General features: G+C 58.4%; 105 protein-coding genes and 2 pseudogenes (2 of these 107 running past the window's edge). 46 read left to right on the top strand and 61 right to left on the bottom strand.

Annotated features, from left to right (window positions below):
- The 5 genes from ACR0LI_RS10155 to ACR0LI_RS10135 all read right to left on the bottom strand — a co-directional run.
- Positions 1-548, bottom strand: the 5' portion of a protein-coding gene (locus tag ACR0LI_RS10155; protein ID WP_480718460.1) for a DUF3237 domain-containing protein. The gene continues 277 nt to the left of window position 1, outside the view; the window shows 548 of its 825 coding nt (coding positions 1-548); the start codon lies at positions 546-548; its stop codon lies off the left edge, out of view.
- Positions 549-562: 14 nt separating this feature from the next.
- A complete protein-coding gene (locus ACR0LI_RS10150; protein ID WP_480718459.1) occupies positions 563-1,444 on the bottom strand; it encodes an encapsulin in 882 nt (293 codons plus the stop codon).
- 52 nt (positions 1,445-1,496) lie between these two features.
- Entirely contained in the window at positions 1,497-4,697 is a 3,201-nt protein-coding gene (locus ACR0LI_RS10145; protein WP_209834062.1) for an adenylate/guanylate cyclase domain-containing protein, read from the bottom strand.
- Between the two features lie 521 nt (positions 4,698-5,218).
- Positions 5,219-6,151 carry a choline/ethanolamine kinase family protein gene (locus tag ACR0LI_RS10140; RefSeq protein WP_480718458.1) on the bottom strand — a complete coding sequence of 311 codons (933 nt, stop codon included), beginning with the start codon at positions 6,149-6,151 and terminating at the stop codon, positions 5,219-5,221.
- An 11-nt stretch (positions 6,152-6,162) separates the two neighbouring features.
- Complete coding sequence (locus ACR0LI_RS10135) at positions 6,163-8,586, bottom strand: GcvT family protein (RefSeq protein ID WP_480718457.1); 2,424 nt, start codon at positions 8,584-8,586, stop codon at positions 6,163-6,165.
- Positions 8,587-8,736: 150 nt separating this feature from the next.
- Between ACR0LI_RS10135 and ACR0LI_RS10130 the strand changes: the two genes are divergently transcribed.
- On the top strand, positions 8,737-9,519 hold the full coding sequence (locus tag ACR0LI_RS10130; protein ID WP_171635857.1) for a DeoR/GlpR family DNA-binding transcription regulator: 783 nt from the start codon (positions 8,737-8,739) through the stop codon (positions 9,517-9,519).
- A 69-nt stretch (positions 9,520-9,588) separates the two neighbouring features.
- Here the strand turns inward: ACR0LI_RS10130 and ACR0LI_RS10125 are convergent, their stop codons facing one another.
- The 28 genes from ACR0LI_RS10125 to ACR0LI_RS09990 all read right to left on the bottom strand — a co-directional run bounded on the left by ACR0LI_RS10125 (position 9,589) and on the right by ACR0LI_RS09990 (position 36,628).
- Positions 9,589-9,846 carry a hypothetical protein gene (locus tag ACR0LI_RS10125; RefSeq protein WP_152460390.1) on the bottom strand — a complete coding sequence of 86 codons (258 nt, stop codon included), beginning with the start codon at positions 9,844-9,846 and terminating at the stop codon, positions 9,589-9,591.
- A gap of 13 nt (positions 9,847-9,859) precedes the next feature.
- Complete coding sequence (locus ACR0LI_RS10120) at positions 9,860-10,549, bottom strand: NapC/NirT family cytochrome c (RefSeq protein ID WP_210092839.1); 690 nt, start codon at positions 10,547-10,549, stop codon at positions 9,860-9,862.
- Positions 10,550-10,578: 29 nt separating this feature from the next.
- Entirely contained in the window at positions 10,579-11,016 is a 438-nt protein-coding gene (locus ACR0LI_RS10115; RefSeq protein WP_480718456.1) for a nitrate reductase cytochrome c-type subunit, read from the bottom strand.
- Between the two features lie 12 nt (positions 11,017-11,028).
- On the bottom strand, positions 11,029-11,946 hold the full coding sequence (gene napH, locus ACR0LI_RS10110; protein ID WP_480718455.1) for a quinol dehydrogenase ferredoxin subunit NapH: 918 nt from the start codon (positions 11,944-11,946) through the stop codon (positions 11,029-11,031).
- Positions 11,943-12,761, bottom strand: a complete 819-nt coding sequence (gene napG / locus ACR0LI_RS10105) for a ferredoxin-type protein NapG (RefSeq protein WP_171723679.1) — start codon at positions 12,759-12,761, stop codon at positions 11,943-11,945. Before napG ends, napH begins: the two co-directional genes overlap by 4 nt.
- Before the next feature lie 27 nt (positions 12,762-12,788).
- The gene (gene napA, locus ACR0LI_RS10100) at positions 12,789-15,281 is read right to left on the bottom strand and encodes a nitrate reductase catalytic subunit NapA (RefSeq protein ID WP_480488950.1); all 2,493 of its coding nucleotides are present in this window, start codon (positions 15,279-15,281) and stop codon (positions 12,789-12,791) included.
- Positions 15,278-15,571, bottom strand: coding sequence for a chaperone NapD (locus ACR0LI_RS10095; RefSeq protein WP_152460384.1), 294 nt, complete (start codon positions 15,569-15,571; stop codon positions 15,278-15,280). The genes napA and ACR0LI_RS10095 overlap by 4 nt, the downstream gene beginning before the upstream one ends.
- Positions 15,568-16,074, bottom strand: coding sequence for a ferredoxin-type protein NapF (napF, locus tag ACR0LI_RS10090; protein ID WP_480718454.1), 507 nt, complete (start codon positions 16,072-16,074; stop codon positions 15,568-15,570). Before napF ends, ACR0LI_RS10095 begins: the two co-directional genes overlap by 4 nt.
- Before the next feature lie 139 nt (positions 16,075-16,213).
- A complete protein-coding gene (locus ACR0LI_RS10085; RefSeq protein WP_480491327.1) occupies positions 16,214-17,110 on the bottom strand; it encodes an FAD:protein FMN transferase in 897 nt (298 codons plus the stop codon).
- A complete protein-coding gene (locus ACR0LI_RS10080; protein WP_171119369.1) occupies positions 17,107-17,622 on the bottom strand; it encodes a nitrous oxide reductase accessory protein NosL in 516 nt (171 codons plus the stop codon). The genes ACR0LI_RS10085 and ACR0LI_RS10080 overlap by 4 nt, the downstream gene beginning before the upstream one ends.
- Entirely contained in the window at positions 17,619-18,440 is an 822-nt protein-coding gene (locus ACR0LI_RS10075; RefSeq protein WP_480718453.1) for an ABC transporter permease, read from the bottom strand. Before ACR0LI_RS10075 ends, ACR0LI_RS10080 begins: the two co-directional genes overlap by 4 nt.
- Positions 18,437-19,330, bottom strand: coding sequence for an ABC transporter ATP-binding protein (locus ACR0LI_RS10070; protein WP_171723684.1), 894 nt, complete (start codon positions 19,328-19,330; stop codon positions 18,437-18,439). Before ACR0LI_RS10070 ends, ACR0LI_RS10075 begins: the two co-directional genes overlap by 4 nt.
- The gene (locus ACR0LI_RS10065; protein WP_480718452.1) at positions 19,320-20,576 is read right to left on the bottom strand and encodes a nitrous oxide reductase family maturation protein NosD; all 1,257 of its coding nucleotides are present in this window, start codon (positions 20,574-20,576) and stop codon (positions 19,320-19,322) included. Before ACR0LI_RS10065 ends, ACR0LI_RS10070 begins: the two co-directional genes overlap by 11 nt.
- A gap of 3 nt (positions 20,577-20,579) precedes the next feature.
- Entirely contained in the window at positions 20,580-22,487 is a 1,908-nt protein-coding gene (gene nosZ, locus ACR0LI_RS10060; RefSeq protein WP_171723686.1) for a TAT-dependent nitrous-oxide reductase, read from the bottom strand.
- A gap of 14 nt (positions 22,488-22,501) precedes the next feature.
- Positions 22,502-24,625: a NosR/NirI family protein gene (locus ACR0LI_RS10055; protein ID WP_245218076.1), complete on the bottom strand. Its 2,124-nt coding sequence runs from the start codon at positions 24,623-24,625 to the stop codon at positions 22,502-22,504.
- A gap of 44 nt (positions 24,626-24,669) precedes the next feature.
- Positions 24,670-25,134: a DUF2946 family protein gene (locus tag ACR0LI_RS10050; protein WP_216600140.1), complete on the bottom strand. Its 465-nt coding sequence runs from the start codon at positions 25,132-25,134 to the stop codon at positions 24,670-24,672.
- A gap of 89 nt (positions 25,135-25,223) precedes the next feature.
- Positions 25,224-25,487, bottom strand: a complete 264-nt coding sequence (locus ACR0LI_RS10045) for a hypothetical protein (protein WP_171169778.1) — start codon at positions 25,485-25,487, stop codon at positions 25,224-25,226.
- Entirely contained in the window at positions 25,444-26,997 is a 1,554-nt protein-coding gene (locus ACR0LI_RS10040) for a nitrite reductase (protein ID WP_171635881.1), read from the bottom strand. The genes ACR0LI_RS10045 and ACR0LI_RS10040 overlap by 44 nt, the downstream gene beginning before the upstream one ends.
- Entirely contained in the window at positions 26,972-28,186 is a 1,215-nt protein-coding gene (gene nirJ, locus ACR0LI_RS10035; RefSeq protein ID WP_480488962.1) for a heme d1 biosynthesis radical SAM protein NirJ, read from the bottom strand. The genes ACR0LI_RS10040 and nirJ overlap by 26 nt, the downstream gene beginning before the upstream one ends.
- A 3-nt stretch (positions 28,187-28,189) precedes the next feature.
- Entirely contained in the window at positions 28,190-28,672 is a 483-nt protein-coding gene (ahbB, locus tag ACR0LI_RS10030; protein ID WP_171635885.1) for a siroheme decarboxylase subunit beta, read from the bottom strand.
- Positions 28,669-29,118, bottom strand: coding sequence for an Lrp/AsnC family transcriptional regulator (locus ACR0LI_RS10025; protein WP_209834043.1), 450 nt, complete (start codon positions 29,116-29,118; stop codon positions 28,669-28,671). The genes ahbB (ACR0LI_RS10030) and ACR0LI_RS10025 overlap by 4 nt, the downstream gene beginning before the upstream one ends.
- The gene (gene ahbB / locus ACR0LI_RS10020; RefSeq protein ID WP_171635890.1) at positions 29,115-30,104 is read right to left on the bottom strand and encodes a siroheme decarboxylase subunit beta; all 990 of its coding nucleotides are present in this window, start codon (positions 30,102-30,104) and stop codon (positions 29,115-29,117) included. The genes ACR0LI_RS10025 and ahbB (ACR0LI_RS10020) overlap by 4 nt, the downstream gene beginning before the upstream one ends.
- A 3-nt stretch (positions 30,105-30,107) precedes the next feature.
- Positions 30,108-31,253 carry a cytochrome D1 domain-containing protein gene (locus ACR0LI_RS10015; protein WP_209834039.1) on the bottom strand — a complete coding sequence of 382 codons (1,146 nt, stop codon included), beginning with the start codon at positions 31,251-31,253 and terminating at the stop codon, positions 30,108-30,110.
- Positions 31,250-31,633, bottom strand: a complete 384-nt coding sequence (locus tag ACR0LI_RS10010; RefSeq protein ID WP_171723690.1) for a c-type cytochrome — start codon at positions 31,631-31,633, stop codon at positions 31,250-31,252. The genes ACR0LI_RS10015 and ACR0LI_RS10010 overlap by 4 nt, the downstream gene beginning before the upstream one ends.
- Positions 31,626-32,387 carry a uroporphyrinogen-III C-methyltransferase gene (cobA, locus tag ACR0LI_RS10005; RefSeq protein WP_171228836.1) on the bottom strand — a complete coding sequence of 254 codons (762 nt, stop codon included), beginning with the start codon at positions 32,385-32,387 and terminating at the stop codon, positions 31,626-31,628. The genes ACR0LI_RS10010 and cobA overlap by 8 nt, the downstream gene beginning before the upstream one ends.
- Before the next feature lie 198 nt (positions 32,388-32,585).
- On the bottom strand, positions 32,586-32,987 hold the full coding sequence (locus tag ACR0LI_RS10000; RefSeq protein ID WP_171635896.1) for a cupredoxin domain-containing protein: 402 nt from the start codon (positions 32,985-32,987) through the stop codon (positions 32,586-32,588).
- A 55-nt stretch (positions 32,988-33,042) separates the two neighbouring features.
- Positions 33,043-34,827: a NapC/NirT family cytochrome c gene (locus tag ACR0LI_RS09995; RefSeq protein WP_480718451.1), complete on the bottom strand. Its 1,785-nt coding sequence runs from the start codon at positions 34,825-34,827 to the stop codon at positions 33,043-33,045.
- A gap of 124 nt (positions 34,828-34,951) precedes the next feature.
- Complete coding sequence (locus ACR0LI_RS09990) at positions 34,952-36,628, bottom strand: cytochrome D1 domain-containing protein (RefSeq protein ID WP_171635900.1); 1,677 nt, start codon at positions 36,626-36,628, stop codon at positions 34,952-34,954.
- Between the two features lie 245 nt (positions 36,629-36,873).
- On the opposite strand from ACR0LI_RS09990, the gene ACR0LI_RS09985 reads away from it, so the two are divergent.
- Entirely contained in the window at positions 36,874-38,070 is a 1,197-nt protein-coding gene (locus tag ACR0LI_RS09985; protein ID WP_171723694.1) for an NnrS family protein, read from the top strand.
- An 18-nt stretch (positions 38,071-38,088) separates the two neighbouring features.
- Here ACR0LI_RS09985 and ACR0LI_RS09980 read toward each other — a convergent pair whose 3' ends face one another.
- The gene (locus ACR0LI_RS09980; protein ID WP_480718450.1) at positions 38,089-39,201 is read right to left on the bottom strand and encodes a Hint domain-containing protein; all 1,113 of its coding nucleotides are present in this window, start codon (positions 39,199-39,201) and stop codon (positions 38,089-38,091) included.
- A gap of 267 nt (positions 39,202-39,468) precedes the next feature.
- Between ACR0LI_RS09980 and ACR0LI_RS09975 the strand changes: the two genes are divergently transcribed.
- Genes ACR0LI_RS09975 through ACR0LI_RS09950 form a run of 6 tightly spaced genes read left to right on the top strand, consistent with a single transcriptional unit; the run spans position 39,469 to position 44,885 of the window.
- Positions 39,469-39,918, top strand: coding sequence for a c-type cytochrome (locus ACR0LI_RS09975; protein ID WP_152460362.1), 450 nt, complete (start codon positions 39,469-39,471; stop codon positions 39,916-39,918).
- Between the two features lie 16 nt (positions 39,919-39,934).
- Positions 39,935-41,302 carry a cbb3-type cytochrome c oxidase subunit I gene (locus ACR0LI_RS09970; RefSeq protein WP_152460361.1) on the top strand — a complete coding sequence of 456 codons (1,368 nt, stop codon included), beginning with the start codon at positions 39,935-39,937 and terminating at the stop codon, positions 41,300-41,302.
- 5 nt (positions 41,303-41,307) lie between these two features.
- Positions 41,308-42,117: a CbbQ/NirQ/NorQ/GpvN family protein gene (locus ACR0LI_RS09965; protein WP_371732252.1), complete on the top strand. Its 810-nt coding sequence runs from the start codon at positions 41,308-41,310 to the stop codon at positions 42,115-42,117.
- 8 nt (positions 42,118-42,125) lie between these two features.
- The gene (locus ACR0LI_RS09960; RefSeq protein WP_480718449.1) at positions 42,126-44,048 is read left to right on the top strand and encodes a nitric oxide reductase activation protein NorD; all 1,923 of its coding nucleotides are present in this window, start codon (positions 42,126-42,128) and stop codon (positions 44,046-44,048) included.
- On the top strand, positions 44,045-44,593 hold the full coding sequence (locus tag ACR0LI_RS09955) for a cytochrome c oxidase subunit 3 (RefSeq protein WP_480718448.1): 549 nt from the start codon (positions 44,045-44,047) through the stop codon (positions 44,591-44,593). The genes ACR0LI_RS09960 and ACR0LI_RS09955 overlap by 4 nt, the downstream gene beginning before the upstream one ends.
- Before the next feature lie 4 nt (positions 44,594-44,597).
- Complete coding sequence (locus ACR0LI_RS09950) at positions 44,598-44,885, top strand: cytochrome C oxidase subunit IV family protein (RefSeq protein ID WP_171723697.1); 288 nt, start codon at positions 44,598-44,600, stop codon at positions 44,883-44,885.
- A 55-nt stretch (positions 44,886-44,940) separates the two neighbouring features.
- Here ACR0LI_RS09950 and hemA read toward each other — a convergent pair whose 3' ends face one another.
- Entirely contained in the window at positions 44,941-46,164 is a 1,224-nt protein-coding gene (hemA, locus tag ACR0LI_RS09945) for a 5-aminolevulinate synthase (RefSeq protein ID WP_480491314.1), read from the bottom strand.
- Positions 46,165-46,351: 187 nt separating this feature from the next.
- On the opposite strand from hemA, the gene ACR0LI_RS09940 reads away from it, so the two are divergent.
- Together ACR0LI_RS09940 and ACR0LI_RS09935 are read left to right on the top strand one after the other, a co-directional pair.
- Entirely contained in the window at positions 46,352-47,044 is a 693-nt protein-coding gene (locus tag ACR0LI_RS09940) for a Crp/Fnr family transcriptional regulator (RefSeq protein WP_171228829.1), read from the top strand.
- 181 nt (positions 47,045-47,225) lie between these two features.
- A complete protein-coding gene (locus ACR0LI_RS09935; protein WP_480718447.1) occupies positions 47,226-48,257 on the top strand; it encodes a D-cysteine desulfhydrase family protein in 1,032 nt (343 codons plus the stop codon).
- Positions 48,258-48,342: 85 nt separating this feature from the next.
- Here the strand turns inward: ACR0LI_RS09935 and ACR0LI_RS09930 are convergent, their stop codons facing one another.
- From ACR0LI_RS09930 to ACR0LI_RS09895, 8 genes are all read right to left on the bottom strand, one after another.
- On the bottom strand, positions 48,343-51,663 hold the full coding sequence (locus ACR0LI_RS09930; protein WP_480718446.1) for an ATP-binding protein: 3,321 nt from the start codon (positions 51,661-51,663) through the stop codon (positions 48,343-48,345).
- 191 nt (positions 51,664-51,854) lie between these two features.
- Positions 51,855-52,232 carry a VOC family protein gene (locus tag ACR0LI_RS09925; RefSeq protein WP_171635920.1) on the bottom strand — a complete coding sequence of 126 codons (378 nt, stop codon included), beginning with the start codon at positions 52,230-52,232 and terminating at the stop codon, positions 51,855-51,857.
- 3 nt (positions 52,233-52,235) lie between these two features.
- Positions 52,236-52,784 carry a thioredoxin family protein gene (locus ACR0LI_RS09920; RefSeq protein ID WP_480718445.1) on the bottom strand — a complete coding sequence of 183 codons (549 nt, stop codon included), beginning with the start codon at positions 52,782-52,784 and terminating at the stop codon, positions 52,236-52,238.
- Positions 52,785-52,904: 120 nt separating this feature from the next.
- A complete protein-coding gene (locus ACR0LI_RS09915; RefSeq protein WP_171364398.1) occupies positions 52,905-54,164 on the bottom strand; it encodes a TRAP transporter large permease in 1,260 nt (419 codons plus the stop codon).
- On the bottom strand, positions 54,161-54,694 hold the full coding sequence (locus ACR0LI_RS09910; RefSeq protein WP_480718444.1) for a TRAP transporter small permease: 534 nt from the start codon (positions 54,692-54,694) through the stop codon (positions 54,161-54,163). Before ACR0LI_RS09910 ends, ACR0LI_RS09915 begins: the two co-directional genes overlap by 4 nt.
- A 63-nt stretch (positions 54,695-54,757) precedes the next feature.
- Positions 54,758-55,732 (bottom strand): TRAP transporter substrate-binding protein, encoded by a 975-nt coding sequence (locus ACR0LI_RS09905; RefSeq protein WP_171169737.1) that lies wholly within the window; start codon positions 55,730-55,732, stop codon positions 54,758-54,760.
- A 23-nt stretch (positions 55,733-55,755) separates the two neighbouring features.
- Positions 55,756-56,298, bottom strand: coding sequence for a 3-hydroxyanthranilate 3,4-dioxygenase (locus ACR0LI_RS09900; RefSeq protein WP_152460347.1), 543 nt, complete (start codon positions 56,296-56,298; stop codon positions 55,756-55,758).
- A gap of 105 nt (positions 56,299-56,403) precedes the next feature.
- Positions 56,404-57,357: a dihydrodipicolinate synthase family protein gene (locus tag ACR0LI_RS09895; RefSeq protein WP_480718443.1), complete on the bottom strand. Its 954-nt coding sequence runs from the start codon at positions 57,355-57,357 to the stop codon at positions 56,404-56,406.
- 146 nt (positions 57,358-57,503) lie between these two features.
- Between ACR0LI_RS09895 and ACR0LI_RS09890 the strand changes: the two genes are divergently transcribed.
- The 9 genes from ACR0LI_RS09890 (at position 57,504) to ACR0LI_RS09850 (ending at position 67,939) form a co-directional block, all read left to right on the top strand.
- Positions 57,504-58,277, top strand: coding sequence for an aspartate dehydrogenase (locus ACR0LI_RS09890; protein WP_480718442.1), 774 nt, complete (start codon positions 57,504-57,506; stop codon positions 58,275-58,277).
- Positions 58,278-58,279: 2 nt separating this feature from the next.
- Positions 58,280-59,245, top strand: coding sequence for a LysR substrate-binding domain-containing protein (locus ACR0LI_RS09885; protein ID WP_171635933.1), 966 nt, complete (start codon positions 58,280-58,282; stop codon positions 59,243-59,245).
- 81 nt (positions 59,246-59,326) lie between these two features.
- On the top strand, positions 59,327-60,757 hold the full coding sequence (locus tag ACR0LI_RS09880; protein ID WP_480718441.1) for an NAD-dependent succinate-semialdehyde dehydrogenase: 1,431 nt from the start codon (positions 59,327-59,329) through the stop codon (positions 60,755-60,757).
- A 326-nt stretch (positions 60,758-61,083) separates the two neighbouring features.
- A complete protein-coding gene (locus ACR0LI_RS09875; RefSeq protein ID WP_171723706.1) occupies positions 61,084-61,431 on the top strand; it encodes a hypothetical protein in 348 nt (115 codons plus the stop codon).
- Entirely contained in the window at positions 61,424-62,668 is a 1,245-nt protein-coding gene (locus tag ACR0LI_RS09870; RefSeq protein ID WP_480718440.1) for a molybdopterin molybdotransferase MoeA, read from the top strand. The genes ACR0LI_RS09875 and ACR0LI_RS09870 overlap by 8 nt, the downstream gene beginning before the upstream one ends.
- 213 nt (positions 62,669-62,881) lie before the next feature.
- On the top strand, positions 62,882-64,132 hold the full coding sequence (locus ACR0LI_RS09865; RefSeq protein WP_171723708.1) for a sarcosine oxidase subunit beta family protein: 1,251 nt from the start codon (positions 62,882-62,884) through the stop codon (positions 64,130-64,132).
- A 12-nt stretch (positions 64,133-64,144) separates the two neighbouring features.
- The gene (locus tag ACR0LI_RS09860; protein ID WP_152460339.1) at positions 64,145-64,432 is read left to right on the top strand and encodes a sarcosine oxidase subunit delta; all 288 of its coding nucleotides are present in this window, start codon (positions 64,145-64,147) and stop codon (positions 64,430-64,432) included.
- Positions 64,429-67,383, top strand: a complete 2,955-nt coding sequence (locus ACR0LI_RS09855; RefSeq protein WP_480718439.1) for a sarcosine oxidase subunit alpha family protein — start codon at positions 64,429-64,431, stop codon at positions 67,381-67,383. Before ACR0LI_RS09860 ends, ACR0LI_RS09855 begins: the two co-directional genes overlap by 4 nt.
- Complete coding sequence (locus ACR0LI_RS09850) at positions 67,376-67,939, top strand: sarcosine oxidase subunit gamma (protein ID WP_480718438.1); 564 nt, start codon at positions 67,376-67,378, stop codon at positions 67,937-67,939. Before ACR0LI_RS09855 ends, ACR0LI_RS09850 begins: the two co-directional genes overlap by 8 nt.
- Here ACR0LI_RS09850 and ACR0LI_RS09845 read toward each other — a convergent pair.
- The 4 genes from ACR0LI_RS09845 to ACR0LI_RS09830 all read right to left on the bottom strand — a co-directional run bounded on the left by ACR0LI_RS09845 (position 67,898) and on the right by ACR0LI_RS09830 (position 71,640).
- Positions 67,898-68,929 (bottom strand): GlxA family transcriptional regulator, encoded by a 1,032-nt coding sequence (locus ACR0LI_RS09845; protein ID WP_171635947.1) that lies wholly within the window; start codon positions 68,927-68,929, stop codon positions 67,898-67,900. The genes ACR0LI_RS09850 and ACR0LI_RS09845 overlap by 42 nt on opposite strands.
- 45 nt (positions 68,930-68,974) lie before the next feature.
- Complete coding sequence (locus tag ACR0LI_RS09840) at positions 68,975-69,214, bottom strand: hypothetical protein (protein ID WP_171119331.1); 240 nt, start codon at positions 69,212-69,214, stop codon at positions 68,975-68,977.
- 259 nt (positions 69,215-69,473) lie between these two features.
- A complete protein-coding gene (locus ACR0LI_RS09835; protein ID WP_480718437.1) occupies positions 69,474-70,631 on the bottom strand; it encodes an aromatic ring-hydroxylating oxygenase subunit alpha in 1,158 nt (385 codons plus the stop codon).
- A 103-nt stretch (positions 70,632-70,734) separates the two neighbouring features.
- Positions 70,735-71,640 carry a LysR substrate-binding domain-containing protein gene (locus ACR0LI_RS09830; RefSeq protein ID WP_171723713.1) on the bottom strand — a complete coding sequence of 302 codons (906 nt, stop codon included), beginning with the start codon at positions 71,638-71,640 and terminating at the stop codon, positions 70,735-70,737.
- A 140-nt stretch (positions 71,641-71,780) separates the two neighbouring features.
- Between ACR0LI_RS09830 and ACR0LI_RS09825 the strand changes: the two genes are divergently transcribed.
- From ACR0LI_RS09825 to ACR0LI_RS09790, 8 genes are all read left to right on the top strand, one after another.
- Positions 71,781-72,725 carry a PDR/VanB family oxidoreductase gene (locus tag ACR0LI_RS09825; protein ID WP_480718436.1) on the top strand — a complete coding sequence of 315 codons (945 nt, stop codon included), beginning with the start codon at positions 71,781-71,783 and terminating at the stop codon, positions 72,723-72,725.
- A 425-nt stretch (positions 72,726-73,150) separates the two neighbouring features.
- Positions 73,151-74,977: a BCCT family transporter gene (locus tag ACR0LI_RS09820; RefSeq protein ID WP_480491296.1), complete on the top strand. Its 1,827-nt coding sequence runs from the start codon at positions 73,151-73,153 to the stop codon at positions 74,975-74,977.
- A 353-nt stretch (positions 74,978-75,330) separates the two neighbouring features.
- Positions 75,331-75,642, top strand: a complete 312-nt coding sequence (locus ACR0LI_RS09815) for a hypothetical protein (RefSeq protein ID WP_480491294.1) — start codon at positions 75,331-75,333, stop codon at positions 75,640-75,642.
- A gap of 174 nt (positions 75,643-75,816) precedes the next feature.
- Positions 75,817-76,098, top strand: a complete 282-nt coding sequence (locus ACR0LI_RS09810; protein WP_480718435.1) for a hypothetical protein — start codon at positions 75,817-75,819, stop codon at positions 76,096-76,098.
- Positions 76,095-76,580, top strand: coding sequence for a hypothetical protein (locus ACR0LI_RS09805; RefSeq protein ID WP_480718434.1), 486 nt, complete (start codon positions 76,095-76,097; stop codon positions 76,578-76,580). Before ACR0LI_RS09810 ends, ACR0LI_RS09805 begins: the two co-directional genes overlap by 4 nt.
- A 9-nt stretch (positions 76,581-76,589) precedes the next feature.
- Positions 76,590-76,934, top strand: a complete 345-nt coding sequence (locus ACR0LI_RS09800) for a 4Fe-4S binding protein (RefSeq protein ID WP_371732254.1) — start codon at positions 76,590-76,592, stop codon at positions 76,932-76,934.
- 1 nt (position 76,935) lies between these two features.
- Positions 76,936-77,391, top strand: coding sequence for a hypothetical protein (locus ACR0LI_RS09795; RefSeq protein WP_480718433.1), 456 nt, complete (start codon positions 76,936-76,938; stop codon positions 77,389-77,391).
- Positions 77,388-78,275 (top strand): FAD:protein FMN transferase, encoded by an 888-nt coding sequence (locus tag ACR0LI_RS09790; RefSeq protein ID WP_480718432.1) that lies wholly within the window; start codon positions 77,388-77,390, stop codon positions 78,273-78,275. The genes ACR0LI_RS09795 and ACR0LI_RS09790 overlap by 4 nt, the downstream gene beginning before the upstream one ends.
- A gap of 47 nt (positions 78,276-78,322) precedes the next feature.
- Here ACR0LI_RS09790 and ACR0LI_RS09785 read toward each other — a convergent pair whose 3' ends face one another.
- The 6 genes from ACR0LI_RS09785 to ACR0LI_RS09760 form a co-directional block, all read right to left on the bottom strand.
- On the bottom strand, positions 78,323-79,114 hold the full coding sequence (locus tag ACR0LI_RS09785) for an FAD binding domain-containing protein (protein ID WP_480718431.1): 792 nt from the start codon (positions 79,112-79,114) through the stop codon (positions 78,323-78,325).
- A gap of 96 nt (positions 79,115-79,210) precedes the next feature.
- Positions 79,211-81,571, bottom strand: coding sequence for a xanthine dehydrogenase family protein molybdopterin-binding subunit (locus tag ACR0LI_RS09780; protein ID WP_171723718.1), 2,361 nt, complete (start codon positions 81,569-81,571; stop codon positions 79,211-79,213).
- An 80-nt stretch (positions 81,572-81,651) separates the two neighbouring features.
- Positions 81,652-82,134 (bottom strand): (2Fe-2S)-binding protein, encoded by a 483-nt coding sequence (locus tag ACR0LI_RS09775; RefSeq protein ID WP_152460328.1) that lies wholly within the window; start codon positions 82,132-82,134, stop codon positions 81,652-81,654.
- Between the two features lie 28 nt (positions 82,135-82,162).
- Positions 82,163-82,687 carry an SRPBCC family protein gene (locus ACR0LI_RS09770; RefSeq protein WP_171723719.1) on the bottom strand — a complete coding sequence of 175 codons (525 nt, stop codon included), beginning with the start codon at positions 82,685-82,687 and terminating at the stop codon, positions 82,163-82,165.
- Between the two features lie 72 nt (positions 82,688-82,759).
- Positions 82,760-83,281, bottom strand: coding sequence for a transporter substrate-binding domain-containing protein (locus ACR0LI_RS09765; RefSeq protein WP_480491285.1), 522 nt, complete (start codon positions 83,279-83,281; stop codon positions 82,760-82,762).
- Positions 83,282-83,370: 89 nt separating this feature from the next.
- Positions 83,371-83,547, bottom strand: coding sequence for a hypothetical protein (locus ACR0LI_RS09760; protein ID WP_480491284.1), 177 nt, complete (start codon positions 83,545-83,547; stop codon positions 83,371-83,373).
- 430 nt (positions 83,548-83,977) lie between these two features.
- Between ACR0LI_RS09760 and ACR0LI_RS09755 the strand changes: the two genes are divergently transcribed.
- The 9 genes and pseudogenes from ACR0LI_RS09755 (at position 83,978) to ACR0LI_RS09715 (ending at position 91,946) form a co-directional block, all read left to right on the top strand.
- The gene (locus tag ACR0LI_RS09755; protein WP_480718430.1) at positions 83,978-84,160 is read left to right on the top strand and encodes a hypothetical protein; all 183 of its coding nucleotides are present in this window, start codon (positions 83,978-83,980) and stop codon (positions 84,158-84,160) included.
- 22 nt (positions 84,161-84,182) lie between these two features.
- The gene (locus ACR0LI_RS09750; protein ID WP_480489025.1) at positions 84,183-84,410 is read left to right on the top strand and encodes a hypothetical protein; all 228 of its coding nucleotides are present in this window, start codon (positions 84,183-84,185) and stop codon (positions 84,408-84,410) included.
- A 6-nt stretch (positions 84,411-84,416) separates the two neighbouring features.
- On the top strand, positions 84,417-84,593 hold the full coding sequence (locus ACR0LI_RS09745; protein WP_348539519.1) for a hypothetical protein: 177 nt from the start codon (positions 84,417-84,419) through the stop codon (positions 84,591-84,593).
- Between the two features lie 12 nt (positions 84,594-84,605).
- A complete protein-coding gene (locus tag ACR0LI_RS09740) occupies positions 84,606-84,920 on the top strand; it encodes a hypothetical protein (protein WP_480489027.1) in 315 nt (104 codons plus the stop codon).
- Between the two features lie 2 nt (positions 84,921-84,922).
- Positions 84,923-85,507: pseudogene (locus ACR0LI_RS09735) on the top strand (YVTN family beta-propeller repeat protein); the annotation flags it as partial.
- A 423-nt stretch (positions 85,508-85,930) separates the two neighbouring features.
- A pseudogene (locus ACR0LI_RS09730) lies at positions 85,931-87,687 on the top strand (PQQ-dependent methanol/ethanol family dehydrogenase).
- 142 nt (positions 87,688-87,829) lie between these two features.
- Positions 87,830-88,513: a response regulator gene (locus ACR0LI_RS09725; protein ID WP_171635969.1), complete on the top strand. Its 684-nt coding sequence runs from the start codon at positions 87,830-87,832 to the stop codon at positions 88,511-88,513.
- Positions 88,514-88,559: 46 nt separating this feature from the next.
- Complete coding sequence (locus ACR0LI_RS09720; protein WP_171635971.1) at positions 88,560-89,729, top strand: FIST N-terminal domain-containing protein; 1,170 nt, start codon at positions 88,560-88,562, stop codon at positions 89,727-89,729.
- 3 nt (positions 89,730-89,732) lie between these two features.
- On the top strand, positions 89,733-91,946 hold the full coding sequence (locus ACR0LI_RS09715) for a hybrid sensor histidine kinase/response regulator (RefSeq protein ID WP_480718429.1): 2,214 nt from the start codon (positions 89,733-89,735) through the stop codon (positions 91,944-91,946).
- Positions 91,947-91,990: 44 nt separating this feature from the next.
- Here ACR0LI_RS09715 and ACR0LI_RS09710 read toward each other — a convergent pair whose 3' ends face one another.
- Positions 91,991-92,920: a LysR family transcriptional regulator gene (locus ACR0LI_RS09710; RefSeq protein WP_253283270.1), complete on the bottom strand. Its 930-nt coding sequence runs from the start codon at positions 92,918-92,920 to the stop codon at positions 91,991-91,993.
- A gap of 144 nt (positions 92,921-93,064) precedes the next feature.
- On the opposite strand from ACR0LI_RS09710, the gene ACR0LI_RS09705 reads away from it, so the two are divergent.
- The 7 genes from ACR0LI_RS09705 to ACR0LI_RS09675 all read left to right on the top strand — a co-directional run bounded on the left by ACR0LI_RS09705 (position 93,065) and on the right by ACR0LI_RS09675 (position 103,490).
- Entirely contained in the window at positions 93,065-94,072 is a 1,008-nt protein-coding gene (locus ACR0LI_RS09705; RefSeq protein WP_171635979.1) for a TAXI family TRAP transporter solute-binding subunit, read from the top strand.
- Between the two features lie 80 nt (positions 94,073-94,152).
- Positions 94,153-96,366 (top strand): TRAP transporter permease, encoded by a 2,214-nt coding sequence (locus ACR0LI_RS09700; protein WP_480718428.1) that lies wholly within the window; start codon positions 94,153-94,155, stop codon positions 96,364-96,366.
- A gap of 1 nt (position 96,367) precedes the next feature.
- Positions 96,368-97,606 carry an NAD(P)/FAD-dependent oxidoreductase gene (locus ACR0LI_RS09695; protein WP_171635983.1) on the top strand — a complete coding sequence of 413 codons (1,239 nt, stop codon included), beginning with the start codon at positions 96,368-96,370 and terminating at the stop codon, positions 97,604-97,606.
- A 39-nt stretch (positions 97,607-97,645) separates the two neighbouring features.
- Positions 97,646-98,386 (top strand): aspartate/glutamate racemase family protein, encoded by a 741-nt coding sequence (locus ACR0LI_RS09690; RefSeq protein ID WP_209833988.1) that lies wholly within the window; start codon positions 97,646-97,648, stop codon positions 98,384-98,386.
- Between the two features lie 163 nt (positions 98,387-98,549).
- Entirely contained in the window at positions 98,550-100,727 is a 2,178-nt protein-coding gene (locus ACR0LI_RS09685; RefSeq protein ID WP_480718427.1) for a Tex family protein, read from the top strand.
- Positions 100,728-100,899: 172 nt separating this feature from the next.
- Entirely contained in the window at positions 100,900-102,297 is a 1,398-nt protein-coding gene (locus ACR0LI_RS09680; RefSeq protein ID WP_480718426.1) for a bifunctional enoyl-CoA hydratase/phosphate acetyltransferase, read from the top strand.
- Positions 102,294-103,490 (top strand): acetate/propionate family kinase, encoded by a 1,197-nt coding sequence (locus ACR0LI_RS09675; RefSeq protein ID WP_171635991.1) that lies wholly within the window; start codon positions 102,294-102,296, stop codon positions 103,488-103,490. Before ACR0LI_RS09680 ends, ACR0LI_RS09675 begins: the two co-directional genes overlap by 4 nt.
- A gap of 4 nt (positions 103,491-103,494) precedes the next feature.
- On the opposite strand, the gene ACR0LI_RS09670 is transcribed toward ACR0LI_RS09675, so the two are convergent.
- The 5 genes from ACR0LI_RS09670 to ACR0LI_RS09650 form a co-directional block, all read right to left on the bottom strand.
- Positions 103,495-104,262 (bottom strand): citryl-CoA lyase, encoded by a 768-nt coding sequence (locus ACR0LI_RS09670; protein WP_171635993.1) that lies wholly within the window; start codon positions 104,260-104,262, stop codon positions 103,495-103,497.
- Entirely contained in the window at positions 104,259-105,443 is a 1,185-nt protein-coding gene (locus ACR0LI_RS09665; protein ID WP_480718425.1) for a CaiB/BaiF CoA transferase family protein, read from the bottom strand. Before ACR0LI_RS09665 ends, ACR0LI_RS09670 begins: the two co-directional genes overlap by 4 nt.
- Positions 105,436-106,947, bottom strand: coding sequence for a tripartite tricarboxylate transporter permease (locus tag ACR0LI_RS09660; RefSeq protein ID WP_171635998.1), 1,512 nt, complete (start codon positions 106,945-106,947; stop codon positions 105,436-105,438). Before ACR0LI_RS09660 ends, ACR0LI_RS09665 begins: the two co-directional genes overlap by 8 nt.
- 1 nt (position 106,948) lies before the next feature.
- Positions 106,949-107,431 (bottom strand): tripartite tricarboxylate transporter TctB family protein, encoded by a 483-nt coding sequence (locus ACR0LI_RS09655; protein ID WP_152460311.1) that lies wholly within the window; start codon positions 107,429-107,431, stop codon positions 106,949-106,951.
- A 66-nt stretch (positions 107,432-107,497) separates the two neighbouring features.
- Positions 107,498-108,478, bottom strand: a complete 981-nt coding sequence (locus ACR0LI_RS09650) for a Bug family tripartite tricarboxylate transporter substrate binding protein (protein ID WP_171636000.1) — start codon at positions 108,476-108,478, stop codon at positions 107,498-107,500.
- Positions 108,479-108,585: 107 nt separating this feature from the next.
- Between ACR0LI_RS09650 and ACR0LI_RS09645 the strand changes: the two genes are divergently transcribed.
- Genes ACR0LI_RS09645 through ACR0LI_RS09635 form a run of 3 tightly spaced genes read left to right on the top strand, consistent with a single transcriptional unit; the run spans position 108,586 to position 111,597 of the window.
- On the top strand, positions 108,586-109,254 hold the full coding sequence (locus ACR0LI_RS09645) for a response regulator transcription factor (RefSeq protein ID WP_480718424.1): 669 nt from the start codon (positions 108,586-108,588) through the stop codon (positions 109,252-109,254).
- Positions 109,244-110,611 carry a sensor histidine kinase gene (locus ACR0LI_RS09640; RefSeq protein ID WP_480718423.1) on the top strand — a complete coding sequence of 456 codons (1,368 nt, stop codon included), beginning with the start codon at positions 109,244-109,246 and terminating at the stop codon, positions 110,609-110,611. The genes ACR0LI_RS09645 and ACR0LI_RS09640 overlap by 11 nt, the downstream gene beginning before the upstream one ends.
- Entirely contained in the window at positions 110,590-111,597 is a 1,008-nt protein-coding gene (locus tag ACR0LI_RS09635) for an ABC transporter substrate-binding protein (RefSeq protein ID WP_480718422.1), read from the top strand. The genes ACR0LI_RS09640 and ACR0LI_RS09635 overlap by 22 nt, the downstream gene beginning before the upstream one ends.
- Before the next feature lie 11 nt (positions 111,598-111,608).
- Here ACR0LI_RS09635 and ACR0LI_RS09630 read toward each other — a convergent pair whose 3' ends face one another.
- Positions 111,609-112,925, bottom strand: a complete 1,317-nt coding sequence (locus tag ACR0LI_RS09630; protein WP_480620116.1) for an HlyD family type I secretion periplasmic adaptor subunit — start codon at positions 112,923-112,925, stop codon at positions 111,609-111,611.
- Positions 112,925-114,571: the 3' portion of a type I secretion system permease/ATPase gene (locus ACR0LI_RS09625; RefSeq protein WP_480718421.1), read on the bottom strand. It continues 93 nt past the right edge of the window; 1,647 of the gene's 1,740 nt are visible here — the last part of the coding sequence; the start codon falls outside the window, past its right edge; its stop codon occupies positions 112,925-112,927. The genes ACR0LI_RS09630 and ACR0LI_RS09625 overlap by 1 nt, the downstream gene beginning before the upstream one ends.

The raw sequence follows: 114,571 nt of genomic DNA, 5'->3' as shown, positions 1-114,571 counted from the left end.
AGCAGTCCCACACCATCGGGCCGCACGCGCATCCAGTCTCCTCCGATCGGCTCGATCGTTCCCTTTAGATGTGGGCCTTCGACGGTGCCCCCTTCTTTGATGGCGAAATGCAGCCAAACCCCATCCGGCGTCTCGCCCGAGGGATGAAAGCTGCTATCGAACGGCACCAGAAATTTGGCAACATGTTCCAATACCGGCGACGTCACTGTGGTTTTTGCCGGTTCCGGCGCGGCAGGTTCAATTTCTTTTTCGGGCCCGGGGTCAAACTCGCGCCCTCCCGACGTCAGCACCGGACGCCAGGAAAAAGTTTTTTCCTGTTTGACCGACGGCAGAATGGCTGCGAATTGTTGAAACCCGGTTTGCGGGTCCCGCAACAAGGGCCACCCGCGAATGGCACGCTCGGGGCCGCCATCTTCCGAACAGATCAGACGTAGCGTGTCATGCGACGACACGGATGGACCGGCTTCCACCAACACCCGACTGAGACCGTCTGCGTTGATCGCCTCGGACCAACGCAGCGTCACGCCCCGATCTGAAAACTCGCGCACGACCCGATCTCCGGTCAACAGGTTATGGTGCGGACGGCCTTAGCTTCCTTGATCCTGAGATGGAACTTCTGCTGCACGCGGAAGACGTGCTCGCCCTCGGCAGAGGTTTGCAGATACTTCACGGCGATATCCGAGGGCACGACGATTTCAACCGGTGCACCCAGCAGGGACACAAGCACTGCCTTGTCCGGGGGCAGGGTGCTGGAACGCAGCAACGGCCCGTCCAGGAACGGGAGAATGCTGTCACGTGGCAGTACCATCGAATTCGGCAGCGGGGTCGTGACCGCACGGAACAGACCGTTGCCCATCACACAGGCATAGGGGCCCAGATAGCCATGCGTTTCTAGCGTGCTGATGCCCTCGACGACGGCCTCGAAAACATCGGTTCCGCTGTAGTTCTTTTTGGTCGTGGATTTGGTTTTGCCTTCGCCCGCTTCAAGCAATCCCGGATATTTGCCACCGCCGCTGATCGTATAGATCTGCGGCAATGAGGCGTGCGCGCCGCCGGCGTGTTTGGGGGCCTGTCCGGTGCCGGGTTGACCGTTGAAAATGATGTCATCCTCTACCCGTGCCACAACGGCGGCCGCTCGGCGGAACATGATCTGAGCCGCCGTCAGTTCCGGATCAGCCACCTGTGCGCCTTTCAGGTACACGTTCACCGATACGGTGGTAAGGCGCAGCGTATCATAATCGTTCACGTCAAGACGTTCTTTGGATGCACCAGATGAGTTCTCGACCAGATCCAGCTTGTTCAGCGGGACGGACTGCGTGTCAGCGGGCAGCGGTCCGTACAGGGGCAGGAAACTGGCAGCCACCCGGGCGCGAAGCGCCTCATCATGGACGGCCTTTTTCACGGCGCTCCACTGATCTTCATTCCAATCCAATGCATCGGTCATTGCAAATCCCTCTCGGTGCTGCTGCCCAATTTGGCGGGGCAGTCAATCTTGTTCATTTTTCTTCTTTCAATCTGCCCAGCAGATCGCGGGCCCGCTGCTCCTGAACAACTCCACGGCAATCCCGCGCAAGCGAAAGCGCTTTTTCCGCCTCGCTGATTGCAGCGTCCAAGTCCCCCTTTGCGGCCAAAGCCTTTGCTCGCACACGGTGATATTCAGGTTTGTTCAACGTCTCGCCGCGCTCCCAGCCGGGAATGCAAACGGTTTCCAGCCGGTCCAAAGCCTGATCAACGTCTCCGTGATCAATCATCAACTCAGACAGAACAATCTGATTCTGAGGAAAAGTAAAGTTTCCACCAGATTTGGAAATCAGGTTCATGCATGTCTCGATGCGTTCCGGGACACCTGCGATATCGCCCTTTCCGGCCTGCGCGAGGCCCATATAGATGTCCTGCATCGCGTGAAGGTAAAGAAACCCTTCCTCATCCGCGACTTTTCTGGCTTCTTTCATCGTTACGTCAAGCCGGTCCCATTCCCCCGCATAGGGCAGGAACATGCTGCAAGCGCCCATCACGTAGACAAGGTTGGGTGCGTGGTTCAGCGCTCTGCTGACCTCGATGGATTCCAGACGCGCGGCCTCGGCTTTTTCGAACTTTCCTTGCTGCCACAGCAGGCATCCCTGAATGGCCAGCAATGACGCGGCCGTGGAAGACTGGGTCATGGGCATCATGGCCATATCCAGCTCGGGTGTGATCAGAGCGAATGCGCGTTCCAGCTGTTGTTCGCATTCCGAAAATTCCCCGCGGAAGTAATGAGTAAAGCTCAGCGCCCGTGCCGCCAGCACATTGGCGACGGGGTCGTCGGACATGCCGGCCATCATATCCAGCGCTTGTCCCATTTCCATCGCTCGGTTCATCTGACCGGCAACAAAGAAATGGGTCCAACGGCAGAAGGTTGCGGCAAAAAGCGTCTCGCCGTCGCCCAAAGACTGGGCCAGTTCCATCGCCCGGGCGGCAGTCTCGCCGACCTGATCGGACGACCATCCGTAAATCGCCATATAGGCGGGCAGAATGTTCATTTGAACCCGAAGTTCGAAGCCATCGCGATCCGCGTTGACCTTCATAGTTCCGATGTTGCGCAGGGCGGCCCGGAAAGCGGAAATCGCGGGCAGGTTTGCCAGTCGGGACAACGCCAGTTCACCTGCCGTGACCCAATTCGTGACAGCCTCATCTTTCAATCCGCCAAGATCGCAATGATGCGCGACGGTATCAGGAGCCGGGCTGCCGAATGCTTTGTGACCGTCCAGCAATGCTTGGGCGATTTTCAGATGCACCTTCTGCCGGTCTTCCCGCAGCAACGAATTATAGGCCGTATCCTGAACCAGCGCGTGGTTGAACGTGTATGTGGCCGACCCTGAATCGCTGGTGATCAGCACGACGCCAGCCGCCATAAGCTGCATGAGGGCGCTTTCCACATCCATGTCTTCATGCGCCACCGCGTGGATCATCTGAGCGGTGAAACTGCGCCCGATGACCGATCCGAGCTGGGCGACTGGTTTAGCATGTTCCATACGGTCAAGACGCGACATCAGCGAGTCCTGAAGGGTGGCCGGGACGCTCAGCGCATCCAGAACCTCGGCGTTGATCGGGGCATCCTGGGGCAGCTGGTCCAGAACCGCCTTTGTCATTTCTTCGATATACAGCGGCACGCCATCCGCCTTTTCGATGATCTGCCTGATCAGGATGACAGGCAGGCTGTACGGCTCGGCCACGCGCCGGACCAGTTCGGATGCCTCGGTATTGCCAAGCGGAGACAGATCAATGCGCGCGGCTCTGCTTTCGAAATGTTCCGGAGGTTCGTATTCAGGTCGGTGCGACAGAACCACCAGTACTGGAAAGTTGCTCAAGGCGGATGCAAGCGCATCCAGTACATCCAACGTGGTCGCATCGGCCCAATGAACGTCTTCGACCACCAACAACAACGTGCCGCGCCTGTCACACAGGCTTCCCAGACTGCGCAGCATCACGTCAAGGGATTTGCGCGCCTTCTTCAACGGGTCGGATTCTGACGGGGCGCCGGTCTCGATACCTGCCAGATCCAGAAGAACGGGCAAGTCTGCGTCACTCAGCCGTGAGGCCGATTGCACGAAGTCCGAAATCGCCGCCCGGATACTGTCATTTGATTTGTCGCCGGAAACGCGCCTCAATTCTCCGACAATGGGGTGCAGCGGAAGACTGGTCAGGTGCGGGATGCACTGCAATGTAAAGGGTTTGACCCCGATTGTTTCAGACAATGACTTGATCAGCCTCGACTTGCCGATTCCCGCAGCCCCCCCGACAAGCGCCAGCCGGCCCGAGCCTTCCTGCGCTTCGCTCCAAAGCCGGGTCAGGGTTGAAAGATCATCATGCCGGGCGACAAGATCGACCGCGGATTGACCCACCCGCGCGTCGAACCGGCTGGTGGACATGATTTCCGACACCACGCGATACACTTTGCGCTGATTGTCAAAGCCTTTCAGCTCGTGGCTGCCGCGTGGCTCGAATTCAAAGGCACCCTGGGTCAGCCTCCGGGTCTCTGATGAAATGATCACTTCACCCGGTTCGGCCAGCCCTTGCAAGCGGGATGCAAGATTCGCCGTTTCACCCACCAGAAAGTCCTGAGATCCCAAGCTTTTCGAAGAAACAACGCCCACGACAACCATTCCGGTCGCAATGCCTGCCCGCAGGTCAAGCTTTTCTCCGAACTCGTTTTCAAGGTTCTGAACGGCCTCGATAGTCTCCAAAACGGCTCGTACGGCCCGTTCGGCATCATCTTCCATGGCCTTCGGGTATCCGAAATACACCATTATGCCATCGCCCTGCCGATAGGCCAGATGGCAGCCGTGCTGTTTCAAGGTGCCGATCGCCGTATCCAGATACAGGTTCATGATCTGCATCAGGTCTTCCGGATCATATCGCTGAGCCAGCCGTGTCGACCCCACAAGATCGCAGAAAACCAAAGTCAGTTGCCGACGCTCGGCCTTGGACTGGACTTCGGGCCGCTTCGACGCTTCCTGCGATTTCAGCCTGGCCTGCGCCTTTCGAAAGCGCTTCCTTTCACCAACCGTCAACCCGAGATCACGCAGTTCCGGATCAGTCAATTCGTCCAGAATGTCGTCGTCCACGCCCTCTCTCTGAAACAGAGTGGCATAGTCATTCAGATCTGCCAGATGAAGGACTTTTGAAATGCGTGGTGATGCCTCAAGGACTCGCGTCATTGGCTTGCGACTCCTTCCATAACTGTCCCCCTGTTTTCCCCTTAGTACATAAACATAATGTATATGTATAATCCAAAAATAGAGAGGAATTCATGCTGAATCCATAGCAGGAACAGATGGCACTGTTAACTTGTTACATTGATTGACCGATTTACTTCATAAATACCACACCGTCACGCGCTTTTCCTTGAATATCATAAGGTTCAAGTCTCAAGTTGACTTCACTGGCAAGGTTTTAGGGGACCGGATATGCCGGTCTGGCCCTGACGCCACGTCACGGCTGAATGAGGTTCAAAAGTGCCGTGGCCGACATGAGATACCGGGCAGAATAGCAGACTCGACCCCGGCACCAGCAAGAAGCCGAAGCGCGCTACGAGCAGATACACTTACGCTCCGGCGCATCCCGTATTTTACCCGCCCGTTCTTCATTGGGATACAGGTATTAGGGAAAGCGGCTCAAAGATCTGAGATAAGCTAGGAAACATCCGGTATCCAGGGCGGATCTGGCTGTGGATGAAACCCTATTCCTCGGCCACGGCTTTTACATGGGCCGCAAAGGACGGGGCCAGCATCAGGGACTTGCACCGCTCGAACCGGTTCGTGGCATAGGCCCAGAAATCTTCGGCGGGGTTTTCATCCGCATGCTGAATCAATCCCCATAGCGTCCACAGCAGGTCGCACATGGCTTTGTATATCACCATGCGCCCGATCTGAGCCTCGTTCGGCGGGCCGTCGAAATAGGCGGTTAGCATTTCCAGTTCCTGTTCGTGGTTCAGCCCGGCTTCGACCGACAGATCACCCAGATCCCAAAGGGCATCGTTCATGCCTGAATACTCGTAATCCACGATCCACATGCGCTGGCCGTCATCCAGAAAATTCTCGCACAGCGGGTCGCAATGGCTCGGGACCAATGTCCCGGGTTTGTCCCGCAGCACCTCGCGGATCGGGGCCGCCTCGGCCACGACGTCCGCGTACCCGTCCGGCAGGGTCGCGTTTTTGTCCGCAACCACCTTCATGTAGTCGTTGATCATCGAAAACAGCTCGAACCGAAACTTGAACGGCTCGGGGGCATCGTGCAACTGCCTCAGCGCCTTTCCCGCGCGGGCGGCAGACCCGGGGCGCGTCGCAAACATCTCGGGTGTCATCGTCACGATGTCGGGTACGCAATCACTGATCATCACGCCGGATGATGCGTCTGCCCACAGAACTTCGGGGCCGACCCCGGCTTTTGCGGCCACCTGCGCGTTGTGGATTTCAACCGCGCGGTCGATATAGGCTTCGGTGCCCTCGCCGGGGATGCGCACGATCACCGTCCTTGGCCCGCCTTCGACGCGGTAGACCAGATTGGTCAACCCGCCCAGCCGGTTGGTGCGAAGGTCCGACTCGGCAAGGGTGTCAAACCCCGCCACATTGCGAAGGGCCTGCATGATCTCAAGTTTCGGCTCGGTTTGCATCGCTCTCTCCCTCAGGCTTTCAAACGGCTGTTTGCCGGGTCGTAAAGCGGTCCGTCCACATGCTGGATAGGGTGACGCTCTCCGAACACTTCCACTTCGAATTCTGACCCACCAGCCAATCCCGCAGACAGATAACCGTAGAGGACGGTCTTGCCGACGGTAAACCCATAGCCACCACTGCACGCCAGCGAGACTGTTTTGCCGGAATGCAGTATGGTCTCTCCTCCGGTGATCGGCAGCCGCTCGTCGGTGATGAACGTGCAGAGCTGCCGCTCGGGGCCGGTCGCTTTCTGCGCCTCCAGCACCGGTCGCCCGATGAAGCCCTGTTTGGATTTCAGATGGACCCGCGCGCCAAGGCCCGCTTCGATTGGCGAATAGTCGGGGGTGATGTCGGCGCTCCAGTAGAGATAGCCTTTTTCCAGCCGCAAGGACTCGATGGTGCGGTAGCCGATGTCGCGGATGCCATGGCTTTGGCCGGCTTGCCAAAGCAGGTCATAAACATGCAGGGCGAACTCGGTCGGGATATGCAGCTCCCATCCCAGCTCTCCGACGTAACCTATGCGGATCGCGCGGACCTTTGCCGTTCCCAGGGTGATCTCTCTGGCCGTTGCAAAGGGAAACGCATGGTTCGAGACGTCTTCTTCCGCGACAGCCTGCATCACATCCCGCGCCTTGGGGCCGCAGATATTGATGACGGCGCGTGCCGACGTCATTTCGATCAGCTGCGCGCGCCCGTCGCGGGGCAGGTGACGTCGGATCCAATCCGCGTCATGCACGCCGAATCCGGACCCGGTGACGATGTAAAAATGGTCCCGCCCCAATCGGGTGACGGTGATATCGGCTTCAACCCCGCCGCGATTATTGCACAATTGGGTGTAGATCACCGTGCCATCCGGCTTGTCCATATTTGAAACGGCAAGGTTTTGAAGGGCCTCCAGTGCGCCGGGGCCGATCAGTTCGAACTTTGAGAAGCTGGTTTGATCGATCAGAACGACCCCGTCGCGCGCGGCCTTATGTTCCTGTTCGGCATAGGTTTTCCAACCCGGCGACAGGAAATCCAACTGATCCACCGGCTCTACACCGGCCGGAGCGAACCAGAGCGGCCGCTCCCAGCCATTCTTGGACCCGAACACCGCGCCATGTTGTTTCAGCCGCTCATGCAGGGGCGACAGGCGCAGGTCTCTGGCCGTTTCCGCCTCCTGCCCCGGATATCGCATCTTGTAGTGATGCGCGTAATGCTCGACCGCGCTAGGATACATGAAGGCGCGCGTGGCGTGATGCGGACTGAACCGGCGCACGTCCAGAGGCCACAGATCAAGGCTCGGGCGGCCTTCGACAATCCACTCCGCGATCATCTCTCCTGCGCCACCACCTGCCGCGATGCCGTACAGAAATCCGGTCGCCAGCATCAGGTTTCGCAGTTCAGGCGCCCATCCCATGACAAAATCGCCATCCGCGGAATAAGGGATGGGGCCGTTGATCACCTGCCGGATTCCAACCGTGTTGACGACCGGCGAAACCTGACCTGCCAGTTCGGCAAGGGGGGCAAACCGCTCCAGGTTGTCCGGCAAAAGCTGCCGGACAAACGCGCCCGGAATACCCCTGTCGCCGAATGGCAGCGTGTTGTCCTCATACCCGCCGATCACAAGCCTCCCGCCTGCATCCGGTTTGTAATACACCAGCCGCTCGGGATCCCGTAGGGTTGGCAGGCGTTTTACAAGATCGGCGTCGGGCAGGGGTTCAGTTACGATGTATTGATGCTCGACGGCACAGGCCGGAACAACGACACCGAGTTTCGCGGCCAGCTCGCGGCTCCACATTCCGGCGGCCAGAACGACAGTGTCCGCTTCATAGTCCCCTTCCGATGTCATCACTTTGGTGATGCGATCGTTATGGATCTCAAAATCGGTGACCTCTACGGATTGGCGGATCCGGGCACCGTGCATCCGGGCACCGGACGCAATTGCCTGACACAAGCCTGCGGGATCGACATGACCGTCCGACGGGATGAAGGCCGCGCCTTCCAGACCTTGCGCGTCGACATAGGGGAAAAGCGCCTTGGCCTCGGCGGCCGAGATTATTTCCATCTCCAGATCAAAGCTGCGGGCCATTGTCGCCAGGCGCTTTGCTTCCAGAAGCCGTTCCTTGGTTGCCGCCAGGCGCAGGCTTCCGACTTTCTTCCAGTCGAATTCCATCCCGGTTTCTTCGGCCAGACGATCATACAGCGCCACGGACCGTTTCAGCATCCGCGTCGTGTTGCGAGATGACCGCAACTGCCCGACAAGCCCCGCCGCATGCCAGGTGGCCCCCTCGGTCAGGGATGCCCTTTCCAGAAGAACAACATCCGTTTCACCGGACCGTGCGAGGTGATACGCGATAGAGCATCCGATGATGCCCCCGCCAATAATGAGATGTCTGACCGAATGCGTTGTCATGCGCCCACCCACTTCAAATGATATGTTGTCATCAAAAGTCGCAAAACAACAAAAAGCAACAAAAATGTTTAAAATGTGTTGAAGTTAGTCGCTTGAACAGCGTCAAACTTGCAAGTAACCTGATGAAATCAACAAATATCGCGGCGCTTCATGTCGAAATACGAGCAAGACATCCTCAGCACGGTAAACCTGCATGGGCGAATTTCGGTCATGGAGCTGGCGCGCATTCTCAACGTGTCGGACCAGACCGTAAGGCGAATCGTGAAGCCGATGGTCGCCAAAGGCAGCCTGTCCAAGGTGCATGGTGCATTGGTCAGCACTCAAAATGTGCTGGATCCTCCGTTTCTGGCCCGCATGGCGCAGAACCGTGCCGCCAAAGTCGCGATTGCCGACGCCGTTGCGGCGCGGATACCGGACGGTTCGGCCATTGCCATCGACACGGGGTCGACCTCGGGCTTCGTTGCTCAGGCACTTCGCGCGCGCAAAAACCTCACTGTGGTGACAAACTCGGCCTTCATCGCCGCCACGTTGTCGATGGAAGAGGGCAACAGGGTCTTCATGGCGGGAACGCAGTTGCGCAACCACGACGGCGCCGCTTTCGACCGGGTCGCCTATGACGTAATTGCAGGGTTCTCGGCCCGGACTGCCATATTGTCGGCGTCACTGGTGCATCCCAGCAAGGGCTTCATGGTCTATGATCAATGCGAAGCTGATATGGCCCGCGCGATGTCTGATATTGCGGACCAAACCTTTATGGCGGTTGATTCCACAAAATTCAACGAGGCCCAGACCAGCCCGGCTTTGCGCCTGCCCGGGTTGACAGAAAAAGACGTGCTCATCACCGATCGCACATTGCCCGCATCCTTCCAGTCCTTGCCCGGAGATGCGGAATTGGTGATAGCGGGCGTGAAATCACAAGAAGACAGTCATTGACTTGGTGACGACACTGCCCGGCCCGACGTAACTAGCCGGTTCCACCGAAACGGTGAAACCGGCTGTGTTTCAGGCTGTTGCGCCCTTGATGCGAATGGCAGTGCCGAGGCTGCCTGCACAGACGCCGACCACAATAGCGATGATCAGTTCCAGTGGCTCTACATGCGCAAACCGGAAGCCTGCGAAAACCAGCGTTTCGAATACGCCGACTGCGCCGCCCAATGCCGCACCCAGCCACAGCTTGCGGGTCATCATGCCTAGCGCCAGACCGAGTATGCCGGGCAAGCTCAGGACGTTGCCACCGATGGTTCCAAGTAACTCTAACATCTCTGCCCCCACATCAATTCGAGCTGTTGTTCAGGAAATCGCGGATGTCGTCACCCGCGGCAGCGTGCTCCTGCACAACTTCATCTTCCAATCCAGCAGTCACCTTTTCGTATGTTTCCAGATAGTTGGGTGGCAGGCTGTGGGCGATACCCTGGTGGCAATCAATACAGGTCATACCGTTGTCGATGGCGCGTTGGTGTTCTGAGGCAGCGCGGGTTTCCTGAATGGTGAAGTCCATGTAGTCAAAGTTGTGACAGTTGCGGCACTCGCGGCTGTCAGACGCTTTCATTTTCTTCCAGACGGCCGAGGCCATCGCCAGGCGGTGATCCTCGTATTTCTCGGGTGTGCTGATGGTGCCCACCAGTTCATGATAGACGTCCTTCACGGCCATGATCTTGGCTTTGATCTTGTGGTTCCACTCATCCGGAACGTGGCAGTCTGAGCAGATCGCACGCACGCCGGAGTGGTTGTTGTAGTGGATCGTCTCGCGATACTCACCCAGGTTCGTTTCCATCGTGTGACACGAGACGCAGAACTCTTCGGTGTTGGTCAGTTCCAGGGTCCAGTGAAATCCGCCCCAGAACAGGATACCGGCCAGAAATCCGGCAAGGATCAGAAAGCCCGAGCTGAACATTACCGCCGGCGTCCAGATCGCGTTCCAAAGGCGACCCAGAAAGCTGCGTTTTTCAGGGGAGTCTGCCATGTCGGTGCTCCTTTCAATCTTGTGTTGAATCAGTTGCCGGTCGAGGGCTGGAACACGTTTTCAACAAGCGGCGGCGCGTCCGCCTGCGGAACGTGACATTGGTTGCAGAAATAACGGGTCCCGGCGACGCGATCCAATTCGCGGCCTTCGCGATCCAGATAGTGTGTCATTGAAAGGGTCGGCGCGTTACGCTCACCTGCCTTGGACCAGTCATGGCAGGACAGGCACTGATTGGTGCGCACATCAATCTGATATTGCTCGATCGAATGCGGAATCAGCGGTGGCTGCTGGCGATAATTACGTTGCATCCGTCCTTCGACATTTTTGTGAATCTGATCCAAAGGGATCGGCTCGTCTACGTCCGCGCCCCGCAGCGTTTCGACTTGAGCGGACTGGGCAAAGGCCCATCCGCTCAGAAAAACTACGGGTAGAAGGGCAATTCCGCCTGTAACGATTGATCTTTTCATCTTGGCACTCCCCTAGATAGGTCTGGCAGCGCGCGGCTCAGGCGCGGCAACTGGATCGGAAGGTTGAACGACAAGGTCGTCGAACCGGTGAGTAAAGTTGAAGACGTCGACTGCGCAGACATCGATGCAGCGTCCGCAGTTTGTGCAGTCGGGTGACAGGATCAGGGGCGAGCTTCCCGGCTTGCCTTTCAGCGCGGGTGAGATCACCTGATTTTCAGGACAGACCGCATAGCAATCCATACAGTCATCACAGGCCGTGCGATTGGCGGCACTGACCCGCAGCAGGCTTTTCGACCCGATCAACCCGTAGAACGCGCCCACCGGGCACAGATGGCCGCACCAGCCATGGCGTGAGACGAAGACGTCAAACACGAAGATGGCCGCGATCATGGCCCAGACAAAGCCCATGCCGAATACCAGCCCGCGATGCAGCATGGTGATCGGGTTGACCAGCTCCCACGCGATCACACCACTCAGGCCCGAGACCAGCAGCACGGTTGCCAGAATCCACAGCCGGGTGCCGCGCTTGGGTTGCCAGCCTTTCGGCAGGTCCAGTTTGCGGTGCACCCAGTTGGCCGCGTCTGTCACCGGGTTTATGGGGCAAACCCAGGAACAATAAACACGGCCACCAATCAGGGCATAGACCACCAGAACGATCAGCCCGCCGATCAGCGCAGTCACTTCGGGCCAATGACCTGCAACCAAGCTTTGCAACAGGATGAACGGATCGGTCAAAGGCAGCACGCCCAGCGTCAGTGATCCTGCCAAATTGCCCTCGACAATCCAGATGCCAAACCACGGGCCCAGCAGAAACAGAACCAGAAAGAACAGCTGGCTTGCGCGGCGCATCAGCAAAAAGCGATGCGCCCCGATCCACCCTTTGCTTTCAACGGCCTCCTGACCGACGGGCATGTGCGTGCGAGTACTCATTGCCCCACCCCCGGCAGATCATATTGAGGCGCAAAACCGCCGGGCGCGGCAAGATTGTCGGTTCCCGGTCCGGGCAAACGGTCCGGCAGATCGATGATCCCCTCGACCACCGGCGCGCCTTTGGCGGCTTTTTCCTCCCAACCCTTGCGGTAATGCTCGGCCGAACTGCCGCGCGCCAGTCGGGCAGGCAGCACCTTGATGGCGGCCTCGGGCAGAACACAGCTTTTCTCGCACATGCCGCAGCCGGTGCAGCGGTCGGCATGAACGGTTGGAATGAACAAAGCATGATGACCCGACCGGGTATTATGCGCCGTCTCCAACGTGATCGCCTCGTCAATGACGGGGCAGACGCGATAGCAGACGTCGCAGCGCAGACCGAGGAAATTCAGGCAGTTTTCCTGATCGACCAGAACGGCAACACCCATCTCGGCATCGTCGATATTCTCCAGCCCGGGGTCCAGCGCCCCTGTTGGACATGCGGCGACACACGGAATGTCGTCGCACATTTCGCAGGGAACATCCCGGGCGATGAAGAATGGTGTTCCCGTCGCCACCGCATCCGAGCCAAGCTCGGCCAGTTTCAGGGTATCGTACGGGCAGTCCCGCACGCATAAACCGCAACGGATGCAGGCCGACAGGAACTCCTTCTCGGGCAATGCGCCGGGCGGGCGCAATGCATCGGCGGGCAGGGCGCGGGCGTCGCGGGCCAGATAGGCCAGCAACGATCCGGCGACCACGCAGCCGCCCGCCGCCCGCGCCGAGTCCTGCAGGAACCGGCGCCGCTGCGGCGAAAGGGGTTTATCGACAAGAGACATGGGAACGACCCGTATGATCCTTGCTGGTTACGCGCGCTCAACCTTGCAGGCGCACTTCTTGAAGTCGGTCTCTTTCGACAGCGGGCAGGTTGCGTCCAGCGTCAGCTTGTTGGTCAGCTGGTGCTCATCGAACCACGGCATAAAGACCAGACCGCGCGGCACCTTGTTCCGACCCCGTGTTTCAACACGGCTGGTGACCTCGCCCCGGCGGGTCGACAGAACAATCTCCTGACCCCGGCGCAGACCCCGATCCTTGGCGTCCTGCGGGTGCATGTAGACGACAGCGTTTGGATAGGCGCGGTGCAGTTCCGGTACCCGGCGTGTCATCGACCCTGAATGCCAGTGTTCCAGCACGCGACCGGTGCACAGCCAAAGATCGAATTCCGCATCCGGCTCTTCTGCGGCAGGTTCATAGGGCGCAAAGATGATTTTGGCCTTGCCATCCTTGTGGCCATAGAATTCCACGCCAGCACCTTCGGACACGTAGGGGTCATAGCCTTCGCGGAAACGATAAAGCGTTTCCTTGCCATCCACGACCGGCCAGCGCAGACCGCGGGCCTGGTGGTAGGTTTCGAATGGTGCCAGATCATGCGCATGGCCGCGCCCGAAGTTGGCGTACTCTTCGAACAGACCTTTCTGCACGTAAAAGCCGAAATGCTCGGATTCGTCATTGTCAAAGCCCTCGGCAGTTTCCGACAGCGGAAACTTGTCGACGCTGCCATTGGCAAACAGGACGTCATACATGGTCTTGCCACGATGCTCGGGCATGGCGGCCAGCAATTCTTCGCCCCAGACCTCTTCGACGGTGAAGCGTTTCGAGAACTCCATCACCTGCCACAGGTCCGATTTGGCCTCGCCCGGTGCCTTGACCTGCTGCCGCCAGAACTGGGTGCGGCGTTCGGCGTTGCCATAGGCGCCTTCCTTCTCGACCCACATGGCGGTGGGCAGGATCAGGTCGGCGGAAACCGCAGTGACCGTCGGGTAGGGGTCTGAAACAGTGATGAAGTTTTCCGGGTTGCGATAGCCGGGATAGCCTTCCTCATTGATGTTTGGCGCAGCCTGCATGTTGTTGGTGCACTGAACCCAATAGGCGTTCAGATCACCATCCTTCAGCTTGCGGTGTTGCAGCACGGCGTGGAAACCGGGCTTGTCAGGAATGGTGCCAGCGGGCACGTTCCATGCGGTTTCGCAGATCTCGCGGTGCTTGTCGTTCATCACCACCATGTCGGCGGGCAGGCGGTGGGCAAAGGTACCAACCTCGCGCGCCGTACCGCAGGCCGACGGTTGACCGGTCAGCGAGAAGGGCGAGTTGCCGGGTTCCGAAATCTTGCCCACCAGCAGGTGCACGTTATACATCAGCGAGTTCACCCACGACCCACGGGTATGCTGGTTGAAGCCCATGGTCCACAGGCTCATCACCTTGCGGTTCGGATCGGCATATTGCTGGGCCAGACGCTCCAGCTTGTCCGCCGGAACACCGGACAGTTCCGAGGTGTATTCCAGCGTGTATTTCGAAACGGCTTCGGCATATTCCTCGAAGCTGATCGGCTCCAACTTGCCCGAGTTCGGGTTTTCAGCCTCTTGTTGCAGGGGGTTGTTGTCCCGCAGGCCGTAACCGATATCGGTGGCGGTTTTGGTGATGTTGACGTGGTTCTTGACGAACTCTTCGTTCACCGCGCCATTCTGGATGATGTAGTTCGCAATATAGTTCAGGATCGCCAGATCGGTTTGCGGTGCAAAGACCATGCCATTATCGGCCAGCTCGAACGAGCGGTGCTCGAAAGTCGACAGCACATGCACTTCGCAACCCGGCTTCGTCAGGCGGGTGTCGGTCAGGCGCGACCACAGGATCGGGTGCATCTCGGCCATGTTCGATCCCCACAGCACGAAGGTATCGGCGTGCTCAAGGTCGTCATAGCACCCCATCGGTTCATCAATGCCGAAAGTGCGCATGAAACCAACCACGGCCGAGGCCATGCAGTGACGCGCATTGGGATCAATGTTGTTCGACCGGAACCCGGCCTTCATCATCTTCGCGGCGGCATAGCCTTCCCAGACCGTCCACTGCCCCGAACCAAACATCCCCACGCTGGTCGGGCCCTTCTTGGCAAGGGCCTCTTTCCATTTGGCGGCCATCACATCAAAGGCTTCATCCCAGCTGACCGGTTCAAACTCGCCATTCTTGTCATACTGACCGTTGGTCTTGCGCAAAAGCGGTGTGGTCAGGCGGTCTTTGCCGTACATGATCTTGGACAGGAAATAGCCCTTGATACAGTTCAGGCCCCTGTTCACCGGTGCGTCGGGGTCACCTTGCGTGGCCACCACTCGACCCTCTTTGGTGCCCACCAGAACCGAACAGCCTGTACCGCAGAACCGGCAGGCAGCCTTGTCCCAGCGAATATCGGGCGCGCCGACCTGAGCGTTGGCCTGACCTGCGGCCATGGGAATGCCCGCAGCCGAGGCAGTGGCTGCCGCTGCGGACGCTTTCAGAAATGTACGACGGGATTCAGAGATGGTCATTGCATGGGCCTCCTGCTGGACGGTTGGCTTGGAGCATCAGGACGCGGAGCCGTCTCCGCGAGATCTTCGAAATGGTGATAAGTCAGTGACAGTGAGATCACTCCGGGGATCTGGTGCAGATCCATGATGGTGTCCGAGGCCAGCCTGTCGGCCGTATCCTCGACAACAACTACAAAACGGCCGTCCTCGGCTTCGGCATGAAGCTCGACGCCCTGAGTTTCGGCCATCGCCGCGCGTGCGGCATCGGTGTAATCGGGGGCGATGTGGACCAGACAGCCACAGATGTTCATTGGGTCACCTCCGGGTGGTGTGGGACGGGGCGGTGCATCATGATCGCCCCGGCGGGGCAGGCGGCGGAACAACTACCGCAACCGATGCAGGTTTCTGTTTCAAGCGCCGGTTCCGCGCGTCCGCCCAGTTGCAGGCGAAAGCGGATGGCATCCTGTTCACAATTGTCCTGACACAGGCGGCAGCTTACGCCGTTGGTCGACAGGCAGCTTGTGTCATCGATTCGTGCGCGCCATGGCCATTCGGCAACACGTTCGGTCAGCAACGCCGGGGTCGGACAAACGTCGGCGCAGTCACCACACAAGGTGCAACCGCCTGCGGACAGGTCCAGAACGGGGAAACCGGCATCGTCGAATGTGATGATGTCTTCAGGACAAGCCGCGGCGCAGTCTTCGCAACGTGTGCATAGATCGCTGAAGCCAGTTGCTACTGCCCCCGGCGGACGGATCGTATCTGGGTCCTCCCGCAGGACACGCGCGCTTAGAAAAGCGCGTCTGCTGGTCATCTGGCTCATAGCTGGCGACTCGAAATTGGATTGATAGGTTCGCGTCCTTACTTCCTAGCTGCCTTCAGCAGCGCACGAATTGACCTATATCATACTTTTTCGGATTTTTTTTGTTCAGTCTGAGATTTGTAATTCTTCATTAAACGTTTAATTCGATACGGGCGTCGGGGAAGAACGCTAGGATCTCTTTGGCTCTGTCGGCGGATGCCGCGCAAAGCGCAGTGGACAACCCATCCGCAATTGCCGCTTTCGGGGAAGAAACCGAAACGGTCCTGTCGTGGTTTGAAGGCCCATCCAAGGTAATGATGTGCCCGACGCCTTGGCCGAGCTGAGTCGCCAGCGTTGAAGATGTCGCCACTGCCCGATCGCTCAATTCAATCCGCTTCAGAACCGTTTGGTCCGGCGCCGCCAATCCAACTTTCCATGGCGCACCGTCACCAGGCGCACCCAGGGCGGCAACCTCTCCCATATTGACCAGAACATCACGCAGACCATAAGCACGCAGCAGGTCGGCGATCCGGTCGGTGATCGCGCCCTGCGCTATACCGTTCAACGTCAGCGCCGATTTTCCGGGCACCGGAAGGCGAATGGCCGAGGCGTCGAAAATTACCTTTTCCCAGCCTATTGCCTGTTGAACTTCAATCAGACCGTCCGGGCGCGCGCCCGCAGCCAATGCCGCCCACACGGGTTGAATGCTTGGATCAAATGCGCCACCCGATGCCTGATGCAGCGCTGTGCTGAGGCTTAGCACCTTCAACAATTCAGGAGCGGGCGCCGTCAGCACACCATCGCGGTTCAACCGGCTGAGCTGCGATTGCGGACGATACAGGCTGAAGATGTCTTCCAGCCGGGCAATCTCGGTCTCCATGGCGGCCATGATGGGTGCAGCTTCGGCGTCCGTCAGACCCACAAGGCGCAGGCTGGCGGTGGCACCCAGCGCGGTCCCGTGCCAGCGCGCGTCCGAGGCCGCAAGTGGTGTGGCCGCAGCACAAGCGGCTGAGATGATCAGAAATCGGCGGCGCGACAAGGCGGTCATACGGGGGTCTCCAACGACAGTTCAAGATCGACAGGGCCAAGCACTTCGGTGTCCGGAATGTCCGGCAGGCCCAGTGCCGTTCCGCCGTAAATCTCAATGAATGCCTGTGCATCGGCAGGATCGGCAAAAGGCACCACTTCGCGCGCACCCATGCCACCTGCCACATTGGCGCCGACAACAAAGGTTGCGCCATCCGCGGCGATCCAGTTCGAGATACCCGGCTGCCGCCAGCTTGGCGCAATACCCATGTCGCTGACATAGACGGCTGTGATGTCGGCATCACGTTCAGGGCTTTTGAGGTATGCCACCATGTCGCGCACCTGCGCAAAAAACAACGGTGCGGGATATCCTTCCAGATGGATCTGCCCCTTGGGGCCGCCATGTTCGGCGATGTTCATCTGGCAGAAATAGCTCAGCGCGTCCGGGGTCAGATCCACCGGATCGGGGGCCTCGGCCAGGTCTTCCTTGCAGGCCGCCAACGCGATCAAGGCAATCAGGACGAGGGGTTTCATGGCTCGACCCTCCGGAATGCCAGCCGCGCCAGGGCAAAGCCGATCACCGGCCAGATCAGCAGCGATGCAGGCGCGGCCCAGACGGGCAAGGCCTGTGCCGCCCCGCTCATGCCGGATGCCATGGCCACGCCTTCCGTCGCGGCGATGTTCCACAGACGGAATGCGTCGGCCGGGTTGGCGACCATCACCCAGGGAAAGACGGATTGGGTGAAGCTGCCGCCCTTGTCCATGACGACGGCCCCCAACAGGCCCAGATCATAGAGGACGACAAAAACCAGCCAGAGCCCGGCCGACATCCCCGCCGCCGCCGTGGCCCCCTTTGCCAAAGCGGACAGCAGGTATCCCAGCGCCAGAAACACGGCGCCCAACAGGATCGAGGTGAGGATCAGGCGCACCAGTGCCATCAGGCTTTCCGGTCCGGCACCGCCAAAGAAGGCCGCCACCGCGCCAGCGGTACCGAAACCGACCGTCATGGCAAAGGCCAGCGCGGCCAGATGGGCGCAGAACTTGCCCAACAGGATTTCTCCGCGCCCCGCAGGGTAGGACAACAGCAGCGACAGGCTGCCCCGGTCCACGTCTCCGGCGATGGCATCGAACGAGATCATCAGCGCCAGAAGGGGCGCGAGGTAAACCGAAAGCGTGGTCATCGACGCAACCGAAACGGTCAGCATGTCAACGCCCAGCGTTCCGGTTGGCGCACTGCCCGCAAAGGTCAGCGCCAAGGCGAACAGCACCATGATCAGCGTTGCGACCAGCAGCCAGCGGTTGCGGCGCAAGATCAGCATTTCTGTGCGGGTGATGGCGAGGAAGCGGGTCATTGCAAATCCTCCTGTGCGTAGTGGCGATAGAGGTCTTCCAGCTTGGGCGGGGTCATTTCCACATCCGCTACCGCATCGCCCAACCCGGCGATCCGGCGCAGGGCCTCCATTTTGTCTTCGGGTGAGCAGAGCAATTCAACAGATGCCCCATTGATCCGGCTGCCGCCCAGTTCAGCGGCCAGCACATCTGGATTGGCGCTGGCGCGTACCTTCAGGCGGATCGGTAGACCGGCCAGAGCCGACAGATTGTTCAGGGTGTCGTCGGCGACCATCCGACCCTTGCGCATGATGGCGATCCGGTCGGTGCGGGCCTCGACCTCGGTCAGCGCGTGTGAGGCAATCAGAACGGCGGTGCCTTGGGCAGCCAGTTCGTCGATGATGGCGTACAGGTCCTGCCGAGAAATCGGGTCCAATCCGCTCGTCGGCTCATCCAGCAAGGCTACTTTCGGTTGGCCCAGCAACACCTGCGCCAGTCCCAGACGTTGCCGCATGCCTTTGGAATAGGTTCCGATCCGACGGTCCAAAGCGTCACTCAGGCCGACACGATCCAGCAAACCGGGCACATCGGCTTTTGCGCCTGAAAGCTGCGCAAACAGGGTCAACTGCTCACGCCCGGTTAGCGCGGGATGAAACGACACCGCTTCGGGCAGATACGCTGTTTCGCGCCGGGCCTGAGCACTACCGGGGGTGGCGTCTCCGATCCGAATGGCTCCGCCATGGATCGGCGTCAGGCCGAGGATGGATTTGATCAGGGTCGACTTGCCCGCGCCGTTATGGCCCAGCAGCGCAACGCGCTGGCCGGGGGCAAGGGACAGGGTGATATCGTCAAGAACGCGGGTTTTTCCTCGGTCCTTGAGAACATGGTCGATTGACAGGGCCTTATCCGTCATGAGGCACCTTTTTCATAGCTGGGGGTTCAGGGGCTTGCATCAATGGGTTGCTGTCCATCACGCCGCCCGGCAACAGGGCCGGGAAGGCGGATTGCGACCAGCGCACCAGTTGCACGGCGGGGGAGCCGAGCAGTAATTTGGCTGCGGGTTGGGTCCACAGCACATGGTCCATCGAGTCGTTTGGCCGATACGGGGCATCGGCGATGCCGTTGCCATCCACGTCATAGGCGGCAAAATCGGACCAGTAGTTGCCGCGCCCGTCTTCGGACCACTCGACCCATTTGGTCGAGACGTATTTCACCTGTGTCCGGTTCCCGATGAAGGAATTGCCAACGATGCGGTTGCGTTCGCTGCCGGCGGTAAAGTGGATGCCGATGCCGCATCCCTGGAACCAGTTGTCGGTGAATTCGTTCTTGTTGGAGTTATAAAGGAAGGTGCACTTTTCCTTGGCACCGATCACCACGTTTCCGGTGATCTGACTCTTGTTGGCATAATTCAGCATCACGCCATGTTCACGGTCACCGATCGAGACGTTGTCTGCGACCTTCACATTGGTCGTGAACATCACCGCATAGCCCAGATCGTTGCCGATCGAGACATTGTCGCTGACCACCGAATTGTCGGCATACATGTAATGCACGGCAAAGCGCAGATCGCGGAACAGGTTACCGGTAAAGGTGTTCTTCTTGGACGAGTTCACGAAGATCCCGTCGCGCCCATAGCGGATGTGATTGTCCTCAACCCGCGCACCGGGCGCATTCCAGACATAGACGCCATTGCCACGGTCATTCATCCGCTGGTCCTGACGCCCTTCGATCCGGTTGCCACGCACGATGCTGTCCTTGGCACCATGAATGTCGATACCGTAAAGATTGCCCAGCAGTTCATTGTCTTCGATCACCGGCGCGCTGGCCGTCTTGGTCAGCTGGATGCCACTGTCGATCCCGTCATGGCTTGAACCCGAGCCGATCACTGTCAGGCCGCGCACGGTCACGCCCGGGCCGGTCACGGTGATGACGCTGCCGGTGCCTTGCCCGTCAATGGTGGCCTGTCCCAGCCCGTCGATGGTGACGGGCCGGTCCAGAATCAGATGTTCGGCATAAACACCGGGGCTCAGGCGGAGGGTATCTCCGTCCGCCGCCTGAGCCAGTATTTCATTGATGGCCCCCGCCCGGTTGGGCACATCCCAGTCCGCCGCCCAAAGGGGCGAGCCGAGCAGGAGCGGTATGAGCAGGGGCCAGCGCATGGGTCAGGCTCCTTGCGGTTCGACCAGCATCCGGCCGCGCATTTCCATGTGCAGCGCATGGCAGAACCACTGGCAATAGAACCAGTGCACGCCCGGACGGTCGGCGGTGAAGGTGACCGAGGCGGTTGCCATCGGTGCGACTTCCATCGCGATTCCGTAGTTGCCCAGGCAGAAGCCGTGGGTCACGTCGTCCACATCATCCAGGTTGGTGATGTAAACCGTGACCTCGTCGCCCTGTTTGACGGTGAACTTCTCGAGGCTGAAGGTCGGCGCCTGCGAGGTCATGTAGACCCGCACCTTGTTGCCGTCCCGGATCGGTTCTTCCGCACCTTCTTCCAGATCGATACCATCGGCTTCGGCCTGTTTGCGGGCGTCTTCCCAGGTAACGTCGTTGCGATCCCAGACGTTGACCGGGTTCACGATGTCGCTGCGAACGATGATCGAGTCGTGCGGCTCGGCAAAGGTCGGGCCGTCGTGCACCACTTTCATCTCATCCGACGAAATGTCGATCAGCTGTTCGTTCTCGGGTTTAAGAGGACCCACGTTCAGGAAGCGGTCTTTCGAGAACTTGTTCATCGAAATCAGCCACTTGCCGTCGGCATCCTTGGTCTCACCCATGGAAGTCGAGTTGTGACCCGGCTGATAATGCACGTCAACCTTCGAGATGATCGGGTCCACGTCCTCGCCATTGTAGGCGCGGATGGCCTTGTCGATGTTCCACTTCACGATCTGGCTGTCCAGGAACAGCGTGGTGAACGCGTTGCCCTGGCCATCATAGGCAGTGTGAAGCGGGCCAAGACCCAACTGCGGTTCACCTACGATGCAGGACCGCGGGTCGGCGTCGCTTTCGAACAGGGCGTCCAGCTTGGTGACGTCCATGATCGAGACGGTTGGCGACAGCTTGCCGTTGATGCAGACGTGCTTGCCGTCTGGCGCGGTGTTGATGCCGTGCGGAGAGTTCGGGATCGGGATGTAACGGGTGTATTTCTTGTTCTGCCCTTTGCGCCCGTCCAGAACCTTGACGCCTTTTAACTCCTGATAATCGCCGGCTTCGATGCCTTTTTCGATCTCGGCGATGTTGAAAACGACGACGTGGTCCAGCTCGTTCTCGGTCATCTCGGCCAGGTTCATGCCCATTTCCGAGTTGTACGAGGTCGAGAAGGCGTATTTGCCCTGATAGTCGCAGTCGGTGTTGTCGAGGTTGCCCGACACGATCACCTGCCACGCCACTTCCATGGTATCGCCGTCCAGCGCGGTGAAGATGTTCACGTATTGCGACGGATCGTCCAGCACGCTGCCATCGTTGACCAGCGGAGTTTCATCTTCACCATTGGCAAAGACATAGCCGGTGCGCGGGAATTTCTGCGGACGCAGACCGTGGATCGCCTTGGCGTTCGGGATCTCGGTGATCTTGTCGCATTTCATCACGTCACAGCGGACACGCGCGACGCGGGTGTTGGCCTTGTCGTTCATGAACAGATAGCGGCCGTCATAGGTGCCGTCGGTGAACGACATGTGCGGGTGGTGAAGGTCGCCGTTGTCATAGGTTTTCATGCCGCGCTTGGCGAGAAACTCCTTGGTTTCAGGCAGCAACCCTTCGGTCATGATCTTCAGTGACTCGTTGGTCTGACCCCAGCCCGTGGCCGAGCAGCGGTTGAACACCGGCACCCGCATCAGCTCGCGCATGGATGGGAAGCCCAGAATGCGCAGCTCGCCGGTCTGACCCGAGGACCAGAAACCGTAATACTCGTCCAGTTCGCCCGGTTCGAGATTGGCATTGGCCGCGGCGCTCGCCTGCTTCGCGGTCATCAGGGTCGAGCCCAGACCGGTCCCGGCCAGCACGGCACCGGTTGCTGTTGCACCCAGCATCCCACGGCGTGTGACGGTTAGTTTGTTGTCATGTTCCGACATGTTCGTTCCTCCTTTTAGGAAACGGATTGCGGTTTGGCGTTCGGATGGTTCGCCGGTGGTTGTCCGAGTGGGGTCTTCATCTGGACCGACCCTGTCTTGGCCCGCCGTTTCAGCTGGCGGATAACGACAGGACATTTGTCCTCGGACTGGTAGAGCACCTGACAATGCAGGCAGGTGACGCACTCGTTCGGATTTATCTCACCGGTGGGGTGGATCGCCTGAACGGGGCATTCATTGGCGCAGGTCTGACAGGGCGTGCCGCAATCCTTGTAGCGGCGCAGCCAGTCGAACATGCGAATTCGGGCAGGGATCGCCAGTGCGCCGCCCAGCGGGCAGAGATAGCGGCAATAGAACCGTTCAATGAACAGCCCGATCCCCAGCAGGGCCAGCGCAAAGACCACGAAAGGCCAATCGCGCATGAATTTCAGAATGATCGCCGTTTTGAACGGCTCGACCTCGGCATATTTCTCGGCCAGCGGGATCGATACGAAACTCAGGCCAAAAAGACCCAGAAAGATCATGTATTTCGCGGGCCACAGGCGTTCGTTCAGACCCCAGGGCAAAGTCCATTGCGGCACTTTGAACGCCCGCGCGATCTTGTTGGTCAATTCCTGCAACGCGCCGAACGGACACAGCCATCCGCAATAGGCCCCGCGACCCCAGAACAACAGCGCGGCGGCGACGGCGAACCATTGAATGAACACCAGCGGGTCCAGCAGGAACGCATCCCACGAGAATCCTGTGCGCAGGCTGCCTGCCAGTGCCATCAGGTTCACCACGCTCAGCTGCGCGTTGGCGTACCAGCCGATGAAGAACAGGGTCATTGTCAGGTAACCGATGCGGAACCAGTAGAAGACCCGCGCATTCATTGTCGCGTGGAACTGGAAGAAGAACGTCGCGGTCAGGACCAGCAGCATGACGCCAAGAACGGCGATTTCAACAGTGCGATCCTTCCAGATGCGCTGCCACAGGGCAGCCTTGGCGGCGGCTTCGCCGGTCGCATCCTCGACAACCTTAGAGGCTGCGACGGGCAGCAGGTAACGGTCGGGCAGTTTGTAACCCAGATCGAATGTCAGAAAGGTTTTCTCAACGGCACCCACGGCACGCTGTACCAGCAGTTGCAGGCGGAACGGCTCGGTCGGGTCGAACTCGGCATCGGCGGGGATCTTGAAGATGTCCAGCTCTGTGAAACTGGGCGCATCCGGGGCTGCAACCTTGCCAAGGCGTACTTGCTGTTTGTCGAAGAACCGGACCGAGTTGTCGCCCTGGATCAACTGGATCCGATCGAAAATTCCGCCGCGTACATAGCCTGACCCCTTGAAACTGTAGGCACCGCGCCCCAGCACCAGAATGGCCTGTTCGCCCTCGTCCAACCAGTTCACAAGGTTCTGGTACTCGGCGTCGCCCAGCAGTGACTTGCCGATCGACGGAACCGAGACAAGCGCCATATGCATGTCGATGAACGTGTCATCCGGTTCACCCGGTTCGGGCCGCTTGATCGCGCGCTGGTCTCCGGTGGCCTCGAAGGCGGCATTGACCTGCCCGACATCCAGCGTCAGCCGACGGATCGAGCCGTCGCCCGAAAGGGTTGACCAGTCATGGACCGCATTCTGCGCCATATCGACTTCGCGCTTTGGCCCGTCGGCCTGCAACGGTGACAGGCCGCCCAGACCCAATGCACGCGCCACCTTGATACCGCCACGCACAAGGCTGTCGTCGATCACCATGATCGTGACCGTCGCGCCCGAGATGATGTCGAGGTCGTGCCCCTCACCCCCGGTTTCGGCTTCAACCTTAAGGTCAAGGCCCGCATAGCCTTCGGTCAATTCAACCATGCGGGAATTGGGGATGCCGATCAGCACGATGGGTTCCGAGTGCTTGACCAGTTGCACTCCGGTCAACACCGCGTCGTTGTCGATGGCGGCAACGACGTGGATCGGTTTGCCGGAATAACCCGTCGTGCCAACAAAGTCCGAGGTCAGGAATGCCCAGGCAATGATCTCGCCGCCCTTCAGGACGGGGGCGACCTTGACGTCATCGCGCACCGGGCCAAAGGCATCGGCGCCGGGGGCCAGATCGGCAGGTTCGATGTCGGGCAGGAAACTGGCCAGGCTGTCGGCATGGGCGCTGATCGCCATCAGGCAGGACAGAGTGAAAGCCAGCAGGAAATGGATTGCGCGACTTACGACCACGGCGCACCTCCGGTTGCTAGGGTGGACGCCACGGACGCGCGCAGGGCGCGTTCAGATTCTTCTTGGGTCGCGAACGGGGGGCCTCGGGTTTCGGGCCACAGTCGCCTTGAGTTGTACAAAATGCACAGATCCCCGATTGCAGCGGGTACTGTCCGTACATTTTCGGATTGCATCAGCAGCGGCAGATCCGGCAGCGGGGCTGCCGTTGTCACCGCGCACAGCGCGCAATCGGCGCATTTCGGGCAAGGCGCGGTCGGGTCATCAGTGCCTTCCTCAAGGTCCACTTCAACCCAGACCGCCCCTGCCTCCGAGCAGATCTCGATCCACATGCTGTCCCCGGGACTCGCCAGCACCGGGCCAAGCATCTGCAAAAGCAACAGGAAAATACCCACCAAACCGCACACCGCGCGGGACACGCGATCAAACAGGCTATGCGGGGGGCGGACGGTAGGCATTGAGAATCCAGCTCGGCGTTCTTTTCTGAAACTTAGGGGATTCTTTCAGGCGGAAACTTGACTTAGGTCAGGTGCCTGAAAATTTGCACCTACCCGTCGGCCTCATCCATCAATCCACGCAGCCACCGACCGGCCAGCCATGCCGCAGGAATACCCAGTGGAATCGACCAGAGGATTGCAGGCACCGGTTCGATTGCGCCGAACCCGACGCTGTGCAGGATAAGCCCGAGCAAAAACAGGTTGATGGCCACGGTCAACGCCGTGGCCGGATACAGCAGAATGGCCAGTTTCCAAACTGGCCATTTCCCCTCAGTGGCTGGTTCCTTCCGAGAAGGTGATCTTGTTCCAGACATTGTATTTCCCCGAAGGTTTGCGCATCGGCAGGCGGCGAATTTCCTCCAGCGTCTGCGCGTCATAGACGATCACCGCGCCGTCATCTTCCCAGATTGAAACCAGCGCGTGGCTGCCATCTCTGGTGAACTCGACATGGGCCACGGTCTTGCCCGGTGCAGGGCGCAGGGTCTTTACGATTTCAAGGCTTTGCTTGTCGATGACGTGCATCGCGTCCTTGTTGGGGCCAAAGAAAACATCGGCCCAGACATAAGGCGAATTCTCATGGCTGCGCATGAAGAACCCGGGCCCTTCGGTCTTGATCCGTTTGACGGTTTCCCAGCTTTCCATGTCGATCACCGACACGGCGCCGTCTGTCAGGTGCGGCGTAGCCATCACGGTCGTATCGCCGTGTTTCCATGTGATCCCCGAGCCCAGATGCGGCATTCCGGGCAAATCCAAATCGGCCACCTTGTGCCCGATCACCAGATCAATCACTTGCCCGCCCTTGCCATCGCGGGACGCCCCCATGACATATTCATAACTCTGGTCGAAAAAGAAATCGTCCAGATAGTCAGCTGTGGTGATCTTGCGCACAGGGAATGGATCAGGGTTCTTGAACTGGCCTTCGATGCGGAAATCATGACCAAGCCCGGATTGCGGGGGATTGGCGCCGTAGAACACTTCCCAAATCTCGGGCACATCCTTCAGCGCCAGAACAAAGCTTTCCCGCGGAGGGGCCTGGTAGACTGCAGAGACGCGGCTGGGCAGGCCCTTCTTGCTTTTGACCTCGATGACCTTTGCGACGGAAAGGTCTTCGGTGGACAACACCGTCAGGCTGTTGGGCAGGTAGTTCGCCACGGCCACCCATTTGCCATCGCCCGACATGGCGATGTTGCGGCTGTTCAGGCCGGCACGCACGCGGCCCACCTGTTTCAGCGCCCAAATGTCGTACTTCTGGACCCAGCCATCGCGCGACATGATGAAGACATACCGCCCATCCGGGCTGAACTTGGGGCCGCCATGCACGGCGAAGGGGGTTTCGAACCGGTCCAAAACCTCGAACGTGTCGCCGTCCAGAACGCTGACATGGTGATCGCCGGTTTCCACAACCAAGGTGATGTTCATCGGGTCGCTGTCCCAGACGGGCGCATCCACCGGCACATATTCCTCGTCCAGCGTCCGGCTGGCCAATATCTGGGCCTCGCCCCATTCGGGGTCGGATTCCAACGGCGATTTCAACCAACCGGCCAGCTCTTCGATTTGCAGAGCATCCAGCTCGTGCGAGAAGGCCGGCATTTGCGTCGCCGCGCGCCCTTCCGCGATTACCGCAGCGACCCGGGGACCCCGCATGCGTTTGAGCGTTTCAGGGATCAGCGCGGGGCCAACCCCGCCCAGACGGTTCTCGCCGTGGCATGAGGCGCAATGTTCAGCGTAATCCGATTGGGCATCCGCCCAGGCGGTGCCCGCCAGCAACACCGAGCACAACGTACCGAATGTGAGTGTCTTAAAAGAACTGATGCGCCGGATCATGGCTTTTCCCCCGAAACGGTGTGACCTGAAGGCGTTCCCCTGCGTCATCCACACCGATTTCCTGGTTGGACAGGTAACAGGCCGGATCCTCGGCCCACGGATCACCGGTCAATTGCAGGGCGCGGATGCGGGTATTGCCGCCGCACACGTCCTTGAGTTCGCAGGCTCCGCAGCGCCCCTTCAGCGGGCGTGGGCGGGTGCGGAGCATGGCAAGCATCGGATCATCGCCGGTCCAGAGTTCGGAAAACGATTTGGTCTTTACGTTGCCCACCGTGTAATCAGACCAGTAAGTGTCCGGGTGGACCCGGCCGAGATTGTCGATATTGGCAACGCCCAAGCCACTTGAGTTTCCACCCCACGCAGCCAGGTGCGCGCGCACATGTGCAGCCTTTTCGGCGTCGAAATGCGTGCGAATCCAGTTCAGGAAATATCCGGCATCAGCGTCGTTGTTCCCGGTCACGATATCCAGCGGACGGCCGCCCGATGCGGCTTCCCAGGCGCGTTCCAGCAACAGATCCAGGCCTTTGCGCGTGCGCTGATGCGCGGCATCTTCGCCCCGGTTCTTGTCGCCGCGCCCCGCATAGACAAGATGCGACAGGTAGAATTTGTCGACACCTTCATCATCACAAAGGCTCAGCAAGTCAGGCAAGTGATGTTGCGTGCCTTCGGTCAGGCAGAACCGCAGGCCAACCTTGATGCCGCGCTTTTTACACTCTCGCACGCCGCGCAGGGCGTCCGCAAAAGCGCCCTCGACGCCGCGAAACCAGTCATTCGTCGCTCCGATCCCGTCCAGCGAAATGCCGACATAGTTGAAGCCCACATCCGCGATCATATCGGCGGTTTCGTCGTAAATCCGGGTCCCGTTGGTCGACAAGGCCAGCATTGGCACCAGATCACGGGCGCGTTTTGCGATGTCGAAGAAATCGAACCGGTCCAGCGGTTCCCCACCCGAGAGGATCAGGGCCGGGACGCGAAACTGGCCCAGATCCTCAAGGGTTACCATGGCTTGCTCATGGCTGAGCTCACCTGGGAACGCGACATCCGCCGAGACGGTGTAGCAATGGCGGCACCTCAGGTTGCAGCGCCGCGTCAGGTTCCAGATCACAACCGGCTTTACCGGACCGGGGCGCCGTTTGCGCACCGGAGTCGGCTTGACCAGCTGATGCATGTATTCGGTCAGGCGGAACATGTTTCAGCCTTTCTGTTTCAGGCGCAGCCCGGTCTTTTTCAGGATGCGCGTGGAATAGAGGATGTCGCTGCCGCAGCAGGCCGATCCCAGTATCGCGGCAATCTGGCCGCGTTTGTCTTCGACCTCATCGCGCGAGCTGCCGTGGACCATGGCGAACAGGTTGTAGGGCCAGTCGGGCAGGGCGCGGGGCCGTTCATAGCAATGGGTGACGAAAGGCAGTGCCCCGATATGAGCGCCCAGTTCGGTGATCAGGTCATCTTGCACGTCCCAGACGGTCATGCCGTTCGACGTCATGCCCAGCTTGTAATGGTTGGGGGCTGCCGCGATCCGTCGGATTACCCCGCGCGCCTTCAGCGCGGCCAGCCGGTCCAGCAGGGTGGCCTCGCTCAGGCCCAGATCGGCAGCGACCTGCGCATAGGGCGCGGCCACCAAGGGCAGTCCTCCCTGGAGCAATTCGATAATCTGTCTGTCTGTTGCGTCGATCATGCCGCCACCCGGAAGCCGATGAAAAATTCCTGAAGTTTGGGGAAACGGAGAACACGGATCCCCGTTTCCCGTTCGATGGCATCGGCGGTGGCCTCGATCCCCTCGGGCGTTTCGGTGGCCAGCACGAACCACATGTTCAGCCGATGCGTGCGTTCATAATTATGTGCCACCTCGGGATGTGCATTGACTTTGGTCAGGACGGTTTCGAATTCTTCGTCTGGAACGGCCATTGCGCAAAGGCAGAAAGCCCCACCCATGGCCGCGGCGTCGAAAAATGGACCGAAGCGCGTGATGACGCGGTCATTTTTCATGCGGCTCAGACGCGACAGCAATTCCGCCTCGAACAGGCCAAGCTCTGTGGCGACGGTTGCGTAAGGGCGCGAAGTAAGCGGCAGATCCTCTTGCATACGATTCAGGATCGCTCGATCCGTTTGGTCCAGCGTCATGCGGCGACCTCCTTTGCCTGAATCAGCGCGCCGGTCTGTTTGAAACAGCGGGTTGAGAACAGGACCTTGTTCCGTGCTCCGGCCAATTCGGGCAATGCAATCGCACCCGCCAGAACATCCAAAGCCTCATTGCGTGTACGGGCGTGGATCATGGAATACAGGCGATATGGCCAGACATCGGGAACCGGATTACGCTCATAACACAGGGTCACCCCCGGGAAGGCGGCCAAAGCCGGACCGGCGGTTTCAATCTGTTCTGCCGGCAGGTCCCAGACCACCATCGCATTGGCCGACCAGCCAAGCGCCCGGTGACGCACAATGACGCCGAGTCGCGAGATTATTCCGGCGGCATGCAGGGCTTCGACCCGCTCCATCACGTCGGTCACATCCCGTTTCAGCGAACGAGCCAGAGCGGCATAGGGTTCTGAGACCAAAGACAGCCCGGAACTCAGAGACTGTAGCAGGCAGCGATCGCCCTCGCGCATGACGGATGCATCGACCTTTCGCGCCGTAGGTACGTTTTTGACTCCGCCAGTCATGCGAAAACCAAGATCCACGTTGAAAGGGCGTACCAGCCGCAGGTCCAGCACCTGCAATCCGGTGGATCGACTGATCCGCGCCAGAGTATCGTTGACATGCGTGCGGTCCGGTCCGGTCGCAACAAACCACAGGTTCCACGCGTCTTCGCGTTGATAATTGTGATTCACGCCGGGTTCGGCATCGATCAGGGCGGCAACCTCCTCCAACCGATCTTCCGGAGCCGCCACGGCAGCCAGGGTGCTGGCCGTCACCGCGCCGGGTGTGATGGTGGCGCCAACCCGTGTAATACGGCCCGTGGCGCGCATCCGGGACAAGCGATGAATGACTTCTGCTTCGTCCAGCCCGAGTGCGTTACCCAGCATCTGGAACGGTCTCTCGGTGATCGGGAAGTCGCGCTGAAATTCGTCCAGCAGGCGACGGTCGATCGGGTCCGTGATATGTCGCATCGTTTACAGCCCCGTTCTGTGCGCACGGGCGGTGAAGAAGATGCCAGACGGGCTGTCGGCGTCGATCTCGCGCAGTTTTTCAAAACTGTGCGTGTCGTAGACCATGACCTTGTTGGCGTCGCGCACGCTGATCCAGACTTCATGCCCGCGCGGCGTGAACTCCATGTGCAAGACTGCGGGGCCGGGCTTGAATTCGTGGATGATCTGTTTGCTGACACTGTCGATCACCTGAATAGTGTCATTCAGCGGGTGGGCGAAATTCACCCAGACCTGCCGTCCATCGGGGCGGGCCATGGCAAAGACCGGTTGCCCGTGGGTTTTGGTCCGTCCCGTTTCGGTCAGAGTGTCGGCGTCGATCCACAGAACCTCGTGATGGCCGACAGCGGGCAAAACGAACTCTCGGCCCGTCAGCGCCCAGCCTTCCAGATGAGGCATCTTGTAGACCGGCATTTCTTCCTGACCACGCCCGTAATCGGGAAGAACCCGGATCGGTTCGGGTGTTTCGGCCCACAGATCCAGCGCGGTCAGGCCGTCCTCGCCAAACAGACCGGTGATATAGGTGCGGCCATTGGCAGTGATCAGCGCGTCATAGGGGTTCTTGCCCATGTCTGGGATCTTGGTGATCTCTGGTGTGCCTTTTGCGAAATCGGCAATCCAGGTTTCCCCAGTGTCCCACATCGTGAAAACGAACCGCCGACCCGGCGCATCGACCAGGCCGATGGTTTTGCTGTCGGTCGGGATGTCAGCGACCATCTCAAGCGTGTCCGCATTAAACACACGCACGCCGCCGGGTTCGTAATTCGACACGGCCACAAGCTTGCCATCGTCCGAAATCGCCCCGCCGATGGCGTTGCCGGCCTGCACGACGCGGTTCACGATCTGGCGGGTCACGATGTCGATCTTGGTCAGCCCGCCGTCGCGGCCAAACACATAGGCAAACCGTTCATCAGGCGAATAGACCAAAGACGCATGCGACAGATCACCCAATCCCTCGATCCGGGCCAGAGCTGCACGGTCGGATTGATCCACAAGAAGCACCGAGCCCTTGGCGCGTTCGATGACCAGACCAAGGTCGCCTGTCGCGGTCGGTTCAGCCTGCGCTGTGGTGATCATCAATGTGGCTGCAAGGCCAAGAATGAAATGTTTCATTGTGCCTCCTGTTCCAGCAGGTAACGGGCGATCCATTCGGCCTCTTCTTCACTGATCAGGGGCCGCCATGGGGGCATCGCGGTGTCGGGGATGCCGTCAAGGATGACGCTGGTCAAAACATCCGCGTCGTAATGTTCAAGTGTCTCACTGCGCAGATCGGGACCAAGACCGCCTTTCAAGGACAGGCCGTGACAGGAACCGCAATCCTGATGCACAAGTCTTTTCAGGGTATCGGGATCGATGACATCCGCCGCGAAAGCAGAGGTCGCGGCCAGAACGGCAATGGTCAGACAGGTTCGCGCCGCCCACCCCGAGCGCCCCGGCGATCTGTCGGTGCATGTTTGGACAATCCCCTGATCTCGTCTTCCCAGCTTAGCCATGGGCCTGTTCCAGAAGCTCGGCCACAGGCCGTTCGGCATAAAGCGAAACCACCTTGCCAATGATAAACAGCGTCGGCGCCTTCAGGTCGGCCGCGCGAACATCCGTGGCCAGCTGGTCAAGCCGTGACACAAGACGACGCTCATCAGGTGTCGTGGCCTTGCCCACCGCCAGAACCGGCGTCGAGCCCGGCAGGTTTTCGGTCATCAACCCCATGGCGATCTGACCGATATTGGCGACGCCCATGTAAACCACCAGTGTCGAGTCCGGATCGGCAAGACGTTTCCAGTCCAGATCCAGTACTTTGTCGGCCTGCCGATGCCCGGTGACATATTGAACCGAAGTCGCCAGCCCGCGATGGGTCAGCGGCACACCCGTCGAACAAGACGCCCCCTGGGCTGCCGTGATGCCCGGTGCGTATTCGACAGCGACACCGCGGGCCATCAGATAGGCAGCCTCTTCCGAGCCGCGACCAAAGATCATTGGGTCGCCGCCTTTCAGCCGGGCAACCGTGTGACCTGCGCTGGCTTCTTCAAGCAGTATTTCGTTGATGCGGTCCTGCGGAACGGTGTGGCATTTGGGGGCCTTGCCGACAGGGATCAGCCGGGCGCCTTCCGCATGCAAGTTCAGAATGTCGGCAGACACCAACCGGTCATAAACCACGACATCCGCTTCTTGCAGCATCCGCAGTGCGCGCAGGGTCATTAGCTCGGGGTCGCCGGGGCCTGCGCCAATCAGAAAAACCTTACCGCTCATGTGCAAACTCGCTTGGTCTGAAAGTCTTCGAGACCCGGGATCCCATGCATATCCGTTGCGTTTGCAAGACGTTGCTGGGTGGGCCGGGCGTGTCATGGGGGAAGATTGGCCCAATCGAAAACCAACCTCCTTGACATAAGTTAAGGAGCGCGGGATTTGCGCCCGCGCTCCTTCATCTTGCCTGTATTGTGCCTTGTTTCAGGGTTCGACGGTGATCATTCCGATCATGTTCTGTGTCTCCCAATGCGGGCCGCACAGATAGTCCTGTGGGCCGGGCGTGAGAAAGGTCAGTTCAACCGATTCCTCGGGGAACAGCCGATCACTTTCAGGTTGGCTGCCATCCTTCAACAGAACGGAATGGCTGGTGCGTTTGTCGACATTCACCCATCGGACAGTTGTGCCTGCCTTCACCGTCAATTCGGATGGGCAAAAATTGTATTTGTACATCAGCACCACTTCGGCGTCTTCGACGGCCGACGAAGGCTGACCGAACAACTCGACATAGCGCTCTTCGGCCTCGGCACAGATTTCGGCGGTTTCGTCCGCCCAGGCGGGCGCGGCCAGAAGCAGCAGCGCGGGAAGAAGGCGAAGGGGTTTCATGGTCCATGTCTCCTTTCCAAAAGTGGCCGGGGCCGGATTACCCGGCCCCGATCCGTCATTGTTTGACTACGTTGATGAACGCGCTGTCATCATCCAGCGCCAGGCTGGTATTCAGCGTCACGTGGTGGAACCGTGCGGCGGTAAAATCGTCGTGGATGGCAAAGCCAACGGTATAGGTTTTGCCGGCCTCCAATGGCACATCACCGGGCGCGCCCGAATTCAGGGGGCGTGTAAACACCACGGTCCACATGCCACCGGACAGTTCGGCCGATGCGGCGATTTCACCATCATTGACCACGCGCTGCTCCAACAGATAGCCATTGGTGGCGCTTCCGTCGGCGTAGACACGCATCAGGTCAAGATAGGTGCCGTCGGCCAGATACTGCTCGATCTGTTCCTCGGCCTTCAGCTTGTCCCAGCCCCCCAGGGCCTTGCCGCGGCGACCCTTGATCTCAACATCCGTGCGGCTTTCGCTGATGTACTTGGTAACGGTGTCCGTGGCATTGAGGCGACCGGTAACATCCGCATTGGCGGCGATCGCATCCGCTTCGGGCGCAAAAGGCATATAGGTGTTGTCGGCGTGGCACGAAGCCCAGCATCCCACCTGATCGCCAAGCTCGATACCAGTGCCGGTAATCATCATGGCAACCTTGATCTGGTTGTCCGGGTCCATCTTGCCGCCATCGACGAACGGGGCAGGGTTGTGACCCGCGTCCGGCCATTGCAGGCGAATGTACAGGTTTTCGTCGTCATGCGCCGCCTGAACGGTTGCATCGATGACACCGCGTTTGCCCGGAATCGGGGTTGGCTCAAGATCTCCACCCGCAACGATCTTGTTGCCGATGGTGTCCAGTTCCTTGGCGTGACAGGTGGTGCACTGATCCCCGCCTTTGGTCAGGGGGCGCGCGCCACCATGGAACTTGCCATTCTGGACCCATTCAAACGAGGCCTGACCAGGGTAGAAGAGTTTCAGATCCGCCGCGGCCACTGCGTTCCAGTCGATGTTGGACCCAACGTCGCTTGCGCCGCCAGAGGGCGCCGCGGCGTCTTCACCGGAGGTTTTTGCGCGTTCTTCGTCTAAAGCAGCGTCAACAGCCGCTGCGATCTGGGCTTGAACGGCCTCTTGCTGAGCCTTTTTGGCGGCTTTTTCTGCTTCTGCTTCAGCGGCCTCTTTGGCTTCGATCTTTTCGAGACTGGCCAGATATTCCGGAGGGATGGGCCGGATGAAGTCCGGGTTCGGTGCTTCAAGCTTTTCCAGATACTCTTCGTCCGCCCGTTCGCGTGCATCCGAGTGTGCAATCCCCTTGTGGCAGTCGATACAGGTCTGTCCGACAGTCATCGCATTGAGGTGCTGCTGACGGGCGCGTGGTTTCTGGAATTCGGGCATCATCGATTCGAAATCGTGACAGTTGCGGCATTCGCGCGAGTCTGTGTCCTTCATCCGCTCCCATTCGTTCATGGCCAGATGTACACGTTTGGCCTCGAACTTTTCACGGGTGTTGATGGTACCGACCATCTTGCCATACAGCTCTTTGGACGCCTTGATCTTACGGATCATCTTATGGGTCCAGTCTTTGGGCACGTGGCAGTCGGAACAGACAGCCCCCACGCCCGACCGGTTCACGTCATGGATCGTGCCGGTGTATTCTTCGTAAACAAAATCTCGCATCTCGTGACATGAGATACAGAATTCCTTGGTGTTTGTGGCTTCCATTGCGGTGTTGAACCCGCCCCAGAAGATGATGCCGGCGGCAAAGGCCCCGGCGATACCGGCCACAGGCATTCCCCATAGGAAATACCGGCGCCAGATCGGTTTTTTCTTTTCCGGTTCGGAGGTCATATCCGGGCTCCGTTTTGGCTGTATTGTCTGGCCCTTGGTGGCAGGCCGGTGAGTTTGGCTGATGACTCAAACAAGGAAAGGGCGGGCGAGGGGCCCGCCCTTTCCTGTAGTCGTCCTGACCTCGTCAGGTGACGTGGTTCGACCGGTTGTAGACGTTGAACTTGCCGGTCGGGGCGTAAAGCCCCTCAATCCGACCGATTTCTTCCAGCGTCTTCGCGTCGAAGATCACGATCTGACCATTGGGTTCCTTCGAGTCCGACAGGTTCCACTTAGAGACCCAGACCTCGGTGCCATCCGCGTTGAATTCGAAGTGAACAGCGGCGCTGCCTTCGTCTTCGGTGATCTGGATGGTTTTCACGATCTCACCGGTCTCTTTCGAGATGACCTGCACAGATTGCTGAATCTCAGGCTCCGGGTGCTTGGTCTGGTCAGCCCAGATGTAGTCCGAATTCGGGTGGGTGCGGACAAACAGGCCGGGGCCGTCGGTTTCCACTTCGTAGCAGATCTTCCAGGCATCATCCGGGCGGTTTTCCGGATCGTTCCCCCAGACAGTCACGGTGCCAACGCCAAGGTGGGTTGTACCAGCGACAGGACCGCAGTTCGGGTCGACCCAGTTGGCGCCGGGACCGGGGTGCGGCAACGCGGCTGTGTCGATCATCGCCTCAAGCTTGTGGGTTTCGGTATCGACCACCACCATCTTGTTCGACGCGTTTGCGGCGATCTGGAAGTAACGGCCTGTCGGGTCAAAGAACCCGTCATGCAGGAACTTGGCGCTGTCGATCTTGTCGATCCGCAGGTTGTCCAGATCGGTATAATCGACCTGCCACAGCTGTCCCAGTTCTTTCACTGCAACGATCCAGGTGGGTTCGTTCGGAGTGGTGTAGATGGCAGCCACCCGGGCTTCTTCCACATACTCGCCGTCAACGTTCACGCCGCGGGTCGATACGACCTTGACCGGTTCCATGGTCTGGGCATCAACGATTGCAAAGTGCGGCGGCCAGTAGCCACCACCGATGACGTATTTACCATCGCCGGAAACGGCGACGTCACGGGCGTCATATGCAATCTTGACTTCGGATACCAACATCTTGTCCGGCGTCTGCCAAAGGTCGATCTTGGTCATCTTGCCGTCGCGACCCATGGTGTACCAGAACCGGCCAGGCTGTTCAGGCTCTTCCAGCGAGTGGTGCTCGGATGCTTTCAGAACGTGCACTGCATAACCGGTGGGGATGTGCGTCAGCACTTCTTTGGTGTCGCCGTCGATCACGGCCACCTTGCCGACGTCACGTTCGATGACGACAAAGAAGTTTTCCCAGTTGCGGCCGTGCAGCGGCTCGGTCGGATAGTCCTCTTCTTCGACATAGACCTTACGCGTCGCCATCATCTGTTCCAGCGACATTTCAGGTGGTTTTGGCGGCTCCATCATGATGTAGGTCGCCATATCCTTGATTTCCTGCTCGGTCATGATGTCCGAGAAGTTGTTCATGCCGCCTTCGGTACCCCAGGCGATAATCTTTTCAAGACGTTCCTGCCCCAGTTGGAGGGTGCCGCCTTCTGTTACTGTGCCGTCGGCGGCGGTCTTTTTCCAATGCGGTTCCAGGTTTTTACCCGTGGCACCTTTGCGCAAGACGCCGTGGCAGCCTGCGCATTGTTCGAAATAGAGCTGTTTAGACGATTCAAAGGCTTCTTCGCTCAAAGTTGGCTCTTCGGCGAAAGTCGGAGCAGCGACGCTGCCCAACAACATTGCCAATCCGACCCCGAAGGCGCGGCCGGGTTTGTTGTAGCTGATTCCAAGTGACATGATCACTCTCCATATGCGTGGTGAGGCGGTGTCGAGAGTGAAACATCACGTGGATGTCATCCTTGACCAAAGTCAACGGGAAGGGCGCAGACCAGGCACTTTGAACAGAAAACACGGATCAAAACCCCCAATAAAACTTGTGTTTTTCACACATGTTTAAGCCCGGTCTTGATTTTGGTTAAGGGCGCCGGGTCTTGTGGGCAATACACATTGTTCAACGGCGGAAAAAGCTATGGAGAGCAGGCATGACAGCTGTAATCGCGCGTGTTTTCAGTGAAGGGTTTCGGGTCTTTTTTCTTTCGGCGGGTCTTTACGGTATGTTTGCAGGGGTCGCGTGGGGCGTATGGTTGGCGTCGCTCGACGGGCTGATGCCCTACATGGAACAGAGTTACGCGATGCCCCCGGTGATGTGGCACGCGCATGAGATGATTTTTGGGTATGCAACGGCCGCCTTGGGGGGGTTTTTTCTGACCGCCGTGCCGAACTGGACCGGTGCGCCCGAGGCGCGGGCCCGTTTTATCACGCTTGTCGCATTGATCTGGATGGCCGGGCGTCTGGCGGTCTGGTTTTCCGGAGTGTTGCCACCCTTGTTCGTCGCTGTTGTGGACCTGAGCTTTGTCCCCATTCTGGCGCTGAAGATTGCCAGCCAACTGGTTCGTCGGCCAAAGCCCCAGAATATGGTGTTTCTGTATCTTCTGGTTCTGATGTTGGCCTCGAACGTTATGGTTCATTTGGAATGGATGGGGGTCACGGTGGATACGCTGAACACCGGCATTCGGGCCGGGCTTTTGACCTTGTGTTCGATGATCGCGATCCTGGGTGGCCGGATTACGCCGGCTTTTACACGCAATGCCATGAAAAGAGCGGGTCAACCCGAAGCATCGTGGCCGGTATCCGTGGCCAGGCTGGACAGGGCGACGATGATTCTGGCGCTGTTGCTGCCCCTGCTTGTGCTTGCACTTGATGTCGGGCCTGTTGCGGGGGCCGTTGCTTTGGTGATGGGCAGTGTTCAACTGATGCGCATGGCGCGTTGGAGAACAGGCTGGGCCTTGCGTCAACCGATCCTGATCGCGCTGCATCTGGGTCTCGGGATGCTGGCGCTGGGTCTGATTCTCTGGGGGTTGGCTGCCATCGGGATGGGAAATGAGATCGGCGCGCTCCACGTTCTGGGCATTGGTTGCGTTGGCGGCATGACCCTTGCCGTAATGAGCCGCGCCGCCTTGGGCCACAGCGGCCGCCCCCTTGTCGCGCCAAAGCCCATGGCGATTGCCTATGGCTTGATGGCGGTTGCAGCGCTTGTGCGTTGGCTGGGATCCGACATGGCGGGAGGGTACATGACGGCGATGCTGACTGCGGATGGATTTTGGATCGCGGCAATGGGGCTGTATCTGTTTGCCATGTGGCCTGCCCTGACCGGCCCCCGCGCCGTGCAACAGTCCTGAAGTCCGTTCGGGCGGCGCTTATCGTTCAGTGATCAGCGGCCGCGCGTTCTTGATATGACGATGGACCAAGGCACGAGCGCGTTTCCCTTTTTCCGGTATCCGTCGTGCGGCCAGCGGAACGTAATTGCACTGATCCAATTCAGGGAACAATTCAAGAATTTCCGCCCGTGCGTCCGGGTGAACACTGGACAAGGCCTGCGCGCCGGTAAGCAGGCTTTCGGAGGGTGCGCCTTCCGCATAGATGATTTCGTGACGGTCGAACAAAAGATGGACATAGGTCACAGCACGGGTGTCATCAGCGATTGAAATGCCGGGCACGCCGACAAGAATGTGAGCAGGAACAAGAACCTCTTCGGCGTCGAACATTCTGACGGCAATCGGCGACCGGACCAGCATACGGTGTTGCGGTGACACGAAAAGATCACGCTGGGGTAAGTGATCACCCAGTGAACCGGCTTGGATCCGGATGGGCTTCAGCCTGGGACGGGCGCGAAGCGCTGCTTGGTCCAGATGCCGCGTGCCGATCCAGCGTATGTGTTGCAGTCCGTTGTCCGCGGTGACGACCGCGTTACCCACCTTCAAATCCTCGATAGTCCTCGGACCTTTTGGAGTCATTATCAATGTTCCGGCTACGAAGCACGGCACGTCAATGATAGTAGTCGGATCTGTTGTGTCAGGAGCATTGGTCGGCGTAACATTCACGATGTTCATCGAGTATGTCGTGCCGGGCACAAGGGGTTCAGAGGTTATGTAACCACCCAAAGTTCCGGCAACTTCCACACGATAAACTGTAATCGTACCCCCGCCTGGTTTGGACAGAATATAGGATTCTTCCAGGTAAATTGGGCCACTAAGAAAGGTGGTCGAGCCATCAAGGGTGGTGATGGTGCCGGTCTGCGTCAGATCATCGCCGTCTTCGTTGTCGAAGCGGTCACCGTTGAAAACATCGCCAGTATCGACAATGGGTGGTCCGCCGCCGTTTTGAATAAATCCACCGGCTGCGTCTGTCACGCTGAACAAACGACGATCCGTGTCAGGATCAAAATTGACATCCAATGTAACCGTATCCGGCCCAATCGTATTCACCGTGATTACGCCGGGCGTATAACCGATATAGGAATAGTTTGCCATTTTAACCCATCACTCTTTGACGCGGAATTTACACTTGTTCTCTCAAGCGCTTGGATAGCTCTGCCATACTAAAATGTCGACGCGACATTCCTCACGATTGGTTCAGATATCAAGGCGAACCCCAGGCTTTTTCGTGGTTCTTGCTGTTTGTCAGGCATCTGACCTCGTTCCAGAGCATACTTGAGAAGTCTTGACTTTCGTTAAGGCACTGCCGCGTCCCGCCCGTCATGTTGCTGACACTAGCTAATCTGCGCAAAGGAGAGCGCAATGCGAGACGTCATGACAAAGAGCATGGCCCGCAATATTTTTTATGGCGGGTCACTGTTCTTCATTCTTATCTTTCTGGCCCTTTCGGCCCATTCCCACTGGTATATCGTCAATTCCGAAAATGCCGCAAAGCTGGATGACAGTGTGGTCCGGGGCAAGCATGTCTGGGAAAAACACGCGTGTGTAAACTGTCATTCGATTCTGGGTGAAGGGGCTTACTTTGCTCCGGAAGTCGGCAACGTGATGACCCGCTGGGGCGTGCTGGACGACCCGGAATCAGCCTTTGAATCCCTCAAGGGCTGGATGGAAGCACAACCGACCGGCATTCCCGGTCGTCGGCAAATGCCCAATTTCAACCTCAGCGACGAAGAACTCCGTGACCTGACCAACTTCCTGATCTGGACGGACAACATCGACGCGCAGGGCTGGCCGCCCAACGAGGCAGGCTGAGAAAGGGAACGAAACAATGAAATACGAATCCCAAAAAATCGCCTATGCCTACTTTGCGGTAGCCATGGCGTTGTTCGCGATACAGGTGATCGGCGGCCTTCTGGCCGGTTTCATCTATGTATTCCCCAATTTCCTGAGTGAGCTTCTGCCGTTCAACATCGTGCGGATGCTGCACACCAACTCTCTGATCGTCTGGCTGATCCTGGGTTTCTTTGGCGCGGCCTACTTCCTGATCCCGGAAGAAGCCGAGCGCGAGATCCACTCGCCCAAGCTGGCCTATCTGCAACTGATCATCCTTGTTGTCGGCACATTGGGCGTGGTCGTCACCTATGTCTTCAACCTGTTCGAAGGCAACTGGCTGCTGGGCAAAGAAGGGCGTGAGTTCCTGGAACAGCCCAAATGGGTCAAGGCCGGTATCGTCGTGGCTGCATTGATCTTCCTTTACAACGTGTCGATGACCGTTCTGAAAGGCAAGAAGACAGCCATTACCAACATCCTGCTTCTGGGCCTTTGGGGTCTGGCGCTGCTGTTCCTGTTCGCCTTCTACAACCCGGGCAACCTGTCGCTGGACAAGCAATACTGGTGGTATGTCGTCCACCTGTGGGTCGAAGGTGTGTGGGAACTTATCATGGCCTCGATCCTGGCCTATCTGATGCTCAAGCTGACCGGTGTGGACCGTGAGGTAGTCGAAAAATGGCTATACGTCATCGTCGCCGCCGCGCTGTTCTCGGGCATCCTTGGCACAGGTCACCACTATTACTGGATCGGTACGCCTGCATACTGGCAGTGGATCGGTTCGATCTTCTCGAGCCTCGAGGTGATCCCGTTCTTTGCGATGATGGCCTTTGCCTTCGTCATGGTCTGGAAAGGCCGTCGTGACCACCCCAACAAGGCCGCGCTGCTGTGGTCGCTGGGCTGTGCTACGCTTGCGTTCTTCGGTGCCGGTGTCTGGGGCTTCCTGCACACGCTGCACGGGGTGAACTACTATACCCACGGCACGCAGATCACCGCAGCCCACGGTCACCTGGCCTTCTACGGCGCCTATGTCTGCCTCAACCTGGCGATCTTCAGCTATGCGATGCCGATCCTGAAGAACCGTGATCCCTACAATCAGGTTCTGAACATGGGCTCGTTCTGGCTGATGACCAGCGGCATGGTCTTCATGACCTTCGTGTTGACCTTCGGCGGCACCGTGCAGACACATATGCAGCGCGTGGTCGGAGACTACTTCATGGACGTACAGGACCAGATCGCGATCTTCTACTGGATGCGTCTTGGCTCTGGTCTGGTCGTTGTCCTCGGGGCGCTGCTGTTCATCTATTCGATCTGGGTTCCCCGCAAAGAGGTCATCGAACCCGGCGCGGCTGAAACCCCTGCGGAGTGATGGATATGGATGGCTCCATGAACCTGAAAGAGGGGGCGGCAAACGCCCCCTTCTACCTGCCCCAGGGCGATGAGTGCGACGTCTTCAACGCCGCTTACAAAAACGACCTGCCGGTTCTGCTGAAAGGCCCGACGGGTTGCGGCAAGACCCGGTTTGTCGCCCATATGGCCGCGAAGCTTGGCCGCCCGCTTTATACAGTGGCCTGCCACGACGATCTCGCTGCCGCCGACCTGATCGGGCGCTATCTGCTGAAGGGCGGCGAAACCGTCTGGGTCGATGGCCCCCTGACCCGCGCGGTGCGCGAAGGTGCGATCTGCTATCTCGACGAGGTGGTCGAGGCCCGCAAGGACGTGACCGTGGTGCTGCACCCGCTGACCGACGATCGGCGCATCCTGCCGATCGACCGCACCGGGGAAGAGCTTGAGGCCGCGCCCGGTTTCATGCTGGTGGCGTCCTACAACCCCGGCTATCAGAACATCCTGAAAACCCTGAAACCTTCGACCCGCCAACGGTTCATCTCGTTGGAGTTCGACTTTCCCTCGCCTCAGATGGAAGCCGAAGTGGTCGCGCAGGAAAGCGGCCTGCCGCTGGAACGCTGTAAGCCGCTGGTGCGGTTGGCGGGCAAGCTGCGCGGGCTCAAGGGTCAGGACCTCGAGGAAGGCGTGTCCACCCGGCTGGTCGTCTATGCTGCGACGCTGATCGCGCAGGGCATGTCCACCGACCGCGCCATCCTTGCCGCCATGATCGAACCTCTGACCGATGACGAGGATATCAAACGCGGGCTCCTCGATCTTGTCACCGCCGTCTTTGGGTGAGGCCGGCGATGGTCAGGATCGACTTTGAGCCATGGGAACCCGAAGAAACCATCGGGAAACTGTGGCACACCCTTGCCAGCCGCCTCGATGCACCCCAGGTGCATGTTGGAGCCGCGGTCGACCTTTCCGAGGTCGCGGGGCGGCTGGCAGTCCTCTTTCGGGGGCTTGGGGGTAGTCCGGGCGTTGAATTGCGCCCGGTCTCACCCGAGGTTTCGCGCCACCGCCTGAGTTGGCGCCGCAAACTTGCAACCGAAGTGGAATTGATGCCGCGCGCCTCGTTCGACGGAGAGATTTTGCGTCTGCCCGACCGTCTGGCAGTATTCCCCGCGCGCGAGGCAAACGGCGCGCTCTATGTCTGGTTGGCCGCCGCCGCGGCCCATGCCGGAACCCGAATTGACGAAGAAGATCCTCTGCGTGCCGACCTGCGTGCCTTGATCGCCGCCCGGCATATGGTCGAGGCGACTCTGGACGATGCGCCAGGCTTGCGTCCGCTGTATACCGAGCTGTGCAAGGGTGTGCTGTATCAGCGCGACATCCCCAGCCTGCCGCCTGCCGAGGCCGCGGTCGAAGAACTGATCCGTCATATGCTGGGCGATCCCAAGCCCCTGTCGGATCAGGCCGAGCACCTTCTGGCACTTGACGACGACCTGATCGCCTCGCGCGGCTATCAGCCGTTGCGCCCGGTTCCCCTGTGGCCGGAGTTGCGCGCAGTTGGGTTCTCGGAACACAACGAGGTTGAAAACCCCGATACCGAAGGCCCGCCAGAGGAATCCGGCGAAAAGACACACCGTGCCCGGCGCCGCAAATCGGATCAGGCCGAGCGCAGCGACAGTTTCATTCTGCACAAGTTCGAAGCCATCCTCAGTTGGGCCGAGTTTCTGAATATCAACCGTCGCATCGATGACGACGATCCCGACAACGCCAAGAAGGCGGCTGACGATCAGGAAGAGATCGGTCTTGGTCAGATCTCAAAGGCGCCGCCTACCAGGTTGAAGCTTCACCTTGATCTGGCGCCCGAAGACGTCAACCGCGAACGCCTGTCAGGCCGTATTCTATATCCCGAATGGGACGTGCGGACGGGTCAATACCTGCCGGATCATGTGAACGTTCTGCTTTCGGATGCCGATATCCGCGACGATGCTGCCGAGTTCGGCAAGGATCCGGCCACTGCGCGGCGCATTCGTGCCGTCAAGCGCCAATTCGAGGCACTGCGCCCTGGGCGCGTGATGACCCGGGGCCATCTGGACGGGGACCAGCTGGATATGGAAGCCGCCGTTCGGGCGCAGGTTGACCGCTGCGCAAATGGTGAAGGGACGGAACGCGTCTGGATGCAATCCCGCCCCGAGGCCCGCGATCTGGCGGTGTCGATCCTTCTGGATGTCAGCCGATCCACCGAAAGCGCGGTCACAGGCCGCGCCGTGATCGATATCGAACGCGAGGCGCTGGCGGCCTTGGCTTGGGGCCTGAATGCTTGCGGTGACGATTTCGCCATTCATGCGTTCAGCTCCCTCAAGCGTCAGCGCGTCTATGTGCAGCGTTGCAAACGGTTTGACGAACCAATGGGAACCAAAGTTGAACAGCGCATCGCGTCGCTGCGCCCCGGACATTATACAAGGTTGGGCGCGGCAATCCGACACTGTTCAGCAGATCTGGCCAGCCAGTCCCGCAAGCGCCGATTGCTGCTGGTCATTACCGACGGAAAGCCAAACGACCTGGATCACTACGAGGGGCGCCACGGCATCGAAGATACCTGCATGGCCATACGCGAGGCGCGCCGGGCCGGACAGTCGGTGTTCGGCGTTACCATCGATAAAACCGGCAAAAGCTGGTTTCCGCGCATGTTCGGGCAGGGCGGTTTCGCCGTCATTCCAGATCCGCATCGCCTGACCATGGCCCTGCCGCAGATCTATCGCCAGTTGGTCGGCGGATGAGTGATGCCCCTCTGATCGACGAACTGCCGGGCGAGTTCCTGATGTGGGTTCTGATCATTTCGGAACTGCTGGTCTTTGGCGCGGGGATGATCGCCTTCATGGGGGTACGTCTGACCGATCCGGCGGGCTTTGCCGAGGCGCAGTCGCATCTGCATCGCACGGGTGCGGCCTTGAACACGGCGGTATTGGTGACATCCGGCTATCTGGCCGCACAGGCGTTGCATTGGCGGCGGAGCATGCAACGTTTGCGGGCCCGTTTGGCGTTGATCTTTGCCGCGTTTCTGGGTGTCGTGTTCCTGATCATCAAGGGTACGGAATACGCCGACAAGGCGTCTCAGGGGATAGGATACGAAACGCATCCATTCTTTCTGTTCTACTATATGCTGACCGGCTTTCATGCCGCGCATGTCCTCGCCGGGGTTGGAATTCTGTTGCTGGTGTCCTGGCGAGACGACCCCAGTAACGTCGAAGCGGGCGCGCAGTTCTGGCACATGGTGGACCTGGTCTGGATCATGCTGTTTCCAGTGATCTATCTGCTGGGATAGTCGGATGGCCCAACCTTCATCTTTGACGAACAGTTCACGTCAGAGGTCGCCGAACTCTCTGACCCAGGCGTGGCTTGGGCTCTTGGCACTCAGCGTGGGATCCGCGCTGCTGACCTTGATTGGGGCACCGACCGCGATCATTGCTGGCGGTATCCTGTTGTTGGCGCTGATCAAGGCCCGCGTGATCCTGAAACACTATCTGGATTTGGAGAACAGCCAAAGCTGGCTGCGTGGGTTCACCATGGTGTTGACGGGATTTTCAGTAGTGATCTTTGCGCTCTACCTGATCTGAGGCAAAAAAATGCCGCCCCGAGAGGCGGCATAAGTCAAGCAAAGGGGGGCCTTGATTACTGAGCGGCCAGTGGGATCCGCGCGATCTGACAACGCTGCCAGAGCGCCGACAAAGCACCGACCAGATGATCGATATCCTCATCTGTGTGAACCGGGGACGGCGTGATCCGCAAACGTTCGGTGCCTTTGGGGACAGTGGGATAGTTGATCGGCTGGATATAGATGCCGAATTCTTCAAGAAGCGTATCCGAGATGAACTTGCACTTCAGCGGGTCGCCCACCATCACCGGGATGATATGGCTGGGGTTCGGCAGATGCGGTATCCCTTCCGCATCCAGACGGGCGCGCACCTGATCCACACGGGCTTTTTGCAGATCACGCTCGGCGCTTGACTGTTTCAGATGCCGGATAGATGCGGCAGCACCGGCCGCGATCGAAGGCGGCAGGGCCGTGGTGAAGATGAAGCCGCTGGCAAAACTGCGAACGAAATCGCACAGCGCCGCGGAGGCTGCGATGTAGCCGCCAACCACGCCGAAGGCCTTGCCCAGCGTGCCTTCGATCACGGTCAGGCGATCCATCAGGCCCTCACGCTCGGCAATGCCACCACCGCGCGGGCCATAGAGGCCGACGGCGTGAACTTCGTCCAGATAGGTCATCGCGCCGTATTTCTCGGCCAGGTCGCAGATTTCCTTGATCGGCGCGATATCACCATCCATGGAATAGACGGATTCAAAGGCGATCATCTTGGGCGCGTCGGGGTCGGCGGCGGCCAGTTTGGTCTCCAGATCCGCAAGGTCGTTATGTTTCCATATCACCTTCTGCGCCCGTGAGTGGCGGATGCCTTCGATCATCGAGGCATGGTTCAGCGCATCAGAGAAAACGATCAGACCGGGGATCTTCGCAGCCAGCGTTCCCAGAGCGGCCCAGTTTGATACATAGCCCGAGGTGAACAGCAAAGCGGCCTCTTTGCCATGGAGATCTGCCAATTCTGCCTCAAGCAGAACGTGGTCATGCGTCGTGCCCGAAATGTTGCGCGTTCCGCCCGCACCGGCGCCACAACGCTCCAGCGCATCGTGCATGGCGTTGATGACCGCAGGGTGTTGCCCCATTCCAAGGTAGTCATTCGAGCACCAGATACGCACATCCCGCTGGATCGAACCATCGGTCTGGCGAGCGTTCGGGAAGGCTCCGCAACGTCGCTGCAAGTCGATGAAAACCCGATAGTTCCCTTCATCTTTCAAAGCGTCGAGGCTCTGGCTGAAAAATCGCTCGAAATCCATCTGACATGCTCCCCGGATAACTGGCTGTGAACCGAACCTAGGACAGCGACGGGCCCCGTGACATGACAATTGTCAAGTTGATCTTCAAGAAAAAGGCTGGCACTGCCACGCCGGCTTTGGCATAGCAGGGCATTGGGGATGATATCCCGGGCCATCGCCCGGACTGGATGAAGAAGGGAGTGCCTTCATGTCACACGAGGCACAAAAGGCGATTGCGCGGCAGTCTCTGCTTCTGCGCAGCTTGCCGGATCAGCATGTGGATACATTGCTGCGGCAAGCGATTTGGCGGCAATATGACCGTGGCGAGACGATCTTTCTGCAAGAGGAAGAAGCCAAGGCCGTTCACGTCGTGCTGGCGGGTTGGGTCAAGCTGTTCCGTATCTCTCCGACCGGGGCAGAAGCGGTGGTGAGCGTTTTCACCCGCGGAGAAAGCTTTGGTGAGGCCGTTGCGCTGCGCAACGTGCCGTATCCCGTGTCCGCCGAAGCCGTCTCAGCCTGTGAAGTGATGCATATTCCCAGCCCGGTGTTGCTGTCCCTCATGAAAGAAGACCCGGAAATCGGCGTTTCAATTCTGGCTGCGACGTTCACGCATCTGCATGCTCTGGTGGCGCAGCTGGAGCAATTGAAGGCGCAAACCGGGGCGCAACGCGTTGCTGAGTTTCTGTTGAACCTGTGCGATCGCGAGTCCGGTCGCTGCGAGGTGGAACTGCCTTACGACAAGATGCTGATCGCCGGACGTCTGGGGATGAAGCCCGAAAGCCTTAGCCGCGCGTTTTCGCGGTTGAAACCCGTTGGCGTCAAGATCAACAGGAACCACGCGGATATCGCCGACATGGACGATTTGCGCAACTACGCCGAAAGCGACACCAGCGAGAGGTGATTGATCACCGTCGACCGGACCCTTTGACGTTGCAAATTCACGGAAAGCCCGTGATCCGAAACTGGCCCGCTTCAACGGGGGCTCCAGTCGGACGCTTTTGCGCGTGACCGGCTGTCTTCCACGCTTTCCAAAACCTCACTATCCTGATCAGCAGTGCCATCCATCGGCACGAGTCTTTTGCATGAAAATGAAGGGCACCTGGTCCATGATAGACGCAGCGCTTTCAAACTATCCCCGCGCAAGGTTGATGACATCGGTCACACCGGTCGAACGGCTTGAGCGTCTTTCTGACCAACTGGGGCTGGACCTGTGGATCAAGCGCGACGACCTGACCGGGCTCAGCTTCGGCGGAAACAAGACCCGCCAGCTGGAATTTTATATGGGCGAGGCGCTGAGGCAGCGGGCGGACACCATCCTGATCACAGGTGCCGTGCAATCCAATTTCGTGCGCACTGCGGCAGCTGCGGCGGCAAAGCTGGGAATGTCATCCGTTCTTCAATTGGAGGACCGCGTGACGAATATGGGCGAATACTACCATCGATCCGGAAATGTTCTTCTGGCACAGCTTCTGGGGGCGGAACATATTGGCTATCCCAGGGGTGAGGACGAGGCGGGCGCTGACGGCGCTCTTCACGAACGTGCCGAGGATCTGGTTGCTATGGGTCGAAAACCATACGTGATCCATCTGGGCATCGATCACCCTCCGCTGGGGGCATTGGGCTATGTGGCGGGGGCGGCCGAGTTGCATACTCAGATCAGCGATTTCGACGCCGCAGTGGTGCCGTCTGGAAGCGGGGCAACCCATGGCGGGTGCCTAGCCGGATTGCGTTTAGTCGGGCAGTCTGCGCCGGTCTACGGCATATGCGTGCGTCGCGATCAGAACCAGCAGCACGCGCGTCTGCAAAAGGTCCTGAGGCGATTGGCGACCATGATGGGTTTCGACCCTGCTTTGGTCATGGAAGACATCTGTACCTGGGACGGCGCTTTGGCACCCGGATATGGGCGGATCGGTCGAGCAACCCGCGAGGCGTTGACCCTGATGGCGCGCTCCGAAGGCATCTTTCTTGACCCTGTTTATTCTGCCAAAACCTTTGCGGGGCTTCTTGGACTGCTTGAACAAGGCATCATCAAAAAAGGTCAGAAAGTTGTTCTGCTGCACACGGGTGGTCAACCTGCGTTGTTCGGATACCAGGACGAGTTGCAACCGAGTTGAAACAGCGCAGCATTTCGCCTTTGGTCCTGCGGGGCGACAGGATGAACGGAAAGGTGTTGCCCGCAGAACTGGCCGGGTAAGTACTCTACGACACTTTCGATTGATTGAGCAAAGACATGGCCCGCGCGACATCGCGGGTCTGCGCGCCGCCAACGATCATAGCCAGAATCTTTCCAAGATCCGGCGGCGAGGCCGGCGTGCAGCCAAAGCGGTCGCAGGTTTGCACGTAATCCACCGCTGTGCGCAGTTCGAACATTCTTGCCTGTTGTTTGCGTGCGGTTTCCAGAGCCTCCGTGAACAGATCGTCTGCGGCAGTGCCCATGGAGCGCACCAACGCCTGTATCCGATCCGTCTCGGGCTGAGCCCAGGCTTCATTGGTCAGAACCTGCTGTTCACGGGCTTCATCCAGCAGGCGCTGAGCCGCCTTCGGGTCGTTCGCCTTCAATGAAGCTTCGGCAAGGGCCGTCAGGAACACCGGTTTGTAGTTTCCGGCCCCGCTGGCCCACCAGGCTTCGGACGCGTCGCGCATTGCTCGGATCGTTTCCGGGCCTGGCTTGATCTGCGCGTCCGCCCAACACCGCCAGACATTCGCCGTCAGTGTCATGAAGGGGAAGGTGTGTTTGGTTGCCAGTTCCTCAAGGCGCGCGGCAACGTCGTAAACCTGTTCAGGTTCACGCCGCAACAGGTGCAACATACACAGATATGTCAGCGTCTGTGCCAGGCTATGAGCGTGATTGAGTTTCTGCGCCGCCGAGATCGCCTGATGCTGGATCTCGAGCGCGAGGTCGGGTTCTCCGCGCAACCAGACCGTCATGCTCAGGAAGCAGGATGTAATGGCAGCATGATCCGTGCCGTAGACATAGGCAAGACGGCTGTGCTGCTGAGGATCATACAAGTGCAACGCTTGTCGCAGATGTGCATAGGCGGCGTCCTGCTGCCCGATATGCAACAAGACGGCACCCATGGCCCGATGGGCAATCATTATGTGATGCGTTTCGTCGGTCAGCTTGGACAGGTCCAGCAACTGCGCCGCGACGTCCTTGGCAAGGTCGTATTCGCCGCGGACCAGATGATACGCATAGAGACCATTGAGCACAGGGAATAATTGTTCGGTTTCGCCCAGCCGATTGCACAGGTCGCGGATCCGGGCATACACCGCCCCCGTTTCATCGGCCGCGATGCCAGCGGTCGAGCGCAGAACGCCGGCCCGCAAGGTCTGGATCTTGGTTTCCATGCGGTCGCGGTCAACCGAGTCTTCCTGCTGTTCAAGCAACGCCAACGCACGCCCCAGCTGAGTGGCTGCTTCAATCCCGGCCGAGCGTTCAACGGCACGTTGCCCGGCCAGATACCAGTGTTCTATCGCTTCGTCCGGCATATCTGCCATCGTGTAGTGATGAGCCAGAATTTCCGGACCGGCAGGATTTTCGTGCAACGAGGCAGAGTTCAGTGCTTGGACCACACGCGCATGCAGCGTTCGCCTCTCGCGTTTCAGCAGGCTGTTGTAAGCGGTGTCGCGAATGAGAGCGTGACGATAACTGAACGTTTCCTCGGGCTCTGAGTCTGAAACGAACACGATCCCGGCATCCACCAGCAAATCCAGACCGGAACGCAACGCCCGTTCATCAAAACGGGACACGCTTGCAATCATCGGATAAGAGAATTGCGGGCCAATGACAGCGCCGATCTGTGCCACTTCCTTGGCCGAGCTGAGTCGATCAAGACGAGCCATCAAGGCATCATGCAGTGTCTTCGGCACAGTGGCTGATGGCGTGGACCGGTCGATCGTATAGGCGTCGGCGCGTTCGGTCAGAAGATCGGATTCCAGCAGATCCTTCGTCACCTCTTCTACGAACAGCGGGACACCGTTGGATCTGGCGGCAATCAGATGGTGAACTTCGTCCGGGACGGTCTTGCCCTTGGCAACATCGTTCACGATCTCTTTGACCTGCGCGAAATCCAGTTGTTGAAGCGCGACGTGCATCAGGTTGCGTGATTGTGGCCAACCCGGATCAAAGCCTGTCCGATAGCTCATGACCATCAGCAGGCGCGCGTCCTCTATCCGGGTTACAAGCTGATCAAGCAGAGTCTTTGTCGTTGGATCGATCCAATGTGCATCTTCAAACAGCAACAGGATCGGGGTTTCCTGCGCCATGCCGATCACATGGTTGACCAGCATGTCCAGCGTCTGCTTCATGATCTGCTCTGGGGTCAGATCCAGCGGGCCAAGCCTGTCTTCAAACGGGACCGACAACAGTGCCGCAGCCAGTTTCAGTGACCCTTCAGAAGGATCGCCCAGAACGCCGTGGATCTTGTTCAATTTTTTGTCCACACTGTCACCGGCCCGAAGTTCGGCCGCGTTTTCAAGCTGGCGTATGATCGGATACAACGCGCTTGCGTCATGAAAGGGCGAACACTGAAATCGAAGCTGTCGGTGTTTTGCATCCGGGATCGTGCGGCGAAGCTCTTCGATCAGCCTGGACTTTCCTATGCCCGCCTCGCCCGAGACCAGCACCACCTGACCTTGACCCTGACGGGCCAGCTTCCACTTGCTTTGAAGGGTTTCATGCTCCTGCGCGCGCCCGACCAATGAACTCATCCGGGCGTCGTCTGCCGCAAGAAAACGGCTGAGAGTCTGGCGCGTGCCGGTGACTTGCCAGGCTTCGACCTCTTTGGCAAAGCCTTTCAATTGAAACGTGCCCCGGCGCACATATTCGAACGCATCACCCGCCAGTTCCCGCGTCGTCGGCGCGACGATCATTGTCCCCGGATCAGCCATCGATTGAAGCCGTGCGGCCAGGTTCGGGGTCTCGCCCATGGCGGTGCCATCCTCGAACATCTTCTCTCCACGCAGGTCACCGACGACAACCAGGCCGGTCGCGATCCCTATGCGGACTTCAAGATGTGCATGCGTGCGGAGTTCCGGAATTTCGCGAACGATCCGAAGACCTGCATGAATGGCGCGTTCCGGGTCGTCTTCATGCGCATGCGGAAAGCCAAAAAACACCATGATACCGTCGCCATAGTAACTGGCGATATGCCCGTCAAAAGCGGCGACAGCAGCGGCGCAGGTCTCTTTGAACAGCCTCAGAACCTCGGCCAGATCTTCAGGATCCAGCTTTTGCGATATCGCCGTCGATCCAACAAGATCAATGAACATGACCGTCAGCTGTCTGCGCTCTGCAATGATGTTGGGTTCTTGATGCGCGCGATGTGATCCCGCAGCCTGCCCGGTTTCATCCCGTATTGCTTTCAGAAAGCGGCGTCTGGGTCCAAGGGGCAGGCCGATCGCGACAAGGTCATCGTCGCTCAGTTCCGGCAGATCACCCAGTTCGACCTCGTGCCGGGAGAAGGCATCGACATATTTGGACAAGCCGTTTCGGATCAGCCATTCATCAATGTCAGCCATTTGACCACCATGCATGACCGCAACCAGGCGGATCCAAGCATTCCCCATTTCCCTATGGTTAAAAGGACCAGCCCCGGGCATAGTCCGGGAAAACACAGTTCTATCAAGGACGACCCGCGAATTCCGGTCAAGTGTTCAATTTAAGGGTGAGGAAATTTCATTGCACGAAACTGTATCGGAGCCTGCCATCTCTATTCGTCGGTCCGAAAATCGATGTGAATGTGATTGCCGTCCGGATCCCAGACGTTCAACTGAACGGTGTCGATCGCCGTCAGTTCTACACGGCGATAGGAGACGCCATTTGTTTTAAGATGCGCTTCGAACCGATCCAACCCTGTCGCCGAAAAAGCGAAATGCTCAAGCTTTAGGTCTGCGTCCGAACCCGTGGCCTCGGCCTCGACACCGACCAGATGCACGAAAGCGTTTTCTTCGACATAAAGCCAGGCTCCGGGAAAAGGGAAGGGCGGGCGTGGCCCGACTCGCATCCCCAGCAAGTTGCAGTACCAATCGATCATCTCGTCCAAACGCGTGGTGCGGAGGTTGACATGATCCAGTGACGTGATCTCCATGGCCTAGCCTCGGGTCCATTTGATCGAACATCCCATTGATGGAATCTGGTCCTGGGGGCCATGCCCGGTCTCGGCAATTTGCAGCATCGCATTGACCAGTTCTGGTTCGCGCTTGCCTGTCTGGCCGCGGCCCAGATTGTCCAGACGGCCCCGGTACTGCAACTTTCCATCCGCATTCAATCCGAAGAAATCCGGAGTGCAGACAGCACCATAAGCCTTTCCTACGGATTGATCCTCGTCCACGAGATATGGAAAGTTGAAGCCGTTCTGCCGTGCGAATTCCAACATGTTTGGCGGCGAATCTTCGGCGTAATCGCGATAGTCGTTCGACATGACCGCCAACACGCCGATCCCCTTGGACATCAGCAGGTCCGTGTCCTGGGCAAGCCGGTCCGTGATCGTTTTGACATAGGGGCAATGATTGCAGATGAAGGCGATCAGCAACCCGTTTTGCAGGTGATCGGACATCTTGAAGGCCTGACCGTTCGGGTCCTTGAGCGTGAAGTCCGGGGCTTCCCAACCGAAATCGCAGATCGGAGTGTCGAGCAGCATGATTGTCCTTTTTGTGACCAGTTGGCATGTTCAGGCCAGCTTAGCTTACGGGCGCAAACAAGTAGAGCGTGATTTCCGGCACCATGTTTGCGACGGAATGCGCCTGCAAACGTATCTGGTTCAGATCAGCAGCGTTGACAGGCTTGGGTAATAGCTTAGCAGAAGCAACACCAAAGTTACTGCGATCAGGAAAGGCCAAAGCGATTTCAGGATTGAGCCGGGCGATGTGCCGCTCATGGACGAGGCGATGTACAATCCGATCCCGACCGGGGGCGTCAGCAGCCCAAGCACAAGGTTCAGGCAGGCAACAATGCCGAACTGATAGGGGCTGATATCGTATGAACCGGTTGCAATCGGCAGCAGGATCGGAGTGATCAGGATGATCGCGGCGATGCCATCGATCACCATTCCAACCAGCAAAAGCGCAAGGTTAACGATCAGCAGGAACACGAACGGGTCCGAGGTGACCGAGGTGATTAACCCAGCCAGTTGCTGCGGTATTTCCTCATAGATGATGACCCAGCCGAACACGCTGGCGGCCGCGATCATGAACAGGATCATCGACGCATTGGCCGCCGTGCGTTTGAACATCTGTGCCAGGTTGCTCGGCTTCAGGTCCCCGTAAACCAACCAGCCCACCAGAAACGCGATCAGGGACGCGATTGCAGCGGATTCGGTCGGTGTGGCGATCCCGAACAGAATACCGCCTATGATCGACATCGGAATCAGCAGGGCAGGGGCCGCGCTGATCAAGGCCTGGACGGCTTCGGCACGCGTCATCCAATGCCCTTTCGGAAAGCTCTGCCACCACCCGATCAGGGTGATGACCGATGCAAACGCCCCGGCAAGGATCAAACCGGGCAGGATTCCTGCAATGAACATGTCACCAATCGGGATCTGAGCCAGAACACCGAAGATGACAAACATCATCGACGGCGGGATGACCGGAGCCAGCAGCCCGCCCGCGGCCGTCGTGGCAGCGGCGAAACCCTTGTCATAGCCCTCCTCCTCCATCGCGGGGACCATGGCGCGCGACATCACCGCGATCTGCGCCGTCGCAGACCCGATGATGGCCGCCATGAACATGTTTGCCAGCAAGTTGATATAGGCCAGCCCGCCGCGAAACCCGCCGACAAACACCCGGGCCAGCGCGACAAGGCGCCGGGTCATGCCGCCTTCGTTCATCAATTCTCCGGTCAACATGAACAGAGGAATTGCCAGCAGGCCGTAATTCTCGAGACCGCCGAACATTTTCTGCGCGAAGCTGTCATAAAGAACCGTGTTGCCGCTTTCCCAGATGTACCAGATGGCCGTGATTGCCAGCACGATCGCCACGGGCACGGACAGTAGTAAAGTGGCCAGAAAGACGATGGGGCTCATGGCTGTGCCCCTTTGCCCGGGGCGCTCAGCAGATGCATGGTGGAATGCAGCGTCGCGCCCACTGCGAAAAGCCACATCACCAACCAGAACAGGTACTTTGGCAGGCCCAAGGTCAGCGTTGGCTCGGCGTAGATGAAATTGAATGTCTGACCTTGAAACGCCGCCACGTCAAATCCGCTGCTGGCGATGTCCAGCGGAAGGAACCAGCGCCAGCAGAACCACAGCATCGCAAGGGAAAAAGCAAACACGACCACGTCCACACCCTTGCGGATCAATGGTTTCGCGCGTTCGGGCACGTTGTCGGAAACGATGGAGATCGACACAGAACTGCGATGGTGCAATGCGGAAGACGCGCCCAGAAAGGTCATCCAGACCATCGCGTAGATCGCCAGCTCATCAACCCAGAACAGGGCGTTGCTCGCCGTTCGCGTTACGACATTCAACAAGATCAGAACCGTAATGCAGACTGCCAGAAAGGCAGCGCACCACAACTCGACCCGCGCCAAGCCTGCCGACAGCCGATACAACATCGCTGTTCTCCCGTGAAAAAGGGCGCAGGATCGAGCTGCGCCCCTTTCGTCATGCCGTTTTCGTTATTTTGTTTCTGCCGCAGTCTGCCGCAAAGCGTCAAGGGAAGAGGTCTTCTGGGACCAGATCCCGTTCCACTCTTCGATCGCGTCGCCAAAGAACGAGGCATCGACCTTTTTGTAGGCTTTGCCAGTGCCCTCGATCTGCTCCAGCCATTTGGCATCGTTTTCGACGTAGGCATCAATGGTGCTGTCCACATGTTTGGCCATGAGTTCCGCGATCATCGCGCGGTCTTCTTCGGACAAACCAGCCCAGACCTTGGCCGATACCAGCCCGACCATCGGGAACATCATGTGATCCGACTGCACGATCGTGTCGGCGTGTTCATAATATTTCAGAACCCAGATCAGCTCGGCATCCATGTCGATGGCGTCAACCTGACCATTGGCCAGCGCATCATAGACGGCAGGCAAGGGCATGGGCGTGGGTGCTGCCCCCACCGCGTTGTAGAAATCCAGAATCGGTGTGAAGGGCGTGATACGCAGTTTCAGGCCTGATAGATCTTCGGCGGAGGAAACCTCGCCCCGGCTGACGATCTGGCGCAATCCTGCCATCCCATATCCCAGTCCAACGACACCAACCTGCCCCGGCAAGGGTTCCAGCATGGACTTGGCCGTATCGGATCGCAGGATGCGCCCCGCGTGCCCAATGTCATCTGCCAGATAGGGCGCATAGAACGCCCCCAACTCGGGCGCGCGGTTGGAAACCTCGGCCACCGTCATGAAAGCCATGTCCAACGCGCCGGTCTGCAATTGTTGCAGCATTTCTGCCTCGTTCCCCAACTGGCGGGCCGGGAAGACCGATACCGAATGCGCGCCACCACTGGCCTCATTCAACTCGGCCCCAAACGCTTCGGCGGCTTTGGTCCAGATATGCGGTGGCGGCGTGATCAGACCTAACCGAAACTCTTCGGCGTGAGCGGCAACAGACGCCAGTGCCAACGCAGCCGCAGAGGCGGCGATTTTTGCGAAATGTCTCATTACTTCCCCTGTTTGATCTTGTTTTACAACGTGACCCAGCCCTCGGGCGGTTCCTTTCCCGGGTGCACAGCCTGACAATTGGGGCAGGTGCGGTCTTGTTCCGAGGCATAGAACTTCTGATAAACCGGAGGCAGGTCATCAACGATGGACTTTAGCTGCATTTCCGCTCGATGCACCAGTGATCCGCATTCAAAGCAATACCATTCGATGGCGTCCAGCTCTCCGGTCTGGCGCTTGGGTTCAATCACAAGCCCGATCGAGCCTTCCTGAGGGCGCTGTGGCGAATGGCGTACATGCGGAGGCAGCAGAAAAACCTCGCCCTCACGGATCGGAACATCATAGAACTCCTCTCCGTCATAGATTTTCAGCACCATGTCGCCTTCAAGCTGGTAGAAGAATTCTTCCACCGGGTCATCGTGGTAATCGGTTCGCTTGTTCGGGCCACCCACAACGGTGACCATCAGATCGGCGTCTTCCCAAACCTGACGGTTCCCTACGGGCGGTTTGAGCAGATGGCGATGCTCGTCGATCCAGGCCTTAAAGTTGAACGCTTTCAGTTTTGACATGTCCCACTCCCTATCCCTGAAAGTTTGGCGCGTTTTTGCATGACCGCAAAGAAATTATCAGCATCTCGCTATCCGATTTCCTTATACTGCCCGGCCTCACCCAGCTCAGACGCGCAGCCCGCATTCGTCGAACGCTTTGCGAATGATCGCTTTTTCCGCTTCGGTCAGTTCCAGCATCGGCGGGCGTACACGGCCACCGACCTGACCCAGCAACTCTTGCCAGTACTTTCCGAATGCAGTGGGTTTGCCCGCAGGGCGCGCGCGTTTCATCGCGTCGCGGACCGGGTTCAGACTGTCAAAGACACGCCGCGCTTCATCGGCCTTTCCCGCAAAGGCCAGACGCGTGTATTCGTTCATCCGCTGATCAACCTTGCTTTGCAGCTGATAGGGCGGGGACGAGCAGAGATACAACTTCCAGTCCAGTTCCAATATGTTGTCCAGCCATTCATCTTCGGCCGAGGTCGAGACATGGATCCTGTCGCCCACCATGTGGGTCAGCTTCACGTACATCTCACGCGGGACCGAGTATTTTATCGCAACGATATTGGGTAAGTCCGCAATGCGGGCGCATTCTTCGGGCTGCATCAAATAGCCACTGTCTGGATGGCTCCACATGGCGATGCCGATATCCAGTTCGTCACAAAAACGCTTGTAGTACTGGTACAAAACCTCTCCGCGATCCTGCACAAAGCTCAGAACCGGCGCGTGCAGAACGATGTAATCCGCGCCGCAATTCTGTGCGTGATGCGCCAGGTCCAAGGCCGTATTCATGTTCTGGTCCGAGACCGAGACGATGACACCGGCTTTGCCTGCGCATTCGTCAACGGCAATTTCGAAGTTGCGCTTGCGCTCTTCGATGCTCATCGAAAAGAACTCGCCCTGTTTGCCGGCGACGAAAAGGCCCTGGATGTCCAGATCGTCGATCCAATGGCGGATGTTGGCGCGCAGTCCCGATTCATCCAGAGACAGGTCATCATTGAACGGGTTCAGTGCCGCTGCCCATATCCCAGTCATATGTTCGCGGGCATAGGCCTTCGCGTCGTGTTTTGAGTATTTCATTTCCAACGTGGTCCCCGTGGCTTCAACAGGAACAAAACACACCAGGCGGGTCGGTCCAGTGCCATTTCAGGGAAATGGATATCTGAAAAAAATATACCACAAACTTACCAATTCAGATTTTTTCAATGCTGGTCTAGGGTCCAGACATGAAGATCGCAGTCATCGGAGCCGGCGCAATCGCGCAGTTTGTGCAGCGCATGTTGCCAGAACATGGGCATGAGTTGGCAGCCATTCTGGTCAGACCACACCGCGTTGATTCAAAATCGCCCAAGTCAATTGGTTCGGTTGATGACCTGCCGGCCGGAATCGAAATTGTTCTGGATTGCGCGGGGCACGAGGCACTGGCCGGTTTGGGTCCGGACGTTCTGGCACGAGGGCTGGATATCATCAGTGTCTCTGCCGGCGCACTTGCGGATCAGCAGGTCAGTGATCGGCTGGACAGGGCCGCGCGAAAGGGCGGGGCGCGGCTGCATCTGGCAAGCGGTGCCATAGGTGGGCTGGACTGTCTCAGCGCCGCAGCGGTCGGGCCGCTCAAATCCGTCACATATGTGGGGCGCAAGCCGCCGGCGGGGTGGAAGGGATCCCTTGCCGAACACAGTCTTGACCTCGGCAATATCACCGCGGCTGAAACCCATTTTCAAGGTTCCGCAAGAGAGGCGGCGCTGGCTTACCCAAAGAACGCAAATGTCGCCGCCGCCGTCGCCTTGGCGGGCGTGGGGTTCGATAACACACAGGTTCGTCTGATCGCCGATCCGACGATCCACAAGAACATTCACGAGGTCGAGGCCGAGGGCGATTTCGGCACGTTTCAGTTCCGGATCAGCGGTACCGCGCTGCCCGACAACCCGCGAAGCTCGGCGCTTGCGGCCATGAGTGTGCTGTCCAAGCTGGATCAGCTGTGCAAGCCGATTGTGCTGTAGCCATGGTTGGGCGTCACTCTCGCATCGTTGACCGCGCCTTGACCCGCCTGAAGCTGCGGCAGCTGCGTCTGCTGGTTGCAGTTGGCGCGCATGGAAACATTCAGAATGCTGCGCGTGAGCTGGGAATATCTCAGCCAGCGGCAACCAAGATGATTCAGGATCTTGAACTGGATTTCGAAGTCAAGCTGTTCACGCGCACCAACCGAGGCGTTGTGCCAACGGTTTTTGGCGAAACTCTCATACGTCACGGGAAGCTGATATTTGCTCAGGTTTCCAATGCCGCGCAGGAACTGGACGACCTGAACGAAGGAAATTCCGGCCGTGTCGTGGTGGGAACACTGCTTGCGGCGTCAACCAGCCTGCTACCTGCCGCCATTGAACTGCTGCTGGAAGACCGCCCGAACGTTGCGGTCAAGATCAGCGAAGGGACAAACGAGGTGCTCATGCCCCGGCTGCTGTCGGGTGAGATCGACATGGTTGTAGGACGCCTGCCGTCGCACCGGCATCGCGACAAGATTCGACAGGAAAAACTGTTCGAGGATCGGATATTGGCCATTGTCGGCCCTCAACACCCGCTTGCTGAGCGGGACGCCGTGACCTTTGCGCAAACCAAGCCGTTTGGCTGGATTCTTCCCCCGCAAGAGACCACGTTGCGACGTCAGGCGGATCATTTTTTCGTCGGCCAGCAGCAATACGTGCCACCGGTCGCCATTGAATCCGTGTCCTACCTGACGAACCGGGCGCTGCTGCAATCCCGCGACCTGATCGGCCTTATGCCGGCCGAAGTCGTCGTCCAGGATATCGAAAACAACCATCTTGCCCAGCTCACCTGGGAGGTTCCGTTCGGGCAGGGACCAATTGGAGTGTCTTTCCGCGCCGACGACGATCTGTCGCCCGCTGGGCGCGCTTTCAAAACGGCCCTGCATCGGGCGGCGCAGAGCAGACAGACCAGATATCCGCCAATTTGATATCCGTATTCGCGCAATGCGCTTGAACTCATGCGAGGCATCGCGCGATCAAAAATCAAGGCAAATGGAGGCGCCAGTTTCATGTATCCAGAGCTCAGGCTGTTCATTGGCGGCACGTGGCGAAAAACCGGGCGCGATATCCCGGTTGTCAACCCGGCAACCGAGGAAGAACTCGGTCGGTTGCCTTGCGCATCGGCGAAAGACCTGGACGACGCGCTGCAAGCGGCCGTCGAAGGCTTTCGACTGTGGCGCCGCACATCGCCGCGGGAACGCGCGGATACGATCCTGCGGGCGGCAGCCCTCATGCGTCAGCGGCAGGAAGAAATCGCGCATTCCATTACACTGGAGCATGGCAAGCCTTTGAAGCAGGCCCGGCTGGAGGTCATTCGAGGCGCCGAGTTCTTTGAATGGGATGCGGGCGAGGCGATGCGGACCTATGGCAGGATCATTCCGGCGGCGCAGGGTCACAAATTTGCAGTTCATCACCAGCCTGTCGGCGTTGTCGCGGCATTTTCGCCGTGGAACTTCCCCATGAGCCAACCTGCCCGGAAAATCGCGGGTGCTTTGGCCTCGGGCTGTTCAGTGATCCTGAAAGCGGCAGAAGAAACGCCTGCCGGCGCTTTGCACATAGCAAAAGCGTTCGAAGATGCCGGTCTGCCGGCAGGGGTTCTGAATTTGGTGTTCGGTGAACCATCCGAGATATCCGGTCATCTGATCCCGCAGGACCCCGTTCGCTTGGTGGCCTTCACCGGATCGACAACCGTCGGGCGTCATTTAACCACTTTGGCGGCCCGGCACGACACCCGAGTGCTTATGGAGTTGGGTGGCCACGCGCCGGTCATCGTTTGCGAAGATACGGATGTGCAATCGGCGGCCGTTTCAGGCGCGGTCCGCAAAATGCGCAATGCCGGTCAGGTCTGCACATCCCCAACCCGTTTCTTCGCGCATGACAGTATTTTTGACGCCTATGCGGCCGGATTTGTTGCGAGGGCCAAGGCCACAGTTGTCGGCAATGGGCTTGACGCAACCGTTGAAATGGGCCCAACGGCCAACGACCGGCGCGTGCCAGCCTTGTCAGAGCTGGTTGAAGACGCAGTGGCGCAGGGGGCAACGCTTGCCACAGGTGGATCGCGGCTGGGTGAGCGGGGATATTTCTTTGAACCCACGGTGTTATTGAACGTTCCTAAAGCGGCTCGGATCATGCGCGAAGAGCCGTTTGGACCGGTTGCGGTGATCAACCCGGTGGCTTCGCTGGATGAGGCGATCGCTCTGGCGAATTCAGTTCCCTACGGGCTGGCGGGGTACGCTTTCACCAATCGGGCGGATTACATCGACCGTCTGATCGACGAGGTCGAGGTCGGCAATCTCTCGATCAACACACTTGAAGCATCCATGCCGGAAACGCCCTTTGGGGGCGTGAAATCCAGTGGCTATGGTCGGGAAGGCGGAACCGAAGGCCTTGAGAATTACATGACGGTCAAGAACGTCTGGCATTCGGCCAGGATCTGCTGAAAAAGATCCCGACACCTGCACTTGTCGACTTTTCGCGACCAAGCCAGCCTTTTTCCTTTCGAAATCGACCAAAGGGCCAGCGCTGCGATTGTGATTTCATTACTTGCGGAACCGAAAGACGCGACAATGTGCCCTTTCTGATGGGACGCCCGAACGCGGATCATGACCTATGTCAATGACAGTAAACCCGCCTTGCTGTCCATTGGCCGGGAATTTCTGGCCGGACCGTGCGACAAAACCATCGCGTCCTTTTGCCGGTGATGATCAGCGTTTTGGCTGACCTGCGGGGGGTTTCCCGCCGGGTGGCCTGAGCTCCGGAGGGACGGATGAACACTTGGCTGACGCTATCTGCACCAATCCCTGCCAAGGATACCGAGGGCTTCGAGAGAATGGCTGGGCTGCCCACCGTAACGTCCACCTTTGGCATGAACTCTGACTGCGCGCGCGTGTCTGAGCTTTGCGGCCAACCCGAGCAGGATTTGTCGTCCGTGAAAGAAGGCGATGACGGCACAGGTCGCGCCGCACATGGTCGGCATAACGTGGGTACGCTGCCGGTCGTTGCTGATCCCAGCTCGGACTTGGAAAAATTCAACGACGGCCTGCCCAATCTGGATCCGGACGAACAGCCGGGATTTGCAGGACGCTTAATATTTTCGGAGATTCAAAATGGCTGATGGATGTGCCTGTGACCGCCACGCCGACATGTATCTGACTGTCGAGGACGCCCTTGAACGCGGTCTTTCCGTCGCCGATCCTGTTGCCGAAACCGAGATTTTGCCGCTGGAACAGGCTATAGGCCGGGTTCTGGCCGAGGATTGCGCCAGCAAGGTTGATATGCCTGCCTTCGACAACTCGGCCATGGATGGCTATGCCATCCGCACCGGTGATCTGAGTGACGGGCCGGTGTTCGAGCTGCCCATCGCCGGGCGCGTGGCTGCGGGTGACTGCGGCGACCATGATGCACCCGAAGGCAGCGCTTTGCGCATTTTCACGGGCGCTCCGGTGCCACCTGAATTCGATGCCGTGCTGATGCAGGAAGATTGCGATCTTTTGATCGACAGGATTCGATTCAGCCGCCGCCCGAAACCCGGCCAGCATATCCGACGCGCAGGGGAAGATCTTTGTGCCGGGGGTCCGATCCTGCGACGCGGCTGTGAAATTGGACCGCGCGAGATGGCCGCCCTGGCATCCGCCGGGTATGGTGAGGTCCTAGTGTTTCGAAAACTGAAGGTCACGATCTTTTCGACAGGCAGCGAACTGCGTCAACCGGGCGAACCCCTCGACCCCGGCCAAATCTACAACTCGAACCGTTATATGCTGCTGGCGCTGTTGCAAAAACCCTGGATCGAACTGATCGACCGGGGACCGGTCGTGGATGACCCGACCCGTCTGGAACAGGTTCTGCGCGAGGCATGCGTTGCCTCGGATCTCATCGTCACGACCGGGGGCGTGTCCGTCGGGGATGAAGATCACATGCCCCGGCTGTTCAGCGCGATTGGCGGCGAAACCGATGTCATGAAAGTGGCGATGAAGCCCGGTAAACCGGTCATGTTCGGGCGGCGCGGGCGTGCTCTTTACGTTGGCCTGCCCGGCAACCCGGTGTCAGCCTATGTGACATGGCAGATAATCGGGTCGCAGATGATGGCGCGGCGCGCAGGCTTGTGCCACAGACCTCAGGTACCTGTTCAGGCCGTGTTGGCCGAACCGGTGCAGCGTCGCGCGGGTCGGCAGGAATATCGCCCGGTCCAGATTGACGGTACCTCGCCGCGTGGCCTTCCCAATGTGCGTCTGATGGCGCCCTCCTACAGTGGCCGTGTTGCCTTGCTGGCGCAGGCAGACGGGTTGGCGATCATACCGGCCGAGATCGAAGACCTGCCCGCCGGGCATTCGATTGAATTGTTGAGGTTCTGATCTTCGCACCAGGTGCGTTGCTTTTTATCCTGCAACCTCAACGCTGCGGTCATGGTGGGCACCCGGAAAATTGCCCGGTCGCGCGCCAATCAATCCCAATACCGGTCTGAAAATTGTCGCAACCGATAAACTCCGTGACGGATTACGTCGTGACTGGGGCTTTCCCGGCGGCACATGATGCTTCGGCGCACTGAGGGTTAAGGACACAAATTCATGCGGTATTCGGCACTCGCGATTATGCGGCAGGTTTTGAACGGGCACCGGGGCTGGACACCGGCTTGGCGTGATCCCGAGCCTCAATCAAGCTATGATTTCATCGTGATTGGCGGCGGCGGCCATGGCCTTGCGACGGCATATTATCTGGCCAAGGAACACAACGCCGCCAAGGTTGCCGTTTTGGAAAAAGGCTGGATCGGTGGCGGCAACGTCGGGCGCAATACAACGATCATTCGCGCCAATTACCTGTTGGATGGCAACCAGCCATTCTATGAGCTGTCGCTGAAACTGTGGGAAAATCTTGAACAGGACCTGAACTACAATGCGATGGTCAGTCAGCGCGGTATTCTGAACCTCTGTCATACGGACGCGCAGCGTGACGCGTATCGTCGTCGTGGCAACGCGATGATGTTCACCGGCTCTGGGGCCGAACTGCTGGATGCAGAGGGCGTTCGCGCGATGTATCCGTTCCTGAACTTTGACGATGCGCGCTTTCCGATCAAGGGCGGTCTGTTGCATCGCCGCGGTGGTACGGCGCGTCATGACGGTGTCGCTTGGGGCTATGCCCGTGCCGCGGATCAACGGGGGGTCGACATCATCCAGAATTGCGAAGTCACCGGGTTCCGCATCGAAAACGGAAAACTGCTGGGCGTTGAAACCACAAGGGGTTACATCGGCGCCAAGAAGGTGGGCGTGGCGGTTGCCGGGTCTTCCGGGCGCGTGATGGCACAGGCGGGGATGCGCCTGCCGATCGAAAGCCACGTGCTACAGGCCTTTGTGACCGAAGGGCTGAAACCGGTGCTTGACGGGGTGATCACGTATGGCGCCGGACATTTCTATGTCAGCCAATCGGACAAGGGCGGTCTGGTCTTTGGCGGCGATATCGACGGCTACAACACCTATGCACAACGCGGCAACCTGCCTGTGGTCGAGGACGTGGCCGAAGGTGGCATGTCCCTGATGCCGATGATCGGTCGCGCGCGCCTGCTGCGGATGTGGGGCGGCGTGATGGATATGTCGATGGATGGTTCGCCGTTCATTGATCACACCGGAATTGAAGGGCTCTATTTTAATGGTGGCTGGTGCTACGGCGGGTTCAAGGCAACGCCAGCATCTGGTTTTTGTTTCGCGCATCTGATGGCCACCGACCGACCGCATGACGTTGCATCTGCCTATCGTCTGGACCGGTTCAGAACCGGGCAGATGATTGACGAAAAAGGCGTGGGCGCACAGCCCAACCTGCACTGAGGAGGCCCGGACATGATCATCAATCATCCACTGCTTGGCCCGCGTGACGCGTCCGAATTCACCTATCTGGGCGACGCGAGTCTGATCAATCGGCCCGACTGGCAATCCGACACGGCCGCCGCCGAGTTTCACGACTATGTCTACCTGCGCGACAACCCGGCAGGAACCCACCGAGAGCTGTGGTTTCACGAGCAGGGCGACCGCTCGTGGCTGGTTGTGACACGCGACACGCTGACCCATGAAATTCTGGCTACAGAACTGGCGCGGGATGTAGCCCGCAAGACGGGACGGGGAAAATGACCCAGAACAATCGTTTGCAGGGCGGTCTGATCGACCGGTCCAAAAAGCTGCGTTTTACCTTCGATGGCAAATCCTACGAAGGCTATCAGGGTGATACGCTGGCCTCGGCGCTGCTGGCCAATGACGTGCGCCTGGTTGGCCGTTCGTTCAAATACCACCGTCCACGCGGTGTGCTGGCCTCGGGTTCGGAAGAGCCCAACGCGCTGGTCGAGCTGCGCACAGGCAACAGACAGGAGCCCAACACACGCGCGACCACGGTCGAACTGTTCGACGGGCTCGAGGCGACATCGCAGAACCGCTGGCCCTCGCTCGCCTTCGATGCGCTGTCGATCAATGATCGGCTCTCGCCCTTTTTGACGGCGGGTTTCTATTACAAGACCTTCATGTGGCCTAAGGCGTTCTGGGAAAAGCTATATGAGCCGATGATCCGCAAGGCGGCCGGTCTGGGCAGCCTGACGCAGGAGGCCGACCCGGATATCTACGACAAGGGCTATTTGCATTGCGATGTCCTGGTTATCGGCGCCGGTCCCTCCGGCCTGATCGCGGCGTTGACGGCGGCGCGGTCTGGCGCGCGGGTCATTCTGGCCGACGAAGACAGCCGGATGGGTGGGCGTTTGTTGTCTGACTGTGACCGGTTCGAGGGCATTTCGAATGCCGATTGGGTCGCGCAGACACTGGGAGAGCTGGCATCGATGGACAACGTGCGCCTTCTGACGCGTACCACCGTGTTCGGCGCCTATGATCACGGTATTCACGGCGCGCTTGAGCGGGTCTCGGATCACCTTGCGGTGCCCGAGGCGGGGAAACCACGCCAGATTCTGTGGCGCATCTACGCGAAGCACACGGTGCTTTGTGCCGGCTCTGCCGAACGTCCGATTGCTTTCGAAAACAACGACCGACCGGGCATAATGCTGGCGGGCGCGATGCGGGCCTATGCAAACCGCTGGGCCGTGACACCGGGCCAGCGCGTGGCGATCTTCACCAACAATGACGAAGGACACCGCGCCGCACAGGATTTGATCAAAGCCGGGATCAATGTTGTTGCCGTGATCGACCCGCGCCACGATGCACCGCGCATTGCCGAATGTGAATTGCTGGCCGGGGCGCAGGTCACGAATACGCAGGGCCGTTTGGGGCTGAAATCGATCACCGTGCAGATGGCCGATGGTCAAACCCGCCCCATCGAAGTAAGCGGTCTGGGCGTTTCGGGTGGGTGGAATCCGAATGTGCAACTGACATGCCATCAGCGCGGCCGCCCGCAATGGTTCGAACCGCTTGCAGCCTTCATCCCACCTGCCGAACTGCCCAAGGGTATGAGTGTCGCCGGTGCCGCCGCTGGCAACCTGACCAGCCACGGGGCGATCGCCTCGGGCACCAATGCGGCACTTGCGGCGCTTGACGGGCTGGGGATCAGGGCCTGCCCGGTCGACCTGCCGAAAGCCGAGGATGATGAGATCCGCATCACCCCGTTGTGGCATGTGCCCGGCAAAGGCCGCGCCTGGCTGGATTTCCAGAATGACGTGACCGTCAAGGATGTCAAACTGGCCGAACAGGAAGGCTTCCGCAGTGTCGAGCATCTGAAACGCTATACCACCCTTGGCATGGCGACCGATCAGGGCAAAACCGCGAATGTCGGCGCGCTGGCCGTGATGGCCGAGATCACCGGCAAGAGCATTCCAGAAACCGGCACGACCATCTTCCGGCCACCCTACACGCCCGTGGCGATGGGGGCCTGGGCCGGGCGCTCGGTCGGAAAAGAATTCAAACCCACGCGACTGACGCCCAGCCATCAATGGGCCGAAGAACAGGGCGCGGTATTCGTCGAGGTGGGCCTATGGCAGCGTGTGCAATGGTTCCCCAAGGCTGGTGAGACCCATTGGCGCGAATCCGTGGATCGCGAAGTTCTGGCCGTACGCAGCGGTGTCGGCGTCTGCGACGTGACCACGCTGGGCAAAATCGACGTGCAGGGCGCGGATGCCGCGGAATTCCTCAACAAGATCTATTGCAACGGCTTTGCCAAACTGCCGGTGGGCAAAACCCGTTATGGCTTGATGCTGCGCGAAGACGGCATAGCCATGGATGACGGCACTGCCGCCCGCTTGGCCGAAGATCACTTTGTGGTCACCACCACAACCGCAAACGCGGTTGGTGTCTATCGCCACATGGAGTTCGTGCATCAATGCCTGTTTCCGGACATGGATGTGCAGATGATCTCGACCACCGACGCTTGGGCACAATATGCCATAGCGGGCCCGAAATCCCGTGAGTTGCTGCAAAAGGTCGTTGATGACGGCTATGACATCAGCAACGAAGGTTTTCCCTTCATGGCGTGTGGCGAGGTGACCATTGCCGGGGGGATCCCGGCGCGGCTGTTCCGTATCTCGTTCTCGGGTGAACTGGCCTATGAGCTGGCCGTGCCAACCCGGTACGGTGACGCGCTGATCCGACATTTGATGGCGCTTGGGGAACCCTTTGGCGTAACGCCGTATGGCACCGAAGCGCTTGGTGTTCTGCGGATCGAAAAGGGGCACGCCACCGGAAACGAACTGAACGGAACCACCAGCGCCCACAACCTGGGCATGAGGCGCATGGTCTCAACCCAGAAAGACAGTATCGGTGCGACGCTCAGCGCACGCGAAGCTCTGACGGATCCGGATGGCCTGGCTTTGGTCGGCATTCAGCCGGTCAACACTGCCGATACCGTGCTGGCCGGAGGCCATGTGTTCGACGAGGATGCGCCACACCTGCCGGAAAACGATCTGGGCTATGTCACATCGGCTGCCTATTCGCCGCACCTGTCCAGCAGCATCGGACTGGCCTTTGTAAAACGCGGGGCGCAGCGATTGGGCGACACCGTGCAGATTGTCAGCCCGGTGGATGACACCAACATCAAAGCGACGCTTGTCAGCGCGTATTTCGTTGACCCTGAAGGAGAACGGCTCCGTGCGTGATTTTGTTGCCAAGACCGCCATTGGCGGCAGTGAACCCAAACGGGACGTGGTCGGAACTCTGACCTTTCAGGAACGAGAGGATGTGGCACTGGCATCCGTCTCAGCCAGGCTGGGACACGAGGAAACCGTCAAAGCCAAACTTCAAACCGTTTGCGGAATCCCGGTGCCTGAGGCGGGGCGGTGGGAAAAGGGCGAAACCAGCAGCCTGCACTGGCTGGGCCCGGATCAGTACCTGTGCGAAGAAGCTTTTGCAGGCCCGTTGGAGTTGGCCAGGCGTATGGAAACCGAGCTGGTCGGCATGGCGTCGGTGACCGATCAGTCGGACGCGTTCACACGCATCGACATGACCGGGCAGGGTGCCACAGTCTTGCTGCAACGCCTGACCGTTCTGGATGTCGAGCAGATGCAGGCCGGAGCCTTCAACCGCACCGCAATCCATCATGTGGGGTGCCTGCTGCGCTGCAATGAGGCGATAACGGATTTTTCGATCTACGCGCCACGCAGCTATGCGATTTCAGTTCACCACATGCTGATCGAGGTGGCCAGGGCCCTGTGAAGGACGGTGTCCTAAGGACAAAGCCGCGTGTCTGGCGCCGCGGCTTCGTTCCTTGCGTTCCTGAGCTGGCGGCAGACCGAATGCGCGCCGATAGTTGCTTGAAAACGAACTGGCGCTGTCATACCCGACCGAAAGCGCGATTTCCTGCAAAGGCTGATCGGTGTAAAGCAGCTTCTGCCGCGCCGCATCCAGTCGCAGTCTGCGATAGTACCCTCCGGGGCTGATCCCGGTTTCCTTCTTGAAATGCCGCTCCAATTGCCGGATGGACATGCCAACGCGTTTCGAAACCTGCTCGATCGAGATCTTGTTTTCGATGTTGTTTGCAAACAACTCGATGGCCCGCCGCACTGGGCGCGGCAGGGCATTGCGGGTCTGATTTTTGCTGTAGCCCGGCAAAACCTGCAACGTGTCCGCATCACGCAAAGTCGCGTATTGGAACCAGCAGGCCGTTTCGACGGCAACCGCATCGGACACCTCATCCGAAATCACGCCCAGCATGAATTCAAAAACCGCTGAAGTCCCGGCAAAGGACATTCGGTTGCGATCTATCGTATAGAGCGTGTCGCACAGGTTCACCCTGTCGAATTGTTCCTTCAACGCAGCGGTATAGCAGAAATGCGCGCTACAGCTGTAACCATCGAAGAACTTTTCTTCCGCCAGCGCAAAAAGTGAACCGCTGACCGAACCGATCCGCGCGCCACGGGACAAAAGCCGTCGCAGCGCTCCGCCCGAAGCCTTGCGATCCTTCAACCGGGCTGAGGCCCCGGCAAAGACCAGCACGACGTCGGTTTCCTCCACCTCGGACAATGCCTTGTCAGGGTTGATGCTGAGGCGTGAGCTGGACATGATCTGTTGTCCATCTTCCGAAACGACAGTCCAGCCAAGACCATCGCTGCGGCTGATCTCATTGGCCACGCGCAGCGGGTCGATGGCCATGGACAGGGCAGCAAGCGGGAAATCTTCGAGGCACAGAAAGGTAAAATGGGTCATGCTTTGTCTCTTTGCCAGCACGATACCCCAACTACACCGATTTCGTCAGAACACCAAACGATGGGCGCGGCCGCGCTCGTATAGTTTTCGGTTCAACTCATCCGCTTCGGGCGCGCCGTACTCCAGCGCGAACACAAACGCATGTGTAAGGTAAAAACAAGCAGCGTCGAGATCCTGGTTTTGCTCGGCCCGGTCGGCTGCCTCGTGGTACAGCCGGATCAGCGCAGGCACATCATTATCCGCGTGAGCCTGCAACAGGTGCTTATCGAGTTCTTGCAGATCCAAGGTCAGCCTCTTACCGGAAACGCTAAGTGTGTTGGCCTGTACGTAATCATCATACGCTTCCTACCTTTTTGCGCCTGAATCCTGATTTCCCAGCGCCGTCAACGATGCGGACCGGCCCTTGATGAACCCATCACACGCATCCGCACGCGTCTTTGCGCAATCTTGGAACATCGCCTGCATCTGCGATGTTCCTGATTGCAAATGACCGCGCAGGATACTTCCGTGGCGCCCTCAGCCCATGATCCGGCCGGAAAGCCGCCTATGCCTCGGCACGGGCTTTTTCGATCTGAGTGGCCACCCAGTGGTGGAAACAATGCGTTGGGCCATCCATCGCGGGCGAAAAACGGCCGCCGTCGAATTTGACACCGTGACGGCCTTTCTGCATGCCCTCGACCACGAACACATCCTCTTCGAAAACGGTTTTCCAAAGCTGCGCATTCTTTGCGCGCAACGCTTCGTGCTCGGGTGCGTCTTCCGGTTTTTTGGCGTAGTACAGCTCGATCCTTTCGTTTGACCGTTCATGCGTGATCGGATCGATGATGAAGGCAAATCCATGGTCGCGTTGAACACCCAGCAAGGTGTTCGGGTACACGACGATGTATTCCGCCCCTTCGTTCCACTTTTCGCTGAGATTCTGGAAGTCATCCAGTTTTTCGCCATCCTGACCTTCGAACTGGCGATAGACATAGGTGCCCTGACCCGAATACTTGCCCGGTTCATTGATGTTGTAGTGGTCTTCCAGGCGCGAATAGCTGTTGAGACCCGGGTGAACCCAGGGCAGGTGATAGCTTTCGCAGAAATTCTCGACCGCCAGTTTCCAGTTCGACTTCAGCTCGAGCCGGACAGACGCGCCGGCACCGCCATGATACATGGGCTGTTCAAAATCTTTCCAGCGTTCCATCAGCTCGCCATGAACCTCTTCGAACTCCGGGGCGTTGCCATCCACATTCACGAAGACAACATCGCGCCAGACATAGGAACGTATGCGGATCAGGCCCAGTTCAGCAAAGTCCAGATCTTCATGCGTGTTCTGTCCGGGGCCTCCGACATGCGGCGCCGTGCGCAGCTCGCCATTCAGGCCGTAACACCAGCTGTGATAGGGGCAACGGATCGCGCCGCGGATTTTCTGCGGCTTGTCGACCAAGATCATTCCGCGATGGCGGCAGGTGTTCTGGAAAACGCCGATCTGTCCGTCACGGTCGCGCACCATCAGAAGCGGCACGCCGAGAAAGTCGATCGGAAAGGCATCACCCGCTTCGGGAATGTCCTTGCCAAAACCGATGCCCGACCAGTTCGCGAACAGGACCGCCTCCCGTTCCTCGGCGAAGATATCGGGATCGATATAATGCTCGTTCGGCAGGCCCTTGGCGGTGTTTACCGGGGTCAGAACAGACGAAAGCGCTGAATGCTTGTTCATCGGTTGCTCCTGAGTAATTCGGAATGTGTTGAACGTTACCCCCATTGGCCGGTCGAGCCGGCTTCATTCAATATCAAAAAACCTCATGGCCGATTGAGGCAGACTAAACCGAACCGCCGGACAATTCATCCAGCAACCAGTTTTTCAGCGCCAGGGCACCTTCTGTCAGCTGGTCGTCCGGGCGACCGACGAGGTAAAAGTTGTTCGGGGCAGGGATGCTGAATTCTTCTAGCACAACAAGTTTTCCTGATGCCAGCATGGGCTGGATCAAGCGTTGCCACCCCAATGCAAGCCCGGCCCCTTTGCGGGCCAACTGCAACGCCAGAGCATAGCTGTTTACGCGCGACTGTACCGGTACAACTCCGGTATATCCGAGGTCGTGAAACCAAGATGGCCAGGTGGTCCAGGTGTTGTCCTGCGTTTCAAGGTGGATCAGGCGACGTTCGACCAGGTCTTCCAGGCTTGCCCCCTTCAGTTCCAGGGCCATCTCGGGGCTACAGACCGGCGTCAGAGTATCGCGGTACAGTTTAGTATGGTTCAGCTGCGAGTTCACGTCACGACCGTAGCGGATGAAAAAGTCGATATCCGGCCTGTCCGAGAATGGCTTGTCCTGTGCCATCTGGTTCACTTTCACGTGCGGGTAGTCCTGCCAGAACCGGATGACCGACGGAGAAAGCCACAACGCCGCCACAGCGGTAGTGGACCCGACCGTCACTGGATTTTCTGAATCGCCGCTGCGAATCTTTTCGAGCACCTTCGATATCTGCCGGAACGACGAACCGAGCACCTCGAACAGGTCCTGGCCATCCTCGGTCAGTTCCACGCCCCTGTGCTTTCTGACGAACAGCGCCGAACCCAGTTCACTTTCCAGCGCCTTTATCTGGTGGCTGACAGCGCCCGGCGTAACCGACAGTTCGCTGGCCGCTTCTTTGAAGCTGAGATGCCGCGCGGCGGCCTCGAAGGCCGACAAGGTCGTGAGAGGTGGAAGATTATAGTGGCGTCGTGACATGGTTGCTGCGTTGCTCAAAAGGTAGAGGTGAGTTACATTCATCCGAATGTGAGAAATTTTGCAATTGAAATCTATGTTTTTTCCTGCTGTTTGCGATCGGGTACAGGACCAAAGTCGACCGAGAACGAACAGGATGTGTGATGGATTCACAAGTTGCCCGCCTCGTGCGCAAAACACGGCTAAGCCCGGACACGTCCGATTTTTGCTTTGAAATCGAAAACGGCCGCTTCACAAGCCTTCAACCCGGCGCACATGTCGATATCCATCTGGCCGACGATCTGGTGCGGCAGTATTCACTGTGGAGCTGGAGTCAGGACGGCTGCGTAATCAATGTCGCCGTCAAACGCGAAGATGAAGGGCGTGGCGGCTCGGTGGCCATGCACGCGCTTCAAGAAGGGGCGATGGTCGAAATCGGCGGGCCGCGGAATCACTTCAAACTCGAAAACCACGATCGGCATGTCACGTTGATCGCAGGCGGCATCGGGGCAACTCCGCTGGTTGCAATGGCGCGGGAATTGATGAACCGCGGGCAGGATTTTCGGGTCTACTACCTTGTAAGGTCAAGAGAATTTGCAGCGATGGACGCGCAGTTCAGGGCCCTTGGGCTGGATGAATGGTATCATTTGCATTGCGATGACACAGACGGCTGGTTTGATCTGGCATCGGTCATGCAATCGATGCCCGTCGGTGCGGATGTGTATACCTGCGGACCTGAACCGATGCTGAACGCTGTTCTGGAAGCAGGTGCATCCTTGCGTGGCGGGGCAATCCATTTTGAACGATTTGAACCCGCTTCTGACATCGACCACGATCCAAACGCGGAATTTCAGATCGAAATTCAGTCAACCGGCGCGGTCTACCCGGTCGGAAAAGAGGAAACTATTCTCGGAGTATTGCAAAACAACGGCGTGCAGGTCGATTTCGGCTGCTCTGAAGGGTTGTGCGGGTCATGCATTGTTGACGTAGTGTCAGGGCAGGTCGATCACCGCGACGGAATACTCACACCGCAAGAGCAGGAAAGCCACGAATTCCTGTGCACCTGCGTTTCGCGGGCCAAGTCCGATAAACTGGTCCTGAAGCTGTGAAGGACGTAGTGGTCACAACAAATCATGTCGTCGCATTGTTCTCGCTAACATCGCAATCGAGTGAATTCGGTGGTCGCTTCATGTGATCGAAGTGTCGGATTCTCAGGTTAGAACATCTCACCCTTGCTATAGGTTTTTCGAAACTGGAAACCCAATAACCACTTAAGATGCTGCGACGACATTCAACCACACGCTGACTTATCACCGGGATCGGTGATGACAGCAGGCAGCGAGCAATCGGGAGGAAATTTGCAGTAAGAGACGTAATGGGAGCAAGCGTTGTTACTGCAAGCCCAAGTTTGGGCTGAACACAACTCAACATCGGTTCGTGCATCGTGCATGATTGTCCACGTCGTGCAACGCGATGTTTTCCAGCATTTTTTCAGAAGAACAAAGAACGACACACTCGAGGAGGAACGTGCGATATGTCGATACCCGAACCTTTCACGGACGTTGAAATAGAAACGGCTGATTCCGGATTCTATGAAAACTACAGCGTCCCAATTGCCCTGATCAGCAAAGCCATCATGGTCGGGCTGGTGCTGTGGGCCCTGGTTTTCCCAGCGAATGCAAACAGCACATTGGGCAGCCTGAACAGCCAGTTGCTGGAAGTCTTCAACAGCTTCTACATCGTCATTGTCGGTTTTTTCTTCTTTTTCCTTGCCGTTGTTGCGATCATTCCGTCCACGGGTCGTAGGATCATGGGAACGCCGGGGGAAAAGCCCGAGTTTTCGAACTTCTCATGGTTCTCCATGATGTTTGGTGCCGGTCTTGGTGTGGGGCTCATGGTTTTCGCCACAGCAGAACCGCTGGGCCTTTGGGGGTCTAACCCTGTGGTTTTGTCGGGTGAAGTTGCAGGAAATGACCCTGAATCCGTTCAATCGGCTTATCGTTTCACTTTCCTGCACTACGGCTTTCACGCCTGGGCGATCTATGTGGTAACCGGCCTGTCCCTGGCCTACTACGCCTATACACGCGACATGCCTCTGACGATCCGCTCTGCGCTGACACCGTTGTTTGGCCGTTTCGTCAACGGCTTTTTCGGCCACGTGGTTGACGTTTTGGGCGTTGTCGCAACGATCCTCGGCGTGTCCGTAACCATCGGCTATGGCGTCAGCCAGTTCATCGACGGCCTTTATGCCATCACCGGCATGCAGTGGATCATGGATCTGGGCGGCGAGGTGCCGACCCCCAGCAAGGTCGGTCTGATTTCAGGCTTGGTCGTTATCATGGGCCTGTCGATCATTTCGGCGGTTTCCGGTGTCGGCCGGGGTGTCAAGTACCTGTCCAACCTGAACCTGGTGCTGTCGATCATCCTGCTGGGCACTTTCGTGGTCTTCGGTTCGTTTGTCTTTGCCATGACCACTTATGGCACTGCGATGATCGACTACATCCTGCACTTCCTGTCGCTCAGCTTCAATGCCTATGGCCCGCTGTCGGCCGAAGCATTCGCAGCGGCTCTGCCGGCCGAGGCGCAAGCACATGCCGCAGATCTGATGGGTGGGGCGACCAATGCCTGGGGTAGCTTCGACGGCTTCAAAAGCGGTCTGGAAGGTGCAGCGGCCGAGTTGGACGAAGCAACCTTGGCCGCGTCCTACGCTGCGGGTGAGCAAGGTCGTCAGTTTGGCTGGCAGGCAGGCTGGACCACCTTCTACTGGGCGTGGTGGATCGCATTCTCGCCCTTCGTGGGGCTTTTCCTGGCGCGCATCTCCAAGGGTCGGACCGTCCGCGAGTTCATCTTGGGCTGCGTGTTCGCGCCTGCGCTGGTGTGCTTTGCCTGGATGACCGTTTTGGGCGGCACAGCGATCGATCTGGAACTGGCAGGCGCGGCAGAAGGTGCGATCATCGGCGCATCGAACACCAACAAGCTGTTCACGACATTGTCCTTCATGATCGATGGTGGGCTGCTGTCCATGCTGAACGTTATGTGCGTGATCCTGATCATGACCTTCCTGGTAACCTCGGCGGACTCGGGAATTCTGGTGATGAACACCATCATGTCGGGTGGTAGCCAGGAAACCGGTATCAAGCACCGCATCATCTGGGGTGTGATCCTGACGGCAGTGATCGGCGCGCTGATCCTGGCGGCGGGTGAAAACAACCCTATGGATGCGCTGCGCAATGCCATGATCATCGGTGCGCTTCCGTTCACCATGGTGATGGGCCTGATGTGCGTATCGCTGGCCAAGGCGCTGTTCCGCGACAGTCAGCGTGACAAGCACTCTGCCAACAGCGCGCAGGCAGCCGAGTAAGGCGTAGGCACAAGAAAAAACCTGGTCAGGCCGCCCTAACTGGGCGGCCTGTTCTTTTTCGGTAAAGCGTCGCCCTTGACGTGAAAAACTCCAATACCACCCCGGGGCTAATGCCGTAATGAACGGCGAACCAGGTCTGCCCCCTACCGACCGGCCGAATACCCCGTACTTCCGCCACCTCTGGCTGCTGAGGTGACGGTTTGCGCACCGGACCGGCGAGGGCCGCATCACCTGTCACGGTCGATTTCCTTGCGGCTGCAACTTTGGATGCAGGACTGCCTTAGGGCCGCGGGCAGGGACTTAGAACTTTCGTCGAATGTCCCTGCGAAGGGTGGAAAGTTAGTCTTTCGATCATGCGCGTACTCACAGGCATTCTGATGCTGCTTTTCGGCGGCCTAGTGATTTTGGCCGAACCTGTGTCGCGCGATGATATCGAATCCTACATCCGCGCGCCGTTCGCATTGGGGGCGGCGTTGTACGAAAACGGCGTCTACAGTCTGCTGAACTCCGGCGGGGCCGATGCAGGCTATGTCTTTGAATCGAAACCCATGGCGCCATTGCCCGGTTTTTCAGGCGCACCAATCAACATGTTGATCGTGCTGGATCTTGAAGGGCGTTTTCTTGACGTGCAGTTGATTGAACATAACGAACCGTTCTTTGTTTAAGGGCTCGGAGAGCCCCTTTCCACAAATTCTTCGAGCAATACAGGGGCCTTTCGATCTCGGATTCCATCGTTGTTGGAACCCCGTACGGCGGTGCAGCAAGCGGGTCGTCATTGGTCTATCTGGACGGGGTTACAAAGGCGACGGCAAGTTGTGCGGATCGTGCATGAATCGGTCATGGGCGCTGCTTTGACAGTCGCGCGCGAGAAAATGCAGGGATTGGCAACCGCGCCGCCTGCATTTCCGGATCCCGATTATCAAGAAGAACTCAACTGGCAGGATCTGATCGATCAGGGCATCGCCACATGCAAGGTCTACACGAATGCGCAAGTTGACGCTCTGTTCAATGGACCCTTTGGGAAGATGACGATCCCGAGCCGCAGTACAGTCCCGACGACCCTTATCTGGATCTGTGGGTCGTGGATGTGGGCCCAAAAGCCTTCGCTCGCGCTGCCTTGACCACGGACAATTATGAAGAGTTGCAGCGCTTCATGGAAATTTCGGACAATGACGAGCTGATCCTTGTGATCGAAACGGTGCGCCATGGTCCGGTCAGCGAAGACTTTGTACGCAATACCGCGCCGGACTGGATTTCGGCCGAGCAGAGCGGATTGCCGGTCGCTCTGCGTGATGCCGATCTGCTGGTCGAGTTGGCGGATAACATGCCAGATGGCGTTGCCATGATCCTGCGCACCGACCGGCGCCTGGGGTTCGAACCTTCCCGAGAATGGGTGTTGAAGGTTCTTGCAGTTCGCGAACATGGCATGTTCCAGCCTGAAACAGGATCCGTCACTTTGGATGTTGCACATATCTCACCTGAAAGGTTCTTTGATCGACCAGAACAGATTGTTCCGGCACCGCCCTGGCTCGAAGCGCTGCGAAATCGCCAGTTGGATCTGGTTTTCCTGGGTGTGTTTCTGGCTGCGCTGTTGGCCGTTTAGGCCCTGCGAATGAATGCCCTTGCGGCGCGACCATTGTTCACTCCCGTACGTCTTGGCGTTCTTGCCCTTGTCACAGTTTTCGTGGGTTGGTGGGGGCAAGGGCAGCTATGGATCGTCACGGTTTTGGGGGCATTGCGTACGGCATTGGACGGCGGCAGTTCTGCCTTCCTGCTCTATGATCCGTTCTCGTTGCTGATCTGGGCCGTGACCCTTGCGGGTTTGATTGCTTGGGGCAGGGGATTGTTCTGCGGATGGCTCTGCCCTTTCGGTGCCCTTCGGGAATTCGCACATCATCTGGGCAAAGCCCTTCGTATCCCTCAGGTTGAACCGTCAAAAAAATGGGCAACCGTCTGAAATGGTTAAAATACGCGGTACTGACGGCCTTGCTTGCGTTGTCTTTGCCGCACCTGATCAGGTCGATAAAGCGGCAGAGGTTGAGCCCTTCAAAACAGCGATCACGACCTTCTTTTTTCGCGAATGGTATTATGTCGCCTACGCCATCTTCTGGCTGGTTCTGGGAATGGCGGTGTTCAAGGGCTTTTGCCGATATGCCTGCCCCTTGTGCGTGTTCCTTGCGATCGGTGGGTTGCTTCGGGGCCGCGACTGTATCGAACGCCGCGCCGAATGCGGGTCACCCTGTCAGCTACGCAAGGTCAAATGCAAATTTGGCGCGATCACGCAAGCCGGGCAAATTCAGTTTGATGAGTGTTTTCAGTATCTCGACTGCGTCGCCATATATAACGACCGCAACCGCTGCGTTCCCCTGATCGTCGCGGCTCGCCGCCGCACGAGAGAGGTTGCAGCCGAATGATCAACCGTCGCCGCTTTCTGGCCATATCTGCCGCAGCACTGGCATCTCCGTCTCATGCACAGCCTATCCGTCGGCGTGGCTACGCCATGGGGGCCGAAATCAGCCTGACACTGGATGCTGACCCTGTGGAGGCAGAACATGCCATTGCCGCTCTGCGATCCATTCTGGAGGAATGCGAGGCGCTGTTCAGCCTGTATCGCCCGAACTCTGCCCTGTCGGAGCTCCACCGGAAAGGGTATCTCAAAAGCCCCGATCCCACTTTTGTGTCTCTTTTGACAGCGTGCAGCGCGGCTTACGACCTCACAAATGGTCGCTTTGATCCCACAGTTCAGCCAATTTGGCTTGCCGCGTCCGAGAATGAGGCTCAACACGCGCGAAGGCTGATCGGGTGGAACCGCGTAGGTCTAACTAAGGAACTCGTGCAATTGGGCCCTGATCAAGCGCTTATCCTGAACGGCATCGCTCAAGGTTTCGCCACCGATCTGGTCGTTCGCGCCTTGCGCAAAGCCGGGTGGGAAAAGGTTCTGGTCAATATCGGAGAATATTATGCAAGTGGTCGTCAGCGGCTGCTGGGCGTCACGGATCCAGTGCACCGACTTGTCGAAGTCACGCATTTGAAGGACCGCGCCATTGCTACGTCCAGCGCTGACGTCATGCGCCTGCGGTCGGGCGGCGCTCACATCATCGACCCGATGGGCGGAAACGCACCGCTTTGGTCAACGGTCAGTGTCCAGGCACCGGATGCTACGACGGCAGACGCGCTTTCAACAGCATTCCGTCATGCTTCCGAGGCTGAAATAGCAGCGACCCTTGCGCAGGCAGCCGGCGAGCGCATCGCGATCCGTGTACGCCCCAATGGGAAAGTGGTGACGCTGCAAGGATAAAAAGCCCCGGATAACACCGGGACTTTTCGATTTTCCCGACCAATTCTTTACAAGCAGTCTTCAACCGCGCGTTTGGTCATGACCGAAACAAGATGCGCTCGATACTCCTTGCTCCCATGCAGATCCGCAATCATGTTCGCCGGGTTTACGCGCAGGTCCATAAGGGCATCAGGGCGAAATTCCTTGTTCAGCGCCTGTTCAGCCTCGGACCACCGGAAAACGCCGTCCTCGCTCGCGCCGGTTACCGCGACGCGCACCCCGTCCGCAAAGCGGGCCAGGTAGACCCCGACAAGCGCAAAACGCGAGGCTGGCTGAAGGAACTTCCGGTAGCTCGCCGCTTGCGGCACCGGGAAACGGACCGATGTGATGATTTCACCCTCATCCAGTGCTGTCGTGAACATTCCCTGGAAAAAGTCATCGGCGGCAATCTGGCGGGTATTGGTCAGGATAGTCGCCCCTGAACCCAATACCCCTGCCGGATAACAGGCCGCAGGGTCATTGTTGGCAACCGAGCCGCCAATCGTCCCGCGGTTGCGAACTGCCGGATCGCCAATCTGACCGGCCAGCGCTGCAAGCGCTGGATACGAGCCCACGGCCTCGCGGGCGACGACAGCGTGGGGCGTCGCGCCACCGATCGACACCGATCCGTCATCCTCGATGCAAACGCCTTGCATCTCGGGAATTCCGCTCACCGACACCAACTTGGACGGGGCCGCCAACCGTTGCTTCAATGTTGGGATCAGCGTCTGTCCGCCTCCCAACGCCTGCGCATCCTCTGCTGCCAATGCTGCAACCGCGTCAGCAATGGTCGAGGGCTTCTCAAACTCGAAATTGTACATTTCGTTCTTCCTTTCCGAAAAGGCGCTGATCCGCCCTTCATCTGGCTATTAAAATCCCGGGGAGCGCGAGGGGCTGGCCCCTCGCACCTTAACCTCTCAACCATGCATCGCCGTCCAAACGCGTGACGGGCTCATCGGCATGTCGATATGATCAACAGCCCTTCCACCTGAGTTCAACGCATCCAGCACCGCGTTGACCACCGCAGGCGGTGAGCCGATCGCACCGGCCTCGCCGCAACCCTTCACACCAAGCGGATTGTGCGTACACGGCGTCTGGCTGGAATGATCTACGCCGTAGAATGGCACGTCATCCGCACGCGGCATCGCATAGTCCATGAAGGACGCACTCAGCAGCTGGCCGTTCTCGTCATAGGCACAGTTCTCCAGCAGGGCTTGACCGATGCCCTGACCAATACCGCCATGCACCTGGCCATCAACGATCATTGGATTGACGATATTGCCAAAGTCATCCGCAGCCGTGAATTTCTCAATCGTGACCTGACCTGTGTCTGGATCAACCTCGACCTCACAGGCATAAGCCCCTGCCGGGAAAGTAAAGTTGGCCGGGTCGTAAAACGCGGTTTCCTCCAGTCCCGGTTCAACTTCCAGCGGATAGTTGTGCGGTACGTAAGCCGTAAGGGTCACATCCCCCCACGCCACCGACTTGTCGGTCCCCGCAACACTGAACTGACCGTCCTTAAGTTCGATATCTGCCTCGGACGCTTCCAGCAAATGGGCTGCAATCTTTTTGGCCTTGTCGATCACCTTCTCGGTGGCCTTGACCATAGCCGAGCCGCAGACCGCCAGCGAGCGTGAGCCATAGGTGCCCATGCCAAACGGGATCTTCGAGGTGTCCCCGTGCACGATCTCGACCATTGACTCGTCGATGCCGATCATGTCGGCCACGACCTGCGGGAATGCTGTTTCATGGCCTTGCCCGTGGCTGTGTGCGCCAACCATCACACTTATCGAACCGGTGGCGTTCACCCGAACTGTCGCCGCGTCGTAAAGACCCGCACGGGCCCCCAACATGCCGACGATATTCGAAGGCGCGATACCACAAGCCTCGATATAGCAATTGACGCCGAGACCGCGCAGCTTGCCTTTGGCCTCACTCTGCGCGCGTCGTGCTGCAAAGCCCGCGAGATCAGCCGCAGCCTCAAGCTTGTCCATCGTCCCGTTGTAATCCCCGGTGTCATAGGTCAGCGCCACCGGCGTGTCATAGGGGAACTGGGTGACAAAGTTCTGTCGCCGCAGGGCGATCGGATCGACACCCAGTTCGCGCGCGGCTTTGTCGATCACACGTTCCAACTGGTATGTTGCCTCAGGGCGGCCCGCGCCGCGATAGGCGTCCACCGGCACCGTGTTGGTGAACATCGCCTTCACGTTTACCTGAATGACCGGCGTCTTGTAGTTGCCCGCCATCAGCGTGCCGTGCAGCCAGGTCGGGACCGAGCTGGAAAAGGTGGATAGATACGCGCCCAGATTGGCATATGTGTTGGTACGCAGGCCGACGAAATTGTTGTCGGCATCCAGCGCCAGCTCGATCTTGCTGACATGGTCGCGGCCCTGTGCATCCGACATGAACGCCTCGGACCGGCTGGCCGTCCACTTGACCGGGCGGTTGCAGGCCTTGGCGGCAAAGGTGCAGAATGCCTCTTCCGCATAGTGGAAAATCTTGGTGCCGAAACCGCCGCCCACATCCGGCGCCACGACGCGGACCTTGTGTTCGGGCAGGCCGAGCACAAAGGCGCACATCAGCAGCCGGATCACATGCGGGTTCTGCGACGTGGTATAGAGCGTATACTCATCCGTGCCCCGGCTGTATTCCGCCACGGCCACGCGCGGTTCCATCGGGTTGGCAACCAGACGGTTGTTCACCAGTTCCAGAGTGGTGACATGCGCGGCGTTGGCAAACACCTCGTTCACCTTGGCGTCGTCCGCCTCACCCAGCTGCCAGTCATAGCAGATGTTGTTTTTCAGATCGTCATGGACCAGGGTCGCGCCATCCTGCGCGGCGGCTTTCATGTCGATCACCGCGGGCAGTTCCTCGATATCCACCTCGATGGCCTCAGCCGCATCGCGGGCCTGCTCAAGGCTGTCGGCCACAACGGCCGCGATCGGGTCGCCCACATGGCGCACTTTGCCCTGCGCCAGAATGGGGTGAGGGGGCTCTTGCATCGGCGCGCCGTGCTTGTCGGTGACTTCCCAGCCGCAGGGCATGCCGCCCACGCCTTCGAAATCCTTGCCGGTAAACACCTTGACCACTCCCGGCATGCCTTCGGCCGCCGAAGTGTCCACGGACTTGATCCGGCCATGCGCGATGTCGGACCGCAGAAAATGCACATAGGCCTGGCCATGTACGTTGATGTCGTCGGTATAATTGCCTGCTCCGGTCAGAAAGCGTACGTCCTCGCGCCGCTTGGAACTGGCTCCGATGCCACTGTCTTTGGGCATTGCTTATTCTCCTCCCATAAACGGATGCTGCTGCATCCCTCACTCATCCCACGGGCGTGTTTCCGACGCCCGCAGCGGCATCATTCCGCAGCGATGCTGCCCACGTCCTGGCCGGATGCGGCCATGATCGCTTTGACGATGTTGTGATACCCAGTACAGCGGCACAGGTTGCCCTCCAGATACTTCCGGATTTCGGCCTCGGTTGGGCGCGGGTTCTCTTTCAGCAGCGCGGCGGCGCTCATCACCATGCCCGGAGTGCAGAATCCGCATTGCAGACCGTGGTGATCCTGAAACGCCTGCTGTATCACGTTCAGTGAGCCATCCGCTGTTGCCTGGCCTTCGATCGTGCCGACATCGGCCCCATCTGCTTCGGCGGCCAGCATGTTGCACGATTTCACCGCTTCGCCATTCACATGCACCACGCAAGCTCCACATTGCGCGGTGTCGCACCCCACATGCGTGCCCGTCAAAGACAGATGATCGCGCAGAAAACCGGACAACAATGTCCGGCCCTCGACGTCTCCGCTTACGGCTTTGCCGTTCACGGTCATGGAAATTTTCATGACTTTCTCCTCCCTGAATTCCAAAGGATCAACCGCCTAACACGCGCTTGATCCAACCTTTCTTTTTTTCCCCGGTCTCGCCTTCTTCCGAGGTTTCGGGCTCGGGCACATCCTGAGGTTCGACCGCGTTCTGGAAGTTCTCAAAGAACTGGTCGGCCATTTTTCTGGCAACCCCATCAATCACGCGGCCCCCCAACTGAGCCAGTTTGCCACCGACGCGTGCATCGACCGCGTAGGTCAGTAGTGTGCCTTCGGGGGCATCCGACAAGGTGACGTCGGCCGCGCCTTTGGCAAATCCGGCGGCTCCTCCCTTACCTTCACCCGATAACTTCACGCTTTCAAGCTCCACGAGATCAGAAAGGGTCACAGAGCCTTTGAACGTCGCTTTGACCGGGCCTACTTTCTGCACGACGGTGGCCTCGAACCCGTCTTCGACCGAGCCTGTCATCTCCTGACATCCCGGCACGCATTCCTTCAGAACATCTGCCGACAAAAGCGCGGCCCAGACTTTGGAACGCGGCGCGGCGATGACGCGGCTGTCATTGAGTTCCATTTCACTTCTCCAAGTATATTTTTGTTACGCTACGCGGTGTTCGCAGCCTTGCCTATAAGACCTTGGGTGTAGTCACCGCAGTATGGACGGCGAATGTGTAAGGCCGTGACGTTTGAAGATTTCGGCGATGCGCCTGTCCTGCAACGCCGCATAAATGGCGTCGTCCACAGCATAGCAGAGGCCGCTATAGGCGAAATGAACGTCCACGCCAGTAGTCCATGAACTGACGGCAAAACCGGGCAGGGGTGGGGTATGGATGTCAAGCTCTGGCGTCAGCCTGGCCTCAAGGTTTTCGCCGGCAGCCACCAGATTGAAACGCGCGTCGACCCCCAGCTCTTCGGCGATCAATGTTCCGGTGTCGATATCCACGCCCTGTATCTTGCCGTCTTTCTCATAGGACCACGGGGCAAAGTCGTCATAAGCCGCAAATTTGATATAGCCGCGCGCGACGATGGTATCGAGATCAGCGCCAACGATATCCCGGCTGGCGTTTTGTGGTTTGGGTTGAGGCACATGATCCTCGCATCGGGCCATCGCCATTCCGGTTGAAAGAGTGGCAGCCAACAGAGAGAGAAAAAATGTGCGTCCGATCATGTGTCTCAGTCTGCCGTCCTATTGCGCGGCAGACAATCCAATTGTCAGTTGCTCCGCCGCCTATGAGAAATCAGGGCTGTCGCCCGAGATCAGAACAGCGGCGCGAAAGGCCACGCTGTCAGCCGCAGGGCGCCCGATCCTGTTTCCAAAGTGCCGGCAATCTGGCTGAGATCCGACTGAAGCGCTGCGGCATCACCTTCCCCGCCGTCGGCCATCGCGGCCAGCAGGTCGCGGGGCGACGTCTCCGTGCGAAAACGCCATGCCACCTGCGGTCAGGCCAGCCAGCGCTGTGTTGAAAAACACAAGACCCATCGTCTCCTCCTTCTGATGCTGGCTCTGGTCTTAGCTCAGGGAAAACCATCGTGAAATTCGACCTTGTTTGCAGATGAGCCGCTGCGTGCGACTAAGGTCGAATGGCATGCCGCCCAAGGACTCATTTTAGTGGAGCAGCATCGGAGGAGGAGCAAACACGGCCATGTTTTTTGCGTCTTTGCAACTCTTGTTCTGTTGCCAATGGTTGCTGCAGCTGAGGTCTCTGTATCTGCTGTCTATCTTCATCAACAGGTCAGACGACCACCGGTTTTGTCGAACCTTGACCCATTGCCCGACGATCTGGGCACGGCAGGTGCAGAACTGGCTTTGTAAGACAACCTGACAACGGCCAAGTTTCTGGGCCACACGTATGAACTGACAGTTTTGACCGTCCCGGAAGACGGGAATTGGCTTGATACGGCGCGCCGGTCCTTGTCCCAGACAAGCTTCCTGATATTGGACGCTCCGGCGCAGGCGCAACTGGCGGTCGCTGATCTTCCCGAGGCCGCCGACGCCATCTTGCTCAACGCGTCTGCCCGCGACCGCGACTTAAGACATACCGCCTAGCCGTGCCAACCTGCTGCACACCATGCCGTCCGATGCGATGCGCGCGAACGCTCTGGCACAATTTCTGGTCAAAAGGCGCTGGGACGATCTGGTTCTGGTCGCCGGAGAACACCAGTCGGACATGGCCTTTGCTGACGCAATGAAACTGTCCCTGACCAAATTCGGACTGGAAATTCGGGCGGAAAAGACCTGGCGTTTCGATGCTGACATGAGGCACAATGCGGCGCAGGAAGTTCCTGTTTTCACGTAGGATTTCGTGGACTACGATGTCACGTTGGTCGCGGATGAGTTGGGCGACTTCGCAAGATATATACCGTTCAACACATGGGAACCCAGGCCGGTCGCAGGTTCGGAAGGGTTGCGACCGGTCACGTGGTCGCCTGTGGTCGAGCAATGGGGCGCGGTTCAGTTGCAGAGCCGGTTCGCCGGTTAAGCAGGCCGGTCGATGAGGCCAATCGACTATGCGGCATGGGCTGCGTTTCGGTCCTTGGGCGAGGCCGTGGCCCGAACGCAATCTGGCGATCCCGCGGTTCTGCGGGACTACATTCTGTTGGAAAAATTTGAACTGGCAGGCTTCAAGGGCCGGGCGATGAGTTTCCGCGCCTGGAACGGTCAGTTGCGCCAACCCATCCCGCTGATGACGGATCGAGCGGTCGTGGCCCTCGCACCGCTCGCGGGTTTCCTGCACCACAGGACTGAACTGGACACTCTGGGAATTGACCAGGCCGAATGCCTGTGCACGGCCTTTAGCGAGGACTAAAGATAAAGTTTTCCGTCTTTTTGGCCGCTGCTGCATTTTGCACTCCGGCGGTTTCGGACGAGATTTGGATCAGCAATGAAAAAGACGACACGCTCAGCGTGATCAATATCGAAACGTTTGAAGTGATCCGCACCCTTAAAACCGGAGAACGACCACGCGGGATCACATTTTCCAAGGACTACTCGGTTCTCTACATCTGCGCGTCAGATAATGACTCGGTGCAGGTCATGGATCCTGAAACCGGAGAAGTCCTTTATGATCTGCCGTCGGGCGAAGACCCCAAACAGTTCGTTTTGCACCCGAATGATCGGCATCTGTACATCGCCAACGAAGATGACGCGATAACAACTGTCGTCGACACGGTATCGCGGACCGTAATTGCCCAGATAGACGTGAGTATCGAGCCGGAAGGGGTGGCGGTCTCACCAGACGGCACGATCGCTGTCACCACGTCCGAGACCATCAATATGGCTCATTGGATCGATACTGAAACACAGGAGTTGTTCGCCAACGCCCTGGTGGACTCGCGCCCGCGCCACGCGGAATTCGTCAAGGGCGGAACCGAACCTTGGGTCAGCTCTGAAATCGACGCCGGAAACTGAATCAAGCTCCTGAATTTCAGCGGCAATGGTGGTCGGTAGATTTTTGGGCGGCCTGAAAGGTCAAGGAAACATATCCCTGCATTCTGGGCGGGACGTCGCGGGACAGACCCGTTCCGAACGACACGTGCAGGGCCAAATGGCGCAACCGTATCAAGATCATGTTCGTCCGGGAGAAGGATCGGCGCCGCGTCGCAAACCGTTGCGACAGATGCCCTAAAGTGGTCCGATAAGTCACCGCTGGTGCCGCCGAAACCATGAGTGTGGAGCCCGGATGAAATGCGCGAATTGCCCCCACGACCATTGTGCAATTTCGCCGACAGACCCGCCTGCGAATAGTTGCCGTGCCAACAGCTCTGACCTGTCGGCGATTCGGTGCGGAGGGAAGACACAAGTCTAGGGAGGACAATGATGAACCGGTTCACAATGGCGGCAGTTGCAAGCGTGATTGCAGTGGGCACGGCCCATGCAGAAGTTACCGAGGACGATCTGGCAACGACCAGTCAATTGCGACCCAGGTCGTGACAAACGGGATGGGACGCCACTTGCAGCGCTACAGCCCGTTGGACATGCTGAACAAAGACAACGTCAAGAACCTGTTGCCGGCCTGGGCGTTCAGCCTTGGTGGCGAAAAACAGCGCGGGCAGGAAGCCCAGCCGCTGATCTATGGCGGCATGATGTATATCACCGGATCGTATTCGCGCCTTTATGCAATTGATCTGGAAACCGGCAAAGAGGTCTGGCGATACGAGGCGTGCCTGCCCGAAGGCATTCTGCCTTGCTGTGACGTGGTGAACCGGCGTGCCGCCATCTACGGCGACAAGGTGATTTTCGGCACCCTTGATGCCCGGATTGTGGCCCTGAACAAAGACACCGGCGACGTCGTGCGGCGTGATAAAATCGCGGACTACAAGGCGGCGTATTCTTACAACGCGGCTCCGCTGATCGTTGACGGTCTGGTGATCACCGGAAATTCCGGTGGTGAGTTTGGCATCGTTGGCGCTGTGCAGGCACGGGACGTGAACACCGGTGATCCGGTATGGGAACGCCCGGTCATAGAAGGCCATATGGAGACGCTGAACGATGAAGAAAGCACCATGACGGGCGAGTTGAATGCGACGTGACCCGGCGACATGTGGAAGACCGGCGGTGGCGCAACCTGGCTGGGTGGTTCCTATGACGCGGACACGGATACGCTTGTTTTCGGGGTCGGAAACCCGGCGCCGTGGAACTCGTGGCTGCACAATGCGGGCACGCCGACGGAAGGTAACGCCAGAGACAACCTTTACGCGGCCAGCCGCATCGGAATCGATCCGAAAACCGGCGAAATCAAGTGGCATTTCCAGACCACGCCGCGCGAAGGTTGGGACTATGACGGTGTAAACGAGGTTGTTGCCTATACCGACCGTGAAGGAAACAAGCGTTACGCAACCGCCGATCGCAACGGGTATTTCTATTTTCTGAACCGCGAAGACGGTGCCTTTGTATCGGCTAATCCGTTTGTCAAAGACATAACATGGGCGTCCGGCGTGGATGAGACCGGCCGACCGGTCTTTGTCGAAGAAAACCGCCCCGGGGATCCGTCGTCAGCGGCTGATGACAAGAAGGGTGAAGTGATCTTTGCATCGCCTTCTTTCCTTGGCGGCAAGAACTGGATGCCGATGTCCTTTTCGCAACGTACCGGCAATTTTTATGTACGGTCGAACGAATGGGGCATGGATATCTGGAACCAGCCGATCTCGTACAAGAAGGGTGCCGCCTATCTGGGCGCAGGCTTTACGATCAAGCCCAACTACGAAGATCACATTGGGTCTCTCAAGGCCATCGATCCGGATACCGGCGAATGGGAATGGGGATACAAGAACAACGCGCCGCTGTGGTCAGGCGTGATGACGACAGCCGGTGGCCTGGTGTTCTTTGGCACGCCTGAAGGTGAGTTTATCGCGCTGGACGACGAGACCAGCGAGAAGCTGTGGTCGTTCCAGACCGGCTCGGGCAGCCTGTGACCTGGGAACAGGATGGTGAACAATATGTCGCGATCATTTCCAGCTGGGGCGGCACTGCACCGCTCTGGGGGGGGTGAGGTGGCCAAGAAGGTCAACTATCTGAACCAGGGTGGTACCTTGTGGACCTTCCGCCCGCCAAAGGAACTGGCATCGGCGAACTGACACGGGATCCAGCAAAACCCTGATGCGTACCTCTGATCCGGGGTGCGCGTTACTATACGACCTTCCGCCAGTATGCGTGGTTTTCATTCATCGCTAGGATTGGTTAGGCTGGAGACCATTTGAATGCAAAAGGCTATACCAGATGCTTGCTGAATCCGCCGCGCGCAATAATTTCGAAAACGTGCTGATCGTTGATGACCATCCTTTGTTTTGCGACGCCTTGTCGATGACCTTGCAAAGTGTGGCTCAGATCCGGAAAATCCATACGGCAGACCGGCTGGAGGACGCCTTGGATCTGCTGGCAAGTGGGCTGAAACCCGATGCGGTCATGCTGGATCTCAATTTGCCGGATGTGGACGGCCTGGAAGGTTTGATCCGCTTGAAGGCTGCCGCAAACGCACCGGTGATCGTGGTGTCGTCGCTGACGGACAACCGCGTTGTCAGCCAGGTGATACAGGCCGGCGCATCAGGCTATGTCCCCAAGCACAGTCAGCGCGACGTGTTCCGCACTGCATTCGAGACAGTGCACGCCGGTGACGTTTTCGTGCCAGAGGGCTGTGTTTTGATTGACACAGAGGAAGAGGACGAACACGACGAAGCGGTCAAACGACTGGCGACACTGACAAATCAACAGGCGCGCATCCTGCAACTGATCTGCGAAGGCAAACTGAACAAGCAAATCGCCTATGACTTGTCGATTGCGGAAACGACGGTCAAAGCGCACGTGACAGCAATAATGCGAAAACTGGGTGTTCAAAGTCGTACGCAGGCGGTTCTGATCGTCAAGAAAGCGTCCTTTGCCAGTGTCTTGCAAGACCAAGGCTAAGCGTCATACTCTCACGTCATCGTCGCGCTTTTAGGGAGGAGGCACGATGGACCAAGCAGTCGGGTGGGCAACAGCCCGGGCCCGTACGCCAGGCATCGTCAAAACGGCTTTTGCACGCCACGACACCGGGCAGTCGATCGAGACCCTCAGACGCCAGTTGGGTGATGACCCACTTGCGCTTGTCATTCTTTTTGTCAGCCCGAACGCCGATGCATCCGTGGTGATCGCGGATGCCGAGCGCGCCTTTGCGCCGACCCCGATTGTTGGTTGCACCACCGCCGGAGAGCTGGCGGATAGTGGGTATTGTGAAGATCAGATCGTCGCGATCGGCCTGCCGCAATCCCATTTCGACATACGCACGGTTCTTGTTTCGGATCTGAACGAATTCGAGTCCGACAGCATCATCAAAGAGATGATCCACAACAGAAATACGATGATGGCAAACGCACCCGACTGGAGCCATGAATTCACGTTCCTGATGATTGACGGGTTGTCGACAAAAGAAGATGAACTGACGTCGGAATTGGCTGTGGGGCTGGGGCCGGTGCCATTGTTCGGCGGTTCGGCCGGGGATGGAACCAAATTCGGGCGCACTTATGTTCTGTATCAGGGGCAGGCAAGAAGCAACGCAGCCGTACTCACGCAGGTTCGCACGCGGTGTCCGATCAAGGTGTTCAAGACCGATCACCTTCTGCCCACCGCCTATCGCATGGTCGTGACCAAGGCAGACCCGGCAAAACGCATCGTTCAGGAAATCAATGCCGAACCCGCTGCCCGCGAATACGCCCGTATTCTCGGCAAAGACCCGGAACAGCTCACCACATTCACATTCGCGGCCCATCCAGTCGTTGTGCAAATAGGCGGGCAACACCATGTCCGCGCGATCCAGCAGGTAGCGGGAAATGGCGATCTCGTCTTTTTTTCGGCGATTGACGAAGGCTTGGTCCTGACGCTGGCAGAACCTCGGGACATGGTTGAACATCTACAGGAAGAAATCAGCCTGTTGACCGAGAAACAGCAACCCGACACCATTTTGGGTTGTGACTGCATCCTTCGCCGGCTGGAGGCCCAGCAAAAGCAGAAGACGCACGCGATCTCGGACATCCTGTCTCGCCATCACGTGGTCGGTTTCTCGACCTATGGAGAGCAATTCAATTCGATCCATGTGAACCAGACCCTGACCGGCGTGGCGATATACCCGCCCGAGAAAGAGTAAGGTATGATCGAGCATCTCACAGACCCCTCGGACTCCCTTGAACGTCAGAACGAAAAACTCAGGAAAATTGCCGAAGCCCTGATGCGGCGGGTCGAAGAATCCACCAATGCCTCTGGCGCGGCTTATGCTCAGTTCCAACGGGCGGCGGTGCTTGAACAAGAGGTTCGCGCCCGAACGGATGACCTTGAGCGCGCGCTTGAACTTCTGAATGACTCCAACGCCAGGTTGGCTCAGGCCAACAAGGAAACCGAAGCAGCGCGCGCAGATTTGGCAAATGCGATCGAAACGGTGCAGGAAGGCTTTGCCCTGTTCAATCGTGACGAAGAACTGGTGCTGTGCAACAGCAGGTTCGGGATGCATATGCCCGATATTCAGGAACAGCTGAACCCCGGCTTGTGTTTTGCCGACTACGTGGAACTGGTCAGCCGATCCAGGTTCCTGTCCTTGCCAGAGACAATGAGCCCAGAGGACTGGGCCAAAAGCCGTCTGGATCGTCACGCAGATGACCACGTGGTGTTCAATGTTCGTCTTTCGGGCAATCGGTGGACGCAAGTGTCAGAACACCGCACGCCAGACGGGGGCACCGTGATCCTGCAAACCGACGTGACAGATATCATGCGGATCGAACGGCAAGAAAGGGATCGCATTCTTGACGACAAGGCGCGGCTGATCCGCGCCACGCTTGAACATATCGATCAGGGCGTCTGTATCTTTGACAACAAGCACCGCATGATCGGGTGGAACACCCGCGCAAGCGAGCTTTTGGCCATACCGATCACTCAGTTTCAGATGGGCATGCGGTTTGAAACCCTGTCCAATCGCCTGGGCGACAACATCAGCTTTCAGAAAGGCATAACCGAGGCGGATCTGCTGGATTGGGTCAGCCGACCAAACTACCGCCGCCCTCTTCAGTTCCAGATGCATCAGGGGCGATCGAAAATCCTGTCGGTCTTTGCGCAGGAAATGCCAGACCGGGGCTTTGTGATTTCCTTTACCGATGTAACTGCGGAACGGAGGTCTGCGCAGGCCTTGTATGAAGCCAAGGAACTTTTGGAACAACGTGTGGCGTCACGCACAATGGAGCTTGCGGATGCGCTGAACGAGGCTGAACGGGCGAACGCGTCAAAATCGCGTTTTGTGGCCGCCGCCAGCCATGACCTGTTGCAGCCTCTGTCTGCTGCAAAGCTCTATGTTGCGTCACTGGGCAGCGGTTTGGACACTGACACCGCCCGGACCGTTGCAGCAAAAGCAGAAAGCGCCCTGAACAGTGTCGAACACATTCTCGAAGCCCTGCTGGACATCTCAAAGCTGGATTCCGGGCGGGCCAAGGCGCATCTGTCCACAGTGTCGGTGGGCGAGCTTTTCTTGCAGATGGAAGACGCATTCAAGCCCGTCGCCCAGGCCAAGGGTTTGAGTTTGCGTTTTGTTGACACAAAGGCTCTGGTCACAAGCGATGCCAGTTACCTTCGGCGTATATTGCAGAATCTGCTGTCAAACGCGATCCGGTACACCGAGACCGGCAAAGTTCTTGTTGGTGTCAGGCATCGCAAGAACGCAATTGCTTTGGAAGTCTGGGATACGGGCATTGGCATAGCATCAGATCAAAGAGATATCGTGTTTCAGGAATTTCAGCGTTTGCATTCAGATGCCAGCGCCGCCGAAGGAATGGGGTTGGGTCTTGCGATTGTCGAGCGGGCCTGCGGGTTGCTACAACACCCAATCCACCTGTTTTCCGAAGTTGGAAAGGGCACGGGGTTTTCGGTCGAAATACCTTTGGCCCGGGTGAAACCAGAGGTTTCTCTCTGCTCTTCAGTGGTACAAAAACCAAACTTGAATGTGCTGGGCAACACCGTCGCCCTGGTGATCGAAAACGATGAAAACCTGCGCGGCGCGTTGACCATGACCATCGAATCCTGGGGCGTCGAGGTTCTGGAATGCGAAAGCGAAAGCGAAGCGATTGGCCTTCTGCGCGAAATAGGCATCCTGCCAGACTTTGTTGTCGCCGACTATCAATTGAACAACGGAAAAACAGGCACGGACGCCATGCGCGCCCTGACGGATGAATTCGGGCATTTGCCCGGCTGTATTATCTCAGCCAATCGATCACAAGAGCTTGTTCAGCAGTGCAAACAAGCAAAGCTGCCGCTGTTTTACAAACCGATAGATCCGCAACTGCTAAAATCGACGCTGGAGGCCTCGGTCGCGCGCGTCATCTGAGTTTTTCCGGTTGTCGCACATTTCCAAGTTCGGCCGGGTGTCTTTCAGAAGTCTTCCGTCCGCGGGTTGGCGTTGGTCTGATCCAGCATCGACACAACTTCCGCCTTCCATCCCGCTTTTATTTTCAGCGCCAATTGCGAAGGGGGGCGGTGATCCGGCGACAGGATGGCGTATTCGTATCTGAGGGGGTCCTTGAAAGGCAGGAATACCACACGGCCATGCGAGATATTCAGCTTCCGTTCCGTCGCAACAGTCAACGGATCGACAATCGAGCAGCACTGCCCCGATCCAACAAACGGAATGAGCGGAAGAAAATACTGGCACGTCACACTAGGTTTGTAAGTGGCGGCAACCATCTGAAAAGCGCGCTGCACTTTTTTCTGAAAAGGGTGGGTGTCATACAGTCCACCCATTGGCACATCATCGAGATCCGAAATCGTCACAGCCTTTTCTTGCGCCAACGGATTGTCCCGATCCATTGCGCAAAAGCAGTCTCCGCTGATGATCTCTGCCGTAAATTGTGGCTTCTTTCCGACCGGGTGTTCGAAATCAGCAAACCCGAAATCAATGTTCTGAGTGCCTGCAAGTTCCATTATCTGTGGCGAACTGCGGGTGGACAGCGTAACCCGGATGTCCGGATTCCCGCCAACTGAACGGCTTATGAAATTCGGGAAGGCAAAAATGGACGGTCCCGGCATTGCGGCAATGTTCAGGCTGCCTGAATTTCCTTTAAGAAGACCGTGCATCGTACTGGAAACCGTAGATAATCTGTCCAGTATTCCGGTGGTTTCTGCCAACAGGTAATGCGCCTCTGGCACTGGGATCAGACGCCGGCCTTTTCGTTCGAACAAGGTCAGTCCCAGACTCCTTTCCAGGTTCTTGATTGCCAGGCTGATCGCGGGTTGTGTCCTGTTCAGCTTCTTCGCGGTTTGAGAGATGGACCCGGTTTCCATCACCTCACGAAAAACTGTCAATTGAGCAAGGTTCATATCTAAAACATAAGCTAAACTTTCATTTTGTTAAATATAACAAATTTGTATTTATGCTAAAACTCCATAGGCTGAACGGATCAGAATTCGAACAAACCGAATCCAATGATCCACAACTGGGAGCTTACGATGAAATTGATGAAATGCCTGACGGGTTTGGCTTTGGCGGGTGCATTGGCTGCACCGGCGTTTGCACAGGACCCAACCTTTTTTCGCATCGGCACCGGCGGTGCAGGCGGCACTTATTTCCCGATCGGCGGGACCATCGCCAACGGAATTTCGGCCCCTCCAGGCTCACGCCCCTGCGAAGAGGGCGGCCAATGCGGCGTGCCCGGGTTGATCGCGATTGCACAGTCGACAACTGCGTCAGTCTTCAACAATGCCGCCGTGCAAAACGGCGAGCTTGAGGCCGGCCTGGCCGCGGCAGATGTAACCCGTTCGATGTATCTGGGTGAGGGCAAGTTTGAAGGCAAACCCCACCCGAAACTGCGCATCGTCGCAAACCTGTTCCCGGAAGACCTGCACCTGGTGCTGCCAGCCGGTCAGACGATCAACGATCTGAGTGATCTCAAAGGCAAGCGCGTTGGTATTGCCCAGGCTGGTTCCGGCACGCAGGTGGCCGTTTTGCAGATGCTGGACGCCTGGGGCGTCAATCGCGACAATATGGACGAGGCCGAGCTGAACAACAGTCAGAGCGCCGAGCGTTTGGCCGACGGTCAGCTTGACGCCTATTTCTACGCAGCAGGCTGGCCGGTTGCCGCAATGGTGCAGCTGTCATCGACCAAGGGCATGAACCTGCATTCCTTCAGCGATGAAGATCTGGCAAAGATCAACGAGATCATTCCTGCCTATATCCCGTCCGCTATCCCGGGCGGTGTATATGAAGGCATCGATTCCGAAACCAAGACCCCTGCGGTCAGCGCAATGCTGGTTGTGTCATCGGATCTGTCCGAAGATCTGGTCTATCAGCTGACCAAGGCCCTGTGGAACGACAACACGCGCAAGCTGCTGGACAACGGCCACGCAAAGGGCAAGCAGATCACGCCTGATACTGCCCTCGACGGCGTCGAGGCGCTGGGTGTTCCGCTGCATCCGGGTGCTGAGAAGTTCTATAAAGAAGCCGGTCTTCTTCAATAACCACACCTGACTGAAACCTGTCGTCGGTGCCCCTTCTTGGGGCACCGCACTCTGGAATTTTGCGAAATCGGGGGGCCATCATGTCCGAGACCCAGAAACTTGATGACCACGAACTGACGGCCGAGGAGCTGGCGGCCATCGAAGAACAGTTCGACGAAGGCGCCGCTGTCCGGCAGGTCACGCCCACGGCAGGCAAGGTGTTGCGTGTCGTCGCCCTGATCTTTGCATTCTACGAATTCTTCACGGCTGGGTTCGGCTTGCCGGCCGACCACTGGCATATGGGCATCTATCTGGCTCTGCTGTTCATTCTGGTCTACGCCACGGTCCCGATTGTCGGGACCAAAAGTCTCTATGCTCTCAAAGTCAGTCGCTTCCGCATCGGCAACGTCCCTCTTTATGATCTGGTGTTCATGGCGCTTGGCATCGTCGCCGCGCTTTACGTTGGTTTCGCCTGGCGCGGCATCCCGTTCCTGGGGATCGAGGAACAAACCTTCCGCATGGGCAACCCAAACAGCTATGATGTGATCCTCGGCGTCATCATCATCCTTCTGGTACTGGACATTGCGCGCCGCACGCTGGGTTGGGTATTGCCGTTGATCATCTGCGTATTCATCTCATACGCGCTGATGGGTCCCTATTTTCCCGGGTTGCTGCAACATCCGGGCGTGAACTTCAAAACCTTCGTGTCGTCGATGTACTTCCCGCAGGAAGGAATCTATGGCGTGACGCTTTGGGTTGTTTCGACCATCGTGTTCCACTTTGTCCTGTTCGGCGTGATCGCTCAGCGAACGGGGCTTGGACAATTGTTCATTGATAACGCAACCATTTTGGCGGGTCGCTATACGGGCGGTCCGGCCAAAGTGTCGGTGGTATCCTCGGCCTTCTTCGGCACGATCTCGGGCTCTTCGGTGGCCAACACCGTTTCGACCGGCGCGCTGACAATTCCCAACATGAAGCGCCTTGGATACCCCGGTCACTTTGCAGGCGGGGTCGAGGCCGCGTCTTCGGCCGGTGGTCAGATCACTCCGCCCATCATGGGCGCTGCGGCCTTCATCATGGCCGAGTTCCTCGAGGTGCCCTATACCACCATCGTGATCGCAGCGATCTTTCCGGCGATACTGCACTATGTCGGCGTCTTTGCCGTGGTGCACCTGATGGCGCGTAAGCTGAACCTGCAAGGTCTGGCGAAAGAGCAATTGCCACAGCTCAAGGCCGTCTGGGCCGAGGGTTGGGCCAATATCGTTCCGTTGATCGGTTTGTTGGTCGTCCTGTTTACCGGCTACACGCCGTTCATGTCGGCCTTCTGCGGTATTTCGCTGGCGGTTATCGCGGGCATGTCGCGGATCAAGCAACCGCCAACACTGATCTACGCGGCGGCGTTTCTTGCGTTCGTGCTTTGGAAGTTCTCCGACGGTGGGTTTGACCTGTCCATGACAGCGATTCTGTGCGGATTGTCGGTGATTGCCACGCTCAACCCGCAGAAACGGATAGAAGTGCCCGAGATGTTGGCCGCGGTCGAACTTGGGGTAAAGTACTCGCTGGCCGTGGGGGCCGCTGCCGCCGCTGTTGGTATCGTGGTGGGTGTCATCAACACTACCGGCATCGGCTTTCGCATCGGCTTCATGGTCACGCAGGGCGCGGGCAATCTGGCATCCGATCTTTACAACATGATCTCGTTCGGCAATTTCCAACTGTTTGCGATGGAAGACCTGCAATTGTTTATCTCGCTGGTCTTTATTGCCATCGTCTGCATTCTGATGGGTGCCGGCATCCCGACCACGGCGCTGTACATCATGCTCGTCTCGGTGGCGCAGCCTGCGCTGGCGCAGTTGGGGGTTCCACCCATCGCCAGCCATCTGTTCGTGTTGTATTATGGCGTGGTCTCCGAGATCACACCTCCGGTCTGTACGTCGGCCTATGCGGCGGCAGCGATTGCGAATTCCAACCCGTTCCGCACCGGGCTGTCCGCCTTTACGCTGGGACTGGGCAAGGTCATCGCGCCAATGGCGTTCGTCTATGCGCCGGTTTTGCTGTTCGTGTCTTCCACCGGGTTCGATCTTTGGGAATTCACCTATACCGCCGCCAGCTGTATCGCCGGTGTCATCGCCCTTTCGGCAGCGGTCGTGGGGTATTGGTTGCAGCCACTCAACCTCGTGTCGCGCATCCTGATGGCCATTGCCGGGGTTATCTTCGTGGCGCCCACGCTGACGGCTGACCTGATCGCATTGGCGGTGGCGTCTCCTGTCATCATCACACAGGTGATCGCCCGCAGCCGAATTCAAGCAACGGTCTGACATGCCTGAACAAGTGACCATCATCGGCGCCGGGATCGTCGGTCTGTGCTGTGCGCTCTCGTTGCAGGAGCGCGGTATTGCCGTGCGTCTGATCGACCGTGGAGAACCGGGGCAGGAGACATCGTTCGGCAATGCCGGTGTCGTCTCGCCCTGGTCGGTCATTCCACAGGCCACGCCGGGTATCTGGAAAACGATCCCCGGGATGCTGTTGGACCCGAAAAGCGCGTTGACCGTCAGACCTGCGTTCTGGCCCAGGATGATACCTTGGGGCCTGAGGTTCCTGAAGAATTCAAGCGTGAAATCCGTACGCAATATCTCGGACGCAATGGAGGTGCTGTGCCGCCCTTCGATAGATCTGTACCGAAGACATCTGCAAAATACCGGGCACGAAGACCTTATTGTTGATTCCAACTATGTCCACGCGTTTCGCAACCCGGATCAGGCTGACCTGAAAGAATTGGGATATCTGATCCGGCAGGAAAAAGGCGGACATCTAGAGCGGATCGACGGACCAGAATTGCGCCGGATCGAACCTGCGTTATCCAGAGATTTCAAGGCTGCGATCCTGATCAAGGGACAGGCGCGGGTCACGTCTCCTGGCCGGGTTGGTGCGGTTTTGGCCGACAAGGCCCGTCAACAAGGCGCCGAGTTCGTGCGGACAGAAGTCAAAGAACTAAAGCGCACGGAAGACGGCCAATGGCATTTGACCTCGTCGGCCGGCGCGCTTCACGCCGATACTGTCGTGCTGGCCGCCGGTGTTTGGTCTGCCGAGTTGCTGAAACCCTTGGGTTTGCCCGTGCCACTGGTGGCCGAGCGTGGATACCATGTCCAATTCCCGACCCCCTCTGCCAGCCTGGAAAACTCGGTGATGGACGTGGACGCCAAGGTGGTGGCCAGTTCGATGCAGGACGGTCTGCGCGTGGCGGGCACGGCCGAATTCGGCAGCATCGACGCGCCGCCAGATCCACGCAAACAGTCGCTTCTGACCGCACAGGCCCGCGCAATGATGCCGGATCTGAACACCTCGGATACACAGTTCTGGATGGGCCGACGCCCGTCTTTTCCCGACAGTTTGCCTGCGATCGGTCCGGTTGAGGGGCACAAGGGCCTGTTCACCGCCTTTGGTCATTCCCATTACGGTTTGATGATGGCCCCCAAAACCGGCGAGCTGGTGGCTGATCTGGTGTCAGGGCAGCGCCTCAACATCCCATTGGATTCAATCGCCTTGTCGCGATTTTGACGCGTAACAACCACCGTTTCTAAGAAGGATTACCCAATCATGCCGATCTATCAGGGTGGACAGAATATCTGCGGAGCCTCAATCGGGGTTTTGTGTCTGGAAAGCTATTTTCCCAAACCTCCCGGTCATATCAAGAACCCTTCCAGCCTGCCGTTCCCGGTGCTGTACGAGATGATAGATGGCGTCACGGTGCCAACGCTGCTGAACAATCCGACGCCTGATCTGCTGAACCCATTCATTAAAGGCGCGCAACGGCTTGAGGCTGAAGGCGTACGCGCCATTACCGGAAGTTGCGGGTTTCTCGCCCTGTTCCAAAAAGAGTTGGCCGCGGCCGTATCGGTGCCTGTCTTCGCTTCGAGCCTGATACAAGTGCCGTTGGCCTTTCACATGACCGGGGCCAGCGCACCGGTCGGGGTGATTACAGCGGATTCGTCAGCGCTGACGCAACGCCATTTCGAAGGCGTTGGAGCGGGGGGCGTTCCGGTGGCCGTACAGGGTCTGGAACACACCAGCGAGTTTGCCGAAGTCATCCTGCGCAACGCGCGCACCCGTATGGACACAGATCTGATCGAGGCCGAAGTGCTTGACGCTGCGCACAGGCTGAAGCGCGATACGCCCGAAATACGCTCCGTGGTATTGGAATGCACGGATCTTCCCCCTTATGCAAAACGCATTCAGGAAAACCTGAAACTGCCGGTCTTCGACCTTACGACGCTGGCGCAAATGGCGCATAATGTAAGCGCACGCACCGGGTATTGCGGGCTGATGCCGTGGGGGTGAGGCCATTGCAGGCTGGTGTTTCCTTTCAATGGCTCAGAAGCGTCGAATAGCCGCGAAAACAGTTGCTATCCGCTGATGCCTTTGGACGGACCGGTACAAGGGACTTTCCCTTGCTGAAACGGCTGGTTAAGAAGCCCTTCCACTGCCGTTTCAGGAGGCCCCCTTGGACCGTATCGCCCGCACCATAGCCACCGAGATCAATGCACGTCCCGATCAGGTCGGTGCTGCGATCAATCTATTGGACGACGGAGCGACGGTTCCTTTTGTCGCCCGCTATCGGAAAGAAGCAACCGGTGGGTTGGACGACACCCAATTGCGCCTTCTGTCCGAACGTTTGACCTATCTGCGTGAGCTTGAGGCACGGCGGGAAATCATCCTGAAGTCGATAAAAGAACAGGGGAAGCTGACCGAAGATCTGAGTAAATCGATAGCTCGGGCAGAAACCAAGGCCCAGTTGGAAGACATCTATCTGCCTTACAAGCCCAAGCGGCGCACCAAGGCGATGATCGCGCGTGAAAACGGGCTGGAACCCCTGGTCGAAGCCATTCTGGCCGATCGCGATGCGGACCCGGAAACACTGGCCGGGGCATATTTGAGCGAAGCCGTTGCCACCCCTCGTGACGCGCTGAACGGCGCGCGGGACATTCTGACCGAACGATTAACGGAAAATGCGACACTGCTGGGTGAGTTACGGGCCTTCATGCAGCGCGAGGCGCTGCTCAGTGCAAGAGTTGTCGACGGGAAAGAAAAGGAAGGCGCCAAGTTCAGTGATTATTTTGACCATTCCGAACGATGGACGGATGTTCCATCGCATAGGGCTTTGGCAATGCTGCGGGCGTCAAAAGAAGGCATTGTTTCACTTGATATCGCGCCGGAACCGGAGTTCGGGGCAGCCCGGGCCGAATCCATCGTGGCCGCGCATTTGCAGACCCGTGGCCAAGGGCCGGGTGATGCCTGGTTGCGCAAGGTGGCCGGGTGGACCTGGCGGGTCAAGCTTTCGCTGTCCATGATGGTCGAACTGATGGCCGAACTGCGCAGTCGGGCACAGGACGAGGCAATTCAGGTCTTTTCACGCAACCTCAAGGACTTGCTGTATGCTGCTCCGGCGGGTGCCAAGGCCACTTTGGGCCTCGATCCCGGCATCCGCACCGGCGTGAAAGCGGCGGTGGTTGACGCAACGGGCAAGGTCGTGGCCACTGACACGCTGTATCCCTTCCAACCCAAAAACGATTTGCGCGGAGCGCAGGCTACCATCCTAAACCTGATCTCGGCCCACCAGATTGAACTCATCGCCATTGGAAACGGAACAGCGAGCCGAGAAACCGAACGGTTGGTTGCAGATTCTTTGGCTCTGCTCCCCAAGGCGGTAAAAGCACCGACCAAGGTAGTTGTGTCCGAAGCGGGGGCTTCGGTCTATTCCGCGTCGGAACTGGCAGCACGAGAGTTTCCCGATCTGGACGTTTCGCTGCGTGGGGCGGTGTCCATCGCCCGGCGATTGCAGGACCCTTTGGCAGAACTGGTCAAAATCGAACCGAAATCCATCGGCGTGGGGCAATATCAGCATGACGTTGACCAGCACCGCCTGTCGCAATCCCTGGATTCCGCGATCGAGGATGTCGTGAACGCGGTCGGGGTTGACCTGAACACGGCCTCTGCACCTTTGCTTGCGCGTGTGTCGGGGCTGGGCCCCGCGCAAGCCGAAGCCGTCGTCGCCCATCGCGATCTGAACGGGCCGTTCCAATCGCGCAAGGACCTGTTGTCCGTTGCCGGGCTGGGTCCGCGTGCCTTTGAGCAATGCGCCGGGTTTCTTCGCATAAGGGACGGCGCCGAACCGCTTGATGCGTCGTCGGTGCATCCCGAAGCCTATGACGTCGCCCGCCGCGTCGTGTCGGCCTGCGGGCGGGATATCAGGCACATCATGGGCCATGAGGGGGCCTTGAAAGGGTTGCGGGCACAACAATTCGTAACCGAAGATTTCGGCCTGCCCACGGTTCTGGATATCTTTGCCGAGCTTGAGAAACCCGGACGAGACCCCCGGCCCAGCTTTGTCACGGCCACTTTCGCGGATGGCATCGAAGAGATAACCGATCTGAAGCCCGGAATGGTTCTTGAGGGCACCGTGACAAACGTGGCAGCCTTTGGGGCATTCGTGGATGTGGGCGTTCATCAGGACGGTCTGGTTCACGTCAGCCAGTTGGCCGACCGCTTCGTCAAGGACCCGCATGAGGTCGTCAAGGCCGGGCAAGTCGTGAAAGTGCGCGTTGTCGAGGTGGATGTACCCAGAAAACGGATCGGGCTTTCGATGCGCAAACAGGGCGGCGGTGGAAATCGGCGCGCCTGATCTGCAATCCGCACATTATCCGGGCTTAACGACATAAAGGCGTTACCCGCCGGAAATAGCGTGCAGACCGATACGGGCAGCCGGCATGCGTTGTTTCCATTGCGCGCTGAACTGGGTATCAGCAAGAGAGTTCTCAGTGTCGCCAAACGGATCGAAATGGAAACGACAGTTCATGCAGTACCACAACACGCCTTACGACAAGCTTCAGGTCGGTGATACTGCCGAGTTGGCCCGCACGTGCTCGGTTGATGATTTCTATGTGTTCGCCAACAATTCCGGCAATCACAATCCGCTTCATCTATCCAGCGAAGACGGCGACGGCGACCACATCAACGAAGCGGTTGCCCCTGCCATGTTCGTGGGGGCCCTGATCTCGGCCGTTTTAGGGAACGTTCTGCCGGGGGCAGGGACGCTCTATAAATCGCAGCGATTTGATTTTGTGGAAAGGGCGCATGCCGGTGATGAGCTGGTATCCAAAGTCACCCTTCTGGAAAAGCGACCAAACCGGGAAGTTGTCTTTGAAACGGTCGTTACGCGCCCATCGGACGGTGCCGTGATCGTCAGCGGGCAGGCCGTCGTGATCGCGCCGGAGAAAGAGATGGTGTTCGCCGAGTTGGATCTGCCCGGGCTGGTGGTGAAACGTCATCGTCACTTTGATGCCATGCTGGAAAAGGTGCGCCCGTTGCCGCCCATGCTGACCGCCGTTGTAGCCCCGGAAGAGCCCAACGCCTTGGGTGGGGCGCTGCTGGCCGCGCATGAGACGATCATCACACCCATTCTGATCGGTAACCCGGACAAAATCTCTCACGCGGCCGCCGAAATCGGAGCGTCGTTGGATGGGATTGAAATCAATGCGCAGAGCGATCACGTCGGCGCGGCCCATGCGGCGGTCGATCTGGTTGCAGAAGGTCGTGCGAAAGCGCTGATGAAAGGGCATCTGCATACGGATGAATTGCTGAAGGCTGCGCTCAGGCGTGAAAACGGCCTGCGCACCGGCCGCCGCTTTACCCATGTCTTTGTCATGGACGTGCCCGGCCAACCCAGACCTTTGTTGGTGACGGATGCGGCGATCAATATTGAGCCGGACCTGGAAACCAAGATTGATATTGTCCAGAACGCTATCGACCTGGCCCTGTCGCTGGGGATCGAAAACCCCAGGGCGGGTGTTCTGTCTGCCATCGAAACCGTCAATCCGGCGATCCGATCCTCGGTTGATGCGGCTTTGCTGTCGAAAATGGCGGAACGCGGTCAGATCACGGGCGGGCTTGTTGACGGCCCCCTTGCCATGGACAATGCCGTCAGCCTTGCGGCTGCGCGTTCCAAAGGGATTGTGTCGGATGTCGCGGGCAAAACCGATATTCTGGTGGTGCCAAATCTGGATGCCGGGAACATGATGGCCAAGCAGCTGACCTATATCGCCAATGCAGAAGGGGCCGGTCTGGTCATGGGGGCCAAAGCTCCGATCATTTTGACCAGCCGCGCCGATGACGACAAAGCCCGGCTGGCATCCTGTGCCGTGGCGGCACTGCACGAAGCCTTTTCCTTACCGCGCACCGGAGCACCCGCATGACACATGTCGTGACACTGAACGCTGGATCGTCTTCCATGAAATTTGGTCTGTTCGAGCTGACCGATGACGATCCGATCATGGTGTGCACCGGCGCGGTCGAGCGGATTGGAGAACCAGAGCCGTTTGTCAAGGCGAAGTCTTCCGACGGAAGTGTCCTTGCCAGCGGCACCGCCGGAGAAATACGCGATCATGCCGCAGCGCTGGACTGGGTTTTGAACCTGCTTGCGCGCTCATTTCCAAACAGCGACGTGACTGCGGTCGGGCATCGTGTTGTCCACGGTGGACCTGACATCGACGCTCCGGTGCCATTGACCAAGGCGTCCATTCAAGAGTTGGACAAGCTGTCGCCGTTCGCGCCTTTGCATCAGCCGCACAATCTGGCCGGAGCCCGGGCCGCGATGGAACGTTTTCCGAATGCGGTTCAGATCGCCTGTTTCGACACCGCCTTTCACCGCAATCATCCGTGGGAGAATGACGTTTTTGCCTTGCCGCGCGAGTATTACGACAAAGGTGTTCGGCGTTATGGCTTTCACGGGCTCAGCTATGAATTCATTTCGGATCACATGGCAAAGACAGCGCCGCTTTTGCACGAAGGGCGCGTGGTCGTGGCCCATCTTGGCAATGGTGCATCGATGTGTGCGATGATCGGAGGGCGTTCCGTCGGATCGACCATGGGCTTTTCGGCACTGGACGGGCTGCCGATGGGGTCACGCTGTGGTCAACTTGATCCTGGCGTGGTCCTGTATCTGATGGACCAGGAAGGGCTGAGCGCTGACGAAATCTCAGACCTGTTGTTCCGGAAATCTGGGCTGTTGGGCCTGTCCGGGCTGTCCAACGATATGCGTACCCTGGAAAAGGCGGACACACGCGAAAGCCGACAGGCGATCAGCTATTTCACCTTCCGTATCCGGCGCGAGCTTGGCGCGATGGCGGCCATTCTCGGCGGTATCGACGCCTTGGTGTTTACCGGTGGGATCGGAGAAAACTCACGCCTCGTGCGTGACCGGGTGTGCTCTGGGATGGGATGGCTGGGCATCGAGCTCAATCCTGATGCAAATGCGGACAATGACCGGATCATTTCAACCGATCTGTCCCGCGTCGTGGTCATGGCAATCCCGACCAATGAAGAACTGGTCATTGCCCGTGCGGCGGCTGACCTGTTGGCCAAACGCCCACGACTCAGAACTGCCTAGCGATCTAAGTTTCGACATAGGTCCAGCGATAGGCAGGCGGGGTCGGTCCCTTGTTCCGGCCGCCTTGCTGCATCTGTTCCCACGCATGGGCCAGAATGCCAACCGATCTGGATAGGCAAAACAGACCGCGTGCCAGTGGGGGCGCAAAGCCCAACTCGGCATAGATCACCGCGGTGGCGCCATCTATGTTCATAGGAACAGGCTTTCCTTTGCGGTGGGCCAACTCTGCCTCGATCGCCTGTCCGATCTGTAGGAACTGACCATCACAAGCCCCGTCCGTCACAGCATCACGGACCAACGCCATCAGACGTGGTGCGCGCGGATCCGTCGGCGTGTGGAAACGATGGCCAAAACCCGGCAATATCTTTCCTTCACGCTCGATCCACTCGTCCAGCGTTTGATCCAACCGGCCAGGATGTTGCGCCACGAAATGGTACAGCATAACCGCTTGCTCACCAGCCCCGCCGTGAATATCCCCCAACATGTTCACAGCGCTCGCCATCGCGTTGTTCAGCGGCAGCCCGCAGGTCACGGCCATGCGCGCCGTTGCGATGGAAGGGGCCTGAGGTCCGTGGTCCACGGCGGCAACCAGCGCGGCCTCGAACAACCGGACCTGCGCCCCAGATGGTCGGTCGCCACGAACCATGAACCAGATCATCTCGCTGAAACTGAGATGTCCGATCAGATTCTGGATCGGCTCTCCGCGCAGGTCGATCCGGCCCGGTTCCATATCGATGATGGAAGTCGTCCACCAATTGGACACATCGCTCATATGATGCCTTCCTTGCTCAAAGCGTCCATTTCCGCGCCGGTCAACCCAACTTCAGACCAGATCGCTTTATTGTCTGCTCCAAGTTCAGGCGGCGCGGTTTGGGGCATTTGCCGTTCGCCGTCCATGACAATGGGGCTGCCTGCAAGTTTCATGTCTTCGCCCTGCACTCGAAAAGATCCGATCAGGCCACGACCGGCAAGCTGTTCGTCATCAAGCGCCTCGGGCACGGTCAATACCTGCCCGGCCGGCACTCCGATTGCGTTGAGTTCGCTGACCCAGTCCGATGCCGCTTTGGTCCGCAAGGTCTCCTCCAGCGCCGCGCGCAGGGCATGGCGATTGCGCTTGCGGTCTTCGCGCGTTTCATAATCCGGGTGGGCCAGCAGGTCTTGCCGGCCCAGATGCCTGGCCAGTGCCTGCCACTGTTCGTCGCGGTTGGCGGCAATGTTGATGGGCGCGTCAGAGGCTGCAAATGTTCCCGACGGTGCTGACGTCGTGTTTTCGTTGCCATGGGCCCCGGGAATGGCACCGGCGATCAGATAGTTCGACACGACCCAACCCATTGTCGAGATCACGGCTTCGGACATCGCCACATCCAGATAGGCCCCGCGAGGATCCGCGTTCAGGGCGGCGGACACTGCAAAAGCAGCCGTCATCCCACCGATCGTGTCCGCCAAAGGATAGCCAACGCGATAGGGTGCGGTGTCAGGACCGCCGGTGACAGACATCACGCCACTGATACCCTGCACGATCTGGTCATAGGCGGGATCGCCTCGGCGGGGACCGTCCTGACCGAATCCGCTTATGGCACAGTAAATCAGGCTGGGGTTCACATCGCGCAAGACGCCATACCCAAGTCCAAGCCGATCCATCACACCGGGGCGAAAGTTCTCTACCAACACGTCGGCTGTCTGGACAAGGCGTTTCAGGAGCGCCTTGCCCCGTTCTGATTTCATGTTGAGCGTGATGGACTTTTTTTCAGCATTCTGCGCCAGAAAGCTGACGCCCATACCGGCCTTGTTTCTGGCGGGATCAGCACCCAGGACGCGGGCAAGGTCGCCACCGACAGGGCGTTCGACCTTGATCACTTCGGCACCCATGAGCGCCAGTTGATAGCAGCAATACGGACCCGCGAGGACATTCGTCAGATCGAGAACCCGTATTCCTGCCAGTGGCTCAGTCACCGTCGGCAACCCCTGCGGCCCGGGCACGCGCGCGGCGTGCGCGATAGCTGGGCAACAGCACCAGCAGCACCGCGACAACAAGCAGACCCAGCGTCATCGGACGTTCCCAGATGAAAGCAATACCGTCATAGAGCTGCATCGAGCGGGCAAAGTTGTCCTCCATCATCCCCCCGAGGATGAAACCGATCAGCAGCGGCGCAAGCGGGTAGTCGGCAAATTTCAACGCCGTGGCGCAAACACCGAAGCCAACAAGTATCAAAAGCTCGGTCGCATTGTTCTGCCCGATATAGGCCCCCATCAGAGTGAAGAACAAAATGAAGGGGATCAGGTAATTGCGCGGTACCGAGAGAACCTTTGCGATATATGGGATCAGCGGCAGGTTCAGGATCAGCAGAACGAGGTTGCCAATGAACATTGACATGATGACGGCCCAGAATATCTGCGGCTCGTCCAGCATCAGCCGTGGGCCGGGTGTCACGTTCAGGGCAATTAGTGCGCCAAGCAGGATCGCGGTTGTGCCGGACCCGGGAATGCCCAGTGTCAGTAGCGGCACGAAAGAACCGGTGCATGCCGCGTTGTTCGCCGTTTCGGGCGCGGCCAGACCTTTTATTGACCCTTTGCCGAATTCGTCCTGCTCCTCTTTCGGGGCAATGTTGCGCTCGACCGCGTAGCCGAGGAAGCTGGCAATCGTTGCCCCCGCACCGGGCAGAACCCCGATGAAGAAGCCCTGTACAGATTGGCGACCGATCACCGGCGCGATGGCCTTGGCTTCGCTGCCTGTGATGCGCAGGTCCTTGATCTCGCCGTCATCCCCCTGAAGGTTCTTTGGTTTGAGTACCAGAAACAGCGCTTCGGGCAGGGCGAACATGGCCATGGCAAGCGTGATGAAGCCAAAGCCCGATTGCAGATCCATGATACCCATTGTGAAACGTGGCAGGTTGAACAATGCACCTTCACCGACCGTTGCCATGATCAACCCAAGTAGCGTCATGATGACGGCTTTGGCCACTTGACCGGTGCCTGCGAAGGCTGCGATTGCCGACAGGCCCACGACCATAAGCGCGAAATACTCGGCTGAGTGGAACAGCAATGCCACCGAAGATAGAGCAGGGGCAAAGACCATCAACAAAATGGCCCCGATCGTACCGCCGGCAAAACTTGCAATAGCTGCAACAGTCAACGCTTTGCCTGCTTTGCCTTGGCGGGCCATCGGATAGCCGTCGAAACTGGACGCAACAGTGCCCGCGACCCCCGGCGCGTTGAGAAGGATTGAAGATGTCGAACCGCCAAAGATGGCGCCGTAATACACTCCGGCCAGCAGGATCAGCGCTGCGGACGGGTCGCCCATGGAAATCGCCACCGGGATCATGATGGCGATGATCGACATCGGCCCAAGACCCGGAAGCATGCCGATGAACGTGCCGATCAGGCACCCTGCGACCACCATCAGCAGGTTTTGAATTGAGAATGCCGTTTGCAGACCGATCAGAAGTCCTTCGAGCATGTCAGCCTCCGAAAATGCCCGGCAATGGGCGCATGTAGATGCCAAGAACTTCCTGAACCAGATACCAGACCGCGCCTGTGGCGATCAGCGCGACGGGTAGCATGACGTGCCATTTGCGCTCACCCAGAATGAAAGACCCGAGGATCAGAAAGGCCGAGGTCGAGATCAGAAACCCAACAGGGCGCAGGCAAAGCGCGTAAATCACCATCAAGGCCAGCAACATAAGCGCTTGATCAAGATGGTATTCCCCCAGTCGCCGGTAATCGATATCGGCTTCCTTTGGTTCCGCCTTTTCAAAGCCCAGCAAAATAATCGTGGTGGTGACGACACCCAGAACCGACAGCACTTTGGGGAAGGTGCTGGGCCAGATCGGATTTCGCTGCATGAAAGGGGGCAGGCTGCCGTCCATCGTGAACCAAGCGGCGTAGCCATATGTCAAACACACACCCAGAAGAATGAGCGCGATCCAGCGATCCAGCGCCATGAGAGCCCCTCCCTGTTCCTTTTCGTGGGAAGGCAGAGCGGCGGATCCGCTCTGCCGAAAATGGACTTAGAGGAAGCCCAGCTTTTTCATAAGATCGCCGATCTGCTGTTCCTGCTGCTCCAGGAACGTCTGGAAATCTGCGCCCGAGTTGTGGATGTTGACCCAACCATTGCGTGCACGAACCTCTTCCCATTCCGGGGTGTCGTACATCTTGGCAATCGCTTCCTGGTAGGCGGCCAGCTTTTCTTCGGGCAGGCCGGGGGCCGCGAAGAAGCCGCGCCAGTTCACGAAGGTGGTATCAATGCCCTGTTCCTTCATCGTCATCGCGTCAGGAGCCGCATCAACGCGCTCTTCGGATGTCACGCCGATAATCTTGACTTCACCCGCATTCGCCAGATCGACCGCTTCCGAAAAACCGGTGGACAAGGCGGCGATTTCACCCGACAGCAGGGCCGCCATGGCTTTGCCGCCCGCATCATAGGGGATGTATTTCACGCCAAGCGCATCCTTGCCCGCTGCTTCCATCACCATCGCGGCGACCAGATGGTCCATGCCGCCGGGAACCGAGCCGCCACCGATCGCTGTGCCGCCTGGGTCCGCATCAAACGCGGCAAGCAGATCCGCCATCGAGTTGATCGGGCTGTCTTTGCCAACAACGATCGCGGCATAGTCGCCGATAGTACCCGAAACCAGCGTCAGATCGCGGAAGTTGTGAGGAAATACACCGGTCAATGAGCGGATCACGATCGGCGTCGAATTCACCATCAGAGTGCCATGATTGCTGTCGGCATTTTCAATCAGATATCCGATGGCTTTGCCACCACCGCCGCCCGACATGTTTTCGTATGACGCCGTGCCGACAAGGCCAGCTTTTGTCAGCGCTTCGCCCGTGCCGCGCGCGGTTCCGTCCCAGCCGCCACCGGCGCCACCGGGGATCAGAAAGTGAATGCTGTCCACGACCTGATCTTCAGCCATGGACGGCCCGGCCAGACCAAAGGCAGCCACAGCTGCAATCAGGGCGCGACGGCCCAGTGTGAATGTCGTCATGATGTCCTCCCATTTGACAACCAGCCGCATGGCGGCTCAGATTGGGTGGAACAAAAACACATCAACCTGACATCAACCTGTCACGCAGAAAAAATAGCAAAAATCCCATGAAATTCCTCCTTGTGGAAGACAATCTTGATCTGGCGAACGCCATCTGTTCGCGCATGAGGTTAGACGGCCATGTGGTTGATCATGCGTCTAAATTGGACGAGGCGACTGCCTTTGCCGAAACTCAGGAATACGACCTTATTCTGTTGGATATCATGTTGCCGGATGGGGACGGGCGCGACTTTCTCAAACGGCATCGCGCAGGTCATCTGGACACCCCCGTGATCGTTTTGACCGCACGCAGCCAGGTTTCGGATCGAATCGGTTCGCTGGATCTGGGGGCCGACGACTATGTCACTAAACCGTTCGACCACGCCGAACTCGAGGCCCGCTGCCGCGCCGTTCTGCGTCGCAAATCCGGGAATTCACGGACAACGATTGAAGTGGGCGGAATAGTCTTTGATCCATTGGCAGGTCATCTGACCGTAGGGGATGAGACTGTTTCGTTGCGCAACCGGGAACTGCGCCTACTGGAACTGTTCATCAGCGCGCCTGGTCAGGTTTTTTCGAAACAGAAGCTGACCGACCGGCTTTTTTCATATGATGACGATGTCTCGGACAATGCAATCGAGGTTTACGTTGGCCGCCTTCGTAAACATCTTGAAGCGTCGGACCTGAAGATCACCACGCTTCGCGGTCTTGGATACAGGCTGGATCATGCCTCCTGATCCTTATGTGTCAGGATCGCTTCGGAACAGGCTGGTCCTGACTTTGATCGGCGGTGCCGCTATATTGGCGTTTCTTCTGTTTATCGCGGTTCGCAACTATGCCGCACAGGTCGCGCAACAAGGGCAAGACAACATCCTGGGGGCGTCGGTCACCTCAATTCTGGACGCAGCCGCCTTGCGCGACGGTCAGTTGGAGGTTGATATTCCCTATGCAGCTTTCGCCATGCTCAGCACACCGTCCGACGACCGGGTTTTTTACGCGATTTTTCAGGATGGCGCGTTTTTGTCAGGATATGAAGATCTGCCGCCGGCCACAGGGCAATTCGACGGCAAGTGGAGCTTTCAAACAAGTCGGATACGGGGTGAAACCATACGTCAGGTCAGTGCTCGGCGAACCCTTGTGGGCCTGAACAAACAAACCATCATCGAGGTCGCGTTGGGCCAAACGCAGGACGCGCTTGCGGAAACTCTGGACCAGATTTCACGCAACGCGGCGATTTTGGGCATCGGGTTCTTTGCTCTTGCCGCTGCGCTGTCATTCTGGGCCACCTCGTCCACGATTGGCCAATTGAACAGGCTTACGACCTCTGTCACCCGGCGCGGTCCACAGGACCTGAGCCCGTTCAAAAAGCCCGTACCCCGCGAAATGGCGCCTTTGGTGGCGTCGTTGAACTCTTTGATGGGGCGACTGGATCAGTCACTGAGCCAATCGGAGGATTTCATCGCCGAGGCGGCCCACCGGGTGCGCACCCCTTTGGCAACCGTTCGATCTTATGCCGATGCCACGTTGCAGAGGGTTGAAAAGGAAGAAAATCGCGAAGCATTGCGCTCGATGGTGCGGGCGATTGATGAAAGCTCGCGCGCGGCGGGGCAATTGCTGGATCATGCGATGATCACGTTCCGCGCCGATCATCTGGAACGCGAAGACATTGATCTCAATGCTTTGGTCCGTGATCTGGTGCAGCGTCTCACGCCAATCGCCGAGATGAAGGACTTGTCGCTTTCCCTGAGTGGCGATCCAAAGGTTTCCTACTCGGGTGATCCGATTCTTATTCAAAACGCTGTGCGCAACATGATCGACAACGCTCTGAAATATGCCCCTGCCGACAGTGTCGTACGCATCGAGGTCGTTTCGGAGCCACGCATTCAGATAATTGTCAAAGACCGTGGGCCGGGGTTTCCTCCTGACGAGATCGGCACTTTGACGCGCCGTTTCGAGCGCGGGAAGAACGCAAGCGGAACCATCGGATCCGGATTGGGCCTTACAATCGTTCAGGACGTTGCATCTGCACATGGTGGCACACTGGAATTGACCAATCGACAGGGGGGCGGCGCGTGCGTTATCTTATCGCTTTGATTATCTTCAGTCTTCCTGTCGTTGCTGCCGCCCAAACCTGGGAGGACAGGCAGGTTTTCAACGCCTCGGCGGATGAGGCGCATCTACGCGTGATCTCAAGCACGGACACCTTTCTGTTCGAACCCTTGATTGCGGGTTTCATCGAAGAAAACCCCGGTATCTCTGTCGAATACCTGGTGACCGGCACCGCAGATATTGACCGAATAGTCCGCGCCGCGCCGGAAGACTTCGATGTCGTCATATCCAGCGCGATGGACCTGCAACTGAAGCTGGCAAACGACGGTTTTGGGCGTATCATCGACGACATACCGCTGCCATCCTGGGCGCAATGGCATCAAAGCCTTTTCGCGTTTACATCGGAACCGGCGACAATCGTAATTAACCGCGCGGCCTTTGCTGGCGGCCCCATCCCCGAGACCCGGCAACAACTGATTGAAATCCTTCGTTTGCGTCCCGATGATTTCAGGGGCCGTGTGGGCACCTATGACATCCGTCAATCCGGTCTGGGATATTTGTTCGCAACGCAGGATGCCCGCGCGTCCGAGACGTATTGGCGGCTTATGGAGGTGATGGGTGGGTTGGACGTACGCCTGTACTGTTGTTCGGCGGATATGATCGATGACCTCGTCAAAGGTAAGATTGCAGTGGCTTACAACGTTCTGGGCAGCTATGCCGAAGCCCGCGCCGGAAGCAAGGACACGGTGGAAATCATTCTGCCGTCGGATTTTCAGACGACCATGATGCGCACGGCCATGGTTCTGAATGGCACCCCTCAACCGGACGCGGCCACGTCTTTTCTCAAACACCTGATTTCCAACCAAACCAAACGGGTAGGCGACCCCGTTACCTTGCCGCCCTTGGCCCCACACGAAACTGGCACCGATCGGGAAACGATTGGGCTGGACCCAGGGCTCATGACATTTCTGGACAGGCTGAAACGCCGCCGTTTTTTGGCTGAATGGGAAAACGCGGTCATCCAGCGATAACCGCGTCCGCATCATTCGCGAAACGCGCGGTTGAAGTAGTCTGCCATCGGTTTCACAAGATAGGACAACGGCGTGCGTTCGTCGGTCTTGATCAATGTCTCAACCGGCATACCCGGCAAAAGTTCCTGGCCATTGAGCCGGTCTATCTCACCGTCATTCAGCACCACTTCGGCGCGGTAAAAGGTGAAACCGGACTGTTCATCCGTGAACGTGTCCGCCGAGACGTTGTTGACCTGTCCTTCAAGTTCGGGCGTTTCGCGTTGATTGAACGCAGGAAAGCGCAGGGCAACGGATTGCCCGACATGCAACTGATCCACATGGATCGCATCCACCCGCGCTGCGACCAACAGCGGCGTGTCCTGCGGAACCACATACATCATGGGTTCACCCGGCTGAATGACCGATTGCAGGGCAAAGACCTGACTGCCGTAAACCGTTCCGCTGACAGGTGCGCGAATTTCAAGCCTGGCCAGACGTTCCGCCAGGGACAAACGTCGTTCCCACAGCTCTGCCACCTGCGCCTGAACGTCCCGCAAAGTGGTGATCGCTTCTTCCCGCCGGGTCGCGGTCAGTTCGACAATCTTGATCTCGGTTGATGCAATCTGTCCTTTAAGGCGCGCAACGGAGGCTTCCAGTTTGCCGATTTCGCCTGTCAGACTGGCTTCTTCGCGTTGCAGCGCCAGCACGCGGCTGTTTTGTGTCAGACCCCTGCTCAACAGGCTTTGCTGATCCTTCAACTCCGCCTCGATCAACTCTGTCTGGCGGCGCAACGAGACCAACTGAGCCTGCGTGCCTGCGATCTCGCTTTCTATCTGAACCAACTGTTTGCGCAGTTGTTCGTCCTGCTTGGACAGCGTTTCCAACCGGGCATCGAACAGGTTCTGTTGCCCTGCAATCAGGTCCGGATCGATATCGTGTTCTTTTTGAACCTCAGCCAGGCGCGCCGCCAATTCTTCGGATGTCAGGCCATCCCGCTCGGCCTCCAGCCGGGCCCGGCGGGCCAAAAGATCAAAGAGTTGAGATTCTACAATCGTCTGTTCCGAAGACAGAAATGTGTCATCCAACCGCAAAAGCAAATCGCCCGAGGCAACCGTATCACCGTCGCGCACGAAAATCTCGCCAACCACGCCGCCGTCAGGATGTTCAACGACCTGACGGTTGCTTTGAACTTCGATGACACCCGAAGATACAATCGCCCCGGCCAGCCGCGTTTTCACGGCCCAAAGGCCCAACCCGCCGACCAGAATGCCAAGGGCAAGAAATCCCACCAACGCAGGTATTTTGATGCCCCAGACGGGGACGGGTGTCTTGGTTGATTTTTTCGCCATTATTCACCTACGGGGCTAAGCTTGCGCTTAATCGCGCCCGCATTCTGGACCATTGCGTTCAGAACCTCATCGCGACTGCCAAACCTCACCACCTGGCCTTTTTCCACAACAGCAAGATCGTCACATTCCGAAATAGCCTGCGGGCGGTGCGTCATGATGATGGCAGCCTTTCCCGCTTCCTTGAGGCCGCGCACGGCAGCATTCAAAGCTTCGGTGCCATCTGCGTCGAGGGCCGAGTTCGGCTCGTCCAAAATGAGAAGGACCGGGTCGCCATACAGCGCTCGGGCCAACGCAATACGCTGTTTCTGGCCGCCCGACAACTGACTGTCATTGCCTTCAAGAAAGGTGCCGTAACCCTTTTCCAATGACAGAATCAGTTCGTGTGCCTTGGCCTTCTTGGCCGCCGCCACCACCGCTTCTGAATCCGGGTTTTCCGACATCCGTGCAATATTCTCAGCAACGGTTCCGTTGAACAGGGTCACCTGCTGCGGCAAGTATCCTATGTGGCTGCCCAGATCGTTGGGATCGTATTGGTCCAACGTGGCGCCGCCCAACCGGATCTCGCCAGCTGCCGGTCTCCAAAGCCCAAGCAGAGCCTTGGCCAGGGTCGTTTTGCCCGACCCACTTTTGCCGATCACACCAAGCGCCTTTCCCGGCTCCAGTTTCAGGTTCACATTTCGCAAAGTTGGCGCAGAAGCACCCGGAGGGATTACCGTCAGGGATTTGGCTTCCAACTGGGATTTTGGGATCGGCAAACGAATCCGCTGTTCCTCTGGCGGTGTCTGGTCCAGAAACCGGTTCAGCGAATTCCAGGCCGTGCGGGCCCGTTCGACCAAACTCCATTGGCCGACAGCCTGTTCCACCGGGGCCAAAGCCCGTCCCAAGAGAATCGAGCCCGCAATCATCGCCCCGGGCGTCATTTCGTTTTGCAATACCAACCACGCGCCCAAAGCCAGCATGGCAGATTGCAGAAAAAGCCGAAGCGATTTCGTCAGCGACGTGAAGCTACCAGTCCAGTCACTAGCGGAAATGCTTTGACGCAAAGCTTCGGAACGCTGGTTCAACCACCGCCGGGTCACGTCCGCCTGCATTCCCTGAGAGCGCACAACCTCTGCTGCTTGCCTTGCGTGTTCGGAAAAGGCATTCGCCCGCGCCGCCGCGGATTGTGCTTCGGCCACCTTGCGACTGGTCAGGGCCTGGTTGAGCAATGCGATCAGCACAAGCAGCACGCCACTTGCAACGGCCAACCAGCCAAGCAGAGGATGAAAAATGAAAATCGCCCCCAGGAAGACAGGCGTCCACGGGATATCCATTATTGCAAGCAGCACGGGCGAAGAGCACAAGGTGCGAATGGTCTCGAGATCCCGCAATGCAGTCGCCGGAGCCGATCGCACCTGGGGCACCAGAGACCGGCGCATCGTGGCTTCGAAAACGCGCTCATCCAGCTGCGACTGAAACCGTGCACCAAAGCGGGCAACGATGCGACCGCGCGCATAATCCAGCATGGCCATCAGCGCATAAAGCAAAGCGACAAGCAAAAACAGTGCGGTCAGAGTTTCAATTGCCCGAGAACCAAGAACCCGATCATATACTTGCAGCATGAAAAGCGGACCTGTCAGCATGAGCAGGTTGACGAAGATGCTGAA

This window comes from Ruegeria sp. CL7, assembly GCF_056536445.1.
The sequence above is the reverse complement of the archived record's forward strand: the minus strand, read 5'-3'. Positions and strand labels throughout refer to the sequence as shown.

Excerpts from the sequence above, each read along its gene's own strand:
- ACR0LI_RS09880 (WP_480718441.1), top strand. The coding sequence starts at position 59,327 with ATGTATCCAGAGCTCAGGCTGTTCATTGGCGGCACGTGGCGAAAAACC.
- ACR0LI_RS09825 (WP_480718436.1), top strand. The coding sequence starts at position 71,781 with ATGGATTCACAAGTTGCCCGCCTCGTGCGCAAAACACGGCTAAGCCCG.
- napH (WP_480718455.1), bottom strand. The coding sequence starts at position 11,946 with ATGAGTACTCGCACGCACATGCCCGTCGGTCAGGAGGCCGTTGAAAGC.
- ACR0LI_RS10140 (WP_480718458.1), bottom strand. The coding sequence starts at position 6,151 with ATGCAAACCGAGCCGAAACTTGAGATCATGCAGGCCCTTCGCAATGTG.
- ACR0LI_RS09870 (WP_480718440.1), top strand. The coding sequence starts at position 61,424 with ATGGCTGATGGATGTGCCTGTGACCGCCACGCCGACATGTATCTGACT.
- ACR0LI_RS10075 (WP_480718453.1), bottom strand. The coding sequence starts at position 18,440 with ATGACCCGCTTCCTCGCCATCACCCGCACAGAAATGCTGATCTTGCGC.
- ahbB (WP_171635890.1), bottom strand. The coding sequence starts at position 30,104 with ATGCGACATATCACGGACCCGATCGACCGTCGCCTGCTGGACGAATTT.
- ACR0LI_RS09985 (WP_171723694.1), top strand. The coding sequence starts at position 36,874 with ATGACAGCTGTAATCGCGCGTGTTTTCAGTGAAGGGTTTCGGGTCTTT.
- ACR0LI_RS09725 (WP_171635969.1), top strand. The coding sequence starts at position 87,830 with ATGCTTGCTGAATCCGCCGCGCGCAATAATTTCGAAAACGTGCTGATC.
- ACR0LI_RS10000 (WP_171635896.1), bottom strand. The coding sequence starts at position 32,987 with ATGAAACCCCTTCGCCTTCTTCCCGCGCTGCTGCTTCTGGCCGCGCCC.
- ACR0LI_RS09960 (WP_480718449.1), top strand. The coding sequence starts at position 42,126 with ATGGTCAGGATCGACTTTGAGCCATGGGAACCCGAAGAAACCATCGGG.
- ACR0LI_RS09875 (WP_171723706.1), top strand. The coding sequence starts at position 61,084 with ATGAACACTTGGCTGACGCTATCTGCACCAATCCCTGCCAAGGATACC.
- ACR0LI_RS09785 (WP_480718431.1), bottom strand. The coding sequence starts at position 79,114 with ATGTACAATTTCGAGTTTGAGAAGCCCTCGACCATTGCTGACGCGGTT.
- ACR0LI_RS10145 (WP_209834062.1), bottom strand. The coding sequence starts at position 4,697 with ATGACGCGAGTCCTTGAGGCATCACCACGCATTTCAAAAGTCCTTCAT.
- napA (WP_480488950.1), bottom strand. The coding sequence starts at position 15,281 with ATGACCATCTCTGAATCCCGTCGTACATTTCTGAAAGCGTCCGCAGCG.
- ACR0LI_RS09910 (WP_480718444.1), bottom strand. The coding sequence starts at position 54,694 with ATGTTGTATCGGCTGTCGGCAGGCTTGGCGCGGGTCGAGTTGTGGTGC.
- ACR0LI_RS09940 (WP_171228829.1), top strand. The coding sequence starts at position 46,352 with ATGTCACACGAGGCACAAAAGGCGATTGCGCGGCAGTCTCTGCTTCTG.
- ACR0LI_RS10080 (WP_171119369.1), bottom strand. The coding sequence starts at position 17,622 with ATGAAACCCCTCGTCCTGATTGCCTTGATCGCGTTGGCGGCCTGCAAG.
- ACR0LI_RS09720 (WP_171635971.1), top strand. The coding sequence starts at position 88,560 with ATGGACCAAGCAGTCGGGTGGGCAACAGCCCGGGCCCGTACGCCAGGC.
- ACR0LI_RS09890 (WP_480718442.1), top strand. The coding sequence starts at position 57,504 with ATGAAGATCGCAGTCATCGGAGCCGGCGCAATCGCGCAGTTTGTGCAG.
- ACR0LI_RS09965 (WP_371732252.1), top strand. The coding sequence starts at position 41,308 with ATGGATGGCTCCATGAACCTGAAAGAGGGGGCGGCAAACGCCCCCTTC.
- ACR0LI_RS09835 (WP_480718437.1), bottom strand. The coding sequence starts at position 70,631 with ATGAACAAGCATTCAGCGCTTTCGTCTGTTCTGACCCCGGTAAACACC.
- ACR0LI_RS10150 (WP_480718459.1), bottom strand. The coding sequence starts at position 1,444 with ATGACCGATGCATTGGATTGGAATGAAGATCAGTGGAGCGCCGTGAAA.
- ACR0LI_RS09655 (WP_152460311.1), bottom strand. The coding sequence starts at position 107,431 with ATGGCGCTGGATCGCTGGATCGCGCTCATTCTTCTGGGTGTGTGTTTG.
- ACR0LI_RS09770 (WP_171723719.1), bottom strand. The coding sequence starts at position 82,687 with ATGGAACTCAATGACAGCCGCGTCATCGCCGCGCCGCGTTCCAAAGTC.
- cobA (WP_171228836.1), bottom strand. The coding sequence starts at position 32,387 with ATGAGCGGTAAGGTTTTTCTGATTGGCGCAGGCCCCGGCGACCCCGAG.
- ACR0LI_RS09780 (WP_171723718.1), bottom strand. The coding sequence starts at position 81,571 with ATGCCCAAAGACAGTGGCATCGGAGCCAGTTCCAAGCGGCGCGAGGAC.
- ACR0LI_RS09920 (WP_480718445.1), bottom strand. The coding sequence starts at position 52,784 with ATGCTGCTCGACACTCCGATCTGCGATTTCGGTTGGGAAGCCCCGGAC.
- ACR0LI_RS09765 (WP_480491285.1), bottom strand. The coding sequence starts at position 83,281 with ATGATCGGACGCACATTTTTTCTCTCTCTGTTGGCTGCCACTCTTTCA.
- ACR0LI_RS09705 (WP_171635979.1), top strand. The coding sequence starts at position 93,065 with ATGAAATTGATGAAATGCCTGACGGGTTTGGCTTTGGCGGGTGCATTG.
- nosZ (WP_171723686.1), bottom strand. The coding sequence starts at position 22,487 with ATGTCGGAACATGACAACAAACTAACCGTCACACGCCGTGGGATGCTG.
- ACR0LI_RS09700 (WP_480718428.1), top strand. The coding sequence starts at position 94,153 with ATGTCCGAGACCCAGAAACTTGATGACCACGAACTGACGGCCGAGGAG.
- ACR0LI_RS09690 (WP_209833988.1), top strand. The coding sequence starts at position 97,646 with ATGCCGATCTATCAGGGTGGACAGAATATCTGCGGAGCCTCAATCGGG.
- ACR0LI_RS09865 (WP_171723708.1), top strand. The coding sequence starts at position 62,882 with ATGCGGTATTCGGCACTCGCGATTATGCGGCAGGTTTTGAACGGGCAC.
- ACR0LI_RS10120 (WP_210092839.1), bottom strand. The coding sequence starts at position 10,549 with ATGGCAGACTCCCCTGAAAAACGCAGCTTTCTGGGTCGCCTTTGGAAC.
- ACR0LI_RS09925 (WP_171635920.1), bottom strand. The coding sequence starts at position 52,232 with ATGGAGATCACGTCACTGGATCATGTCAACCTCCGCACCACGCGTTTG.
- ACR0LI_RS09810 (WP_480718435.1), top strand. The coding sequence starts at position 75,817 with ATGGGCGCTGCTTTGACAGTCGCGCGCGAGAAAATGCAGGGATTGGCA.
- ACR0LI_RS10015 (WP_209834039.1), bottom strand. The coding sequence starts at position 31,253 with ATGAAACATTTCATTCTTGGCCTTGCAGCCACATTGATGATCACCACA.
- ACR0LI_RS09660 (WP_171635998.1), bottom strand. The coding sequence starts at position 106,947 with ATGCTCGAAGGACTTCTGATCGGTCTGCAAACGGCATTCTCAATTCAA.
- ACR0LI_RS10135 (WP_480718457.1), bottom strand. The coding sequence starts at position 8,586 with ATGACAACGCATTCGGTCAGACATCTCATTATTGGCGGGGGCATCATC.
- ACR0LI_RS09800 (WP_371732254.1), top strand. The coding sequence starts at position 76,590 with ATGAATGCCCTTGCGGCGCGACCATTGTTCACTCCCGTACGTCTTGGC.
- ACR0LI_RS09775 (WP_152460328.1), bottom strand. The coding sequence starts at position 82,134 with ATGAAAATTTCCATGACCGTGAACGGCAAAGCCGTAAGCGGAGACGTC.
- ACR0LI_RS09860 (WP_152460339.1), top strand. The coding sequence starts at position 64,145 with ATGATCATCAATCATCCACTGCTTGGCCCGCGTGACGCGTCCGAATTC.
- nirJ (WP_480488962.1), bottom strand. The coding sequence starts at position 28,186 with ATGTTCCGCCTGACCGAATACATGCATCAGCTGGTCAAGCCGACTCCG.
- ACR0LI_RS09990 (WP_171635900.1), bottom strand. The coding sequence starts at position 36,628 with ATGTCACTTGGAATCAGCTACAACAAACCCGGCCGCGCCTTCGGGGTC.
- ACR0LI_RS09935 (WP_480718447.1), top strand. The coding sequence starts at position 47,226 with ATGAAAATGAAGGGCACCTGGTCCATGATAGACGCAGCGCTTTCAAAC.
- ACR0LI_RS09795 (WP_480718433.1), top strand. The coding sequence starts at position 76,936 with ATGGTTAAAATACGCGGTACTGACGGCCTTGCTTGCGTTGTCTTTGCC.
- ACR0LI_RS09900 (WP_152460347.1), bottom strand. The coding sequence starts at position 56,298 with ATGTCAAAACTGAAAGCGTTCAACTTTAAGGCCTGGATCGACGAGCAT.
- ACR0LI_RS10115 (WP_480718456.1), bottom strand. The coding sequence starts at position 11,016 with ATGAAAAGATCAATCGTTACAGGCGGAATTGCCCTTCTACCCGTAGTT.
- ACR0LI_RS10125 (WP_152460390.1), bottom strand. The coding sequence starts at position 9,846 with ATGTTAGAGTTACTTGGAACCATCGGTGGCAACGTCCTGAGCTTGCCC.
- ACR0LI_RS09975 (WP_152460362.1), top strand. The coding sequence starts at position 39,469 with ATGCGAGACGTCATGACAAAGAGCATGGCCCGCAATATTTTTTATGGC.
- ACR0LI_RS10025 (WP_209834043.1), bottom strand. The coding sequence starts at position 29,118 with ATGACGCTGGACCAAACGGATCGAGCGATCCTGAATCGTATGCAAGAG.
- ACR0LI_RS10045 (WP_171169778.1), bottom strand. The coding sequence starts at position 25,487 with ATGTCTGGAACAAGATCACCTTCTCGGAAGGAACCAGCCACTGAGGGG.
- ACR0LI_RS10070 (WP_171723684.1), bottom strand. The coding sequence starts at position 19,330 with ATGACGGATAAGGCCCTGTCAATCGACCATGTTCTCAAGGACCGAGGA.
- napF (WP_480718454.1), bottom strand. The coding sequence starts at position 16,074 with ATGACCAGCAGACGCGCTTTTCTAAGCGCGCGTGTCCTGCGGGAGGAC.
- ACR0LI_RS09930 (WP_480718446.1), bottom strand. The coding sequence starts at position 51,663 with ATGGCTGACATTGATGAATGGCTGATCCGAAACGGCTTGTCCAAATAT.
- ACR0LI_RS09670 (WP_171635993.1), bottom strand. The coding sequence starts at position 104,262 with ATGAGCGATGTGTCCAATTGGTGGACGACTTCCATCATCGATATGGAA.
- ACR0LI_RS09995 (WP_480718451.1), bottom strand. The coding sequence starts at position 34,827 with ATGACCTCCGAACCGGAAAAGAAAAAACCGATCTGGCGCCGGTATTTC.
- ACR0LI_RS10095 (WP_152460384.1), bottom strand. The coding sequence starts at position 15,571 with ATGAACATCTGTGGCTGTCTGGTCCACATCGCCCCCGATTACACCGAT.
- ACR0LI_RS10085 (WP_480491327.1), bottom strand. The coding sequence starts at position 17,110 with ATGACCGCCTTGTCGCGCCGCCGATTTCTGATCATCTCAGCCGCTTGT.
- ACR0LI_RS09790 (WP_480718432.1), top strand. The coding sequence starts at position 77,388 with ATGATCAACCGTCGCCGCTTTCTGGCCATATCTGCCGCAGCACTGGCA.
- ACR0LI_RS09640 (WP_480718423.1), top strand. The coding sequence starts at position 109,244 with ATGCCTCCTGATCCTTATGTGTCAGGATCGCTTCGGAACAGGCTGGTC.
- ACR0LI_RS09680 (WP_480718426.1), top strand. The coding sequence starts at position 100,900 with ATGCAGTACCACAACACGCCTTACGACAAGCTTCAGGTCGGTGATACT.
- ACR0LI_RS09820 (WP_480491296.1), top strand. The coding sequence starts at position 73,151 with ATGTCGATACCCGAACCTTTCACGGACGTTGAAATAGAAACGGCTGAT.
- ACR0LI_RS10050 (WP_216600140.1), bottom strand. The coding sequence starts at position 25,134 with ATGCCTACCGTCCGCCCCCCGCATAGCCTGTTTGATCGCGTGTCCCGC.
- ACR0LI_RS09740 (WP_480489027.1), top strand. The coding sequence starts at position 84,606 with ATGAGGCCAATCGACTATGCGGCATGGGCTGCGTTTCGGTCCTTGGGC.
- ACR0LI_RS09675 (WP_171635991.1), top strand. The coding sequence starts at position 102,294 with ATGACACATGTCGTGACACTGAACGCTGGATCGTCTTCCATGAAATTT.
- ACR0LI_RS09630 (WP_480620116.1), bottom strand. The coding sequence starts at position 112,925 with ATGGCGAAAAAATCAACCAAGACACCCGTCCCCGTCTGGGGCATCAAA.
- ACR0LI_RS09750 (WP_480489025.1), top strand. The coding sequence starts at position 84,183 with ATGCCGTCCGATGCGATGCGCGCGAACGCTCTGGCACAATTTCTGGTC.
- ACR0LI_RS09955 (WP_480718448.1), top strand. The coding sequence starts at position 44,045 with ATGAGTGATGCCCCTCTGATCGACGAACTGCCGGGCGAGTTCCTGATG.
- ACR0LI_RS09855 (WP_480718439.1), top strand. The coding sequence starts at position 64,429 with ATGACCCAGAACAATCGTTTGCAGGGCGGTCTGATCGACCGGTCCAAA.
- ACR0LI_RS10040 (WP_171635881.1), bottom strand. The coding sequence starts at position 26,997 with ATGATCCGGCGCATCAGTTCTTTTAAGACACTCACATTCGGTACGTTG.
- ACR0LI_RS09915 (WP_171364398.1), bottom strand. The coding sequence starts at position 54,164 with ATGAGCCCCATCGTCTTTCTGGCCACTTTACTACTGTCCGTGCCCGTG.
- ACR0LI_RS10010 (WP_171723690.1), bottom strand. The coding sequence starts at position 31,633 with ATGGCTAAGCTGGGAAGACGAGATCAGGGGATTGTCCAAACATGCACC.
- napG (WP_171723679.1), bottom strand. The coding sequence starts at position 12,761 with ATGTCTCTTGTCGATAAACCCCTTTCGCCGCAGCGGCGCCGGTTCCTG.
- ACR0LI_RS10055 (WP_245218076.1), bottom strand. The coding sequence starts at position 24,625 with ATGGCGATCAGCGCCCATGCCGACAGCCTGGCCAGTTTCCTGCCCGAC.
- ACR0LI_RS09970 (WP_152460361.1), top strand. The coding sequence starts at position 39,935 with ATGAAATACGAATCCCAAAAAATCGCCTATGCCTACTTTGCGGTAGCC.
- ACR0LI_RS09695 (WP_171635983.1), top strand. The coding sequence starts at position 96,368 with ATGCCTGAACAAGTGACCATCATCGGCGCCGGGATCGTCGGTCTGTGC.
- ACR0LI_RS09905 (WP_171169737.1), bottom strand. The coding sequence starts at position 55,732 with ATGAGACATTTCGCAAAAATCGCCGCCTCTGCGGCTGCGTTGGCACTG.
- ACR0LI_RS09830 (WP_171723713.1), bottom strand. The coding sequence starts at position 71,640 with ATGTCACGACGCCACTATAATCTTCCACCTCTCACGACCTTGTCGGCC.
- ACR0LI_RS09885 (WP_171635933.1), top strand. The coding sequence starts at position 58,280 with ATGGTTGGGCGTCACTCTCGCATCGTTGACCGCGCCTTGACCCGCCTG.
- hemA (WP_480491314.1), bottom strand. The coding sequence starts at position 46,164 with ATGGATTTCGAGCGATTTTTCAGCCAGAGCCTCGACGCTTTGAAAGAT.
- ACR0LI_RS09645 (WP_480718424.1), top strand. The coding sequence starts at position 108,586 with ATGAAATTCCTCCTTGTGGAAGACAATCTTGATCTGGCGAACGCCATC.
- ACR0LI_RS10130 (WP_171635857.1), top strand. The coding sequence starts at position 8,737 with ATGTCGAAATACGAGCAAGACATCCTCAGCACGGTAAACCTGCATGGG.
- ACR0LI_RS09895 (WP_480718443.1), bottom strand. The coding sequence starts at position 57,357 with ATGAAATACTCAAAACACGACGCGAAGGCCTATGCCCGCGAACATATG.
- ACR0LI_RS09715 (WP_480718429.1), top strand. The coding sequence starts at position 89,733 with ATGATCGAGCATCTCACAGACCCCTCGGACTCCCTTGAACGTCAGAAC.
- ACR0LI_RS09650 (WP_171636000.1), bottom strand. The coding sequence starts at position 108,478 with ATGACGACATTCACACTGGGCCGTCGCGCCCTGATTGCAGCTGTGGCT.
- ahbB (WP_171635885.1), bottom strand. The coding sequence starts at position 28,672 with ATGATCGACGCAACAGACAGACAGATTATCGAATTGCTCCAGGGAGGA.
- ACR0LI_RS09950 (WP_171723697.1), top strand. The coding sequence starts at position 44,598 with ATGGCCCAACCTTCATCTTTGACGAACAGTTCACGTCAGAGGTCGCCG.
- ACR0LI_RS10065 (WP_480718452.1), bottom strand. The coding sequence starts at position 20,576 with ATGCGCTGGCCCCTGCTCATACCGCTCCTGCTCGGCTCGCCCCTTTGG.
- ACR0LI_RS09815 (WP_480491294.1), top strand. The coding sequence starts at position 75,331 with ATGCGCGTACTCACAGGCATTCTGATGCTGCTTTTCGGCGGCCTAGTG.
- ACR0LI_RS09980 (WP_480718450.1), bottom strand. The coding sequence starts at position 39,201 with ATGGCAAACTATTCCTATATCGGTTATACGCCCGGCGTAATCACGGTG.
- ACR0LI_RS09845 (WP_171635947.1), bottom strand. The coding sequence starts at position 68,929 with ATGACCCATTTTACCTTTCTGTGCCTCGAAGATTTCCCGCTTGCTGCC.